Genomic DNA, 115343 nt, shown 5'->3' with positions numbered 1-115343 from the left:
CTGCGCGTCGGAGGTCGTGCTGATCAACGTGCAGGCACCGCTCGAATCGACGCGGCTCGAAGCCTATTACCCGCTGGCGCGGTTGCGCGCGTTCGAGACACGATTCGCGACCGACGATCTCGCGATGGCCGAGCGGCTCCTGCGCGACGCGGACGTGAAATACAGCGTCGTGATGAAGGTCGGGCCGGTAGCCGATACGATCGCGGCCACGGCAGCCGAAACCGGGTGCGACGAGATCGTCGTGACCGCGCCGGGACGCGATCCGCTGCACGCGTTGATGTCGGTGTTTCGGCGCGGCGTGACAGCCCGGCTGTTGCGGATTTCGAATGTGCCGGTGACGGCGGTGCAATGACGGGAACGGCGCGTCACGCGTGCGCATGCGGTCGCGCGGCGGTCAATCGATGACCTTGCGCCAGAACACGAAATAGGCGGCTGCCGAAGACGCCAGCAGCAGGATGGCCCACATCGGAGCAAGACTGATCAGGACGGACGAGACGTTCAACATTTGGATTCCTCACTATTTCGACAGCGATCTTCAACACCTGCCTGCTTGCCGGACCCGATGCGTCGACCCGCGTCGCGTTCCGTCAAATCATGCATTCATGCTATCGCTTTGAACGGCCGTGCGACCGCCGCCGCCGGCCCGCACCCTGACATTCGTCAAACTCGCGCGCATTGCCCGCCCATCGCACGGCGACGGAAAAACAGGACAGGATCGTCCTGCCTCGCCACCGCTTTCAGCAGACGTTTACCGGGGGAAGCCCCAAGTGCTTCGTCGAACGTGTCCGCGTTACGCTTGAGCAACGAGGAGACGAATCATGAGACGAGCCGTACATATCGCCGTTTTCGCCCTGCTGGCCTATCTCATCGGCGATCGCGCGATCTTGCACGCGCAGGGCCGAGACGCCAGCCCGCTCGCGTGCGAGCAAGGCGCCGCGCAGGTGAGGGCCGATGCGCTCGGTCGCGGCTTCGGCGAAACCGCCGCCGGCAGCCAGAGCGAGGCCTTCATGTCGGGCTGCCTGGTGACGGGACGGAGCGATCAGGACGTCGCGATGGTCGCCCGCTGACGCGTATCATCCGGCGGCGAGCCGGCTACGCCCGACGTCGCGAGCACGGGTGTCGGTTCGCGCTGCGTGCCGCACTGTCCCGATACGGACGCCACCGTCCACCCTCCCTGCCCCGTTAGCCCGACATGACCGATCCGAACACCGCGTTGATCCAGCGCTTCTACACGGCCTTCCAGCAGCGCGACATCGACGCGATGCTCGCGTGCTATGCCGACGACGTCGTCTTCAGCGATCCCGCGTTCGGCGAACTGCGCGGCGAACTCGCGCGCGACATGTGGCGGATGCTGGTCGCGCGAGCCCAGGCGTTCTCGCTGACGTTCGGCGAAGTCGCCGCGGACGACCAGGCCGGGCGCGCGAAGTGGAGCGCGCACTACCGGTTCGCCGCGACCGGACGGAGCGTGGTCAACCGGATCGACGCGCGTTTCCGGTTTCGCGACGGACGCATCGTCGAACATCGCGACCATTTCGACCTGTGGCGCTGGGCCCGTCAGGCGCTCGGGATGAAAGGCGCCCTGCTCGGCTGGACGCCTTTCATGCAGCGCGCGATCCGCGCGCAGGCACGGAAAAATCTCGACGCGTATCGCGCCAAACGGACATGAGCCGCGGCCGCTCCGCTACGGCTTCATCGTCGCGTTGATCAGGTCGTAGGCCATGTCCGGCGCCACGCCGTCCGGGTTCTCGAGGCCGTTCTGGCGATACCAGCTTTCATCGGCCTCCGGATGCGGGCCGGCCAGGCCGACGCGCCCTTTGCCGTAGCGGTACGTGGCGGCCGCGATGTCCTTGTTCGGGTAGATCGCCAGCACGATCCCGCCGGAGCCGAGCGGCGCGACCGGGAGCCGCGCGCCGTCCTGATAGTAGATCCAGCGTTTTTTCCCGCGCCAGACGACCGGCGTCACCGTATCGGCGGTGCCGTGAAGCGTCGAGCCCGGCCGGTCGACTTCGGAGTCGATATCGCCGGCAACCAGCCCGAAACCCTGCTCGCCGGCCAGGTAGGCACCCATGCACAGTCCGAGATATCGGCCGCCGTTCGCTACGTAATGCCGCACGGCCCTGATTGCGGGGCGGCCGATGCTGGCTGCCGCGCCGGGAATATCCTGCCCGCCGCCGGGCTGCACATAGAGCGCCGCACCGGCCAGCGCGGCGGGCGTGATCTTGAGCTTTTCCGCCGGCCCCACGTAGATCACGCGGAACCGGTAGTCCGATTCCCGCAGGCGTCTGGCGATGGTTTCGGGGCACCCGTCGCACGCGGCAGGCCCGCGATAGACCAGCGCGACCGGCTGGCTCGCCGCGTCGCGCGCCGTGTTGCGCGCTGGGTCGCCGGGCGTGGCCGCGTGAACGGCCGGCGACGCGACGAGCGCCACCATCAGGAAAATCGCGTCTATCGAGCGCATGTCGTGGATCGCCGGAGTCAAGGAAATCGCTGCCGCCCGGGCCGAATCGACAGGCGCGCGACCGCTTTCGCCTCCCGTTCCGACACCTGACTGCACGTTGCGTGACAGCGAGCGTAACGGCCCGAACGCGCCCCGTGTGTACCGTTTCCTGCGGGCTTGTGCAGATATGTGCGACATCGGGGACCTGAACCGACACCCTGCACCCGGCCGCCCGGCCGCACCCGACAAGGCCGGCTCCCGCCATGCAACCGCGTCTTCCGTGTTTCGCACCGACAACTCTTATATAAGACATAAGACATTTGACGTTCCACCCCGTTGAGATTAGAATTCCGCTCAAAGCAGTGCCTGGAATCGCCCCGGAGTGCCGGCAAGGCCTTCCCCTCAAACGCAATATCAGCAGGTCTCCCCATGCTTGAAAACTTTCGTGCTCACGTGGCCGCCCGCGCCGCGCTCGGTATTCCTCCCCTGCCGCTGACGGCTCAGCAGACCGCCGAACTGGTCGAGTTGCTGACGAACCCGCCCGCCGGCGAAGAGCAGACGCTGCTCGAGCTGATCACCCATCGCGTGCCCGCCGGCGTCGACGAAGCCGCCCGCGTGAAGGCCGGCTTCCTGGCCGCCGTCGCGAAGGGCGAGACGGCCTGCCCGCTGATCTCGCGTGCGCGCGCCACCGAGCTGCTCGGCACGATGCTCGGCGGCTACAACATCCAGCCGCTGATCGAACTGCTGTCCGACGAAGCCGTCGCCGCGGTAGCCGCCGACGCGCTGAAGAAAACCCTGCTGATGTTCGACCAGTTCCATGACGTGAAGGAACTCGCCGACAAGGGCAACGCGCACGCGAAGGCCGTGTTGCAGAGCTGGGCCGACGCCGAATGGTTCACGAGCCGTCCGGAAGTGCCGGAAAGCCTGACCATCACCGTGTTCAAGGTCACGGGCGAAACCAACACCGACGACCTGTCGCCGGCGCCCGACGCCACCACCCGCCCGGACATCCCGATGCACGCGCTGGCGATGCTGAAGAACGCGCGCCCGGGCATCACGCCGGAAGAAGACGGCAAGCGCGGGCCCGTCAAGTTCATCGAATCGCTGAAGGAAAAGGGTCACCTGGTCGCGTACGTGGGCGACGTGGTCGGCACCGGCTCCTCGCGCAAGTCGGCCACCAACTCGGTGCTGTGGTTCACCGGCGAAGACATCCCGTTCGTCCCGAACAAGCGCTTCGGCGGCGTGTGCCTCGGCGGCAAGATCGCCCCGATCTTCTACAACACGATGGAAGATGCGGGCGCGCTGCCGATCGAGCTCGACGTGTCGCAAATGAACATGGGCGACGTGGTCGAACTGCGCCCGTACGAAGGCAAGGCGCTGAAGGACGGCAAGGTCATCGCCGAATTCCAGGTGAAGTCCGACGTGCTGTTCGACGAAGTGCGCGCCGGCGGCCGCATTCCGCTGATCATCGGCCGCGGCCTGACCGCGAAGGCGCGTGAGGCGCTCGGCCTGCCGCCGTCGACGCTGTTCCGCCTGCCGCACCAGCCGGCCGACAGCGGCAAGGGCTTCTCGCTCGCGCAGAAGATGGTCGGCCGCGCGTGCGGCCTGCCGGAAGGCCAGGGCGTGCGCCCGGGCACGTACTGCGAACCGAAGATGACCTCGGTCGGCTCGCAGGACACCACGGGCCCGATGACCCGCGACGAACTGAAGGACCTCGCCTGCCTCGGCTTCTCGGCCGATCTCGTGATGCAGTCGTTCTGCCATACCGCCGCGTATCCGAAGCCGGTCGACGTGAAGACGCACCAGACGCTGCCGAACTTCATCAGCACGCGCGGCGGCATCGCGCTGCGCCCGGGCGACGGCGTGATCCACTCGTGGCTGAACCGCATGCTGCTGCCCGACACCGTCGGCACCGGCGGCGATTCGCACACGCGCTTCCCGATCGGCATCAGCTTCCCGGCAGGCTCGGGCCTCGTCGCGTTCGCGGCCGCCACCGGCACGATGCCGCTGGACATGCCGGAATCGGTGCTGGTCCGCTTCAAGGGCAAGATGCAGCCGGGCGTCACGCTGCGCGACCTCGTCAACGCGATTCCGCTGTACGCGATCAAGCAAGGCATGCTGACGGTCGCCAAGCAAGGCAAGAAGAACATCTTCTCGGGCCGCATTCTCGAAATCGAAGGCCTGCCCGACCTGAAGGTCGAGCAAGCGTTCGAGCTGTCGGATGCGTCCGCCGAGCGTTCGGCTGCCGGTTGCACGGTGCGCCTGAACAAGGAACCGATCATCGAGTACCTGAACAGCAACATCACGCTGCTCAAGTGGATGATCGCGCAGGGCTACCAGGATCCGCGCAGCCTGCAGCGCCGCATCGCGGCGATGGAGCAATGGCTGGCCGACCCGCAACTGCTCGCGCCGGATGCCGACGCCGAATACGCGGCCGTCATCGAGATCGACCTCGCCGACATCCACGAGCCGATCGTCGCATGCCCGAACGATCCGGACGACGTGAAGACGCTGTCGGACGTCGCCGGCGCGAAGATCGACGAAGTGTTCATCGGCTCGTGCATGACCAACATCGGTCACTTCCGTGCCGCGTCGAAGCTGCTGGAAGGCAAGCGCGACATTCCGGTCAAGCTGTGGGTCGCGCCGCCGACCAAGATGGATCAGAAGCAGCTGACGGAAGAAGGTCACTACGGCGTGTTCGGCACGGCCGGCGCCCGCACCGAAATGCCGGGCTGCTCGCTGTGCATGGGCAACCAGGCGCAGGTGCGCGAAGGCGCGACGGTGATGTCGACGTCGACCCGCAACTTCCCGAACCGCCTCGGCAAGAACACGAACGTATACCTCGGCTCGGCGGAACTGGCGGCGATCTGCTCGCGTCTGGGCAAAATCCCGACCAAGGAAGAGTACATGGCCGACATGGGCGTGCTCACCGCCAACGGCGACAAGATCTACCAGTACATGAACTTCGACCAGATCGAAGACTTCAAGGAAGTGGCCGACACCGTGCAGCTGTAAGCACGCAGTCGGGCTGCGGCGGGCGGTCGACGTCGCAGCGCACCGAAAGGCGCCGCAGGCCGACAGGCTGCGGCGCTTTTTTTCGTCCGTCGGCGACCGGACGCGCCCGTCCCGTCAGTCGTACAGCGCGTGCAGCCGCTCGACCACGTCGAACGGCAAGCCTTCGTCATACCCGTCGGCTTCGTCGAGATCGACGTACTCGCGCCCGTCGGTCGGCTGCAGCATCATTGCCGGCACGGGCCGCGCGACCGGCACGTCCGGATAATCGTTCGGCCCCGCGCCATCGAAGTCGTGCGGATCGAACCAGATACCGTGATTGGCGTAGTAGCCGTCGGCGTAACGTTGCTCGATTTCGCGAAGCAACCGAAACGTATCGAGTTGATACGACGCGTCGCCCAGATCGCTTTCGTTCGCATACTGCACGAACCACGCGGCGCCGAGATTCCAGTAGATCAGCAATGCGGTCGCGCGATCTACGTTGCGGTTGTCCAGCAGCCAGCGCAACGCACGGCCGTTGCCGTCGTAATTGGAGCGTGCGGCGAACCGGTGCCACTGTTCGGGCGTCGCGCCTTCGAGCCAGGTCCGGACGATGTCCCACGCCTTCTGTTCGATGTCGGTGTCATCCATGGATTGCGCCTTGCGGAATGAGCGGTAACGGGAAACGTCTTCGATGGCCGGTGATTCTAGCGCCGCTGCCCATTCATGCCGCGCCGCCGCCCGGCTCGCGACGGATCACCAGTTCGTTGAAGCCGGTGCCCGCATCGAGCTCGCGCGAGAAGCGATGTGCGGGCAGCAGCGCGAGCAGGATCTCGGCCGTCGTGCGCACCACGCAGCCGCTCGCCACATGGCCGCCCGTCACGCGGCCGTCTGCATCGGAGATCGACATATGAAGGTGCGCGCCGTCCGGCGATACGGAGCCGGCCAGCGTCAGAATTTCGAGGTCGCCGCGCAGTTCGGTCGGTTGATCGACGCCGGCGAAGCGCAGCTGCGCGACGCTCAGGCTGCCGATGCCCTGGATCACGAAGGCCGCGTGCGATGCATGCCGATGCAACGCTGCTTCGATGGCGCCGCGCAGATCGTCGCCGGGGGAAAGACGCAAAGGATGGGCTTGCATGGCCGAGAACCTGGGTCGATCGTGGTATCGACCAAGCGTACGTTCGCCCCGTGAATCCGGCAAGTCGTCCGCGCTCGATAATCCCGCGCGTCGGGGTCGTCCCCGCGTCGCTTCATCCGCTACCGTTCGACTCCGGCCACCCGCGCATACGAGCCCCTGCGGCATGGCTTCGCACCGGCCGCAGCGCATCGGTTCGTTGACGGACGGAACACACATGCGCCAGATGAAAACCGACCCTGACCTATGCAAGAATCGGTTCCTCGAGGCAAGCCCTGCTTCATCCCCCTTTCATCGAACGCCCCGTCGAATGCCCAAATGCCAGAATACGTATGAGCGCTTCCACACCCCGAGCGACGAAATTGCCGCGCGGGAAGTCGCGGCGATGAGCGATGAGGAGCGTGCGCGCGCCCAGTCGGCGGGGAGCGTGCATGTCCGAAACTGGCTCGCCATTCTGGTGATGCCGGTCGCCGTCGGGCCTTTGATCGCGGTGTTCGCGTATATGGCGGGCATGCTCGCATACCGCGGAATGGTCGATCCGGCCTTCGATATCGACCGTGCGGTTGGCGAAACATCCGTCACCGTCATAGGGGTCACGGCGCTCTTCATCGCAGCCTGGATCGGCCTGAACTGGTACGTCGCGACGTACGGTACCCGACAGCGGTACTGGCGTGAAATGCCGTTCAACGGGCGTGTCGAACTGGAGCGCCATACGCTCCGTGCGGCGATCATCGTGTGGTCGGACGACTACGATCCGGAACCCCTCTATGTCGAGGAATGGATCGACGGCAAGCTCAAATCCAGCAAGGCGCGACTAAGGCAGTGGATCCTGGCCCGAACGTCCGTCGGTCATTGGCTGGTGCTGGATCATCGAATTGCGGCAGACAGTGGGTACGGGCCGCCCACGCTCCCCTTGGAAACGAAACGATGGGTCCCGCAGCAAGAACTGGCAATCGCATTTGCGCCACGCACCAATATCCGCATCGGATTGAGATGGAGTGGACCGGCGGCGCCATCGACCGTGACTTCCTACCTGCTGTCTCACGCCGAATGTGAGCGTCTGGCTGCGGCGGCTCACCACTATGGTTTTTTTCCGCCGGACCAATATGGCGTCGTGGCTGCCTCCGATGCCGACTGGGTCGAGGAACTCGCGGCCCGGGCATTGGAGCGCGACGTGCCTGTCGACGGGGCGCCCGGGCGAGCGCTGACGTAATCGTCGCAGGTCGTTGCAACGTCGACCGCGGCCGCCACAGCGAGTCTGAAAACGACGCCAATTGCCGGCGGCCGCATAATAGCGGGGTTCATCTCGAGGTCTTGTGCACGGCCTTCCGCGACGCATCCGCCCCAACCCGGATTCTTTGTGATGACAGCGATTCCGAACCGACGATCCCGCCTGCGCGGCGGCCTGCTTGGCCTGCTGATCGGCGACGCGCTCGGCGTGCCGTACGAATTCCACGACGCCGCGTCGATTCCGCCGCCCGCCGCGATCGACATGGCGCCGCCGCCGGGCGTCGCGCGCACGCACGACGGCGTGCCGTACGGCGAGCAGGCGTTGCCCGCACGATGGGTGGCGACGCTGCGCGGGAAAGACCAGGCCGAGGGCTGGCTCGCGAGGTGGTGAACACCGCCGCCGGTCGCCCCTGACTCGAATACGGCGGCCCGATCGGGCCGTCCCGACCCACCGCATCAACCTGAGAGGATGCTCCGATGCTGCGTGCCATCAATCCCCCCGGCGCAACGATTCCCGGCATTTCGCAAGCGATACTCGTCGAAGGCGGTCAACCGCTGTATTTGTCAGGGCATGTCCCGTTCGATGCCGCGGGCACCGTCGTCGGCGCCGATCATGCGGCGCAACTCGACCAGGTGTTCCGGAATATCGCCGAGACGCTTCGCACCGCGGGTGTCGGCTTCGAATCCGTCGCGCGCCTGACGATCTATGCCCGCGATTTCGATTCGAGCCTGTTGCCGCAGATTCGCGCGGTGCGCGACCGCTGGGTCAACACCGCGTGCCCGCCCGCGAGCGCGCTCGTCGGCGTGGCGTCGTTGTTCCGCCCGGACGTACTGGTCGAAGTGGACGCATTCGCGATCGTTCCCGCCGCGAAATAACCCACCGCAGCGGCCTCAGCGGCGATCGCTCGCCAGCAACCCGTACAGCGCACTGTCCGACACTTCGTCGCCGACGATCCAGCGCTCGCGCAACAGCCCTTCCCGGACGAAGCCGAGCCGTTCGAGCAACCACGCCGACGCGACGTTGCGCGGATCGATATCGGCCTCGATCCGGTTCAGCCGCAGCGTGCCGAAGGCATGATCGACCAACGCCGACGCCGCTTCGCGCATGTATCCGCCGCGCCAGAACGCGCGCCGCAGGCAAAAGCCGATCTCGGCACGCCGGCATTGTGCGTTCGCATGGAACAGCACGCACTCGCCGAGCGCTTCGCCGGTTTCCCGCAGTTCGAGCACGCAGACCAGGCTCTCGCCGCTCGCGGACATCTGCACGTTGCGCGCGACGCGCGCCTCGGCCTGCTCGATTTCCGTCATCGGCGAGAACGAGAAATAGCGCATCGCTTCCGCATCGGACCAGATCTCGAAGAAGGTCGGCGCGTCGGCGTCGCGAAGCGGCCGCAGCACGAGGCGGGAGGTATTCAGCGTGACGGGTTCGAACAGGGGCATGGCAGCGGTCTGACGAAAATCGGGACCGTGAATTAGAACACGCGAACCGTGCGCCAACCAGCGCGCCCGCTGCAGCGCCCGACATGGAACGGCCGACGGCCGTGAAACAAAAGGCCCGGGCAACGTCTCCCGGGCCTGAGCACCTCGTCCATGACTGCCGGTCACGCTTACGCCTCGAGCGCCTCCAGCACCTTCCCCTTCGTCTCGATCCCGACGAAATGCACGGTCAGCGCCGCGATCAGCGGCACCACGCCGATCAGATAGAACGCCGGCGCGAGGTTCCCGCCGATGATCGCATGCGGCACGACCATCGGCGCGACGAACGACGCGATCTTCAGCCACGCGCTGCCGAGCCCGCAGCCCGACGCGCGGATGCTCGTCGGATACTGCTCGGGCGTATAGACGTACGCGGTGATGAACCCCGACGCCATCAGCCCGAGCGACAGCGAACAGAAGACCGCGACCACGTACACCGACGACGCGTGATAGATGCCGGCGAGCGCCAGCGACAGCGCGCACAGCACGAACGACCACACGATCACCGGCTTGCGGCCGAGCTTGTCGACCAGCAACGCGGAGGCCAGCGAGCCGAGCACGCCCATCACCGAGCCGATCACCGCGAGGTTCAGCGCGAGCTGCAGCGGCGCGTGATAGAAGTTCTTGTAGATCGTCGGCAGCCACGTCGACAGCCCGTACTGGATGAACCCGCAGGTCGCCCACAACGTCGCCACCGCGAGCGTGCGCTTGCGATACGCGGCGCTGAACAGGTCGGTCATCCTGCGCTTCGGATGCTGGCGCACCATCTCGTCGAACGCTGCCGCCTGCGTGACCGGCGGCAGCTCGCCGCGCACCGATCCTTCGAACACGCCGACCGCGCGCCCGGCCTCCGCGAGCCGCCCGCGCGACGCGAGCCAGCGCGGCGATTCCGGCACGAGGCGCGTGAGCACGAGCGACAGGATCACCGGCAGCCCGCCGACGAAGTACATGATTTCCCAGCCGAAGCGCGGCACGAGCCACGCGCCGAGCGCCATCGACACGAGCAGGCCGATCGGGAACACGATCTCGTACAACAGCACGAAGCGGCCACGGCCATGCGCGCGCGTGATTTCGTTGATGTACGTGGCCGCGACCGGCAATTCGCCGCCGAGCCCGAGCCCCTGCAGGATCCGCAGCAGCACGAACACCTCGAACGTCGGCGCGAAGCCGCACGCGATGCTCGTGATGCCGATCACGGCCGAGCTCCACGCGATGGCTTTCACGCGGCCATGCTTTTCCGCGAGCGCGGGAAACAGGAATGCGCCGATCAGCTGGCCGATCGCGCCGGACGCGATCAGCATGCCGATCTGCGTCGGCGACAGCCCCCATTTGTGAATCAGCAGCGGCAGCGTCGCCGCGATCGTGATCACGTCGAAGCCGTCGAAAAACGTCGCGGTGCCGATCAGCACGCGTGCGCGGATCTGCATCGCGTTGGCCGGAAGCCGCTCGAGCCGGGCGATGATCGCGCCGGGCGTGGAGGCGGCAGCTTCCATCGTGGCCCTGCCGGCCACGACGTTGTCGAAAGTGCTCATGCGGGGTGTCTCCTGGGTCTCTTTCCGGTTGGGCCGGTCAGGCAAGCGCTTGGGTCGTGTCTGCCAGGGCTTCCGTATCCACTGCCCGGCCCTGGTTCATCCACTTGCGCGCGAGTTTCAGCTCGCGTGCGTTGTTCACGGCGATGACACCTCTCACATGTCCGTCGCCCACGAAAAACAGCGTCGCGCGACGCGCGGCGAGATCGCCGCGCACGACGAGCTGCGCATCGGCCGGCAGATCGCCGAGGATCTGCAGGTTCACGTCGTACTGATCGGACCAGAACCACGGAATCTCCGCGTACGGTTCACGTACGCCGAGCACGGCTTTCGCGGCCGCGATCGCCTGGTTCTGCGCGTTCGCCCACGATTCGAGGCGCACGCGCCGCTTCAGCCAGCCGTTGTGATGGTTCGCGACGTCGCCGCACGCGAAGATCGCGGGGTCGCTGGTCGCACCGAATTCGTCGACGACGATGCCGTCGTCGACCGCGAGCCCCGCGTCGCTCGCCAGCGACGCATTCAGCGCGAGACCGATGCCGGCCACCGCGAAATCGGCGTCGATCGTCGTGCCGTCGGCGAGCGTCGCGCGCACCTTCGATGCGTCGCCGGGCTGCGCATCGAGCGATTCAAGCGCCGCGCCAAGTCGCACGTCGACGCCGTTCGAACGATGCAGGTCGAGCAGGAAGTCGGACACGATCTGCGGCACCGAACGCCCGCACAGCCGCGGCGCGCCTTCGACCACGACGGCATCGACGCCGAGCTTGCGCGCGGTCGCCGCGACTTCGAGGCCGATCCAGCCGCCGCCGATCACGAGCACGCGCCGGCTCGCCCGCAGCTTCTCGCCGAGCGCGGCGGCTTCGTCGAGCGTGCGCAGGTAATGCAGGTTCGGCGTATTGACGAGCGCATCGGGCAAGCGGCGCGACGTGCCGCCGGTCGCGATCACGAGCCGGTCGTATTCGATCTCGCGGCCGCTTTCGGTCTTCACCACGCGGCGCGTGCGGTCGATCGACGCCGCGCGCTCCGGTTGCCATGCCTCGACGTTCAGCGCGCCGAATTCGTCCGGGCGCACGACGCGCACGGTCTCGATGTCGGCGTCGCCGGCCAGCACGGCCTTCGACAGCGGCGGGCGCTCGTACGGCAGGTGCGGCTCGTCGGCGATCATCACGAGACGCCCCGCATACCCTTGCGCGCGCAACGTCTTCAACACCCAGCCGGCGGCCTGGCCGCCGCCGATCACGACGACCGTGCCCGGCGCGGGCTGCGCGGGCGTATTCGCTTCGGTCATGATTTGCGCTCCGTCATGAACTTGCCTTCCGGCGCCTTCGCGTGCTTCTGCCGGCGCGTGTTGCCGTCCAGGCCGCCGTCGACGGCCCACTCGGCGAACACGGTCGGCCCCGGTTCGAATTCGCGCGGTTGCCAGTCGGGCGTCAGCACGTCTTCGTCCGCGTAGTACTCGATCAGCGCGCCGGCCGGATTCTGGAAGTACCAGAAGTACGCGGACGACACCGGGTGACGCCCTGGGCCGAGTTGCGTTTCCCAGCCGCAGCGGTCGATGTGCATGCCGCCGCCGAATACTTCGTGGATGTCGCGCACGGTGAATGCGACGTGGTTCAGGCCGCGTTTGCCGTTCGGCAGCGCGAGCAGGAACAGGTCGTGATGGCCGCCGTGCGGCGCGCAGCGCATGAACGCGCCGCGGCCCGGATAACGGTCCGACGTCTCGAAGCCGAGCAGTTCGTGATAGAACCTTTCCTGCGCGTCGAGGCAGTTCGTGAAGAACACGACATGCCCGACCTCGACCGGCTCTGCACGCGCATAGATCGGGCTCGGCTGGTCCACGCGCAGCGTCCGCCCCCAGACGTTCGACGGCGAGCCCGTGATGTCGAGTGCGCGCTTGCGCGTGACTTCGATGCGGATCGCCATCCCGTTCGGATCGATGCAGCCGAGCGCATCGTCCTGCGCATAATAGCCGGGCTGGCCGGCCAGCTTCGTGCGCAATGCGTCGAGTTCGCCCTGCGTCGCGACGCCCCACGTGACTTCCCGCAGCGTCGGGCCTGCTTCGAACGCGGGCGGCAGCGACGGATCGTCGGCTTTCACGACCAGCACGGTGCAACCGTTCAGCGTCTCGAAGCGCGCACGCGTGTCGTCGTGCGCGACTTCCTTCAGCCCCCAGTCGGCGAAAAAGCGCCGGCAGGTGGCGAGGTCGTCGACGCCGTACGTAATCTGCTCGATTCCCAAAATGCTCATTGCGTCATTCCCCTTCGCTCAGTTCGCCCACGGCAGCGGCGCGTCGTTCAAGCCCCAGTAGAGGCTCTTCTGCTGCATGTATTCGCGGATGCCGAGGCGCCCCTTCTCGCGTCCCATCCCGCTCTCCTTCCAGCCCGAGAACGGCGTGGAGATCGAGAACAGCTTGTACGTGTTGATCCAGACGGTGCCCGTCTCCAGCGCGCGCGCGATGCGCCATGCGCGCTTGTAGTCGCGCGTCCAGATGCCCGCAGCGAGCCCGAATACGCTGTCGTTCGCCTGTCCGATCAACGACGCCTCGTCGTCGAACGGCATCGCGACCAGCACCGGCCCGAAGATTTCCTCCTGGCAGATGCGCGCGCTGTTCGGCAAGCCTTCGAGAATCGTCGGCTGATAGAAGAAACCGTTCTCGCGCCCGTCGCCCGCCGGCCGCTCGCCGCCGCACAGCAGACGGCCGCCTTCTTCCAGCCCGAGCGCCACGTAGCGTTCGACCGATTCGCGATGCTTCGCGGTGATCAGCGGGCCCATCTGCGTGTCGGGCCGCGTCGGGTCGCCCACGCGCAGCTTGCGTGCACCGGCCACCAGGCGCTTCATGAATTCGTCGTATATCGCGCGCTGCACGAACAGTCGCGAACCGGCGATGCACGCTTCGCCCGACGAGCTGAAGATGCCGTACAGCACGCCGTTGACCGCGTGGTCGAGATCGGCGTCGTCGCACACGATCGTCGGCGACTTGCCGCCGAGTTCGAGCGACACCGGCATCAGCTTCTCGGCCGCGATGCGCGCGATGCCGCGGCCCACTTCGGTGCCGCCGGTAAACGACACCTTCTTCACGAGCGGATGACGCACGAGCACGTCGCCGATCACCGAGCCCTTGCCCGGCAACACGCTCAGCACGCCCTTCGGTACGCCCGCTTCCTCGCAGATGCGCGCCAGCGCGAGCGATACGAGCGGCGTGACCTCGGCCGGCTTGAGCACCACCGCATTGCCGCCGGCCAGCGCCGGCGCGAGCTTCTGCGCGTCGGACGCGATCGGCGAATTCCACGGGGTGATCGCAGCGATCACGCCGATCGGCTCGTACACGCTCATCGTCAGGTAGTCGCCGCGCGACGGCGTCAGCTCCTCGTCGAGCGTTTCGAGGCAGGCCGCGAAATAGCGGAACGTGTTCGCGGCGCTGGCCACCAGCACGCGCGTCTCGCCGATCGGCTTGCCGTTGTCGCGGCGCTGCAGGTGCGCGAGCGCCTCGTGGCGCTGCATGATGAGATCCGCGATGCGGTACAGCACCTGCGCGCGCTGGTGCGGCTTCAGCCCGGCCCAGTCGGCGCGGCGCCATGCGGCGTCGGCCGCCACGACTGCGTCGGCCGCGTCTTCCGCGTTCGCCGTCGATACTTCCATGTTCAGCGACTGGTCGGCCGGATAGATGCTTGCGTAAGGCGCACCACGGCCGCGCCGCCACTCGCCGCCGATCAGGATGTCGCCGTCGGGTACGAGGCTCGTATCGAAAGGAGTCATGTCACAAGTCCCACAAATCTGTCTCTGCACATCCGCCCTCGCCGTGGCGCGGGCGGACGCTCGATGGTCCGGTCAGATCACGCAGCGGGCCGCGCGGTTGCGCAGCGCACGAATCGCGCTGTATGCCGTCAGCGCGGACGTCTTCGGGTTGTCGGGCAGCGGCTTGCCGCTCATTTCCAGCGACATCTCGCCGAATGCGCCGCGCGCGGTGATGCGGTGCACGTTGCGCTCGACCGCCGGATCGGCGATCAGGCGCACGTGCGTCGCATCGAGGCCGAGGCCCGCGAGCGCGACCGTCGCCGCGACGTTCGCGTTCTTCGGGTACAGCCGCGCGGCGTCGCGCGCGGTGCCTTCGAAGATCACCATTTCCTCGGTCATCGCGCGCAGATCGCACAGTTCCTCGGCCGGCGTGCCGAGCCAGCCGAGCGGCGGCTTGCGCCCGACGTACAGCACGTCGTCGAGGCCGCCCTGCTTCGCGGACGCCAGCGCGTCGATGCCGCCGATCGCGCCGGACAGCAGCGTCACCGTCGTGCCGCCCTCGTCGGCCGCTTGCGACAGCGCGTCGAGCAACGCGAGATCGGACAGCGCGCCGATCGACGCGACCGCGCAATCGGTGCCGGCCTTCAGCAGCGGCACGACGTGATCGACGAGCGCGCTGTGGCCCGCGCATTCGAGCGCGAACTCGGGGCGGCGGGCCAGCGCGTCGACCGACGACACGACCTCCACCGCGCCGCCGAGCGCGTCCTGCACCGCCGCGCGCTGGTGTTCCGGCACGATCACGTGCGCGACGCGCAGCGACGCATCGTGCTCGACCGCGTGGTACACGGCCGCGCCGATCGCGCCGAAGCCGATCATCGCGACGTCGACGGGGGCATGCGCCCGCTGTTGCCCGTTACGCATACTGGCGCTCCGTCGGCGCTTCCTTCTTCACCGGCGGGCCCGCGAATGCCGACGCGAACGAGCCGACCGACAGCATGTCGACCTCGACCATCACCGGCCCTTCCTTCGCGAGCCCTTCGCGCACGATCGCTTCGGCCTGGTCGAGCGACGTGATCCGGTAGTGCGTGAGGCCGAAGCTCGCGCAGAACTGCGCGAAATCGGGCTGGTGCAGTTGCACGAAGCAGCGGCGGCCGCCGTAGTGCGCGTCCTGGATGTTGCGGATCACGCCGTAGCACTGGTCGTTCATCAGCACGATCATCACGTTCGCGTTTTCCTGCACGGCCGTGACGAGTTCGCCGACGTTGACCATCAGGCCGCCGTCGCCGACGAGGCAGACCGTCTTCGCCGCGGCGCCCGCGAGCGCGGCGCCGATGCCCATCTGGATGCCCTGGCCGATGCCGCCGCCGAGTGCATGCACGCCCGAGCGCGGCTCGAAGATCTTCAGCAGGCGGTTGCCCCACGTGCTGTTCGAGATCGTCACGTCGCGCACCCAGTTGTAGTCGCGGCCGACGGCGGCCTGCAGCGTGTCGACGAGCTTCCTGTACGGCCCGAGGCCCTTCGCCACGTCGGCCACTGCCGCCTCGCGGGCCGCCGCGAGATCGGCCGCGAATTGCGGATCGACCGACAGGCGGCCTTCGAGGCGGTCGGCCAGCTCGGCCAGCACGCGCTTCGAATCGCCGTGCACGAACAACGCGTTGCGGTAGCCGCGGTTGTCGGCGAGCGCATCGGCATCGATACGGAACAGCGGCTGCGGCAGCGCGAGCTTGTACTTCAGCGTTTCGTTGCCGCGCAGGCGCGAGCCGACCACGACGAGCGCGTCGCAGGTCTTGTAGAACGCTTCGACCGACGCGTGCACGTTGAACGCGCCGAGCGTCGCCGGATGATCTTCGGGTAGTACGCCGCGGCCCTGCACGCTCGTCACGACGCCGAAGCCGAGCTTCACGAGGCGTTCGACTTCCGCGCGTGCGTGACGCGCGCCGCCGCCGAGCCACAGCAGCGGGCGGCGCTTGGCCGCGAGGGCGTCGGCGAGCTTCGCGACGCGGGCTTCGTCGTGCTCGCGCACCGCGACGTGTGCCGGTGCGAGATCTTCCGGCCATTCGATTTCGGCCGCCTGGATGTCGATCGGGATCTCGACGGACACGGGGCCCGTGGGCGCGGTCTGCGCGATGCGCACGGCTTCGCGGATCGTCGGCAGCACGGTTTCGACCGTGCGCACGCGGAACGCCGCCTTCGAGATCGAGTCGAGCATCGACAGCTGGTCCGGCGCTTCGTGGATGTACGCGAGATCCTGGTCGAGGTACGGCGTCTCGATCTGACCCGTCACGTGCAGCAGCGCGGTGCCGGCCGTCAGCGCCTCGACCATCGCGCCGGCCGCGTTGCCCGCCGCCGTGCCCGTGCTCGTGAATGCGACGCCGAGGCCGCCCGACACGCGGGCCAGCCCGTCGGCCATGTTCAACGCCCCCGCTTCGCCGCGCGCACCGACATACCGGATGTTGCCGCGCGAGTGGATCGCGTCGAGGATCGGCATGTTGTGGATCGAGATGACACCGAATGCGGTTTTCACGCCGCACTGCTCGAGAAAGGCGGCAATCAGCTCGCCGACCGTGGTTTTTTCAGACATGGCGTGCAAAGCCTCCAGAAACGTCGATATGGCTGCCCGTCGTGTAGGACGACAGATACGTTGCGAGATAAAAAAGCGCCCAGGCGGCCTCGTCGGGCTTGCCGAAGCGATTCAGCGGAATGTTCTTCTTGCGGGCGAGCGCGCCCGTCCAGTCTTCCCAGCTTTCGCCGGGCTGCGCCTGCGTGTCGTAGCGGCGGCGCCACTGCCCCGACTCGACGATGCCGATCAGGATCGAATTCACGCGGATGCGCTGCGGCGCCAGTTCGGTCGCGAGCGACTTCACGAGGCTCAGCACGCCGGCACGCGCCGACGACGTCGCGACCATGTGCGGCTCCGGCTGCAACGCGAGCAGCGAATTCACGCAGGTGATCGTCGGCGCCTGCGCGTCGCGCAGCAGCGGCAGGAACGCGCGCGTCGGGCGGATGATGCTGAAGTACTTCAGTTCGAGTTCTTCGCGCCACGCGTCGTCGGTCGTGTCGGCGAAGGTCGATACGCGGCCCTGGCCGGCGTTGTTGACGAGCATGTCGGCGCGGCCGAAACGCGCGGACACCGCTTGCGCGAAGCCGGTCACGTCGGTTTCGTCGAGCACGTTGCAGCGCGTGGCCAGCAGTTGCGCATCGGCGTACTTGTCGCGCAGCATCGCCTCGGCGCGTGCGAGACGGTCGCCGTCGCGGCCGCAAATCGCGACCGACGCGCCCGCCTGCAGGAACCGTTCGGCCGTCGCGAGGCCGATGCCGGACGAACCGCCCGTCACCACCGCCACCTGCCCGGTCAGATCGATCTGGATCATCGGAGTCCTAAAGCCTTGAGAAACGTGTGCTCGTCATCCGAGCGGTAATTGAGCCGCCGCGACAATTCCGCCGCCGCGCGCTGCACCTTGTCGATCAGCCCGTCGGCGATCAGCGCCGCGTCGATCTCCGGACGCGGCACCGTCACCGTGATGCACGCGACGATCCGCTGCGTCTCGTTGCGCACCGGCGCCGTGACGACCGAGATCCCGCGCTCGAACGACGAATTGCTGACGCCGTAGCCGCGCAGCGCATCTTCGCGGATCACTTCGTACAACGCATCGACCGTTTCCGGCGTCGCGCTCGTCATCCGGCTCAGCGCGCCTTCCGGATACAGCGCACGCAGCTCCTTCAGCGACAGGTCGCCCATCAGCACGTGGCCATGCGTCGTCGCGTGCGCGGGCAGCCGTGTGCCGACGTTCACGCGGATCGAGCTGAACACCGGCGACTGGCTCTGCGCCTTCGCGACGAACACCACGTCGCGGCCGTCGCGGATCACGATGTGCGTCGTGAAGCCGGTCGCATCGCGCAGGCTCTCGATCACCGGCAGGCCGAGATCGGTCAGCTCCAGCGAGCTCAGATATTCGAAGCCGAGCCGCAGCACGGCGACGCCGAGCTTGTAGTTGCGATCCTTGTCCGCGCGCTCGAGAAAGCCGAGTGATTCGAGCGTCTGCAGCAGACGGAACACCGTCGTGCGCGGAATGCCGAGCCGCTTCGACAACTCGGGCGCGCCGAGCACGGGCTCGCGCGGCGAGAATTCGGCGAGAATGCGCAGCCCGCGCTCGAGGCCCGGCACCACGTAGCTGGCTTCGGCCTTCGCGCTTTCGGATGCGTTTCGTTGCAGCGGTTCGCTCATGCCATTCCCCACTGCGTATCGCACTGACGGCAGAACGCATCGATCAGCGCCGAATAAGCGGCCGGCGCCTCCACGTAACCCGCATGCCCGGCCTGCGGAATCACCTGCAGCCCGACATGCGCGGCCGCGGCGATCCGCTCGCACGCGGCGGGCGGCGTGATCGCGTCGTTCGCGCCGACGGCCACGGCCGTGCGGCCGCGGAAGCCGGCGAGATCGGCCGCGAGATCGGCGTTCGCGAGCAGATGCGTGGCCTGCGCGTAGCCGGCCGGCACGATGCGCGCCATGTTCCAGCGCACCCACGCCCGTGCCTCCTCGTTCGCGAAACCGGACAGCATGTTGCCGCTGCGCTGCTCGGCGAGCCCGGCCGGGCCGAGTTCCGCGAGCATCGCGAGACGCGCGTCGCGGCGCGATTCGCGCGTGTCGGCCGGTGCGCTTCCGTAACCGCCCGCGGGCGAGATCAGCAGCAGGCCGGCGATGCGCGCGGGCATCACGCGGACCAACCCGCCCGCGACGATCGCGCCGAGCGAATGACCGACCAGCACGCAGCGTTCGATGCCGAGTGCCTCGAGCCATGCGTTCAGCGATGCCGCGTAATCGGCGGCGGCTGGCGACGCGCCGTGCACGGGCGTCGACACGCCGTAACCGGGCGCATCCCACGCAAGCACGCGTCGCGACGCGCCGAGCGTGTCGAGCTGGCGGACCCACGATGCGGCGCCCGAGCCGATCCCGTGCAGCAGCACGACGGGCAGCGCGCGGCCCGCATGCTGCGCGCCGGCCTCGCGGTAGCCGATCGTGCCCGCCGCGCCGGCTGCGCAACGCTGCTCGGGAAACTGCCCGAGCAGCGCGGCGAAGGCCGCGGTGCGGTCGCGTTCACGTTTGTCGATGACACGCATTGCTTCACCCGCTCCGTCTCAACGCTTGATCTTCGCGAGCGGCGAATCGGGCGGATACGTCGGCGTGATCGGCTTCGGCGAACCGAGCATCACGCACATCAGCGCGTCTTCCTCGCCGATGTTGATTTCCGTGCGATACACGCCCGGCGGCACCGAGATCAGGTCGCGCTCGCCGAGGATCGCTTCCCAGGTCTCGCCATCGCGCTCGCAGATCACCTTCATCTTGCCGCGCAGCACGAAGAAGATTTCCTCGACGTCGACATGGATATGGCTCGGCCCGATGTTGCCGGCCGGGATGACCATCGTCGAGAACGTGAAGTTGCCGGCCGGCACCGTGTTGACGTCTTTCGCGACGCCCGTGCCGCCCGTGCCGACATAGCGCATCTGCGCACGGCGGTACTTCGGGTCGTAGTCGGCCTGGAACTTCAGCGCGTCCCAGTCGTAGCGCCGCGTCGCATAGCGCGCGACACGCCCTTCCATCCAGTCGTTGAAGCTTGCGCCTTCCGGCTGGTCCCACGACTTGCGTTCGAGATCGGCGTCCGCCATCGTCCTCTCCTTCATTGCGAGTGAAAACTTCGATTCAATTCATCACGAAGCCGCCGTTCACCGGCAGCAATTGACCCGTCACGAAGCGCGCGCCGTCCGACAGCAGGAACAGCACGGGGCCCGTCACGTCGTCGGGCACCTGCGCGCGTGCGAGCGCGCGGCCCTGCAGGTAGAACGCGTGGCGTTCCGCCGGCACGTACGCCGTCGCCTCGACTTCGGTGAGCCCCGGCGCGATCGCGTTGACCGTCACGCCATGCGCGCCGAACTCGCGTGCCTGCGCGTGCGTCATCGCGATCACCGCGCCCTTGCTGGCGACGTACGCGAGCAGCTTCGGCGCGCCCCACAGCGCGGTGTCCGATGCCAGATTCACGATCGCGCCGCGGCCCGACTGCGCGAGGTGCGGCAACGCCGCATTGCTGACGAGCCACACGCCGCGCACGTTCACGTTCATCACGGCGTCCCACGTCGACACGTCGAGCTCCGTCGACAGCTTGCCGCCCGAGTTCGTGATCGCCGCGTTGTTGATCAGCGCGTCGATACCGCCGAGCGCCGCCGCGCCCTGCGCGACGAATGCGTCGATGCTGGCCGGGTCGGCGAGGTCGAGTGCGAAGAAATGCGCGGTGTGGCCGGCGCGGGCGAGCTGCGCGGCCAGCGCGCGGCCCTCTTCCGCCAGCACGTCGCCGAACGCGACCTGCGCGCCCGCTTCGACCAGCGCCTTCACGAATGCGGCGCCGAGACCGCGCGCGCCGCCCGTGACGAGCACGCGGCGACCGGGCAGCGCCACGACCGGAGCGCGCTCAGCCATTCGCGGGCTCCGCAGCGGCGCGTGCCGCACGATGCGCGTCGAGCGCGGACAGGTGCTCCTGCGCCCGCTGGCGCAGCATCCGGCGCACGCGCGTGATGCCGACGTCGTGCTGGTACAGGTATTCGTGATCGCGCGCATGCGGCGCGAGGCTTTCGAGGACGTAGCGGTCCTGTTCGAGCACGTCCCAGTGCAAGCCTTCGAGACGGTTGCGGTACATGAAGCGCCACACGTCGCGCTGCCAGCCGCTGACCTTGCGGGTACGCCAGAAATAGACCTGGCAGTGGTCGCCGTCGACCGGCGTCGCGAAGCCGATGATCCCGAAGTTGCCGCCGGGGCCGAACTTCTGCTTGTACGGAATCGCGAGGCGCATCCACAGGCAGCCCGTTTCGCCGAGCTCGACCCAGTCGAAGTTCACGTCGCGCTGGCCGATCTTCTCGAACATCAGGCCCGTATCCGTCTTGCGCACGCGCATGTCGGCCTGCTTGTCGCCTTCGGCCATCGAGTGCGACGTCGCGTGCAGGTAGGCGCCGTGCATCGGGTCCATCACGTTGTCGATCGCGTACTGGTAATTGCACTTCCAGTTCGACACGCACAGGAAGTGGCCGTATTCGTCGGCCACGAGCTCTTCCGGCAGGTTCAGCGGCGCCGGCTCGCCGTGCGCTTCGTCGCCGAACCACAGGAAGATCGCGCCGGCCTTCTCTTCGACCGGATACGACTTCACGCACTTCATGCCTTCGAGCGGACAGTTCGACACGGCCGGCACGCGGTTGACCGTGCCGCCGCCGTCGACTTCGATGCCGTGATACCAGCACGCGATGTTGCCGCCGAGGTTCCAGCCGAGCGACAGGCGCGCGCCGCGGTGCGGGCAGCGATCTTCCAGCGCATGGACTTTGCCTTCGTGATCGCGCCACAGCACGATCTGCTCGGACAGGCGCGTGAGACCGACGGGTGCGTTCGACACCTGCCAGCTCGGCGCGACGGGATACCAGTAATTCTTGATGCCGCGGTCGAGGTAATCGCGGACCGGGTCGCGTTGGGCTTCGTATTGTGCGGGGGACGTCATCAGTGTGCTCCGGATGCGGTTGTCGTCGGGTCGGCGGTCACGCGGCGCGCGCGCTCATTCCGCCAGCGAGGCCATTTCGGCGCGAAAGCGCTCGGCAGTCCACGCGGTGCCGTCCGGCGCGCGAAAGCCGATGCGGTTCAGGCCCGCGACGACATCGTCCAGCTCGGTCGCGCCGCTCTCGAACACGCGTTCGAGCGCATCGCCGAGGTCGTTCTCGTACTGGGTCGGTTCGGCCTTGCGGTTCTGCCAGACCTGGTTCTCGACCTGGCCGGGGATCTCGATCTGCCCCTTGCCCGCGACGTTGTTCGGCTGCGGCGCCACCCACGGCTTCAGGAAGGGATTGAAGTTGACGGTCGCTTCTTTCATGTCATTCCACCTTGATCTGGATTTCCTCGCCGGCGAGGCGCACCGCGTACTGCTTCAGCGCACGTCCGCCCGGCCCCTTCAGGCATTCGCCCGTCTTGATGTCGAACACGGCCTCGTGCAGCGGGCATTCGACCGTGCCTTCGTCGACGAACCCCTGCGTCAGCAGCGCGTACGCATGCGGGCACACGTTCTCGAGCGCATACACGTCGTCGCCGACGCGGTAGATCCCGATTTCCACGCCGTCGGTCCGCTTGAACTCGATCGGCGTGTCTTCCGACAGCGCGCCGGCGTGACCGGCGCAAATCCATTGCTCAGACATCTCGCACCCTTCCTTCTGATCGACTCTCGGTTTGTTCCATATCAGGAACAACAGTTTATGGATGGTGATTATAGGAGCGAGCTTCCTCGAGTAAAACAAAAAGCTGCATGTCCTAGGGAAAACACCGACCGGCGGGTCGACGATCGTCGCGGCCTACCTCGTCAAATGTGATTTTTTGTTTGGTTGCGGGGATTTAAGTCCGTTTTTCAGGATTCTCGAGCCCATGTTTCAGATCAGCGCCCACCCCATCCGGCCCGATAAATTTATTTTTGATCACCCGTCGGACACCTCTATACTTCATTCCACTAGAGGCACATTGTTCCTTGTATGGAACATAAAAATGCCCACTCGGCGATGAACATGCGCGACGGCCGGCCGTCCCTGCGCAGCCCCGTCACAACACGTTTTCATCAGGTTGGAGAGTCAGGAGACAAAATGGTCAAGCATGCGGTAGCAGCGGCAGTCATCGGAATGGGCGCCGTGTCGGGCGCGTGGGCGCAGAGCAGCGTGGTGCTGTACGGCAGCCTGGATGCGGGTGTCGCGTACGTGAACAACGTCGGCGGCCACGCGAAGTGGGCGATGATCCAGGGCAATACGCAGCCCGATCGCTGGGGCCTGAAAGGCAAGGAAGATCTCGGTAACGGGCTGTCGGCGATCTTCCAGCTGGAGAACGGCTTCTATACGAACAACGGCCAGTTCGCGACCGCGAACACGATCTGGAACCGCGCGGCGTTCGTCGGCCTCAGCGCCGAGCGCTACGGCACGCTGACGCTCGGCCGCCAGACGCCGCTGGCGTTCGACTATCTCGATCCACTCAGCACCGCGTACCTCGCGATGAGCTGGTACGCGTTCCACCCGGGCAACATCGACGGGCTCGCCGCGACCGGCAACGTGCCGTACAACAACGCGGTCAAGTACCGTTCGCCGAGCGTCGCGGGCTTCTCGGCCGCGGCGACGCTCGCGCTCGGCAACACGACGAATTTCTCGACCGGCAAATCGGTCGGCGTCGCGCTGAACTATGCGAACGGGCCGTTCAAGGCGTCGGCCGTCTACTCGAACGAGCACGACCGCTCGATCCTGATCGGCCAGACGGGCATCGCGTCGTTCCAGGGGCAGAACACCGCGAACGGCTACCTCGCGAACAAGGTCGAGAACATCGGCGCGGGCGCGTCGTACCAGATCGGCGACTTCCTCGTGCACGGCCTCTACACGCGCGTGAAGATGCAGTCGAACGGGTTTTCCGACACGTTCCAGAGCTACGACGCGGGCGTGAACTACCGCAGCAGCGCGTTCAACACGATCGCGGGCGGCGCGGCGACCACGACGCTGGCCGGCCGCCGCTGGACTCAGGTCGAACTCGGCGACATCTACGCGTTGTCGAAGCGCACGCAGTTGTATGCGAACGTGCTTTACGAACACGGTTCGGGTGGCGCCAAGGCCGCGTTCTTCACGGCCGGCACGTCGAGCACCGCGAACCAGGTGATCGTGCTGACCGGCATCCACCACTCGTTCTGAGCGACGGCGGACGCGGTTGCCCCGGTGCCGCAAACGAAAAGAGCAGCCCGCGGGCTGCTCTTTCTCGTTGGCGACGGGTTGCCGGCGATCGGCGAAGCCGCGCGATGCGGCTCGTTCGGTGGATCAGAACATCGCGACCTTGTGGCGCGCATGCGCGAACGTCGGGTCGCTTTCGAGCGGCCGATAGTTCAGCCGTTGCGACAGGTCGACCGCCGCGCCGCACACGGCTTCGACGAGCCGCTCCTTCTCGCCGGCGTCGCCGATCTCCGAGCGCGGCACCGTCGCGGTGATCGCCGCGACGATGGAGCCCGAGTGATCGCGCACGGGCGCGGTCACGGCCGAAATGCCGCTCTCGAACGCCGCCTCGCTGACCGCGTAGCCGAGCCGCGCGTAATGACGCACGCGTTCGTACAGTTCGTCCACGGTACCGGGCGTGCGCTCGGTGAACTGTTCGAGTTTCTTCTCCGGATAGAGCTGCCGCAACGCGTCGCGCGTCAGGTCGCCCATCAGCACGTGGCCGTGCACGGTCGCATGCGCGGGCAGGCGCGTGCCGACGTGCACCTTCACCGAACCGAACATCGACGCATTGCTCTGCGCCTTCGCGACGAACACCACGTCACGCTGGTCGCGGATCAGCAGGTGCGTCGACAGGCCGGTGGAATCGCGCAGCCGTTCGAGCACGGGCGCGCCGAGATCGGTCAGTTCGAGCGAATTCAGGTATTCGAAGCCGAGCCGCAGCACGCCGACGCCGAGCCGGAAATAGCGATCGCCGTTCACGCGTTCGAGAAAACCGAGCGCTTCGAGCGTCTGCAGCAGGCGGAACGTGGTCGTGCGCGGAATGCCGATGCGCTTCGACAGCTCGGGCGCGCCGAGCACCGGCTCGCGCGCGGAGAATTCGGCGAGGATTCGCAGCCCGCGTTCGAGGCCGGGCACCAGATACGACGACGCGCCGCCGGACGGCTCGTCGTCGCCGGGCGCAGCCGGATCGGGTGCATCGCTCATCGTTGTCTTGACCATGTGGACATGGACGGAAGGAAGTCGGTCACGAAACAGGTCATCGATCGTCGTGGATATTCGGTCATGCTACCTCAGTGCGCGCATGGCTCGCACCGGTGCACGGCGCCGCGAGGCGGCATGCGCGCCCACGCCGCGATGACGCGTCACTCAAGGTCGAGAGGATAGCAGCGTTGGACGGCGCGACGCCATGCGGATATCGCCGAACGGCGGGAAAGCGGCCGCGCGGCGCCGGCGCGCGGCCGCCAACGGGTCACGGCGGAAACGGCGCGAGATTCGACGCCCGACGGCCTACAGGCGCGACAGATAAACGCGAATGGTCGTGCGGTCGTACGTAAAGCCGCCGGCCGGATCCGGCTGCAGCACCCGTGCCAGATCGACAGGATGCAGCCATCCGGCGCCCAGCAGGCCGCCGTTGATCCCGCGGATCCGGGTGCCGCCCACGGCGATCGCGGCGTGAAAGACATTGCCGCCGCGGGCGAAACCGACCGCGGTGCCCGCCGGAATGCTCGCGCGTCCGTCCCATTGATCGCCGGTCTCGAAGTTGAAGCGCGTCTTCCACAGCTGACCGATCGTGTCGAGCAGCACACCGGGCGCGATCATCGTGTCGGCGCGCAGCAGATACCGGACATACGCCGCGGCGTCGTAGCACACGCCGCCGGACACGTACTCGTCGATGTTCGCCATCCCGAACATCAATGCTTGCGCGTGTTTTTGCCGCTCGGCGATGCCGGATTGGGCGACATGCCCGCCTAACTGGGTCAGTTGCACGGATAGCTCCTCTCAGGAAAGCGGGACGTCATTGTCCCGCCGATGCGATCTCTTCATATCTTATTACGATATCCGTCGATCTCTACCCGGCCCGGCACGTCACGGCATGCGCGCCGCCGACGCCGGTGCGGCCGCCGCCGCGTCGGGATTGGGCGCGAGCCGCAGGCGCACGCGCAACGGCTGCAGCATGTCCGGCGGCGGCGGCTCGGTCAGCGGGCCGGCCGTCAGCAGTTGTCGCAGCGTCGCGTCCGCGTCCGGATCGCCGAGCGACGCGAATTCGACGCGCGTGACGACGCCGTTCGCGCCGATCCACGCACGCACGACGATCGCGGGCGGCGGCGCATCGGCGCGCGCGTTCAGCACGCGCGTCTCGAGATAGCGGTGGAGCCGGTCGGCCGCGTCGCCGTCCGCTTCGAGCCACGTCTGGAACTGCTGCCCGGCGAGCTGGCCGTAGCGGATCCACGCTTGCGGCACGTCGGCCGTCTGCGCGACGGCCGGGGCCGGGGCCACGCCCGCGGCCAGCACCGACGCGACGACGATCGCCCCCAGCCATCCCGATGCGCGCTGCTTGCGCATTCGCTTCATCCCGCCTCCCGTTTCGACGACGAATCCGCCCGGCCGATCTCGATCGGCACATACAGCCGCGTGCCGCCACGCTGCACCAGCAGCGCGACGTTGCCGTGCGCGGCATCGATTCCGGCCATCAGCGCGCCGATGCTCGCGACCGGCACGCCGTTGACCGACAGCACGGCATCGCCGGGCTGCAACCCCGCGCGCGCCGCCTGGCCGCTCGCCTGCTCGACGACGAGGGTCTGGCCGACGCCGAGCCGCTGGCGCTCCTGCTCCGTCGCAGCCCGCAGCGCGAGCCCGAACCGCGCAGGCCCCTGTTCGCCGCCCGCCGACGCCGTGCCGCTGTCGAACGCGCCGACCGTCGCGATCACGTGCATCGCCCGGCCCGCGCGCCACACGAGCAGATCGGTTTGCCGGCCCGCCCGCATGGCCGCAACCATGCCGAGCAAATCCGCCGATTCCGCGACCGGCTTGCCGTCGACCGCGAGCACGACGTCGCCCGCCTTCAGGCCCGCGCGCGCGGCCGGGCCGTCCGGCTCGATCATCGTGATCAGCGCGCCGTCCGGGCTCGCGAGGCCGAACGAACGCGCGAGCGCCTGGCTCACTTCCTGCAGGGCCACGCCGAGCCGGCCGCGCGTGACCTTGCCGGTGCGCAGCAACTGATCCTTCACGTCGAGCGCGATGTCGATCGGAATCGCGAACGCGAGCCCCTGGTAGCCGCCCGTCTTCGAGAAGATCATCGAGTTGATCGCGATCACGCGGCCGCTCAGGTCGAACAGCGGGCCGCCCGAATTGCCGGGATTGATCGGCACGTCGGTCTGGATGAACGGAATCGCCTGCTCGCCGGGCAGGGAACGCGATTTCGCGCTGACGATGCCCTGCGTGACCGTATTCGCGAACCCGTACGGCGACCCGATGGCCATCACCCAGTCGCCGGCTTCGATGCGCGCCGGGTCGCCGGTCGCGACGACCGGCAGATCGTGCGCGTCGATGCGGATCACCGCGACGTCGGATACGGGATCGCTGCCGATCACGCGCCCCTTGAACTGGCGCTTGTCGGTCAGCTTCACGTCGATGGCGAGCGCGTCGCCGACCACGTGCCGGTTGGTCAGGATCACGCCGTCCGCGCTCACGATGAAGCCGGAGCCGAGGCTCACCTCCTCGCGGTTGCCGATCACGCGCCGCGCGAGAAACGGCGCGAGCGGATGATCGGGCGCGATGCCGGGCGGCAACTGGATCCCCATCTGCGTGACTTCGCGCGTGACGCTGATGTTGACGACCGCCGGCCCGACGCGCCGCACGAGCGCCGCGAAGTTCGGCAGCGCAACCGTGGGCGTGCCGGCCCCCTGCACCGCGCGCTCGGCGCCGGTGGCCGCGCCGCATGCGCAGGCGAGCGTCACAGCGAGCCCGGCCGCGAGCGCCGCCCCGCTGCCGATGTGCTTGCCCGATTTCACGTTGCTGCTCCTCGTCGGTTCGCGCCGGTGCGCCACCGGCCCATGCCCGTTCCCCAACCGTTGGTCCGCCGCACCGTTCGCGTGCGGCGGCTGCACGAGCGCTTCACTTCGGCGGCACGGCAACCGGCGCATTCGGCCGTTGCGGCGTCACGGATTTGCCCCAGTTCGCGCCGAAGCGATTCCGCTCGGTCGACAGGTTGAACGTGCCGAGACGGTTCGACGGCTGCTTCGACAGCCGCTCCGAATCCGTTTGCAACGCGCCCGCCTGCGGCTCGGCCTTCGGCTTCAGTTGTTCGCTCAGGCAGTCGTACGACAGCGCGCGCTTGCCGTCGACTTCCGCGTCGACGCACACCGGCTTCGCGGCCGAGCCGGGCTCGGTCGCCGCCGCGCGGCCGCCCTGCGCATGCGCGCCGGCCGCCAGCAGCAGGCAGACGATCGCCGCCGCGATGCCGTTTCGTCGCCGCTTCATCCGCGCCTCCATCGGTAACGACGCCATCGCGCGCATGCCGTCATGCTCCCGTGCCGGCCGCCGGCGCACGGGCCAGGAAGCGCCCGAACGCCGCGCGATCGGCTGCGTCGACGGCCGGTTCGCCCGCATCGACATGCCGCGCCCATGCCTCGCGCATGCCGTCGACCGGCTGCCATGCGTGCACTTGCGCGCCGGTCGGATACGGCGTGACGAGCGGCTCCCGGTAGTCGACGCGAAACAGCGGCGCCGCGTCGTTGCCGGCCGTCCACAAATCGCCGACGTCGCGCACGCTCGCGTCGAACCAGAAGCGCACCCAGCGAACGGCTGGCGGGCGCGCATCGTCGACCGGCGTACCGGCAGCAGGCATACGGGCACCCGGCATACCGGCTCCGGGCGTACCGGCTCCGGGCATACGGACGCCCGGCGCAGCGGCGCCCGACGCATCCGGCACGCGCAGGAAACCGGCCAGGACGAGCAGCACGGCGGCGAGATCGTCGTCGCGCAACGTCCGGTACGACCAGAGATCCGCGACATCCGCGCACGAGATCACCGCGATGAAGCGCCCGATCGTGAGCGCGGGCCACGCGCGTCGCATCAGCGCGTAATGCCGCGGCCACTGCGCGATGAAACGGTCCCGATGACGAGCCGCGACCTGCACGTCGCGCGAGCCGCGAATCGTCGGCTCCTCCGGTTGATACTGGCGTGTGGTGAGCACGCACTGCGCGGAACATCGCGCGCTGCGGTGCCGCGCATAGCCGCCCGCGCCGGGCAGCGGCTCCAGCGCGCCGAAGCACAGCGGACAATGCGTCGGCCACTCGCCGGGCCGGCCCGGCCACGGGTTCGCCTTCGGCATGCGCGGACGGTCGGAGGCGGCGGCGGAGCGACGACGCCCCGACGTACGCGCGTCGGGCGCCTCGACGCGCGGCGTCGAACGGAGCGTGGCCATGAGCGCGCCTACCGGGCCGACGCGAGCGCTTTCTTCAGCGCGTCTTCGTTGATCGGGGCGTTCGCAGCCAGCTTCGCGAGATACGCCTGGGCATTCTGCTGCGTGCGCTGTGCGCGCAGCATCGCGCGCAGTTGCTCCTTCACGTCGGCCAGCGGACGCGGCGCGGCCGCGCGTATCTCGATCAGCTTCACGACGTGAAAACCGGCCGGTGTCTGGATCGGCGCGGAGACCTGGCCCGGCTTCAACGCGTCGGTGGCCTGACGGACCGCCGGCACCATCAGCTGCTCGGGCACGAAGCCGAGATCGCCGCCGTTCGCGGCGCTCGCCTTGTCCTGCGAGTTCGCCTTCGCCAGCGCCGCGAAATCGCCGTTGCGCGCGCGGCTCGCGAGATCGGCGGCCTGCTTGCGCGCCTTGTCGAGCGTCGCGGCATCCGCGTTCGGCGGCACCGCGACATAGATCTGCGCGACGTGCAGCGCGCGCGGCGCGGTGAACGCCGCGCGGTTCTTGTCGTAGGCCGACTGGAGCTCCGTGTCCGACGGATAGTCGGCCGGCGGCGCATTCACCGACGCGAGATAGCTGCGCACGACGATTTCGCGCTGCGCCTGCTCGACGGCTGCCTGCACCTGCGGCTGCCGGTCCCAGCCCTTCGACTTCGCCTCGGCCAGCACGGCCTTCTGCGCGAGCGTCGAGCGCACGACCTGGTCCAGCGCCGCGGGATCGGCCGCGAGGCGCTCGCGCCCTTCCGCGCTCACGGTCTTCAACAGCCCGGCGATGTCGGCCTGCGTGACCGACGCCTGCGCGGCGTTCGCGATCACGTCGTCCTGCGCGCATGCCGCGAGCGGCACGCCCAGCGCGAGAGCGCCCGCCACCATTGCCAGCATCTTCATCTTCGTCATCATCGTTCGACTGCCCTTTTGATTGCTTCTTTCAAATACGGACGCCGTATCAGCGTGCGTCCGTCAGCGCCACACGCAGCACGAGCGGTTGCGTCATCCCGCGTGGCGGCGCCATGCCGATCTCCCTGCCGGCAAACGCTGCGTGCAGTGCGGCGTCGAGCACCGCCTGCCCGGCCGCCGCGCTGTCGACCCGCGTCACCCGCCCGCGCCGGTCGAGCCATGCGCGCACCGGCAGCACGGGCCCGTCGTCGCCGGCATCGGCCCGCGCGTCGGCCCAACGTTCGATGTCCGCGCGCAGTCGGCCCGCGGCCGCATCGTCGCCATCGAGCGCCGTCTGCAGCCACTGCGCGACGTGTTGCGCGTACGTGCGCCACGCGACAGGCGCGTCACCCGCGGCCGTCGCGTCGGCTCGCGTGCGGCCCGGCAGCCACGCGCGCAGCGCGGCACCGAGCCGGTGCGCGACGATCACGATTGCGCGGCCGCTTCGACGGAGGCGGCCGTGGCGCGCGGCTCGCCGGCCGCCGCCCGCGCCGCCGCTTCCTGCTCGGCCATCGCGGGGCGGTTGCGCAGGTGCAGCAGGAATTCCTGGATCAACCGATCCCACAGCTCGACCGTCGAGCGCAGATAGCGCTCGGACACGCCGCCCGCGACGACGACGTCCATCTCCAGCGCAAGAAACTGCCCGTGGCTCGCAAGACGCGCGAAGCGCTTGGTGCGGTTCCAGTCCGCGACGAGTTCGGCCGGCAATTCGCCCTGCACTTGCAGCACGCACGACAGCGTGTAGTCGATGTACGGCAGCGCGGCGAGCGGCGTGTCGGCGCCCTGCGGCGCGAGCGGCGCCGCCGGGTTGCCGAAGCGCACCGCGAAGCCGATGCCCTGGCTCGCGCTCATCAGTTGCACCGAGCCGTTCTGCTCGGCGGCCGTCACGCGGTAGCCGGCACGGCGCAGCACGTCGGCCAGATGGTCCGCGCTGATCGCTTCGATCGGCGCATCGTGTGCCGCGCGTTCGGCGCCGGCGTTCGGTTGCTTGTCCTGCATGTCGAGGTTCCTCCTGTTCGACGAATCGATGGATTCCTGTGCGGCATCGCGCGACGCGCTCACGGTGCGCTCGCCGCCGATGCCGATGCCGATTCCGGTGCGGGTGCCGTGGCGGCCGCACGCGCGGCCGGATCGTACTTTCCCGCATACAACGCATCGCCGTAGCGCTGCGCGAGATCGTCGTACTTCACGCGAGCCGACTGTGCGAACGGCTGCCTCGACGCGAGGAACGTGCCGATCCCGACATGCTCGTACGCATCGAGAATCTCGTGCCCGACGCGATACAGCTCGGCATTGTGTGCCTGGCAGGTTTTCAGTTGCGTGTCACGCGCGGCGACGTCCTTCTGCAGTTGCGCGTGCTGCGCATCGCGGGCGCGCGACACGGCGAGCAAGTCCTCATAGGACGCCTTGTATTTCGCGAGCGACTTCGCGTCCTGCTCGCGGCCGGCCCGCTCCTGCGCGAGCGCGCGCTTCGCGGCCGCCTCGGCGCCCGAGTCGCCGCGCGCCGCTGCAAGCTGGCCCTGCATCGCCTTCAGTTGGGCGAGCGCATCGTCGCGCTGCTTCTCGGCCGCCGCCTTGTCGCTCTGCAACTGCGCCTGGCTGTCCTGCAACTGGCGCAGCTCCTGCACGGTCGAGCGCAACTGGCTGCGCAGCTTGTCCTCGATGCTCTGCGCGTGCGCGCCGACGGCCGCGAACAGCAGCGCGGCGGCGACGGCCGCCGCCGGCATCGTGCGAGTGATCGTATTCATGCGCGGCTCCGGTCAGAAGCGAGCATTGAGCTCGATCTGCAGCACGTCGATCGACACCGGCGGCCCGTACACTTCCTTCGAGCTCAGGTAGCGGGCCGACACCCACGTGTCGCGCGCGACCGCATAGGCTGCGCCGATCACGTAGCCGCGTGCGTTGGTGCCGCCGAGATGGAAATCGGGATCGTTGAACGCGTCGAGCACGGCGTCCGGCTGCAGGTACTTGTACGCGATCGAGAAATTCCACTGGCCCTTCTCGCGCGGCTCCGGCTCGCCGACCGTCGCCTTCGCGAGGAAGCCGTTCGGGCCGCTGCGATAGTCGGCGCGCGTCGCATTCACCGACGTCGCTTCGTAGTTGTTGACCGGCAGCGACGCCGCCGCGAACGCCTTGTTGTCGTTGTACGCGAGGTTGCGCACGTATTCGCCGTCCAGGCGCAGCTTGAAGCGGTCGGCCACGACGGTATCCCACTGCGCCTTCAGGTCGAGCAGCCGGTAGTTGTACGCGAGCCCGAAGAGCTGCGGCTGCGGCGTCATCCCCGGCGCGAGGTTCGGGTTCTGCACGATGTTGCGCAGCGCGATCAGCGTGTTGCCGCCCTGCATGAACGCGGGCGCCTCGTTGTCGGTGCTGCAGTTGGTCGCGCCGAGATACAGCGCGCACGGCGACGACAGCGTGCCGCGCATGTTCTGGAAGTCGTAGTACGCGACCGCGCCACGCAGCCGGTTCTTCGCGTCGATCTTCCAGTCGGCGCCGAACTGCGCGCCGAACATCCACTTCGTGTCGCTGCCGGCCTTGTCCGTGCTGTTCGACGGGAAGTTCTCGCTCGTGTACTGGATCGGGAACACGCCGAGCGTGCCGAACAACGTGACGTCCGGATTCCACGGCAACGCGTGGCGCAGGTTCGCCGCGAGCCCGTCCATCATCAGGTCGTCGGAGAACACGAGGTCCGACTTGAAGAACGGATTGTCGAAGCGGCCGGCCGTCAGGTTCAGCCACGGCGTCGGCTTGTACGCGAAGAACGCCTTGTTCAGCCAGATGTTCTTCTTCGCGAAGCCGCCGCCGGCGGTGGCCGTGGTCGACACCGGCCCGTTGTCGTTGCCGCTCGCGAGCTGGATGCCGGCCGTCATTTCGTCGGACAGCGTCGCGGTCACGCCGAGCCGCGCACGGTAGCGCAGCAGGTTGTTGCGGTTCTGCGTGGTGTTCTGCGTCGGCAACTGCGTCGTGTTGGTGTTCGGGTTGATGTCGAACCCGTTGCCCTGGTTGATCGCCGCGAAGTTCGTGACGTTGTTCGCGTTGCGGCTGCCGTAGAAGTGATACTCGTCGCGCACGCGCAGGTCGCCGTCGAGCTTGATCCGCGACACCCAGTCGGGGAACGTGTTCGGCTGCGCCCAGTTCTCGGCCTTCGCCTGTGCGATCACTTCCTGCTTCACCTGGTCGCGGATCTGGTCGCGCACGAGTTGCGGCACGTACGGCACCGCGACGTCGCCCGGCTGCGTCGGCGGATTGACCACGCCGCCCGCGACGACCGGTGCGCCCGACCCGCGCGCGGCGCGCGCCTGCACGGCCTCGGTGCGCGCCTCGCTGATCAGCTCGTTCGCATTCTGCTGCGTGAGCACGCCGCGCTTGACGAGCAGGTTGATCAGGTTGATCACCACGCTTTCCGTCGGCGCGGCCTTCCCCGATGCCGCCTGCGCCTCGAGCGATTGCGCCTGTGCGACGGACGCGCACGTCAGCCCCAGCGTCAGCACCGCCGCGCCGACGCGCGACAGGCGCGCGGGCGGCGCGCCGTTGCAGGGCACCCCGCCCCGTCCATTCATCTTCCGAATCATCGAAGCACTCCGAACAATTTTCGTTTCTTTTCCGGCAGCATCCGTACGACGAACCTGCCCCATGATTCTTTCGTGGTCTCTCTCGCGCATCGTCATGCCGGCTTGCGGCCCTGAAGCTTGACGAGCACCGGGTACGACGTCGCCGGCGGCGGCACTTCGTCGACCTTGCCGAGCGCCTCGACCGCCGCAACGACCGCCGCATCGATCTTCGCGTCGCCGGTCGACTGCGCGACCGTCACCTTCGTGATCCGCCCCGACGCATCCATCCACAGGTTCAGGCTGCCGGCGAACCGCGCGCCGCCGGCCTCCTGCACGCCCTTGTCTTGTTCGATCGCACGCTGCAGCACGTACACCATGTACTGCGCATAGCTCGCGTTGCCGAACTTGCCGCCCCCGCCGCTGCCGACCATGCCCGAGCCGTCGCCCGCGCCGATGTTGAAGCTGTCGGTGCCGGCCTGCGCGGGCGCGTTCATCGTCATCTGCTTCGGCTGGTTGTCCGACGGCTTCGGCGCCTCGGACGGCTTCGGCGCGATCGTCGGCCGGTCGACCGGCGTCTTGACCTCTTCCTTCACCTTCTCGGGCGGCGGCTTCTGCTTCGGCGGCGGCGGGGGCGGCGGCAACGGGATCACCGTCGTCACCTGCGGCGCGCTCGCGCGCTTCACGCCCGCGGTGTCCTCCGCGAAATGCCAGATCAGCGCGGCGAGCCCGGCGAGCACGAGCGCGATCGCAACCGGCTTCACGAAGCGGCCGGGGCCTTTCTGCGGCGGGCCGCCGTTGTAGGTCATTTCCATCGCGTCAGCCGCCCTGCTTCGCCTTGCCGGTCACGAGACCGACCTGTGACAGGTCGAGCCGGCGCAGCAGGTCGAGCACGTCCATGACCTTCTGGTATTGCACGGCCGCGTCGCCCTTCAGCACGATCGGGAATTCCGGATTGGTCGCCTTCTCGGTGCGCAAGCGGCTTTCGAGCTCGTCCATCGTCACCGGATACGCGTCGAGGAACACCTGCCCCGAATCGGCGACCGTGATCGCCTTCGTCTTCGGTTTCGCGAGGCTCGCGGACGAGCTCGCCTTCGGCAGGTCGACCTTGATGCCCTGCACCGACGCGGTCGTCATGATGATGAAGATGATCAGCAGCACGTACGCGAGGTCGAGCATCGGCGTGATGTTGATGTCGTCGTACGGCTTGTCGTCGTCCTGAACCTGCATGGTGGTCTCCTGCGTGCGGTCAGTCGGCCAGCACCGCGTGGTCGGGCGCGCGATGCGCTTCGGCCAGGCGCGTGACGAATTCGTCGACGAACACCTGCATGTTCGCGGTCACGTTCTTGTTGCGGATCAGCAGGTAGTTGTAGCCGAACAGCGCGGGAATCGCGACGAACAGGCCCGTGACGGTGGCGAGCAGCGCAGCCGCGATACCCGGTGCGATCGCGTTCACGTTCACGTCGCCGGCCGCCGCGATCGCCGCGAACGTGATCATCACGCCGACCACCGTGCCGAGCAGGCCGAGGAACGGGCCGCCCGAGATCGCGATCGTCAGCAGTACCATCGATTTCGACAGCCGCTGGTTCTCGCGCACGAGCGTCGCGTCCATCGACGCGCGGATCGCCTCGATCGATTCGGACGTGATCACCGTGCGGCCGTTGCCGTCCACGCGGCTGTGAATTTCATGCACGCCGGCCTTGTACAGCCGGTACAGCGACGACTGGTACAGGCGCCGCCCTTCCGCGCTGCCTTCGTCGACGTGCGCGAGGCCGACCAGGTGACGCCCGGCCACTTCGCGGAAACGCTGCACGAAATACTGGTTCGCCTTGTCGACGGTGCCGACGTAGCGCGCCTTCGTCCACATCACGATCCACGACACGAGCGCCATCCCGAGCAGGATCGTGATCACGACCCACGCGTCGACGGTCACCGACTGCACGATCACGCCGAAGTAGCCGAAGCCGAAGCCCGACTGCTTCTCGTCGGCGCCGTACGCGACCAGCTTCGATTCCGAGCCTTGCGCGAGCGCGTCGACCGCGATCGCGGCGGGCGAACGCGCGATCTTCGACAGGCGCAGTTCGTCGAGCGCGCCCGCATACGCGGCAAAGCCGGCCGGTGCGCCGGGCGCATCCGCGCCGATCGTCGTCACGCCGTTCAGCGCGGGCAGCGTTGCCGCGACCTGCGACACCTGCTTGCCGTTCGCGTAGACGGTCAGGTTCTTGCCGTCGGCCGTGACCGCGACATACGTCCACTGGTTCGCGGCGACCGGCGACGCGGCCGGCGTGCGCACCGGCGCCGGATTGCCGGCCGCGCCCTGGACTTCCGCGAACGGCACGCCGTTGTCGAGGCCGATCAGCAGCGCGTTCGCGCCGTCGCGGCGGCCGTACAGCAGCGTGTTCGGCGCGAGCGCCGACGGCTTGACCCACGCGCTGAACGTGAAGCTGCCGCCGGCGGGCACGTTCAGCGACGGGCTCGCCGGCAGCGTCAGCGACCCCGTGCCGTCGAACCGCGCGCCCTTGCCGACGATGCCGTCCTCGATCGTGCGGAACGACGCGTTCTGCGCGTGGTTGCCGTACGCGGTCGCGTCCTTCGGCGGGGCGCCGGCCGCGCCGTTGAAGTGATAGACGAGCGTGTAGTCGGGGTCGAACGTCTCGGCCGGCTTGCCGCCGTCCGGCGCCTTCTTGTTGCCGTAGTACATCCAGATCGACTCCGCGGCGCCCGCCGGCAGCTTCGGCACGTCGACCCAGATCAGCGCGACGCCGAGCACCGGATCGTATTGCTCGACATGGAAGTTCAGCGGCGTCTTGTCGTCGGCCGCGACGAAGCGGATGTCGGCGCCGTTGTCGGCCAGCCCGTCGAACTGGAAGTTGCCCGAATGCAGGCGAATCAGCAGCGGCACGCGGCCGGCCGATTCCGCGAGGTTCGCGCCCTTCGGGCTCGCGTCGATCGTGATCGCCTTTCGGTACGACCAGTCGTTCTGCCACCATGCGTTCGCGATGCCGGGCAGCACGCCGAGCATCACCGCCAACAGGAAAAACAAGACTCGCTTCACGATCCACTCCCCGAATGAGCGGGCGCCGCGCTCGTCGCATCGCCCCGCCACGATCAAAAAATCCGTCAGAAACCCAGCCTTACGTAGAAATCGAACCGCGGGCTGTACTGCCGCGTGTAGACGCCGGCCTTCAACGGCCAGCCGGCCTCGAAATCCGCGCTCGCGTATTTCATGAGCTGCAGGCGCGTGCCGACGCCGACGCTCATCAGGTTGAAGCGCGACGTCTGCTCCGGCAGCGGGCTCAGCAGCCACAGGTGCGCCGCGTCGAAGAATGCATGGAAGCGCCATTCGTTCACCCGGCTGCCGACCGCGCCGCCGAGCCACTTCGACAGCGACGGGCTGCGCAACTCCAGCGACGCGATCACGCCGCTGTCGGCCGTGTCTTCCGCCTGCATGTAGCCGCGCACGCTGTTCATCCCGCCGGCGGCAAACTGCTCGCTCGACACGAGCGGCGAGTTCGAGATCTGGCCGCTCACGTGCGCATTGGCCTGCATGTCGTTCGCGAAGCGCTGCGTGTGATTCACGTCGAACTTGCCGTACACGAAATCGGGTGTCGCGTTGTAGCGCTTGTTGTCCCACGCGCCCCAGTCGCTGCCGAGGCCGCGGATGTTCGTCGTCAGCGACGCGGAGAACGACGTCTGCGAGTTCTTCAGGCTCAGCTGGCCGTTGTACGACAGCGTCACCGGCACGTAAGTGAGCGGCGCCGTCGAGCCGCCCTGGCCCGGCAGCGACACGTCTTCGTCGTAGTGCTTGCGGTCGATCTCGATGCTGACCGTATGCGCGTAGGTCTCCGTCGCCGGCAGCGAATAGATCGCGGTGAAGCCGTACGTGGTGCCCTTGCCGAGCACGTTGGTGTTGCCGACCGACGCGACGTTGCTGTCCGAATGCACGACCGTCGCCAGAAAGCTCCAGCGCGAATCCTTGATCGGCGCGAGATACGAGAACGCGTAGACGCGCGCATCGTTCGGATGCTGCGGCGCGATCACGTAGGTGCCGGAAATCACGTGGCCGAGCTGCCACAGATTCGAATAGCTGAGGCTCGCAGTCGTGCGCAGCGTCGACGTGCCGGGGCTGTTGTCGTTGTTCAGTTCGAGCGAGCCGTGCAGCGGGCTGTGATCGTCGACCTTCAGGTCGACGTCGACCGTCTGCGGCAGCGCGCCCGGCTTCAGCACCGGAATCACCTGGCGGTCCGCCGAGCGGTTCAGGTCGGTGAGCTGCTGCTGGGCCTGATTGAAATCGGGCACCTTGCCTTCGGCCAGCGCGGGCACCGCGTCGCGGATGTTCTGCGGCGAGTTGTATTGCGCGCCGTCCACGCGCAGACGCCCGACCTTCGCCTCGGTCACCTGCAGCAGGATCACGCCGTTCTTCACCTGCTGCTGCGGCAACTCGACGACGACCGACTGGTAGCCGCGATCCTGATACGCCTTCTGCAACGCATCGCGGGCCGCGTTCACGTCGGCGAGCGTGCGGCCCGGCCCTTCGAACGGATAGACGGCCTTCTCGATCTCGAGCGTCGGCAACGTCGTGTTGCCGCGCACCACGAAGGCATTCACGTCGAACGACTGCGGCGCGGCGGGCGCCGCCTTCGCGGCCGGCGCGGCAGCGTCCTGCGCATGAACGCCCGGCGCGACACTCAAGCCTCCGGCCAGCACGGCGCCGGCCAGGCATCGGCCATTCAGCCGCCATCGTTCGCGTGACTTGCGGTCTACTCTCGGCGGCATGCGCCATTCCCCTTTGTCGTTCCGGACCGCAGCGAAGCTGTCGCGACCCCGTCGCTCGCCCCGCTATCAGTTGCCTGTTTCACTTTGATGACGATTGATTCGTCATCCTTATCATGATCCGCGCAATGCTTTTCATGCCGTCGAGCCGAACTCAGCCGTGATGCGTCGGCGCCGCCTGCGCATCCGCTTGACAACCGAACTGCGTCACGGCGAATTGCAACAGCGTATCGACGCACGTCGCGAGCGATGCGCGGCCGGTATCGAGCGTGAGATCGGCTTTCACCGGCGGTTCGTACGGCGCCGAAACCCCCGTGAATTCCGGCAGTGCGCCGCACCGCGCCTTCGCATACAGCCCCTTCGGATCCCGCGCCTCGCAGCACGCCAGCGGCGTGCTCACATACACTTCACGGAACGCCGGCCCGACGATCGCTCTCGCCGCATCGCGCATCGCCGCGAGCGGCGAAATGACCGCGACGATCGCCAGCGCGCCGGATTCGCTCGTCAGCGCCGCAACTTCGGCGATGCGCCGCACGTTTTCGAAACGATCCTGCACCGTAAAACCGAGATCCCGATTCAGCCCCGTACGCAGCCGGTCGCCGTCGAGCACCACCGGATGCATGCGTCGTTCACGCAGTCGCGCCGCTACCGCATCGGCCAGCGTCGTCTTGCCCGCGCCGGATAACCCGGTGAGCCACAACACCCCGCCGGCCCGCCGTGGCGACACGCGCCGCTCGTCGCGGGGCACGTCTACCGATAAGGACGAAACGACGTCGGGAAACCCGCAACGATCGATCTTCATCGCGCACGCTCCGCCGCCTTCGCGGGTTCGTCGTCCTCGCGCGGACGCGTCTGCCAGAAGCCGCCCTGCATCGTCACGATCGACGGCGTCTCGGCCCATTGATGCGGGCTCAGGATTTCGGCACGCCGCACGTTCGGGATCACCTGCACGTCGAAGATCTCGTCGACGCCGTTGAAGAACTGCAGGATGCCGAGCACGTCGCCGGTGTTCGCGTCGAGCGCGGCGACCCCCGCGACCAGCGCATCCGATTCGCTTTCGATCGGCAGCCCCTGCGGGCCGCGTTTGTCGCGCAACTTCGACAGCCCGACGAACAGCACGCCCCCGTATTCGGCGAGACCGTGCGTGAAGCCCGGCAGTTTCGCGAGCACGCGCCGCGCGCCCGACTGCGGATCGATCTGCAGCACGTGGCCGCGGCCGCCTTCGAGCACGTGCAGGCGTCCGCCGATCACGCGCGGCGAATGCGGCATCGACAGCCCCGATGCGACGATCCGGCCGGACGGCACCTCCATCACGATGCCGCCGTCGGCCATCCCGCTGCGCCAGCCGAACGGCTCGTTGCTCATGCCGAGCGCCGTCGCGAACCGCACCTTGCCGTCGGCGAACGCCATGCCGTTCAGGTGGCAGCGATCGTCCGGCACGGTCTCCGTCACGAACGGCGGCTGCCAGATCGGCGTGAAGTTGAAATAGCCGTCGATCACGCTGATGCAGGAATAGCGTGTGTTGACCGCGAGCACGATGTGCTTGTCGAACGCCATGTCGTGCAGGTCGAGATCGCCCGTGTAATAGGCCATGCGCGGCACGAACATCGCGTCGTAGTGATCCGGTCGGGCCGGATAGCGCGGCGCGAGCGTCGATACGTTCGCGAACACCATCAGCTCGTGCATCGTCGCGATCGCGAGCCGCTTGCCCGACACGGCCATGCCCATCGAACGCGGCAACAGGCATGCGGACAGCGTGGGCACGCCGTCGTCGACGCCGATCACGGCCACGCCGGACGGGCGGCGGCTCACGGCCAGCGAGCACCCGAGCGCCTCGAGCACCTGCAGGAAGCGCCCGGTGTCGCGCAGGTTGATGACTGGCGACAACGCTTCCGCCTGCCGCGCCGATACGTCGTCCGTCGGCGCATCGGTTTCTCCCGCCGGCCGGGTTTCCTCGAACTGTTCCACTGTCATGCACCTGTCGGCTTCACGCCGCCTGATGAGAAAAAAACGCTCGCTTGTCTGCCGGCCCGTCGGCCCGATGCACGCGCATCGGTCGCGAACGGGGCCGCGTACGGCGCACCAAGTCGCAGCTCCCACCTACCTAGACGGAATGAAGCGCGCATTGCCGCAATGTTTTTTGCGTGACGTCGACCGATCCGCCGGCACGGGCAGCGGTCGACGCAAGCGGCCTGCATGCGTGCAGCCGCTCCGTCGCGCGAGACGCGCGAGATGCGGCGCATGACCTTGCGTGGCCCCCATTTCGTATACGTGTCGTTGCCTGGCCGACGCGCGGCGCGTCGGCCGCCTGCCGGCAAGCGAGTCGCCGTCCGGCCGGCCCGCGAGCGAAAACGCGACGGGCAGCGTGCGGCCCGACAATCCTCCGGTTTCAACCGGGAAGTTTTTGTGACATTCGACTGAAGATATTCACGAAACACGCGCGAAACACGGGGTGCGATCGTCGGGACCGTTTACGCCGCACCGCAAACCGCGAGCAGGTGCGAAATCCTGCGGCTTGCAGCCGCCCGATTCGTCCTAGCTATTGAGAACGGAACATGTCAACGACAGGACACTTCATGTCATTCGCCACGATGCTCGTACGGTGGCTCGCCGGGCGGTTGGCCGGCGCCGCCGGATTGCCGGGCCAGCTGCATCCGCGCGCCGCCGCTCGTGCCGCGTCGAATCCGCCGCTGCGCTGGCGCTCGCCGTGGCTCGCGTGGCAACTGCTGTCGTGGTCCGTGCTCACGCTGCTCGCGCCGCCGGTCTGGACGATCGGCACGCTGCTGCTGATCAATCCGTCGAGCGATCAGCCGCTGTTCTGGGCGCTCGCGATGGCGATCGTGCCGGTCGCGAACGGGGTCGCGATCGTCGCGACGAACCAGCGGCATCACCGCACGCCGTTCACCCGCCGCCCCGCGGTTGCAGCCCACACGTTCGCGATCGCGATGACCGTCGGCTGCACGCTGTTCGTGCTGCTGCTGTGGCGCTCGCACGCGATCGCCGACCTGGTCGGCCCGCTTGCCGACGACGGCATGCGCCCCGCGACGCTCGCGTGCTGGGTCGCAGGCCTCGCCGCGCTGTTCGGCGTCACGTCATCCGCGCATGCGAGCATCGCGCATGCGTGGTTGGCGTTCGAGGTGTGAGCGCGCCGCGCCGACACTGCGGAGGGGCACGCGGATGCATCGATACGGGACGGGAAGGACGGCATACGCACCGCGCGAACGCGGCATCGCGATCGTGACGGTGCTGCTCGTCGTCGCGCTCGCGGCCACGCTCGCGGCCAGCGTACTGTGGCGCCAGCAGGTCGCGACGCGCGACGTCGAGAACCAGCGGCTCGCGACACAGACGATGTGGATCGAGCGCGCGGCCGTCGAATGGGCACGCGCGACGCTGCGCGCGCAAAGCGCGACGTCGAACGTCACGTTCGTCGGCCAGACGTGGTCGGCGCCGGTCGCCGACGTGCAGCTCTCGGACCTGCTGCCGTCCGACGCGCTGGCGGTCAATGCGGAGCTGTCGCGCGCGTGGATCTCGGGCAGCGTCGAGGACGCGCAGGCGCGCTTCAACCTGATGAACCTCGTGTCGCGCGCCGCGCCCGGCAAGCCGTGGCAGTCCAACGGCGAAGGCGTGCTGGCGTACCGGCGCCTGCTCGGCCAGTTGTCGCTCGATCCGGCGCTCGCGCAACCGACGGCCGACTACATGCTGCGCTCGCTGCGCGACGCGAACGGCCCGGGCGGCTGGCCGCTGCAGCTCGTGTCCGTCGACGATCTCGCACGTATTCCCGGCTACGACGCGCATGCGATCGAAGCGCTCGCGCCGTACGTCACGATCCTGCCCGACCTGACCGTCGTCAACGCGAACACCGCGACCGAACCCGTGCTCGTCGCCGCGATCCCGACGCTGTCGGCGAGCCAGGCCAAGCGGCTCGTCGACCGGCGCGCGACCGCCTACTTCGTGAGCACCGGCGACATCGCCGAATACCTGCTGCCCGCGCAGGGCGGCAACCCGACGTTGCCGGACGGCTCGGCCGTCGGCGTGAACAGCGGCTACTTCATCGTGCATTGCCGCGTGCATTCGGCGCGGATCAACGCGCGCGTGGACACGCTGATCGCACGCTACGGCAGCGGCAATTTCGCGTGGACGTCGGTGATCTGGGTGCGGCGGCTGACGAGTTGAAGCCGGATGCGGCAGAGACGGGCGCGGCGAACGCCGAGCCGGGCCGGCAACGTGCGGTCGGCGCCGGCTAATTCAGCGACGACTCGCTCAACGTCACCGGTCGCTGCCCCGGCGACGCCGCCGCGTCGAACGACAAGCGCGTGAAGCTCGTCTCGCGCACTTCGCCGAGCAGCCGGTTCCAGTCGTCGATCGACACGAGCAGCGCGATCGGCCGGTTGTACTTGGTGACCATCACCAGTGCCTCGCCGGCGTGCCGCAGCGCCTTCGACGGATTGCTGCTGAAGTCGCGCGTCGCCATCGCGATCGTGCGCAGGCTGAATACGTTCGCGGCCGGATCGTCGCCGTTGTCGTGCAGCAGGCACTCGAGCGTCGCGGCGCGCAGCAATGCCTGCGACTTCGACGACAACCGGCTGTCGCGGCGGCGCCGCCGTTCGCTGCGCGGGTCGACGTGCACGGCGAGCATCCGCACGATCTGGCCGAGCGCCGTCGCGGGCAACCGGTCGTAACGCTGCCACCAGTCGGGCGGCAGCGCGATCATCATGCCCGCATAGGTGGCCGTCACGCCGTCGGCGATCAGCGACGGCAGGCGCGCGGCGTCGCGCGCATCGAGATCGAGTGCGCCGTCGACGACGCGCGTCATCACACTGAACGCGTTGTAGGCGAACGCCGCGATCCCGCTCGCCAGCAGCGCCGCGCGCGCGGGCACGGCGCCGAACGGCGTGCCGCCCGTCACGGACTCGAGCGCGAGCGGCAACGCGTCGCGCCAGCGTCGACGCGACAGCGCCACGATCTGCGGCGCGTCGAACCGCTCGGCCGACAGGTCGGTCAGCAGCGTGACGCTTTCGCCGGGCACCTCCGCGCGTTCCCATTCGATCTGCCGAAACGTGTCCGACGCGCCGCCTTCGCCGGCCATCGCGACGGATCGTTCGCGAACGCGCCCGGCGCCGAACACGCCGGCGTCCTGCCAGTCGCCGAGCGGCCGGCAGGCGGCCGAACGGCCGTATTCGCGCAGCACGAACGCGCCGCCCCGGCGCGGCCAGCCGGACAGGATCGCATCCGTATCGAAGCGCCCGTCGACGATCCACAGCTCGCCGGGCCGGACCGCTTCGAGCAGCGCGCCGACGAATGCGCGCTCGTGCGACCGGCCGCGCTCGCAAGGCAGCAGGTCGACGATCATCCCGAGATCCGGGTCGTACACCGGCAGGACGCGCGCACCGCCGGCCGCCGCATCGCGCGCCGGGTCGTCGCACGCGCGCCCGCAATCGCAACCGTCGGCTCGCGGCGCACAGGCCTCGCCAGCCCCATCGAGCACGCGCAGCCGCATCCCGTCGACGGCGCACGCACCGTCTACGCCGCGCACCGACGCGACCGGCAGCAGCAGGTCGACGCTGTCCCTGGCCAGCGCACGCCCCCAGCCGGACCGCCACCGGCTCATGCAATCGTGCAGCGCCGTCACGGCTGCGCCGAACCCCGGCGCGACGGCGCCGGCCGCATCCGGCATCCGCCGCCACGCGGCAATCGCCGCGATCGCGTCGACGGCAGCGGCGAACAGCGCCTCGCGGATCGACTCGCCGTCGGGCTCGTCGCCGGCGCCCGCCGCGGCGTCGACCCAGTCGTCGTGTAGCGCGCATTGCAGGACGAGCCGCGCCATGATCGTCATCGGGCTCTGCTCGACGAAGCGTTCGACGATCGTGCGCATCATCGCGTTACCCCACACGGTCCGGTCGAGCGCGCGGGCCGCCGCACCGGCATGCGCTCGCGCGCGTCGAACCGCGTTCGCACTTGACGCAGCGCGATCGACCCCGCAGCATCGTGAGCGACCCGCTCCGCGCGACGCCGCGCCGTCGCGGCGGGCCACCCGCAATCAATGCACGAGGCACCGGCATGTACGTAGATCCCCGCGTGGCGCACGGCCGCGCCCGGTTCGACCTGAGCGGCTCCCCGCGGCTCATCGCCGACGAGCGCCGCTGGGAAATCAGCGATGTCGTCACGCGCGGCCTCGACGATTTCAAGGGCGTGCGCAATCGCCGCAACCTGCTCCGATTGCTCGAGCGTCAGATCGCGCCGAAGCTCGTGCGCCTCGGACTCGAACCGTACGTCGGCGCGCTCGGTCACGCAGAAGGGCTGTTCGTCCATTTCTCGACGATGAGCGCCGAGCACGGCTTGCGCGAATTCCAGCTTCAATTGACGGTGCCCGACCTCGTGCTGCGCAGTTTCGCGTCGAACGCGATCCGGCCGCACGCGGTCGCGCGCTGCATGCAGCGCAACGGCGTGATGTCGCTTGCGGAGATCGAGCACGAGACGCGCATCGCGTTCGTCGCGGCGCGCGTGATGCGCTCGCTGGCGATCGCGGAAGGCTGGCAGCAGGTCGGCGTGCCGACGCCGCACGGGCTGTTCGTCGGCACGCTGACACCCGCGCGCGACGTCGCGATGAATACCTATTTCCGCCCCGGCGACAACGACCGCCCGTCGCGCTGGAGCGGCTTCTCCGCCCTCTTCTCGACGATGCCGGACTGGCGCCCGGAACAGGTCCGGCACGGCGGCGAACTGCTGCAATGGATGGTCAACCATATCGTGGCCCTGCAAGAATCCGCACCGTTCGTCGAACGCTTTCCGTTTCTGCGCGAGCCGCTGCGCGATGCCGACGACCCGCTCGACGCCGCATGGACCGGCGCGCGCGCCGACCACCGTGCATGACGGGCGATCCGGGGGCCCATTCCGGCCCCCGTTCTCCCGGTCTCCACGCCATCGCCCCTCTTCACGGCCCTCGCTCTCTCATATACAAGGTCGCAGCGGCCTCGCCTAACCCGCAGACTTTCTTGCAACGCCGATGCGGCGCGTCAATGCGTGCGCGTGGGCCCGCCCGGCTCGCCCGGCTCCGGGCGGCCGACCGTCTCCAGCACGGCCCACATCCAGATCAGCTCGCGCACCGTGCGTGCATGCTCGTCGCTCTGCGCGCGCCAGCGCCCGAAAGCGTCGCGTTCCCGTTCAGTCGTGTCGCCGGCGCGCAGCCACAGCAGCCAGCGCACCGCGCCCTCGCGGATCGCGTCGGCGCGCGTGTCCGCGTCGCCGGAATCCGTATCCCGTTGCGATTCGTTCATGATCACGCCACCGCCCGAAGCTCCCTCGACACACATCCCCCCACCGCGCATCGCTGCGCGGCCGGGGCGCTTGCCACCCACGCCTCGGGTCCGACGACGCCCCACCGGGCCGTCACGCGTGACGACCCGGCGTTTGCCGGCCCTCATGGATAAGGTCGTATCGACGCGCCGTAACCCGCAGCGCGGGCAGCACCGCGGCAGGCGGAGCAACGGCCGGATGGAAACGGGAGAAAGGAAGGAAAGCGGAACGCGGGGAAAGCAGCTCGGCTCGGCTCGGCTCAGCTCAGCTCAGCTCAGCTCAGCTCAGCAGCACGATATTGCCGGGCAGGCGCGTGATGTGCGCGCCGTACAGGCGGCCGACCATGTCGATCACGTCGTCGAGCCGCGTGATCGGAAACTGCGCCTGCATTCGGTTCGCGCCGAGCGACGCGCTGCGCAGGATGACCTTGCCGCGCCGGTAGCGGTTGATCTCGTCGACGACGTCCGACAGCGGCACGCCGTTGAACACCAGCATGCCGCGCCGCCACGCGCTGACGGCGCCCGGATCGGTCCGCGACACCGGCTGCACGCCACGGTCGTCGTAGACGACCTGATCGTCGGCGCTCAGCGTACGCGCGCCGCGCGGATGTTCGAGCGTGACCGTGCCGGACAGGCAGGTCACGCAGACCTGCGCGCCCGTGCGCCGCACGTTGAAACGCGCGACCAGCGCCCGCATGCGGCCGCCGCCCGCCACCACCGTGACCGGCTGGATCGGCGTCGCGCGGCCGGCCGGCGGCGCGACCGCGTCGATCTCCGCCTCGCCCGCGACGACTTCGACGCCATGCGCGGCATCGCTCGCCGGCAACACGTCGACGCGCGTTTGCGTATTCAGTTCGACCGTGACCCGCGACGACAGCGCGACGCTGCGCTGCTCGCCGGTACCCGTGTGATAGTCGGCCGCGATGTCGCCGAGCGACGGCCACAGCTGCAGCGGCGGCCGCACGACGAGCCACGACGCGCCCGCGGCGACCGCGAAGCCGATGAACGCGCGCCGCCCGGTGCGCATCGTGCGTTCGCGCCTGGCGACCTGTGCCCAGGCCGCGGCCGTGCGCTCCTCGTGCGCGAGTTCGGTCGCGGCCGTGCGCAGCGAGCTCCAGGTGCCGCGCAGCAGATCGGCGGCTTGCGGACGATCCTTGCACCAGCGTTCGAACGCGTCGGCGTCGTCCTGGCTCGCGTCCCCCGAGCGCAGACGCAGCAGCCACGCACTCGCTTCGTCGAGTTCGTCGTGGGCAGGTTGGGCCTGGGCTTTCGTCATCGTCCGGATGCTCAAAATTTGCGCGGGCCGCCTCGCGTGCCCGCGTACGAATCGCCGTCTTCCTGCATCCGCTGCAGGCAGTACTTCATCGCCGCGCTCAGCTCGCTTTCGACGAGCCGCAGCGAAATGCCGAAATGCTCGGCGATCTCGCGATTCAGCAGGCCGTCCACGCGGGCGGCCAGCAAAATCGCGCGACGCCGCGGCGGCAGGCCGCGCAGCACGTCCTTCAGCGTCTCGACCTTGCGGCGCGCCGCGACGATGCGCTCGGGATCGGCCAGTTCGTCGGGCACCTCCAGCAGCGTCTCGACGTCGTCGTCGTGCAGATGCCGCCGTTCGCGCCGATGCTGGTCGATCGCGACATTGTTCGCCATCCCGAGTATATAGGCGTCCGCGTTCGTCACCTGCGTGGAGACGTTCGCGTTCTCGAGGCGCAGCCAGGTTTCGTGCAGCGCATCGGCGGCGCCGTCCTTCGACCCCGTCACGCGTTCCAGCCGCCTGACCAGGTACGCGTAGCGCGTCGCCAGCAGATTCCGGAGCCCGGAGCGGTTGCCGTCGGACATGATGGCCTAGCCCCGAACGGCCGGCTGCGGCGCCGGACAACGGAAATGCACGCCGTTGCCCGCCGGGCGCAGCAGGATCGTGACCGGCTGCGGCAGGTCCGCAGGCGGCGCGTCGTCCAGCTTCAGCGCGCGCAGCGCGCGCATCACCGCCGCGTCGCGGGCGGCCGAACCGCTCGATGCCACCATGTTGACCGCCACCACCGCCCCCCTGTTGTCGATGCGCATCTGCGCGACGAGTCGATAGCTGCCCGGCACGGCCGCCGGCTGCGCGCACAGCGCATCGATCAGATGCGCCTGCAGCAGGCCCGCGAACGCGCGCCGATCGCCGGAATCGCCGATCCCGTCGATCGGCAGCGCCGCATCCGCCGGCGTGTCGGCCGGTGCGGGCGGCGTCTCGGCGGCCGGCTGCGCGACGATGATCGCTTCGTCCGGACGCGAGAATTCCGCACGCAACCCCGTTCCGGCCAGCATCCGCTCGAGCGCGTCGCGCGGCGCGAAATCGCCCTGGACCGGCACACTCGTGCGCCCGTCGAGCAGCGGCGCCGGCGCGAGCACGATCATCTCGGTGAGCCGCGCGAAATCCTGCAACGTCTTCGCGAGCGGCTGCGCGGGCAGATCGAAATGCACCGCGCTACCCGGTTGGCGGCCGATGGAACCGGTCTCCTGCGCGTGCACGCCGCGCATCGACAGCACGACCAACGCGAGCCACGCGACGAGCGCCAGGACACCGGTCGGCGCCCGTGAACGAGTCATGAATCCCTGGACGGAAGTGGAGTTGCACGCCGCGTGCCGAAGCGTGCATCCCCGTGAGCGGCTCCGTCGCAAGCGAACGACAGATTGTGAGCGGGCACTGTGACAGTCCGGTGAAGCGTTTCGCCGCGCGACGCGATCGCGCCGCACCGCTTTCGTGCATCGCGCACTCGCACGTGAACCACGACGCCCGCCGCTCAGGGCCGGCGCACGACGAAGTTGCCGATGCCCGTGCCGACGACGGCCATCCGCACGTCGCCGGACCACAGCGTGATCGTCACCGGCACGTCGATGCTTTCGCTGCCGAGCACGATCCGCGACGGCGCTTCGCCGCCGCCCGTGTAACGCACCGACACGCCCGTCACTTCGCTGCCCCAGCGGCGGGCGCGATACAGGTCGTCGGTCATCGGCGCCCAGCCGCCGCTTTCGGTGCGCTGCACGAAGCGATAGCCGCCGCCGACCGGCTGCCATGCGATCGGCATCGCGCGCACCTGCGCTTCGTCGCCGGCCGATTCGAGCAGGTTCGCCAGGCGCTGTGCCTCCTCCGCCAGATCGGTGCGCCGGTTGCGCGACGGCGCGAGCGTCACGACCGCGACCAGCAGCCCGACGATCACGAGCACGACGAGCATCTCCAGCAACGTGAAGCCGGCCGCCGTGCGACGTGCAGCGCCCGCGCGTCGTCCGCGCCCGTTCAGGATGCCCATCGTTCCGTCACTGCCACGAGCCGATGTCCGCATCGTTGCCCTCGCCGCCCGGTTTGCCGTCCGCTCCGTAACTGAACACGTCGATCGCGCCGTGCGCGCCCGGGTTCAGATATTGATACGCGTTGCCCCATGGATCCTTCGGCAAGCGCTCCAGGTAACCGCCGTCCTTCCAGTTGTTCGGTACCGGATCGGTCGTCGGCTTCTGGATCAGCGCGGCAAGCCCCTGCTCCTGCGACGGATAACGGCCGTTGTCGAGGCGATACAGGTTCAGCGACTGCATCATCGTGCCGATGTCCTGCTTGGCCGCGATGCGGCGCGCCTCGTCCGGACGGCTCATGATCTTCGGCACGATCAGCGCCGCGAGAATGCCGAGAATCGCGACCACCACCATGATCTCGATCAGCGTGAAGCCGCGTTGCGTACGGCGACGCCCACGTTCACGCACGTGGCCGGCGTACGACGCTCGGGTTTCGTTGAGGCCCGTCATCATGCATTCACCCTCGCGGCAAAGAATGGAAAACGTCTTCTGTCCATCGCATCGACCCGTCGCCATGAAACCATTCGACCTGCTTCGCATCGCGCCGTCCCGCACCGATCTCGTGCCGCTCGCGGCGACGCTCGCCGCCGCGGCAGCGCTCGCCGCCGTGTCGCTGTGGGCCGTGCGCGTATTGAGCGCCGCCGATGCGCCGGTCGCGGCGCTTGCACCGCCGCCCGCGCCGGTCGACGTTGCGGCCGGCGCACGGCTGTTCGGCGCGAAACCCGACGACGGCCGCGATGCCGTCCAGTTGCTCGGCGTGCTGGCCTTCGATGCACGCCGAGCGGCCGCGATCGTCAGCATCGGCGGCGAAGCATCGCGCGTCGTGTCGCTCGGTGCGGCGATCGGCGAAGCCGCGAAGCTCGCCGAGGTTCGCGCGCGCTCGATCGTCGTCGACCGCAACGGACTGCAACGCGAAATCGCGCTGCCCGCCGCGGAGAAGGCCAACGCGTTCGTGCGCTGAGCCGCGCATCACTGCACCATGTTGTTCAGCTCGATGATCGGCATCATCACCGCCAGCACGATCACGAGCACCACGCCGCCCATCGCGAGGATCAGCAACGGTTCGAGCAGGCTCGTCAGGAACATCGTGCGGCGCTCCAGCTCGCGCGATTCGCCTTCGGATGCGCGATCGAGCATCGTCGTCACGTCGCCCGTCGCCTCGCCCGAGCGGATCAGGTGCACGAGTACCGGCGGAAACGTCTTCGTATGCGCTAGCGCACGCGACAGCGCGGAGCCTTCGCGCACGCGGACGATCGCGTCGTCGACGTTCGCGCGCATCGCGCGGTTCGACAACGTCTCGCCGGCCGCCTGCAACGCGCGCAGGATCGGTACGCCGGCCGCGGTGAGAATGCCGAGCGTGCTCGCGAAGCGCACCGTGTTGTAGCCGCGCACGAGCTTGCCCGCGAGCGGCGCGGTGAGCACCCACGTGTCGAACCTGAGCCGCGGCGCATCGCGCGACAGCACCTTGCGGATCGCATAGACGATCGCGACCGTCGCCGCGAGCGACGCCCACCACCAGTGCCGCACGAAGTCCGACAGCGCGAGCATCACGACCGTCAGCGTCGGCAGTTGCTGCTTGGTGCTGGTGAACACGTTCGCAACCTGCGGCACCACGTAGCTCAGCAGGAACGTGACGATGCCGAACGCGATCAGCGTGACGATGCCCGGATACGTGAACGCAAGCAGGATCTTCTGCTTCAGCGCGTTGCTTTGTTCGATGTAGTCGGCCAGGCGCGACAGCACGATGCCGAGCTTGCCCGTGTGCTCGCCGGCCGCGACGAGCGCGCGATAGATCTCGGGGAAATCGCGCGGATGCTGGCTCAGTGCGTTCGCAAACGAATGGCCGCCGACGATTTCCGCTCGGATCGACGCCATCAGCTCGCGCACGTATTCGCGTTCGGCCTGCTCGCTCAATACCGACAGCGATTCGTCGAGCGGCAGACCTGCGACCAGCAGGCTCGCGAGCTGGCGCGTGATGATCGCCTGCTCGCGCTGCGACAGCTTGCGGCCGAGCGACAACCGTTGATGGCGCTCGCCGTGCAGACGCTGCGCGGCCAGTTCGACGACGAGCGGCGTGAGCCCCTGCGTGCGCAGATGGCTGCGGCCGGCGCGCGCGCTGTCGGCTTCGAGCACGCCTTTCAGCGTGCGGCCGGTGGGATCGATCGCTTCGTAGCGGAATGCCGACATGTCAGTGCCCTCGTGTCACGCGTGCGACTTTTTTCGGCGACGGCGCGCAATGTGCCGGGCGGAGTCGCCGGGGAAGACTACGGAGCGAACCGGCGCAGATTTGTGACGGATGTTGGGCTACCTTTTTTGACGGGGCTTATTACCCGGATTCGCCATTCTTATAACGTAAAAACGATTTCAATCTTATCCGTTCAATTAACTGAACACACATTAAATACACTACGACCTTGCTCGACCTTTCATTTACAGATTCGAGCGACAATCAGAAAAATACATCGAAACGGAAGGTATTCATCGACGTGCGCAATGTTCCGTAACATCCGCCACGAAACCGTCGTGAAGTTGGGATAGCGCTGCCTGGCTCCGCATGCTGTTTCAACGGCCTCCGTCAAGCCTGACACGGGCTCTCGCGCGCAATCCGTCGAACGACGCCGACCCAATCCCAGTATCTGGACGCTCCAGCGCGTGCCGAATGACGCTCCGATCGGCGCTTTATCCATTCGAATAACGCAATGGCTCGATCGATAAAAATGTTACGCACCATTCGTTATGAAAAATTCACACGCGCCGTTCGAATTCCCTCCTACATTTACCCGGCGGTCCATAAGCATTCCAACCGCAGTAGCAGGGGTTCCCGTTTATCTTCGTTCAAGGAAATTTCTCATGAAATCCAGCAAGCGCAAGATCTGTCAAGTCCTCGCTCTCGTTGTTTCCGGTCTGGGCGCCACGGCCGCGATGGCCGCGGACATCCACGGCGGCGGTTCGTCGCTCGTCGCCCCGACCATCGGCGCGATCGGCAACACCGCGACCGAAATCGGCCTGTTCGGCACCGCCGAAGGCTCGTTCACGTATTACTCGGTGGGTTCGGGCGCCGGCCAGAACGCATTCCTGAACAACCAGCCGACGTTCTTCGGCGCAGGCGTCACGGGCACGGTCCACTTCGCGAACAGCGATGCGGCCCTGTCGACCGCCCAGCTCACGTCCTACAAGGCCGGCCTCGGCGCGACGAATGGCCCGCTGATCCAGATTCCGTACGTCGTCACGCCGATCACGGTGCCGGTCGTCAACGGCCCGGCCGTGACGAGCACGACGACCCCGCAAACGACGCCGAATCAGGCACATAGCATCGCGCTGAACGACAACGACCTGTGCGGCGTGTTCTCGGGCAAGCTGACGAACTGGAATCAGGTCACGAATCCGGAAACGGGTTCGGTGTACGCGCTGAACGCACCGATCAAGGTCGTCTACCGTTCGGACGGTAGCGGCACGACCGAACTGCTGACCCGCCACCTGGCAGCTGTTTGTACGACTGCCAATACGGCTGCGGGCGTGACGTTCGTCGATTCGCTGACGTTCACGGCTTCGTTCCCGGGCGGTGTTCCGTCGAACTTCACGCCGGCTTCGGGTAGCGGTGGCGTGCGTACGCAACTGGTGAGCTACCAGTCGGCCGGCACGGCCGCTGTCGCTTACCTGAGCCCGGACTACACGAACACGTTCCTGGCTCCGAAAAGCACGGTCGTGACGTCGGCCAGCGCATTCCAGCTGCCGGTGGCAAGCCTCGTGAACGCCTCGAACGGCGTGTACTACGCGCCGACGTATGCGAACGCGACGACCGCACTCAGCACGGCGACTGTCCCGAGCACCCAAGCTCGCGCCGCCAACCAGGCGAACTGGGTGCCGAATGTCGGCAATCCGGGTTCGGGCTATCCGGTTTCCGGCACCAGCCAGATCATCCTGAGCCAGTGCTACGCGGATCCGTCGGTCAAGACCGCCGTGCACGACTTCCTGAACAGCCACTACACGAACGCCAGCTTCGCGTCGATCGTTCACGGCAACGGTTTCGACACCGTGTCGTCGAACTTCCAGACGGCAATCTCGGCTGACTTCCTGAGCAACACGAGCGGCTTCAACCTCGACATCGGCAACACGAGCGTCTGCACGGGCTCGGTCACCGGTCGTTAAGCCATTTGACGGTGGATGCTCCACCGTCTCTGCAACTGCGCCCTTGAATCGTCAAGGGCGCAGTTTTTCGTTTACAGCTTCAATCCGCACTACTCGTCACCGTCAGGTCAAGCATCGTCTGATGCACTCACGAAGAGCCTTGGATGATGGCTGACGCAAGAGGAAAATCTCATGGGATTTCTCTGAATCACCAGTGGCGCGGCTTTTCGTCTTGTACTCGAATTCGCAAGCAGCTGCATTACGTCTCTCGACAATGCCGAGAGACGATGATCAAAGGGCATAAACCGTCAGTCGAACCGGCGGCTCGCATCGACTTCCCCCTTCAAATCTTGCCCAACCGCGCACGCTCGTCCGAACTCAACGCCGATCTCTGCGCCGGCCCCACTTGACCGAAGCCCAGCACCGACACCGCGTTCGACGCGTCATAGCCGACCTGCTGCTTGTGTTTCTTCCCGCCATCGCCGCCTGTATCGCCAAACCCCTCGACCTGCACCGAGATCGTCCAGCGACGTGGCGACACACCGGACGCATTGTTCTTGGCGATATCCTGCGCGACCTGGGTCGCGGCCGAGGCGGCGGCACTCGCAGCCGTCAGCGCACCCGTATTTACCGCCTGCACGAGCGGGATGCCGCTCGCTTTACCGGTTACCTGAATGTTGTCCGCGTTCACGACACGCAGCGCCGCAACGTTCAGGTTACCTGCACGAATGCCCGCGTCGCCCGCATCGACCGTACCGCGCGGCGCAATCAGGTTGATCGTGCCGATCGGCACGCCCGGTACGCTCTGCAGTGTCGCGATACCGGCACCAGTGACCTGGCCACGCGTATCGACCGTGCAATAGTGGTTCGCGTCACACACATATTGCGGCGTCGGCGTGTCCGCCGACGACTTCGCGCCCTTGCCCGCGTTGATGTCGCCGTTCGAACTCCAGATCGTCATGTCGCCGCCCTGCTCGGTGAAAATGCGACTCTGCGCAAGCAGCACGCTGCGATCGGTGAAGATGTCGATGTCGCCTTTCTCGAGCGTGAGAATACCCATCGTACCGGGCCCGGCAATCACCGATCCGTCGCTCGCCACGACCTGCGGCGGCGCGGACGTGCTCCCGATCAGCGCCTGTCCGCCGGGACCCAGGATCGACACATTTCCGCCCTGCTGCGTCTGGATGGTCGTGCTTCGAATATCCAGGTCGCCCGTATCGATCACCTTGTTCGCGCCGTTGTTGCCGCCACCGAGGTTGTTGGCCGTATAGCCGAACGAGGACGGGAACATCGTATTGAGCGCCTCGTATCCGCGCGCATATTTCTGATAATACGGACTGGCCGGATTGTTGTAATCCTCGCCTACGCTGGCCAGCACCTTGAACAAGACCTGTTCTGCAAGGAACTGCTGAACGAACTGCGGGAGTGCCTTGAACTTCGACCATGCTGCGTCGGCAGTCAAAGGCTTGACTGCCGGTTGGTCCTTGACGAGGCCGGTATCGACCGAGAGGCCCGCCTCATACTGCTCCATGAACGTGATGAGTTCCGGCGTCGCGCCAGGTACGCCGGATACGGCACGCGCCGGATCGATATACGTCGAGACGAATGACGCAGTGTCAATGCCGGGCCCGATTCCGAACAGCACATTGACGTTCGCACTTTCATGCGGCAGGTACGGATTGTTCGCGTTGCCGATTGCGTCGATGCCCGTCAGTATGCCCTTCGCATTCCCCAGATTGCTCTGGTTGGTCAGCGGACCGATATTCCGCCCCGCCTGGATGTCGAACGTTCCCGGACCGCCCAGTGCCAGCACCGGTGCAACGAGCGGCTGCGGCTGCGACTGCTGCGGCGGCGTATCGTAGATGTCGCGCCCCGCCACGATACGCGTCACGTCTGACTTGCGCAGATTTTGTCCGAGGAACGACAGATTGACGATGTCCCGCCCAGCCTGAATCACCGCGGGCTTGTCGATCGCAACGGGAACCAGATTTCCGTAGAAGCCTGCGTCTCCTCCTGTCGTCTGAAGCACGCCATCGACGATGTCGCCATTGAGGCTGTAGATTCTTGCCGGCACGGGGTCGTCGGCATGCAACGCATTTGAGCCATGTGCCGCCGCCGATGCGATGTTCGGATTGACCATGAGAACATTCGGATTGGCGGGCGAAGGCATCGCGCCCGGGTCGACGTCGAGCATGCCGAACGCGGGTGCCCCGGCGAGCGCCATGCCGTTGCCGCTCGACAGGTTGACGGATTGGTCGGCGATCAGGCTCAGGTCGCCGGACGCTGACGGATAGAGCACACCGCTTGCCGCCACGGTGATGCCGCCCGTCAACGCGGTCAGGCTCACTGATGCCGGCAGGACCGACGAGAGATCGTTCGCCCCCGGAATCGATGTAGTCGGCGCACCGCCGCCGATCACGCCGACGGCCGAGAGCGTACCGATCGCGACATCGCCTGTCGTCGACGCAATATTGACCGCGGAGGTCGACGAATAGCCCTGCATGTCAGCGCGCTGCTTGTACGCATACAGCAGCGTATTGCTCTGCACATACGACGGATCGAACACACGCCCGACGCTCACGCCCTGACGCGCACTCACGTCGAGCACGCCGTCCTGCGTTGCCAGCAGCGTATCCACCGTTACCGGAGGTTGTCCGGTGAGTTGCGACGGCACCGCGAGATCCGAGCCGATCTTCCCGCCAGCCGTGATCGTCCCGGTCCCTTTGGCGACGAAATAACCGCCGCTCAAGATGTCTCCACCGGCTCGCACCGACAGGTTGCCGCCGCCGACCGTATTGACGGTCGGGGTATCCGTTTTCGTGCCGGTCAGCCACCACGTGGTCGGCAACGACACCGACAGATCGGAGATATTCCCGCCCGCCGACACGGAGACATTTCCGCCCACGCTCAACACGCCTTGATCGAACGCACCGAAGTTGATCGACGTCTGGACGGTCTGGATAACGGGAGTGGTCGCGCCGACCGACCCGGTCGGATTGCCGATCTGCATCCACTGCCACCAGAACGGACTGATGTTGGTGCCGGTCCGTCCAGTGACCGTGCCGTTCGTATCGGTCAGGTACTCGGCGCCCGTGATGTCGCCCTGCGCGTGGATCGTGATATCGCCAGCCGAATCGGGGCTGACGGTCGGCGTGATCAGAATGTCCTGATAGCCGGTTCCAGCGTGCAGGATCGCCACCGTGGGGCTACCGGATGGCGCGGACGCGGCAGGCGCGCCACCGGTATAAATCACGCCCGGCACGACCACATCCGAGTCGTTTGCTTGTGCGGTACCGGCATCGAACAACGCGACGCCGTTGCCCGCGGCCACATCGATGCCGCCCGTACCGGTTCGGATCGTCGTTGGTGCAAGCACGGCAAACCCACTGCTGTCGACGTATGTCGTATGGCCGTCGAACGTGACACTCTTGCCGCTCGTTGTTTCGCCCGCAGCCAACGGCTGCAGTGCAAGCGGATTCGTGCTATTCAGATCGGCGCCCGCCACTACGCGGAACGAACTGCTCGTTCCACCCGTCAGCGACGAAGACTGGAGCGGAATCGGATTGGTCGCGACCGGCGTCGGCGCGGGCGAGTTGTCGGTTACGGCCGGCAGGCTGATCGTCGGCGTCCCGATCACCGAAACAGGTTGAACCGCTGGCGCGGCGGGAACATCCACTAGCGGATACTTCCCATTTTGATTCCGGAATCGAACGGAGTCGGCCAGATATTTCTGATACTGATTCAGATAAATCAGGTATGAACCGGGATCTACCGCTTGCTCGGCCGCCGAAGGCGCAATCGGCCCTTTCGGCTGACCAGCCGCGACCGCTCCGGCCGCGTTGAATCTCAGCTGATAGACGATACCGATATTGTTGTAAGTCGGAGCCCAATTCAGCTGCGACGAAAGGCTCGTCGCAGTCTGATCGAGAAAATTCGCGTACGCCATATAGAGCGCGTAGTATTCCGCGATCTCGTCCGGCGTTCCGCCGACCGGCTGTCCAGGGGCAAACGCCACACCCTTCTTGGCGTAGTACCAGATTCCGTACCCGTACGGGTACGCGTTGTAGCCCGACGGCAACTTGAAAATGGCATTCGCCTCGCTCAACGTCGACAACGGCGGCACCGCAATCGTCCCGCCGCCGCCCAGCGGGTTGGCGATCTGGAAGAACCCATCCGACAGGCTGGCATTCACCTTCACGTTGTTCTCGGCGCGCAGCGTCACGATCGGCGCCTGCCCGTCGAAACGGAACGCGAGATTCGTCGGCGACGCGCCCGCCCCGAGGTTCCAGTTCGTCAGCACCTGAATGTCGCCGCCGTTGATCGCCGGGCTCGGGTTGTCGAGCTCGATCCCCGGCACGATGCGCGTATTCGCGATGTTCTTTCCCGCGAACGGATCGACGAGCGTATCGAGCCCGTGTTGCACGAACCCCATCAGCGTTCCCGGCGTCGCGGTCGATGCATCGCCGTTCTGGTAGCCGTAGAAAGTCTGGTGATCCGTATTCGCACCGTTGCTCGCCGGCGCGAAATACATGTTGTTCAGCCCGCCGAAACCAATATCCTTGTCACCACCTTGAAGCTGCGCCTGCGTGACACTCGCCGTTGCGCCCGTCGCCTGGTTCGTCAGCGTGCCGCCACCCGACCCGTCCGGTGCGAACGAGAACGTCGCCGGCGTGCCGGACGTCCCTTGTGCCGTGAACGTGCCGGCCAGCAGATGCCCGCTCTTGTCATACCATCCCGCCGGGTCGATGACGCCGTCGAAGTGCTGCGCGCCCGTCGTCGCGTCCGTCGTGCTCCATACCGCATACGCCTCGAGCGTCGTCGCGCGCGAGCCGACGATGCCCTTGCCGTCGTTGAACGTATCCGGCAGGTTGACCTTTACGCCGTTGTCGGCCAGCAACGGCGCGCGGAAATTCACCGTGCCGCCGGACAAACCGCCGGCCGTCCCGCCCGACACGTCGATCAGCGCATTCGCGCCGAGCGTGATCGCACCGGCGTTCGCACGCAGGATGTTCTCGTAACCATAGGTTGCGTTGTACGCGACCGAGTTGCCGTTCGCGTCGACGATCGTCGGATCGAACAATGCGGTCGTGCCGATGTTGACCTTCCCGCCGCGCTGATTCGGATCGGAGCCGCGCGCCAGCAGCGAACCTTCGACGTCCACACCGTTGCGGCCGTACAGGTCGATCTCGCCGCCTGCCTTGCCGGACGCGTCGATCGTCCCGAGCACGTTCACGTTGCCGTTCGCCGTATCGGCCGAACTTCCCGATCCGCCGTCGGCCGTCAGCAGCACCGAGTGCGCGGTCAGCGTGTTGCCCTGCGACAGCGTCAGGTTGCCCGTCTTCGTATGGACGGTGATCGCCTCGTTCACGCCGCTCGATGCCAGCGTCTTCGACAGCGCATCGAGATCGGCCGCGCCGCCCGTATTGAGCGAGAACGATCCGCCCGCATAGCCGCTCGCCGCGCCGCCCTTGATCGCGCCGTTCAGGTTCACGACCTGTTGCGGCGCCGACAGCGAAAGACTGCCTGCCGCGCCACCGCCAGTAGCCCCGGAGAAATCGAGCGTCGAGCCGGCCTGTACGTCGACGGTGCCCGCATCGGCCGTCAACGTAATTGACCCGGCCGGCGCGTAGCGCGTCACATCGAAAAACTGTTTCGACACGCCCGCCGCGCTGACCGTCGATCCGCCGCCGATCGTCAGGTTGCCGGCCGTCGCCTCGAGTGTCACGTTGCCGGCCGGCGCGCTGATCGTCGCACCGTTGTCGACGACGGTACCGCCGATGAAGGTCCATGCACCGCCAACCGCATCGCGCTTCAATGCCGTACCCGACGTCCCGTTCAGCGTCAGTGCGCCCGTGGTCTTCACGGTGGCGGCCGAGCTCGTATCGGCAAGGTAGACCGGTGCATTGAGCGTGACCGGCAATGCGCCGAAGTCGAACGTGCCGGTACCCTGGCCGACGATGCCGCCCGTCGCGTTCATCACCGCCGAGCCGAAGCCGCTTGCCGCCTTCGTGCCCGTGCCGAGGTCGATCTCTTTCGCGTTGATCGTCAGCGTGCCGTTTCCGGCCGTCGTCGTGCCGGGTGCGGCACCCATCTCGTTCGTGAACGCGACCTGCTGCGCATTCAGCGTCACGTGGCCGCCGTCGCTCGTGAACGTGCCGGCGCTCAGATCGACGCCGTTGCCGAACGTCGCGTTCACGTCGCCGACGAAGCCGATCGCGCCGTAGCTGCGCAGCGTCACCTGCTGCGCGTTCGCGAACTGCGCGAGACCGGCCGGATCGACGACGAAGCCCGGCAGGCTCGCCGCCGACGCGCCGCTCGCGTTGGTAAACGTAATCGCGGAGCCGTCCGCCGTGATCGCCTTGGCCGACAGCACAGCGGACGGATCGACCTTCAGATCGCCGGACGAATCGAGCAGCAGCGCCTGTCCGCCCGTGAGCGTCGCGCCTGCGCCGACCGTCATCAAACCGTTGCCCGTGCCGCCGGTGCGCGACAACGGCGCCATCGCGCCGTTCGACACGCGCAGCAATGCGCCGTCGCCGGCGATCGCGATCGGTTGATCCTTGGCGGCCGGGTAATCGCCCTGGGCGGCGATCGACGCACCGGCATCGACGCGCAGGCCGTTCGCCGCGTTCGGATCGGTGCCGCTGCCGTCGGTCTTCGTGACGAGCAGGATCTCGGGGCCCTTCAGCGCCGTGTTGCCGTCGTTGGATACGACGACGCTGTTCGCGATCGGCGTGATCGTGACGCCGCTCGTCGTCGCCGCGCGCGTGCCGCCGATCAGCAGGCTGCCCGCGTTCAGCGAATCGAGCGCGTCGCTGCCGATCTGCAGATAGCCGGGCAGCGCCGCGCTGCCGTTACCGGTGATCTGGATCTCCTGCGACGCGATGTCGACCTGGGCCGGCGCGCCGCCCGCGCCGGCGGCCGCATTCAGCGTCGCGCCGAGCGTCAGCGCCTTCGTCGCCGCCAGCACCAGCTGACCGCCGTCCACCGGCAGCGGCGGCGTCACGTTGCCCTTCGTCGCGGCGAGTTTCGTGAAATAGGCGTTCGCGCCCGTCAGCGTGTATTGCGAGTACTGCTGCCACACGCCGTTCGACTGCACGTTGAACAGCGTCGGCGTCGCGCTTCGGCTGCCCGTCAACGCGTCGGCGAAATAGCCGGCCGTCACGACGGTGCCGTCCTGCAGCATCTGGCTCGCGCCCGGCACGAGATTGCCGGCCGTGTTCGACACCGTGACGCGATACGCGCCCGGCAACGTCGCGTACTTGCCCGGCAGCAGCGTGTAGTAGCCGGGCGCCAGCCCCGGCACGCCCGACAGATACACGGCCTTGCCGACCGGATCGGTCAGGCTCGCCTGCCCGACGCCCATCGTCGCCGTCGCGGTCGTCGGCGTACCGTTCGCATTGGTCGACGGTTGCTGCGTCTGTGCGAACACCGGGTCATAGGCGGCGACGGGAGATTGCGCGCCCGGCACGATCGCGTAGACGTTGCCCGCCCCGGCATTGACCGGCACGGCCGTCGCGCCCTTGCCGCTCGCATAGCTCACGTTGTATTGCGACAGCACGTCGCGCGTGCCGCCGGTGCCCGGCACCCATTCGGCGGCCTGCAGGTCGCCGCCGCCGGACAGGTCGATCGTCGCGCCCTTGTCGAGCGCGACATTGCTGCCGTTCACACCCACGTATTTCGCGGGCGGTGCGATCAGGTCGGGCGTCGTGTTGCCGGCAAGCGGATTGAACTGCCACTCGACGCCGTCGATCGTCGTGCCGTACGGAATGACCGCGCCGCCGTTCGAGACCGACGTCACACTGCCGTTCGCCAGCTTCACCGAATCCGTTGCGACGAGCGAGAGGCCCGCAAACTGTGCTTGCGTCGCCGCATTCGACGGATCGCCGACGCCGAACACGATCGCGCCGGACGGCGCGCGCACCGTGCCGCCCTGCACGATGTTCGTCGCGTCGACCAGCAGCGTGCCCCCCGCGGACAGCGGCGTGCCCGACTCGCCATTCGACGCGAACGTGACCGTCGTCGGCGCCGGTTTGCCTGTCGACGAATCGGTCGGACCAACCGCAGCGACGACGAACGTGCTGCCGGTCGACGGATACAGGTCGGCCGCCTTGAAGGTCAGATCGCCCGGCGTATAAAGAATCCCGGGCGCCAGACCCGGCGCCTGGGTCTGGCTCGCGTTCGTCGAACTCAGGCGGATATCGCCGCTGCTCATGAAGTTCGCGTGAGCAAAATTGTTGAGCTGGAACTGGTTCTTCAGATCGACGAACGACGCGTTCACGTTCAGCGTCGCATCGGACAGCGCCGCGACCGGATTGAACTTCGGCGCCTGCGACTGGATGAGCGGCCCCGACAATGCGACGTAGGGCGCATCGATTTCCACCGTCGTGCCGAGCGGTGCTTGCGGCGCTTGTGCCAGTACCGCGTCGACCGCCGACGCGATCGTCCCGTCCGGTTTGCGTATCGGCGGCGTCGACAGCAGCGTCGACAACTGTCCCATGTCGATGGCCGCGATGCGGCCCGCATTCAGGCTCACCGATTCCGGCAGTGACAGTGTCACGTCGCCCGCAAACAGAATCGGTGTCGGCGACACGCCGAAAAGATTAGGCGGCGTGTCGCTGCCGAGCACCAGATTCGCGATGCCGGATCCTTTCAACCGGTCGGCCGAGAACTGAAGAACGCCGGTCGGCTGACCGATCGGCAAGCCGGTCGTTGGATCGATCGCCGACGCAAAGTCCTGCCCCGGTGCCAAACCGGCGGGCGCGAGCGTGCCGTCTTGCCGCACGACAAGAGCCGTGCCGGTCGCGCCATCGTTCTGATGCGGCAGGATCGTCAGCGTGCCGCCTCGCGCCTGCGCCGCGCCCGGATGTGCCTGCAGCGTCGCATCCGCGAACAGGCCGTTCGCCGCCAATAGCGTCATCGAGCCGGCATCGCTCCATACTGGTCGAGACGCATACGTGCCGTTCGCCTGCAATTGGTCGAAATTCGTCGACGCACCCGATACGTCGATCTTCGAGCCGGCCTGCGCAACGACGTAACCCGTATCGCTCGACAATGTCACCGAGCCGCCGGGCAGCACCTTGCCCGTATTCGGCACGACGGTGGTCCCGCCGATCTTGACCGGTGCCGCGAGCGGATTGGCTACCGCGGTACCCGACACGTCCAGCGTCGCATCCGAGCCGAGCCAGACCGACTGGCTTGAACTTCGGGCGCCGGTGTTGAACTGTCCCGTCTGCGCGAACGTGCCCGCCCCGTCCGCACTCAACGTGATCGATCCCCCCGGCGCGACGATCGTGCCGAGTACCGTGACCTGCGTCGGCGAGCCGAGTCCGATGCTCGAGCCCGCATCGGCATGAATCGACGCGCCCTCCGACAGCGTGACCGCACCGGTCACACCCGGGTACGTCGGCGCCGCATCTGCCGATGTAAGCCATGACGTGTAATTGCCGCCCGTCAGCACCAGGCTCGTCGCCTGCCGGTGATACGCATCGAGCTGGCCGATCGACGTCAGGCCGCCCGACGACAGGTTCGCGCCCGTACCGGCCTGCTGAAGCGCGGCCTCCGGGATGCGGTTCAATTGCGTCACGCCGACCGTGGCGCCCGGCGCGACGGTCGCATCGTAATATGCGTTCAGCACGTACTTGCCGAACCCCTGCCGCGCAAAGAAGCTCTCCGGGAGATAGACGTCCCACGGCGACGCGGCCGCCGCATCGCCGCCGATCCGGAAGCCGAGCGCCTGCAGCGTCAGCGTGCCCCCCCCTGAAAAACCGTCGCTCAGGATCGTACCGCCCAGGGCAAGGGTGCCGGCCGTCGGCTGCGCCGCGGGCAAATACGCGCCACCGCCGCCGTCGGTCGTATGGCCATACTGTTTCGACTGAGGCGCCGCATACGTCTGCAGCGACACGTTGCCGCCGCGCCCGGCCGGCACGCCGTTCTGCATCAGCATCTGGCCGTTCGCCAGCATCTCGCCGCCGCTCGACACGTCCAGCACGCTGCCGGGCTGCAGCAGGATCGAGCCGGTCGTGTCCGCATAGCCGACGCCGGGCACGTTCAGCGAATTCTGGATGGCCGACAGCGAGATGGTGCCGCCATTGACGAACTGACTGTTGCCCGGCGTCGTACCGGGTGCGGCCTGCACGTCGTTGTTGACCCATTGACCGGCAGCGCTGATCACCGCCTCCGGTCCCACGACGACGTTGCCGCCGCTCGACAGGGCGACCGAGCCCGACGGCACGATCAGCTTGCCTGCCACATTGACGTCGGCGCCGGGACGGGCGCTGTTGAGCGAAACGGAGCCACCCGGCTGCAACGTCAGTTGCGTGCCTTGCGAAACGACGATCCCGGTGCCGCCGACCTTGTCCTCGGTCACGTTCAGATTCGCGAAGCCGCCGCTGTTCAACGTCGCGACCGGCACAACGGTGGTCGACAGCACGTTGCGCGGGTCCGCGGCGGGCAGCGCCTGCAACGTCTTGGTGTCCAGCGGGGTATCGATCGAGAAACCCGGCGTGACCTCGTCGAGCGACGGTGCGTTGTCCTGCAGCACGACGAGGCCGACAGTGCCGGTTCCGGCGGGATGGCCGTTCGACGTCAGATTGACCAGTGCAGCGCCATCGAGCTTCGGATCGGCGCCGAGGTTGAACGTCCCGCCGCTCGGCAGGCTGTTGCCCTGCATCTGTTTCGAGCCGCCGAACGCCTGCGCGCTGATATCGCCGTCGAGTACCGCCGCCTGCGACGCATAGACGTCGAGCGTGCCCGCATTGCCGCCGACGATATAGTCGCCCTGGTACGCCCCCGCCGTCTGAAGCGGGTTGTACCAGGACTTCGTCACTCCCCAGCGCGGATGGGATTCGATAAATTGACCCGCGATGCCGATGTAGGTGTCGTACGGGCTCGCCTGTCCGATCGGCACGATGGCGCCGTTCGCATCGACCAGCCGCGTCGTGTTGACCATCCCGCCGTCGTAATGCACGTAACCGCCGTTCAGGTTCATCGACGAACCTGCCGCGGTCATCACCTCGTTGCCGGACAGCGTGATCGACCCGCCATTGGTCAGCAACTGATCGACCGTGCGCGGAATCAGGCTTACATACCCCGACAGGTTCAGGATCGGGCTGCCGACCCATTGCACGCCGTCGCTGCGCGTGCCCGTCAGCGTGCTGTCGAACACGAGGCCCTTGTACCCGAGCAGGAACCCGTTGCGCAGCAGCGGCGAATCCGCAAGTTCGTTCTGGCCGATCCGGTCGACCGTCACGAGCGTCTGCGAGATCGGCACTTCGACGTTCGCAAGGCCGGACACGTCGATCGTCGCGCCGTTATCGACATAGATGCGGCCCGGCACAGCGGTTTGACCTGCCGGCGTCTGCGCCCCGGACGTGGACGGCGTCAGCGCCGTGACGGTGACCTTCGACCCGGGCGCCTCGATCAGCGAGCCGCCCTGGAACCAGATCGACCCGGCCGTCATGCCGATGCTGCCTGGCGTGAAGGTCGCGCCCGGCGTGGAAGGCGTCGTCTGGCCGTTGCCGTCCGGCATCACCGTCGTCACCGAATCGGGACCGAAGCTAAGCAGGCCGGCACGATGCGTGTCGCCGCCGGTGCTTTGCTGGCTCATCGTCACAAGCGCCTGCCCGAGATACGCGGCCCCGGCCGGATTGTTGGATTGGTATTCGTCGACCGTGGAAATCGTGATTGCGCCCGGCGCGTTGACGCTCGTCGTCACGCCCACCACGCCGTCCTGGGCGACCCGACTGCCGAGCAGGTTCACGTTGCCGCGCGCCGCTTCGACGATACCCGTGTTGGTCAGCGTGCCGGCCGGCGTGATGTCGGTCGCCTGGCCGTTCGGTCCAAGCAGCAGAATCTGCCCGCTCAATTCCGGCAGCAGCACCTGCGGATTGACTTTACCGGAACCGTTCGGCCGCAGGCTCACGCCGACCCCGGCCGCGAGCACGACCTGCCCGTCCGTCGCCTTGATGTGCCCCGCATTCGTCACGTTCGGCGCCGCGATCATCACGAAGCCGCCGTCGCTGACGTTGCCGTTCGCATGCGTGGTGATCGATGCACCCTGCTCGATGGTGATATCGCCCCACGGTCGATACTGGCCGGCCGACGTGAGGTTGACCTGATTGCCGAGGCCGAGCACCTCGTTCGGAACCTGGCTGTCGCCATTCACCCCCGTCGAGCTACCCGACTCCGGATACGCCAGCCCACCTGTCGTCCCGGCCGGCAAACTCAGGAACTGCTTGTTGCTCGCGACGATCCCCGCGGCGTCCTGCGCAAGACTGCTGTCCGTCACAACCGGCACCCTGTTCTGCATGGCCTGGTTGTAGTTGTTCATGTTCAGCACATCGAGCGACGACGCCACCAGCGAATGCACGTTCACCTGCGACCCGGCGCCGAACAGCACGCCATTCCGGTTGATCACGTACACCGCCCCCTGCGCGGTGATGTTCCCCAGAATCTGGCTCGGCCGCCCGCTCGGATCGTTGACCCGGTTCAACACAGCCCAGTTGTTCGCCCCATTCGTCTGCGTCCCGCCCGACTGATCGAAATTCAGCGTCGTCTGCCGCCCGACGTTCATCGTCTCCCACGTCAGCACCGCGTTCTGCCCGGTCTGCTTCACGTCCACGTTCACGTGGCCGTTCGCGTCGGTACTCTGCGTCGGCGCGTTCGCGTTGAACCACAGCACCGGATTGTTCGTATCGCCCGACGCGCCCGCCGCCACCTGCAGCCCGCCCGGCGTCAGCCCGTTCGGCACGGTCGACGGCAGCTTCGCCGCCGCGGCCGCCGCATTCTGCTGCGCGGCGATCTGCGCGGCGATCGCGTGCGCCGCATAACCGAGGTTGCGGATCGACGGCTGGCTCGCCTGCAGCGCCTGCTGCGGCGATACGCCGAGATTCGGCACGCCCGGCATGCTGCTCGCACCGCCTGCGCCGCCGCCCGCCGCACGTGCGGTGGCCTGCCCGAGGTTCATGATGCCCGCCCCGTGCGCATGCGCCGACACGCCCGCCGCGAGCATCAGCACGACCGCCCGGTACAGCGGGCTCAGTTCCGATTTCAGGACCGACCGCGAGGCCGTTGCGCGAGGTTGCCGTTCCGTACGTGCGCGTGCTGCCATTCTTTCCACCCCGATGCTAGGAATTTGCATGCGGCGCCGGTCGGGCGCCGCACATGTCGTTGCGCCTGAAACAGGCCGCTGGAATCCGAAGACCATACGAAGCGCGAATGGCAGCGACATGGCGACTGTTACGGACCATTCCGGCCGCCGTGAAAAGGTCCGTAGCTTTTGTCATGGAAGGCCGGTCACGCCGGTTGAGCGCGCGTGCGAGCCGCCTCGCCGAGCGCGGCAGCCACCCGCTCGACCACCGTCGGCCAGTCGCCGGGCCGCGCCTGCCGGAACAACCTCGCGGACGGATACCACGGGCAGTCGTCGCGTTCGAGCAGCCAGCGCCAGTCCGGCACGCGCGGCAGCAGCACCCAGACGGGCCGCCCGAGCGCGCCGGCCAGATGCGCGACCGACGTGTCGACGCTGATCACCAGATCGAGCGTGTCGACCAGCGCCGCCGTTTCGGAGAAATCCGTGAGCGCGTCCGCGAACGACAGCACGGCGCTCGCGGCGAACGCATCGGCATCCCGGGCCCGCACCTGCGGCTGCAGGCTCACGAACGTCACGTCGAGCGCACCGCACCCGACGAGCGGCGCGAGCGCGGCGAACGGTATCGAGCGATTCTCGTCGTTCGCATGACGCGGATTGCCGGACCACGCGAGCCCGACCCGCAATCGGCCCGACGGCGCAAGTGCATCGAGCCGCTGCACCCACGCAGCGCGCCGTCGCGCATCGGCGCGCAGGTACGGCACGTCGGCCGGCACCGTATCGAGCGTCGTGCGGAACGCGTACGGCAGGCTCATCAGCGGACACTGCAGGTCGAACGCCGGCATCGGTTGCCCTTCGGTAACGACCCGGCTCACGCCGCGCAGCGTGCCGAGCAGTTCGCCGAGCGCAGCAGGCGCCTCGACGATCACGGTCGCGCCGAGGTCATGTGCGAGGCTTGCGTAGCGGCAGAACTGCAGCGTGTCGCCGTACCCTTGCTCGGCATGCAGCAGCAGCGTGCGGCCCGCGAGCGGTTCGTCGCCGGTCCACAGCGGCCGGTCCGCATGACGTCGATGCAGCATCACGTCGGCCGCCTCCCAGCGCGCCTCGTGCTGCCGCCAGCCGGCGTCGAAATCGCCCGCGAGCAGCCGGCAGAACGCTAGCGAGCGACGAGCGGCCCCATGATTCGGATCGCGTCGGCATGCGTCCGCATAGTCGGTCAGCGCCGCGTCGTCGTCGCCGATGTGCTGGCGCGCCAGCGCACGCGTGAACAAGGCCTGCGCCGTGTCCGCGGGCGCGCCGGCCGCCGCCGCATGGCTCGCGAGCGCGTCGTCATAGCGGCCGAGCTGCTGCAGCGCGAGCGCGCGGTTGTAATGCAGCTCCGCATGCGGGCCCGTCAGCGCCAGCGCCGCGTCGTAATCGGCGAGCGCGTCGTCGAACCGGCCGAGCGCACGCAGCGCGGCCGCGCGGTTGCGGCGCGCATCGATATCGTCGGGATCGCGTGCCAGCGCATGCGCGTAGGCTACTGCGGCTTCCGCATGGCGCTCGAGCCCCAGCAGCGCATTGCCGCGCCCGACCCACGCCGCGACGTGGTCGCGATTCAACGCGAGCAGCCGGTCGCAGCGCTTCAGCAATTCGTCGCGGGCGTGCAGCAGATCCAGCGCGACGCAACTCGCGTACAGCAGCTGCTCGTCGTTCGGCAACCGCGCGAGCCCTTCGTCGAGACACGCGAGCGCGTCGGCCGGGCGGCCGAGTTCGGTCATCACGACGCCGCATGCGTAGACGAGCTCGGGCGTCTTGCCGCGCACGACCATCGCGAGCTGATAGCTGTGCAGCGCTTGCTCGCGATGGCCGAGCGCGCGCAGCGCATGTCCGCGCTCGATGTTCGCGGCCGCATCGTTCGGGTCGATCCGCAACGCGCGCTCGATGCTGATCAGCGCATCGGCGGGCCGCTCGAGCCGCCGCAGCGTCTCGCCGCGCTTGCGCCACGCGGTGGCGTGCGCCGGTTCGCGCACGAGCGCCCGATCGTAGGCCGCGAGCGCCGCGTCGTATTGCCCGAGCCCGAGTAGCGCATCGCCGCGTGCCGCATGCGACGGCGCATGGTCCGGATCGGTCGCGAGCGCGCGATCGGCGAGTGCGAGTGCGTCGCGATGACGGCCGACACCGGTCAGCGCCGCCGCGTGGTTCGCCAGGTTCCACGGCTGGTTCAATCCGAACTTCATCGAGCGCGCGATCAGCGGCTCCGCCCGTGCGGGATCGCCGAGCTGCAGATGCACGAGGCCCAGCAGGTGCAGCGCCTCGACATGATCCGGCGCCATCGTCAGCACGCCTTCGTAGAGTCGCCCGGCCCCCGCGAAGTCGCGCTGTTCGAGACGTGTGCGCGCATTGCGCAGCGCGTCGGCGAGCACCGCATGCAGCGGCATGGCCGCGGCGCCCGGTACGGCACCGGCCATCGGCGCGGCTTCGCGGCGCACACTCATCGCGCGCCTCCGCCGACGAGCGCCGGCAACTCGGCCGCGATCCGCTCGACGACGGGCGCCCACTGCCCGCCCTCGGGCTGGCGGAACAGCCGCGCCGACGGATACCACGGGCTGTCGTCGCGATCGAGCAGCCAGCGGAAATCGGGCGTATGCGGGATCATCAGCGCGAGCGGCCGGCCGAGTGCGCCGGCAAGGTGCGCGACGGACGTGTCGACGCTGACGATGCCGTCCATCAGCGCGGTCAGCGCCGCCGTATCGGCGAAGTCATGGAGTGCGTCGCCGACGAAGCGCACCGCACTCGCGTCGAGCACCGGCCGATCGTCGTCGCGGACCACCTTCTGCAGGCTGATCCACTCGTAACGGTCGTCGAACAGCGGCAGCAGATCCGCGAGCGTCATCGAGCGGTTGCGGTCGTTCAGATGCAGCGGGTTGCCGGACCACACGAGGCCGATGCGCGGCCGCGTCGCTGCGCCGAGCCGTTCGCGCCACTGCGCGACACGCACGGGGTCGGCGGCCAGATACGGTATGCCGGCCGGAATCGACGCGAGGTCCGTGCGAAACTCGAGCGGCAGGCTCAGCAGCGGGCAATGCAGGTCGAACGGCGGCAGCGGCTCGCCGCGCGCGACGAGCGTGTCGACGCCGTCGAGCGTCGCGAACAGCGTCTTCAGCTCGACCGGCGCTTCGAGCACGACGCGCGCGCCGAGCGCCTTCACGAGCGGGACGTAGCGGCAGAACTGCAGCGTGTCGCCGAGCCCCTGTTCCGGGTACAGCAGGATCGTCTTGCCGTCGAGCGGCATCCCGTGCGTCCAGCGCGGCTGCGCGAACGTGCGCCGGCTCGCGTCGAGCTGCGTGTCGCGCCAGCGCCATTCGTACTCGGCCCAGCCGGCTTCGAAATCGCCGATCGACAAACACAGGAACGCCCGCATGCAGTGCGCGAGCACGTAGTCGGGATCGATGTCGATCGCATCCGCATACGCCTGCCGCGCGGCGTCGTGACGCCGCAGCGCGCGCAACGCATTGCCCTTGTGGAAGTGCGCGAGCTTGTCGCGCGGCGTCGCGTCGATCACGCGCGCGAAATCGTCGAGCGCGGCCGCGTAGCGATGCGTTTCGAGCGCCGCGCGGCCGCGCGTGAACCACGCCGGCACATAGTTTTCGGCAAGCGCTAGCGCGCGGTCGCACATGTCGCGCGCGTCGTCGTGACGCTCGACGCGCATCAGCGCGCTCGCATAGTTGCACAGCACGCCGGGGCTCTCCGGTTCCACGTCGAGCGCACGCGCATAGCTGTCGACCGCGTCGCGATAACGCTCCAGATGACTGGCCGCATTGCCGCGGTTCGCCAGCGCCCGCGCATGGTGCGGATCGATCGCGAGCACGCGGTCGCAGCGCACGAGCGCCTCGTCGTGCCGGCCGAGCTGCTCGAGTGCGATCGAACTGTTGAAGATCGCATCGACGAAGGTCGGGCTCGCCGCGATCGCCGCGTTGAAATCCGCGAGCGCGCGTTCGGGCTCGTGCAGATCCAGATACGCGACGCCGCGCAGGAACAGCACCTCGGCGCTGCCGGGCGTCTGCGCGAGTGCGTGGCCGTAGCTGTCGACCGCATCGCGGAAGCGGCCGAGTTCGCGCAGCGCGAGGCCGCGCCCGCGCATCGCGTCGAACGAACGCCCGGCCAGCGCGATCGAGCGATCGCAGTCGGCGAGCGCGTCGTCGTGGCGGCCGAGCGCGCGCAGCATGTCGCTGCGCTTCACATAGCCGTCGGCAAAACCGGGCGTCAGCGCGAGCAGCCGATCGTAGACCGCACACGCGTCGTCGTACCGCGCGAGTTGCGCGAGCAGGCCCGCACGCTGGAACAGCACGCGCTGATGGACCGGATTGATCGCGAGCGCTTCGTCGAGCCGCGCGAGCGCGTCGTGCGCGCGCCCGAGCCCGGTCAGCACCGCCGCGTAATTCGCGAGCGCGAGCGGCGCCGGCTGGCGCTCGATCGAGCGCCGCATCAGCGGTTCGGCATCGGCGAGCCGCCCTTGCTGGAAGCGCACCGCGCCGAGCAGATGCAGCGCCTCCGGATGCTCGGGATCGAGCGTCAGCAATTCGGTATAAGCGTGTTCCGCGTGCTGCAGCGCGCCGTCGTGGTGTGCCTTGCGCGCACGCAAGAGCAGCCGGTCGAGTTGCGCGGCGTCGGGCGGACGGCGATCCGGCGCGACCGGCGCGCTCGCGAGTGTCGTCCCTTCCCCGTTCGGTGTCATCGTGTGGCCCCCACTTGTCGCTGTTCGTGTCGCGTGTCGTGTCTAACGTGTCATCGGCGCGATCGCGGCATGCACCGCGTCGATCGCGCCCGTCCAGTCGCCCGGCGCGGCCTGCCGGAACAGCCGCGCGGACGGATACCACGGGCTGTCGCCGCGGGTCCGCATCCAGCGCCATTCCGCGGGATCGGGCAGCAGCACCCACACCGCGTGGCCCAGCGCGCCCGCCAGGTGCGCGACGGCGGAATCGACCGCGATCACGAGATCCAGCGCGCCGATCAGCGCGGCCGTGTCCGCGAAGTCGCCGAGTTCGTCGTCGACGCGACGCACCGGCGCCGCCGCGAGCAGCGCCGCGTCGCGTTCGCGCACGGGTTTTTGCAGGCTGATCCAGTCGACGTCGAGATCGAACAGCGGCGCGAGCCGCGCGAAATCGATCGACCGGTTGTGATCGTTGCGATGCTGCGGATTGCCGGCCCACGCGATCCCGATCCGCGGCCGGCGCCGTTCGCCGAGCAGCGCCTCCCACTGGCGCGTGCGCTGCGGGTCGGCATGCAGATAGGCGCCGGCATACGGAATCGTGGTTGCGTCGGTGCGGAACGCGTGCGGCAGGCTCAACAGCGGCGCCTGGCAGTCGAACGCCGGCAGCGGATCGCCGCGCGCGATCACGTCGACCGCTCCGGGCAGCGACGCCATCAGCGCGCGCAATGGCGGCTGCACCTCGAACACGACCCGTGCACCGCGCGCGGCCACCAGCGGCACATAGCGACAGAAATGCAGCGTGTCGCCGAACCCTTGTTCCGCATGAATCAGCACCGTCCGGCCGTCGAGCGGCGTGTCGCCCTGCCACGCCGGCTGCGTGAACGGCCGGTAGTGCCGCGCCAACCGCGTGTCGCGCAGCCGCCATTCGTATTCGGGCCAGCCGCGCGCGAAATCGCCTTCGATCAGATACAGCGACGCGCGCGCGAAATGCGCTTCGGCGTAGTCGGGACGCAGCGCGATCGCGCGGTCGTACGCGGCAAGGGCATCGTCCGGGCGCGCCGTTTCGAAATACAGGTTGCCGCGGTTGAGCCAGTTCGTCGCGTGGTCGGGACGCAGCGCGAGCGCACGGTCGAGCGACGCCATCGCTTCGTCGTAGCGATGCAGGTCCTGCAATACGTTGCTGCGGTTGGTCCAGGCTTCGGCGAACCCTGCGTCGCGCGCGAGCGCGGCGTCGTAGCTGGCCAGCGCGTCGTCGTAGCGTTTCAGGTAACGCAACGCGGTGCCGCGGTTGCACAACGTCTCCACCGAGTGCGGATCGAGCGCCAGCGCACGCGCATAGGCCGCCAGCGCATCGTCGTGGCGCTCGAGCTGCAGCAGCGCGTTGCCGCGGCTCGCATGGGCGCGGACATGATCCGGATCGAATGCCAGCACGCGCTCGCAGCGGGCCAGCGCCTCGTCCGCGCGGCCGAGCCGTTCGAGCGCGACCGCGCTGTTGTAGAGCACGTCGATCCGCGCGGGATCGGCCGCGATCGCTTCGTTGAACGCGTCGAGCGCCTCGCCCGGTCGATCGAGATCGATCAACGTACGGCCGCGCTCGGCCAGGATCGCGGTCACGCCTGGCCGGATCGCGTTTGCGCGCTCGAAGCACTGCAGCGCATCGGCAGGCCGCTGTAGTTCGCGCAGCACGAGACCGCGGTTGAACCACGATTCGAACGAACGCGGATCGACCATCAGTGCGCGGTCGTAGGTATCGAGCGCCTCGTCGAAGCGGCGCAGCGCACGCAGCGCGCTGCCGCGATTGCACAGCGCATCGAGGACGAGCGGCGACACCGCGAGCGCACGGTCGAACGACGCGAGCGCGTCGTCGTAGCGTCGCAATCCGAGCAGCGTATTGCCGCGGCGTACGAGCGTCTGCACGTCGTCGGGCGTCGTGCGCAGCGCGGCCGCGAAATGCTCGAGCGCCTCGCCGACGCGGCCGCGCTCGCCGGCGATCGCGCCGAGATCCGACAGGACGCGCGTGCCGGGCGCGATCGCGATCGACTGGCGCAGCAACGCTTCGGCAGTATCGGCCGCGCCGCACTGGAACTGCAGCACGCCGTACAGGTGCAATGCCTGGGGGTTGTCGGGCTCCTTCTCCAGCACGGCGAGATAGTCGCGCGCCGCGTCGTCGAACCGTCCGGCGCTGTGCGAGTGTTGTGCGCGGCTCAGGATCGCCGCCGATTGCCGTTGACCGCGCGCATCGAGTCCCGACGCGCCCGCGTGTGCATCATGCCGGTGCTCGACCGTCACGTTCGCCCCCCTTCCCGTTTGCCGATGCCGCCGCCGGCCCGGTTCGACGGAACCGGTCGCAGCGGTCATGCTCGTCACGAGACTAACGGACGGGTAATAACAGACGTATGACGAAAGTTACGGACCATTTTGTCCGGGGGACGGATCGCGTGGCGCGCCGCGAGCGCCCCGCGCCGCCGTCACTGGCCGATCGGGATCGTCCGCACGTATTCGACTGCCGGCGCGCCCATCGTGACCGCGAAGCGCACGCCGCGCGGCAGCGGCATGCCGAGCGACGTGATGTTGCTGACGCCGTGCTGGGCGAGAAACTGCGCATAGCTCTGCTCGATGACGGTCTGGCTCGTCGTCCATCCGCCCGGCGCAATCCACACGGCAAGCTGCATCGTCCGCGTATCGTTGCTGACCACCACGCGCGCGAACGCATCCATGTGCTTCAGTGCATCCTCCACGTCGGCCAGCGACGCGAGCGGCTGCGACGCGCTGCGCGCGAGCTCGCGCCCCTCGAGCTGGTAGCGCACGACCTGCATCTGCGCCGGTCCGCCACCGACGCCGAGATGGCGCACCATCACGAGCTCGTTCGGCCGGATGCGCAGCGGCGGCCCGAACACTTCGTCGGCCGTCACGAGGTTGATCAGGTCGAACTGCAACTGGGAGAAATAACGGCCGAGCAGACGTGTTTGCGCCAGATTCGACGCGATATCGTCGCGCCCGCGAATCGTCGCGTCGAGGCCGCGCCACGACAGCAGCGCGATCACGGCGAGCAGCGCGATCGCGACCAGCATCTCGATCAGCGTGAAGCCGCGGGCGCGCCCGGCCCCGCGACGTTCAGCGGCGCGCTTCATTCTGGATCACCGTGACGACTTCGGCGAGCACGTTGCGGCTCGATGCGGACGGATAGACGCTCACCGTCACGCGCCGCACGAGCGGGCTCGGCAGCGCGGCCACCGACCGGCGGCACACGAAACGGTAGCGGCCCTGCGGGCACGCGAACGTGTTCGCGCCGACGGGCGGCCAGGTCGATGCGATGCGGATCTCGCCGAGCGCGTTGTCGGCGCTCCACAGCGCGAGCAGACGCATGCGCGCCGTGTCGGTGTCCGACGCGAGCGCGCCGATCGCGCGCATCACGGCGCCCAGCGCCACGGCCACGATCGCCAGCGCGATCAGCACCTCGATCAGCGTGAATCCCCGTTCCGGCGCCCGCGTCGTGCGCGGTCCGCCGCGCGCAGGGCGGTGGTAGTCGATTCTGTCGTCGCACATGACCTGCATCATTCTCGTCGATGGGTCGGCGTCCAAGCCGCGGCGCAGGCCGCGTCGCCGGCGCGACGGACGCCGTGCCCGGACGTTAAGCGCGACGTATGGCACGCACGTGTCGAATGGTACGGACCATTCGGCGCGGCGGGCGCGGGCGAACAGGCGCGCCCGCGCGATGCGCGCATCGCGCGGGGCACGAGACGGAAGATGGAAAACGATCGGGAAAGCCACCGCCCGGCAGCGAGCGGCCGACGGTGAGGACGATCCTCGGGCGGGATCGCCGCGACGGCGTCAGGCCGTCACGGCGGCGTCATATTCGGCGCGGGCGAGCTGGCCGGCGGCGTATGCCTCGGCTTCGCCGCGAAAGCCTTCGCGGCTGAACGCCACGACTTTCACGCCGACGCCGGTCGCCCGCTTCACCGTCAGCGCCCATTGCCATCCGCCGTCTTGCTCGAAGACGTGCAGCGAGGGTGCGAAGGAAGGGTCGAGTACGGTCACGCGTTTTGCTCCTGCCCCGTTGCGCGCTGCGTCGGCAGCGCACGGAGGCATATCGAAAAGGTCGCGCCGGCACGCCAACGCGGTTCTGTCATTCGACAGTTTATTCAAGAATTGTTGCGACGCACCATCAGAGGTTTCACTCACCTATCGGAACCGGGCGGTTGATCGTATCTACCCGAAAGCCTTGCGGGACGGGCCTCAGCGGCACGCCGAGGCGCCCGGCACCGCGTTCGTGCGGCAACGTGCCGCACGCCGGGCCAATTGCTTGCACCACCCTTTCGTGGATCGGGAAACGGGGCGCGATCTATCCGCCCATCATCGACACGCGCCGGAAGGTCAGGTTCACGCGTTCGCCCTGCACGGCCGGCGCCTTCGGCACGCGGTGCTGCCATTCGGCCTGCGTGCGTCCGCGCATCACGAGCAGGCTGCCGTGCACGAGGCGGTACGCATGCGTGACGCCGGTCGCGCGATGGCGAAGATCGAACACGCGCATCGCGCCGAGACTCACCGACGCGATCACTGGCGCGTCGCCGAGTTCGGGTTCGTTGTCCGCATGCCAGCCGAGGCTGTCGAGCCCGTTGCGATAGCGATTGAGCAGCACGCTGTTGAAGCGCACGTCGCACGTCGCCTCGACCGCATGCTTCAGTCCGAGCACGGCCGGCGTCCATGGCTCGGGTACGTTGCGGATGCCCGAGTACACGTACACGGCATCCGGTTCGCCTTGCCACGCGGTGAGCCGCGGCAACGGAATGCGTCCGCGCGGCGTACGAATCGTGTCCTGCCGCCACGCGACCTCGTCGATCAGCGCGGCCAGCGCGCGATCGGCGTCGGGCGGCGCAAGCCAGTCCGGATACCAGTCCACGTCGGGCACGGGCGTATCGGCGAAGAGATCGGGCGTGGACATGTCGGCAGGCACGGGTGAGGAACGAAGCGAACGACGCATGTCTGCATACTAGCCAACGGCGCCGTGCGCCGCCATGCGCTGTCATTCGCCGCCGAAAGGCCGAAAGGAAGCCGCGGTGCACCGCGATGCGCGTTCGTCTCGCGCGACGGCCGCCTCCCGGCCATCGGCTAACCGCGCGTCAGTCGAATCAGCGCGATCTCGGACGGCACGCCGAAGCGGTTCGGCGGTCCCCAGTAGCCGGTGCCGCGGCTCGTATACAGCCACATGTCGCCGAAGCGGTTCAGCCCGCCGATCACCGGCTGCTGCAGTCGCACGAACGGCGGCCACGGCAGGAACTGGCCGCCATGCGTGTGCCCCGACAACTGCACGGTAAAGCCCGCGCGGTTCGCCGCTTCCGCGCTGCGCGGCTGGTGCGCGAGCAGGATCTTCGTGCCGACGTCGCGCGGCGCACCGGCCAGCGCCTGCGCGGGGTCGCTGCGATGGGCGGGATCGAATCCGCCCGCCGTGAAATCGGTGACGCCCGCGAGCACCGCCCGCGCGCCGCCGCGCTCGATCACCACGTGCTCGTTCAGCAGCACCGTCAGCCCGATACGACGAAACTCGTCGATCCACGCATGCGCACCCGCGTAGTACTCGTGGTTGCCCGTCACGAGGAAGGTGCCGTGCCGCGAACGCATCTCGCCGAGCGGCGCCGTGTGGTCGCGCAGACGCTTGACCGAACCGTCCACCACATCGCCCGTCACGACCACGAGGTCGGCGTCGAGCGCATTGACCGCACGCACGATCCGTTCGATGTAGGGCCGCTTGATCGTCGGCCCGACGTGAATGTCGGACAGTTGCACGATCGTCAATCCGTCGAGCGCGGCCGGCAGCCCCGCGACCGGAATCGACACGCGCTTGACCGCCGCCGTGCGGCGCGCGCCGACGAACCCGATCGCGGTCACGAGCACCGCGGCCGCCAACACGCCGAGCGCCGTGTCGGGCGCGGCGCCGCTCCACGCGCCGTCATGCCCGAGATGCCGCCAAGCGAACACGCCGAGCAGCACGATGTCGCGCAGGAACGTCAGCACCAGCAGCGACGAGAAGAAGCCCATCGCGAGCGCGCCGGCCCAGCCGACCAGCGTCGCCGCCCACCCTTCGTCGAAGCGGCGCGAGAACATGCCGACCGGAATCAACACGACGAAACTCGCCAGCACGAGCGCCGCGATCGTGCGCGCGAGCGGCGACACGAACGCATCGGGAACGATCCGCATCCCGACATACAGATGGAACAGCACGCCGATTGCAATGAACCGGACAAAGAAACTTCGCATGGAACGTTCGCCTTCGTTGCACTACCGCTTCCGCGACGCGCGTCGCACGGGCCGTGATGCCCGGTGCCGTGTGTCGCGCCATACGCACGATGGTACACAGATCCCGGCCGCGACGACGGGTCGCGGCCGGCGGTGCAACGCCGTACGGCTTCGCGCGATGATCGGCCATCCACCCGGCGTCGCGACCATGCATCGACGCCGTTCGTCGCGACGCTCGACCACGACGTCATCGGCCAGCGCGACGCGAGCGCGATCCGCGCCTTCCCGAAGCGCACGGCCGCCGACATGCAGCGCATGCTGCGTGGGCGCATCCAGGTCAGCAACTTCGAGACAGCCTGCAGGATGATCGTCGAGAACGTCGTCGTACTGCCCGAAGGCACCGCGCGCCGTCATGCGAAGACGATGGCGCCGCGCCTCGTCGCGCTCGAAGGCGACTGGGCCGAGCGCCGGTTGCCGATCCGCGTCGCCGATCGCGATGCGCTGCCGCGCTTCGCACGCGATCTCGTCGGCCTGCTCGTCGAGGATGCGCGCGGCGAGCCGGGCCGCCCGGATTCGCACGGGTTCGGACAGCAATCGGCGATTTGCGTGCCGATTCCGCTGCGCCCACACGGCAAATTCCGCGGCGCGATTGGCGTCTGACGATCCTTTACAGTCCCTTAGCAACCCTACGCGAACGGCTGCTGGCAGAATCGCAGCGGTCCGGCCATCGCTGCCGACCCGCGCTGCCGGACCGTTCGGCATGACCGACGGCGCGGCCACGGCCGGCCTCGCCGCATGCCGTGAACGCATGCCGGATCGCTGGCGATCCGCATCGCGCTGATTTATGATCGGCTCCGTATCCCGGATCGTCGTCGCGGCCCGGCCGGGCGCGACGATCCGCATTGCGCCGCGCCCGGCATCCACCCTCAACGTCGAGCTCGTCACACCATGAGAAAAACAACGCCGCGCGCGCCCCTGAGCGCCGCCGCCGTCCTGGCGCCCGCTCTGCCGCTCGCGGGCTGCGCATCGCGCGGCGCGCCGTCCTACGTGCTGTTCGGCGCGTACTTCCCGCTGTGGCTCGTCAGCGCGATCGTCGGCATCGTCGGCGCCATCGTCGCGCACCGCGTGTTCGTCGCGACCGGCTGGGCCGCGACGGTGCCCTACCAGCTTGCCGTCTGCACCGCGATCGGGCTCGTGGTCGCCGTGATCGTCTGGCTCACCGGCACGGGGCCATTCGCATGAAGGCCGCCGGCATCGCCCGCCCCTCCGTCAAAGGCCGCGCGATCGCGCTCGCGATCGTCGCGCTCGGCATCGCGGCGCTCGCGTACGCGTACCACCGCACGACGGCCTACCCGTCCACCGACGACGCGTCGATCGACGCAGACGTCGTGCACGTCGCGTCGCCGGTCGGCGGCCGCATCGTGCAGCTCGCGGTGCATGAAAACCAGCGCGTCGCGAAAGGCGACCTGCTGTACGTGATCGATCCCGTGCCGTACCGGCTGAGCGTCGCGCAGGCGCAGGCCGATCTCGAGCTCGCGCGCGCGTCGCTCGACACGCGCCGCCGCTCGCTGATCGGCGAGCGCTCGAACGCGTCCGTCGCCGCCGAGCAGGTCAAGCGCGCGACGCAGAACTACGATCTCGCGACCCGCGACGTGAACCGGCTTGCACCGCTCGCCGCGCAGGGCTACGTCAGCGCGCAGCAGTTCGATCAGGCGAAGGTGCGCCAGCGCGACGCGTCCGTTTCGCTCGCGCAGGCGCAGGAGCAGCAGCGCGCGTCCGCGCAGACGATCGGCGACGACGCCGACGCGATCGCGACGCTGCATGCGCGCGAAGCCGCGCTGGCCCGCGCGCAGCATGCGCTCGACGATACGGTCGTGCGCGCGCCGCACGACGGGCTCGTGACGGGCCTGAGCGTGCTCCCCGGCGAAACCCTCGCGCCGAATCAGTCGATCTTCACGCTGATCGACGCGAGCGAATGGTTCGCCGTGGGTAATTTCCGCGAGACGTCGCTCAATCGCATCGCGGTCGGCGACTGCGCGACCGTCTATTCGATGATCGACCGCGGCCGCCCGATGACGGGCAAGGTCGTCGGCATCGGCGCCGGCATCGCGGACAGCGACCGCATCAACCTGCCGCGCTCGCTGCCGATCGTGCAGCGCTCGGTGAACTGGGTGCACGTCGCGCAGCGCTTCCCCGTGCGCGTGAAGCTCGACGAACCCGACGGCAAGCTCGTGCGTGTCGGCGCGAGCGCGATCGTCGAGGTCCGGCATGGCTCTGCCTGCCGCTGACGTCCGCTCGCCGGGCCCGCGCGAAGTCCTGCGGCTGCTCGCGCCGTTTCCGGGGCGCGCGGCCATGGCCGTGCGCGTCGCGCTGATCTGCGCGCTCGTGGTGCTCGTGACGAGCGGATACGGCACGCCGGAAGCCGCGATTTCCGCGTACGTCGTGTTCTTCCTGAACCGCGCCGATCGCGTGACGAGCGCCATGCTCGCCGTCGCGATGCTGTTGCTCGTCACGCTCGTGATCGCGCTCGTGATCGGCGTCGCGATCTTCAGCATCGAGTATTCGGTGCTGCGCGTCGCGTGCATGGCCGTGCTGTCGGTCGGCCTGCTCTACCTGACGTCCGCCAGCAAGCTGCGCCCGGTCGGCGCGATCCTCGCGATGATCGTCGGCTTCGGGCTCGACCAGCTCGGCCTCGCGCCGTTCGGCGAAGCCGCGACGCGCGCGCTGCTCTATGCATGGCTGATGGTCGCGATCCCGGTCGGCGTGGCGATCGTCGTCAACCTGCTGATCGCGCCGTCGCCGCGCACGCTCGCGCATACGCAGCTCGCGACGCGGCTGCGGCTCGCCGCGCGGCGGCTGCGCGGCGACGACGACGCGCGCGCCGCGTTCGACGCAAGCCTGCGCGAAGGCGACCGGCAGTTGCTCACGTGGCTCAAGCTGTCGAAGCTCGAAGGCTCGTCGTCGGGCGCCGATGTCGTCGCGTTGCGGCAGGCCGTCGCGTCGAGCACCGCGCTGCTCGTCGCGGTCGCGCTTGCCGATCGCGAACCGGAGGCGCGACTGCCCGACGCTTTCGCCATGCCGATCGCGACGACGCTCGACGAGATGGCCACGATCCTTGAACAGGGCGGCTATCCGGTCGACGTGACACTCGCGCTGCCGGCCGCCGATGCGCTGCCGCCGCTCGCACGCGTCGTCGCGACGGACCTGCACGCCGCGATCGCGCAGTTCGCGCAACCGCCCGCCATCGACGCATCGGCCGCATCGGCCCCATCGACCGCATCGATCGACACCGTCGACACGCGCGCCGCCGGCGAACCGGCGGAAGCCACCGCACCACCCGCCCCGCGCGGCGGCTTCTTCGTGCCCGACGCGCGGACCAATCCCGACCACATCCGCTATGCGCTGAAGACGACGGCAGCCGCGATGTTCTGCTACCTGCTGTACTCGCAGCTCGACTGGTCCGGCATCCATACCTGCTTCATCACTTGCTACATGGTGTCGCTCGGCTCGACGGCCGAAACGGTCGAAAAGCTCACGCTGCGCATCGCCGGCTGCATCGTCGGCGCGCTGATCGGCACCGCCGCGCTCGTGTTCGTCGTCCCGTCGCTATCGTCGATCGGCGAGCTGATGGCGCTCGTCTTCGCCGGCGCGTGGCTGTCCGCGTGGGTCGCGTTCGGATCGCCGCGCATCGCGTACGCGGGCTTCCAGGTCGCGTTCGCGTTCTTCCTGTGCGTCATCCAGGGTGCGGGCCCCGGCTTCGACCTGACGCTCGCGCGCGATCGCACGATCGGCATCCTGCTCGGCAACGTCGTCGTGTATCTCGTGTTCACGCGCATCTGGCCGGTCAGCATCGGCAAGCAGATCGACACGGCGCTCGCGGCGCTGCTGGACCAGTGGCGGCGCGTGGCGCAGATCGCGCAGCCGGCCGAACGACGCGCGCTGGCCGCCGAAGCGTTCGCCCGCCACGGCGCGATCTCGCAGGAGCTCGGCCTGATCCATTACGAACCGTCGTGGGTGCGGCCGGCCGCGACGTGGCTCGCCGCACGGCGGCGCGCGCTCGCGGAACTCGGCGCGATCGAAGGCCCGTTGTTCCTGCTCGCCGAACGCAAGCCCGGCGACGCGGCGATCGACGCACAACTCGCGCGCGTGACTGCGCCGGCCGACGACGCAACCGCGCCCCGCACGGATGCCCCGCCGCCACCGCCGGGCGCCGCCCCCACCGACCCCGCGCGCGACGCGCTGCTGAACCTGATCGACACGCGGCTCGCCCATATCGCCGACGCCGCCCGTCAAGCCACACCGAAGGAGCCTGCCCCTCATGCGTCTACCTGAACCGCCGGCCGCCTCGATCGCCGCCGCCGCGCTCGCGACCGCGGTCGCGCTGGCCGGCTGCGCGACGTCGTCGATCGATCTGGCGCCGGAGGCGTCCGACCGCCCGTGGCAGCCGCAAACGTCGGCCGCGGGCGACATCGTGGCGGCGCCGCCGCGCGCTTCCGCACAAGGTGCACACGACTACACGCTGCCCGCATCGCCGGCGCTCGCGTCGGTTCCGGCGCCGGCCGCGCTCGATGCCGCGCATGCGTACACGCTGCCCGAGCTCATCGATCTCGCGGAATCCGCGAACCCGCTGACCCGCATCGCCTGGAACGACGCGCGCAACGCGGCGCTCGCGGTCGGCCTCGCCAAGTCCGCGTATCTGCCGCGCCTGTCGGCGACGGCAATGGGCGCGTACCAGGCGAACCACGGCTCGACGTCGACGATCCTCGGCGATTCGTCCAGCAACACCACCGTGCACGGCACGATTTCGGCGCTGTCGCTGCAATGGCTGCTGTTCGATTTCGGCGGCCGCGCGGCGCGCGTCGAAGCGGCCGAACAGGCGTCGATCGCGTCGAACGTCGCGTTCACGGCCGTGCACCAGCAGGTCATCCACGACGTGACGGTCTCCTACTACCGCTACGAAGCCGCACGCTCGCGCGCGCTCAGCGCAAAACAGGGCCTCGCGAACGCGGATGCGATTCTCGCGGCGTCGCGCGCGCGGCTCCAGCACGGCGTCGGCACCGTCGTCGAACTCGCGCAGGCGACGCAGAACCGCGCGCAGGCGAACCTCGCGCTCGTGCAGGCGAACGGCGCCGAAAGCGACGGCTACCTCGCCCTCGTCTCCGCACTCGGCATCTCGCCGCTGTCGAAGCCGACGATCGCCGCGCTGCCGAAGCGGCCGCTGCCGCCCGCGCTCGGTTCGTCGGTCGACGCGATCGTGTCGGACGCGATCGCGCGCCGTCCCGACCTGCAGGGTGCGTTCGCGGTCGAAAAGGCCAATCGCGCGAAGATCAAGGCCGCGCAAGCCGCGTTCATGCCGAAGATCTTCCTGTCCGCGTCGACGTCGTATGCGAGCGGCGGCGCGTCCATCTCCGCGCTGCCCGCGATCGGCGACCAGGCGCCGACCGTCAACCTGAACGGCAGCCGCTACGGCGGCGGCGTATTCCTCGGCGTGACGATCCCGCTGTACGACGGCGGTCTGCGCTCGGCCGTGCTGATGCAGGCGCGCAACGACGCGGAAAGCGCGTCCGCGCGCCTCACGCGGACCAAGGAGGAAGCGGTGCGCCAGGTCGTCGCCGCGCAGAACGCGGTACAGACGAGCCTGGCGTCGCACGACGCCGCGAAGGCGCTCGTCGATGCCGCGCAAACGAGCTACGACGCGGCGCTGACCGCGTACCGGAACGGCGTCGGCTCGGTCACCGACGCGACGATCGCGCAAAGCCAGTTGCTCGCCGCGCGCAACGCGGAGGTCGACAGCTATGCCGGCGCATTGTCGGCCGCCGCCGCGCTCGCGCTCGCGACGGGCACGATCGGCTCGGCGCAGTAGCGCAGCCAGGCGGTTGACGCGGGCGCGCGCCGCCCACTAGAATGCCGCCCATTCTTCCTTCAGGAACCATCGTGGACAGTTGCAGCACTCCGTTGCGTGCGCCGCTTGCCGCCTGAACGCCTGTCCGCCGCAGTTCTCCTGCCCCGGCTCGCGTTCCGCGAGCCGCACGCCATCCGTTTCACATTGAACGACGCATTCGCGCGGTACAGTACCGCGCGATGACGGCTATCGCCGCGTCGCCTTCGGCCTTGCGTCGCGGCGACGCCAGTCGGCATGCGCTTCTTGCACGGCAGGACAACCATGACTTTCGATTTCGCACTCCGTCTTTTCACCGCGTTCGCCTGCGGCGTCGCCATCGGCCTCGAACGCCAGATGCGCCAGCGCACGGCCGGCCTGCGCACCATTACGCTCGTCGCGAGCGGCGCGTGCCTGTTCGTCACGCTAGGCGTGCTGACCGGTAACGGCGTCGCGGGCGTCACGCAGATCGCCGCGTACGTCGTGTCGGGCGTCGGCTTCCTCGGCGGCGGTGTGATCATGCGCGACAAGGGTTCGATCCAGGGCATCAACACGGCCGCGACGCTGTGGTGCTCGGCTGCCGTCGGCGTGTTGTCCGGCTCCGGTCACTACGTGCCCGCGCTCGCCGGCACGGGCGTCGTGCTGCTCACCAATACGGTGCTGCGCGGCGTCAGCCAGGCCATCAACGCGACGCCCGTCTCGAATGCCGACCTCGTGCGCGAATACCAGATCACCGTGATTTGCCTCGCCGCCGACGAAGTGCACATCCGCACGCTGCTGTCGAACGCGATGTATGCGAAGCCGCTGTCGTTCCAGAGCCTCACGAGCGAGGACGTGCCCGAGCAGCCGGACCGGCTGAAGGTGACCGCGACGCTGAAGCTGCATCCGAAGGATCAGCAGAAGCTCGAGCAGATCGCGAGCCGGATGAGCATGGAGAAAAGCATTTCCAGCGTGAGCTGGACCGCAAAGGAAGCGGAGCCGATGATGGAATGAGCCGCGCGGCGGCCGCCGCATCCGGCGCCGCCGTCGCGTCAGGGCGCGTCGATGAGCCCGGCCGAGATCGCCTTGACGACCGCCTGGACCTTGTTGGTCGCGCCGAGCTTCTCGAGGATGTTGTTCACGTGGAAGTTGACCGTCCGCTCCGAGATGCTGAGGATCTGGCCGATTTCGCACGCAGTCTTGCCCTCGGCCGTCCAGCACAGTACCTCGCGCTCGCGCGCGGTCAGCGTGACGCCCGCCGCGGGCGACAACTTCGGCACCATGAAGCGGCTCATCAGCGAATGCGACAGGTTCGCGAGCCAGTTCGTCTGCAGCGTCAGCATGTTGATCTCGGCCGGCGTCAGCCGGTCGGCATGACGGGCGATGCTCAGCAGGCCGAACGCGCCGCGCGCCGCCCAACTCGACTGCGCGACGCCCACCGACAGCCCGAAATCGCGCGCGTCCTGCCACAGCGGGCAGGGCTCGATGTTGTCGACGTCGGGCCAGACGATCATGTTGGTGCTGAGCGCGCCATCGCGAACCGTTGAGTCGATCTCGATATAGTTCTGCGCCTGATAGTGCGCCATCCAGCCGTCCGGATAGGTATCGAAGATGGCGACCGCCGGCTTCGAGACAGGCAGCGGTACGCGAATGCCGTAACAGCAGTATTCGAATCCCAGCCGCTTGGAATAGGCGGCGATCCGCTGGAAGAGCTGCTGCTCGTCTTCCGCGGCGCTGAATTGTTGGTAGGCATCCTGCCAGCGCAGTTCCATTCTTTCTCCGACAACGTCACGCTGTCATACTTGTCAGGTTCCAGCACCCGTTCGAGGCTGATACATTCCGCGCATGACTTCACCCTTGCTGCACCCTGTCCCCGGCCCGTCCCCGGACGGCTACGTACGCCTGTCAGAAGGCGCACTGGCCGCACTCGTGCTCGACCATGTCGCGAGCGGCCTCGACCCCTCGCTGCTGGCCGAATTGCGCGACAACGCGATCGACGCCCGCCTCGCCGGTTATACCGAATGGCATCGCGCCGCCGGTGCCGGCGTCGCGTACGTGACGGTCGGCTGGGACTGGTACCTCGAACGCGCGACGGGCACGTTCGTGATCGCGGGCGGCGACGTCCGCAGCAACGTGATGGCCACCGACGCCAAAGGCGCCGACATCGGCATGGTCCGCACGGCAGCCGCGCTCGCCGCGCGGCTCGCCGCCATCGACTGGCCTGCCGCGGTCGCGTCGGCTCTGCTCGCGCACAACGACGCCTATCATGCCGGTCCGACGCTCCAGTGACAACCGGCCGCACATTCTTCTGACGATTCTGCGCGACTGGCGGTCTTTATAAGCAAAAGTTGCCTGGTTTTCAATCCCGGCGATCAAGAAACCGTTACCACCACGCAAATGGCGTCTTTACGCCGTCACCCTGTAAGAGTTACCAGTTACAGGCTCCTCGTGCCGCGCGCTGTAATGGATGCATACCAAAGCACAGATCCGAGGACATCCATGCAGACCTTCGTTCACGAGGAAGGGCGGTTGCCACACGAACTCGCGGCGGATCTCGGGCGCTATCGGCGCCGCGTGTTCGTCGAACAGCTCGGTTGGGCGCTCCCGTCGGCGAACGAAGGTTTCGAGCGTGACCAGTTCGATCGCGACGATACCGTCTACGTGTTCGCGCGAAACGCCGACGGCGACATGTGCGGATGCGCGCGCCTGCTGCCGACGACGCGCCCGTATCTGCTGAAGTCGCTGTTCGCCGATCTGGTCGCCGAGGACATGCCGCTACCGCAATCGGCCGCCGTCTGGGAGTTGTCCCGATTCGCGGCGACCGACGCCGAAGGCGGGCCGGGCAATGCCGAATGGGCCGTGCGCCCGATGCTCGCGGCCGTCGTCGAATGCGCGGCGCAGCTCGGCGCGCGCCAGCTGATCGGCGTGACGTTCGCGAGCATGGAGCGGCTGTTCCGTCGGATCGGCATACACGCGCACCGTGCAGGCCCGCCGAAGCAGGTGGACGGACGTCTGGTGGTCGCGTGCTGGATCGACATCGATCCGCAAACGTTTGCCGCGCTAGGAATCGAGCCGGGGCAGGCCGCCCGGCAAGCTATCGCCGCCTGAGCCGGAACGCGCGTTTCCGTCCGGGCGGCATCGTAACGAAGGAGAACCAACGTGGACCAGTCCCAGGTCTTTCGCGCGATGATGCCCGGATTGACGAGCGCCGACGGCGCCCGCATCGCGGTCGCCTACCCGTCGTTTCCCAGGCCGTTGCCGCTCGTGCGGCTCGATCGCCGCGGGCTCGTGTTTCGTGCCGCCGGCGCCGCGCCGCTCGTGTGCGGGCTGCCACGCCCGGCCACCCTGCTGGTCGCGGACGAGCCGCTGTGCTCGCTGCGCCTCGTGATCCGCGACATCGTCGCGACCGGCGACGGCCGGCACGACCTGACGATGCAGCCGTCCGGCGCCGCCGGCGACGAATTGCTGTGGCACGCGTTGCGCGATCGCGAGCCGTACCGGCGGATCCAGCATCCGCTCGCGCCGGTCGATCTGCCCGCCGCCATCGACCGCGAACAAGCGCCGGCCGGCGAAACCGCCGCGCGCCCGTCGCGCAGCGCGGCTTTCCGCCTGCCGTGCCACAGCGACGCACTGTTCTTCGCGGACTGGCTCGAATATCACTTCGACGAATTGCGCGCGCTGTCGCAACAGCACGGGCCGCAGCTGCAGCTCAATCAGCTCGAACGTCAGGTTGACGATGACGAGGTCGGCGTGCGTTTCGTGTACGACATCGACGGGCATGCGACGCGGCACGCATTGACCGACTGCGCGCGCGAGGCGTGTGCATGGATCGAGACGGAGATGCGCAGCAAATACGCGCTGCCCGTCGCGCAAGAGCGGTTCGGCGCATTCGCGGCGCACGCACGGGCCGCCGGCATGTGAACGAGGCCATGCTGCGCGGCGGCAAGTTGTGCGGATACAACGAGCGCTTGCAAACGTTCGGGTTTTCCCTTAAATTTACGTCTGTCTCCTCCATGTCTCCAAACATGGATTCAGCCCGCTCAAGCAGCGGGCTTTTTTATTGCCGGCGTGGATTGCGGGGCCACATCATTTTCCATTCCGGCTAGCCGGCCAGGTGCACGCCAGCCGGGCGCAGCCAGTAGTGATGCACCGCAAATATCAACGCGACCGCCACGACCACTGCCAGCAGCAGATACAACCAGCCCTTCCTGGTCGACGGCAGGTCCGTCAGGGCCCCGACGTCGCCCGTCAGCGCCGCCAACGCGACCACCGCCAGCCCGGCCAGTACCAACGTCCCCTTCGCCACCCATCCGAAAGCGGCCTCCAGTCCGGCCACCCATCGCGACTGACGATATGGTCCGGCAATCGGCCGACGAAGATCGGGCTCGTCCATTCGTCACCGCCCTGCCGGCATGTGCCTATCCGCGCGTCGTACGGCAGGCACGGCGAACACACGAATTCGACTGGTTTGCGAATGAGTCGCCGCTGCGACGCGGAGTGCGCATAAGGGATCGAGAAGCGTCATGTTTTTCCTTTCGCGAGACGAGGCTCGACAATTCGACCCGTTTGCTCAGGCCGGATCGATATCGTTCGATACGGCGAGTATCGCCGGAAACACGATCCGCTCGCATCGCCCAATCCGGATCGGCCGGCTTATCATTGACCGCCCGCCACTTCCCGCCGAGGCCATCTTGCACGCCCATCTGCGTATCGCCCGCCCGGTCGCCAACCTCGCCCGCACCGAGCGCATGTATCGCGACGCCCTCGATCTGTCGGTACTGGCGCGCTTCGAAGATCACGACGGTTTTTCCGGCGTGATGCTCGGACGCGCAGGCCTCGACTATCACTTCGAGTTCACGCACTGTCCCGATCATCCGATCGCGCCGTCGCCGACGCCCGAGGATCTGATCGTGTTCTACCTGCCCGATCGTCCGGAATGGGAAGCCGCGTGCGAGCGCGCGACCGCACACGGCTTCATGCCGGTGACGTCGTTCAATCCGTATTGGGAAATATCAGGCCAGACTTTCGAGGATGCCGATGGCTATCGGATCGTGTTGCAGAACGGCACGTGGCGCTGACAGGCACACGCGCGTGAGCCGTTACGCGGCGGCGCGGCCGTCGAGGCGGACATGCCTCCGCGCCCGCCGGCCTCCAGCGACGTAGCGTCAGGCATTCGGTTTCGATTCGACGGCATGATCGCCACGCGAGATTGGTGAACAGTTGCCGCCGATTGGTAAACAGTTGCCGCCCTTCGTTTCCATGCTCCGTGCCAAGGCCGGATTGCTTATGTCCTCCGAACGGAATGTCCACGCCTTGGGTGTGAATTTCATTCACCGATCGTTGGGACGCAGCAATCTGGCGGGCAAACGAAACCGCAGCACGGCGCACCGCGGCTCAAACGCGAAAGCAGTCGTCCACAAACATCAATCGGATGTCCCGCTCAGCGCCGAGAATGCCGGCTGATTTCTTACGCTGGGGCGCTCCTTCATCCTCGCGTACCACGCATGAAGCGCCACGTATTCGGCAGGCACCGGCAGTTTCACGATCGACGCGAAGATCAAACCGCCGATCACCGTGATGTCGGCCATCGAGAAGGCTTCCCCGGCGACAAACGGCTGTCTTTTCAAAACCTCGTCGAAGTAACGCATGCCCCTCAGGGCTTTGTCGCGTTGACGGAATCCCCACTCGGGGTTCTGATAGGTTTCGACGTCCGGCCCCAGCCCCGGCGTGCCGTGGTGGAAATAGACGCTGATGGCGTCGAGCAGCTCCAGCTCGGCGCGCTTGCTCATCATGTGGATCAAGCCCTGTTCGAGCGGTGTCCTGCCGGTGAGCGTGGGCGCGCCATCGAGCGCGTCCAGGTATTGGGTAATGGCCGTGCATTCGGCAATGAGCGTCCCGTCGTCGAGTTCGAGCACCGGCAGCGTGCCCGAGTAGTTCTTCTGCGCAATGAATTCCGGCCTTTTGTGCTCCCCTTTATAAAGGTCGACCATCGCAAACTCGACACGCGATTGAAGGTTCTTCTCGGCCACGGCGATGCGCACGCGTGTCGGATAGGGTCCCGTCGGAAAATCGTGGATCTTCATCAAGGGAAGCTTGGTTGCATCGAAATCGAGGATGTCGGAACTCATCGTTAAGCCTCTACAGTGCGGTTGCGTCGGAATAGACGGTGTCGGAGCCTGCGGTGTTACTACCCTACCTGCCACATGGTAGGTTTACTGTAGAAGGTATAATCGCCCCCGTCAACACTCCTTTTTTGAATTGCGAGGCCGTAGCAGTGAAGAACGAGACAAGCTCAAACTCCAAGGAGAACATCCTGGCGGCCGCCACAAAGGTCGCGCAGGCGCATGGCTACGGCGGGCTGAATTTTCGCGATCTCGCGGACGTCGTCGGCATCAAGGCTGCCAGCGTCTACCATCACTTCCCGAGCAAGGCCGATCTGGGCGCGGCGGTCGCGAGGCGCTATTGGGAGGATTCGGCCGCTACGCTGGAAGCACTGTTGGCCGAATCCTCGGATCCGCTCCAGTGTCTTCGCCAGTATCCCGACACGTTCCGCAAGGCGCTCGAGAACGGTAACCGCATGTGCCTCTGCAGTTTCATGGCCGCCGAAAGCGACGACCTGCCGGCGGCGGTGATGAAAGAGGTCCAGGCGTTTGCCGATGTCAATGTCGCGTGGCTGAGTAAAGTGCTGTCCGCGGCGGCAGTGGGTAGCGCCGAAGCGTGCGAACAACGGGCTCGCGCCATCTTCGCCGCCATTGCCGGCGCTCAGCTCATTGCCAGAAGCCGTTCGGATATCGCGCTATACGACACCTTGATAGAGACTTACCGCGTGGCAGGTCTCCTGCCGGCATAGGGGCGTGCGTGCGCGACGTAATCGCCCGCAAAACCGACGAATGCACGACCGGGCTCTTCGTCGCGTGGGGGACCCGGCCTTCCATTGGTATCGGAGCGTTGACGACGACGTTGTCCATCGTCCAACCGCGTTAATCGTGCCGCGCGAAATGAGTCGGCAAGCGCTGCGCGGCGATGGGCGACGTCGGTGCTCCAGCAATCGGCGAGTATTTCAGGGCCTCGGCCGACAGCAGGAGATGTAGCCGGGAAAGGCCGCAATGCGGACACCGGTCCGGGGCAATCAGCAGGAGAGCATCAAGCGACACGAGGGCTGATCGCCAACGAGCCCCCAGGAGGGAGGCCCAAATCACAAGACCTTTTTATTGGTTCCGCGCGATCGTGAGACGAGAGGATCACAGCATGTTCGCACCACGAAAGACGACTTCCGGTCGCCTTCGGGCGTAGCCCGGGAAAGCCGTCAAGGCCAAGTGCTGGCCCGAGGTCAGCTTGCTTGCAGTGCGCGCGCAAATCTCATCGGAAAATGGCGTAGCTTTTCGAAAAAGCTACGCCAGAACGCCAAGTTTCCCGATGTTCGGAAGTGTCGATACGATTTGCGATCAACCTGACTTTCGGTCAAAACCCTTTACCAGAAAGCCTCTCCAGGACAAATCGCTTGCCAGACGAGCGTCCCGAAGACTCCCGAATTTCCATCACTCGTTTTCTTCGAAGTAGTGTCCGAACTTCGCCTGCTTCGTGCGGATATAACGCTCGTTTTCCTCGCGCACGGGCACCGCGAGCGCCACGCGTTCGCAGACGGGAATACCGTGCTTCACGAGCGTATCGAACTTCTTCGGATTGTTGCTCATCAACCGCACCGACGTCACGCCGAGGATGCGCAGGATCGCAGCGGCCGAATCGTATTCGCGGGCGTCGTCGGGCAGGCCGAGATCGAGGTTCGCCTCGACGGTATCGCGCCCCTGCTCCTGCAGCGCGTACGCGCGGATCTTGTTGCTCAGGCCGATGCCGCGGCCTTCATGGCCGCGCAGATACAGCAGCACGCCGCGGTCTTCGGCCGCGATGTAACGCAACGCGAGATCGAGTTGCTCGCCGCAATCGCAGCGGTACGAACCGAACACGTCACCGGTCAGGCATTCGGAATGCAGCCGGGTCAGCACCGACTGCTCGCCGGCCACGTCGCCCATCACGAGCGCGAGATGTTCGGCATCGCTGCCCGAGACGCGAAATGCGTACGACGTGAACGTACCGTAGCGCGTGGGCAGCGACGCCGTGGCGACGAGCGTCACGCACTCGTCGGCCTGGCCATTGCCCGGCAGGGGCGATTGGGGACGCGAAGACATCATGAATTCAATCGAAACGTTCAGGAATGTAGGAGTTGTGTGGATGGCGCGTGACGGGAGTTTACCGCTAATCTGGAAACGTCACGCGACTGCCGCCGCCCGCCCGGCTATACTGGGCTCATCGGGTGACGCGCATCACGCCCCGCCTGCCCTGCATCGACCTGCACACGGAGAAAGCGAATGAGCACGACTGTCGCGCAGATTCTCAAGGCCAAGCCGGATTCGGGCCGTACCATCTACACCGTCACGAAGAGCGACCTCGTCTACGACGCCATCAAGCTGATGGCGGAAAAGGGTATCGGCGCGCTGCTCGTCCTGGACGGCGACGACATCGCAGGCATCGTCACCGAGCGCGACTACGCGCGCAAGGTCGTGCTGCAGGACCGCTCGTCGAAAGCCACCCGCGTCGAGGAAATCATGACGGCGAAGGTGCGCTACGTCGAACCGTCGCAATCCACCGACGAGTGCATGGCGCTGATGACCCAGCACCGGATGCGCCACCTGCCCGTGCTCGACGGCGGCAAGCTGGTCGGCCTCATCTCGATCGGCGACCTCGTGAAGAGCGTGATAGCCGATCAGCAGTTCACGATCAGCCAGCTCGAACACTATATCCACGGCACGCCCACCGTCACGTCCGCCTGATCCACCCAGCAAAAAAGGCCCAAACGCGTCAGCGTCTGGGCGGAAAGCCGCCGACATGCGGCGACGGAGGTTCTGCTCCTGCGGGCGAACGACGCGCGCGACTGGCGCGCGTCTCGTCGATTCGGCGGTGCGCCCGGGCAGACCCGCGGGATGCTCGATCAGTTACCGAAGTAGACCGAATTCACGGGATTCGGCGCTTCCCGCGTCACGCGGTGGCCGGTTTGCACGGCCCCCGTTGCCACGGCACCGTAACCGCTCGTGTCGGCGTGCGCGAGCATCGGCTGGTTCGGCTGAACCCGTTGTTCGGCCGCCTGGATGTCGCTCGGATATTGCGAATCGCTCGCCAGCGGCTTGTAGCCGTTCTGCTCGAGTTGCACGAGTTCGGCCTTGACCTCAGCGCGGGTCAACCCCTGTTCGGACTGCGCGAACGATGCAATCGGAGCGGCAAGGACGGATGCGGCGATGGCTGCGTAGATGATCGACTTCATGATTTACCTCCGGAATATGTTCTCTTTTGGCGTCGCCTCGGCAGGACTGTCTGAAGCGATTGAATTCAGTGTAGTGCGCGCGCCCCCAGGGGGAAACCCTTAGTTTGAACATACAGCGTTGCATTTCTGGAAAAAATCGCCCACTGTTTCCGGACAGGGTCGTTGCAACTTGCTTCATCTCCACAACAATCGCTGACGAAAGGCCGACAGCCGGATCACATGGCCGGAAGGTTGTGTTGTAGAATCGTAAGGTTTCCTTCGCCAGTCGATATTCCATCCACCATGTACGCGCTCACGCCCCTTTTGGTTTCGCCGTCCGGCTTGGCCGGCGTGCGCGTGCGCGCCGGCCAGCCGGCGCATCCCCTCGTTCGACGCACGGCCCAGGCACCGCTCGCCCCTGCCCGGCGCCTGATCTGACCGCTCGGTCTCCACCCGGAGCCAGGTTAGACAGGCTCCGGGCGATCCTCATAGGCACGCCACGCCTGCCCTCTGCCGATCATTTGGAGAACCACCATGAAACAACGCCTTTACCAGTTGACCGAACTCGACGTCGCTCGCCTCGAAAAGCATGCCGAGCACAATCCGCGCTTTCAGGCGATGCTCGACACGCTGCTGGAGCGCGCCGATATCGTCCGGCCCGACGCCATCAAGGCGAACGTCGTCACGATGAACTCGCAAATCACGCTGCTCGACGAAGCAACCCAGGAACAGGCCACCTGGACGATCGTTTATCCGGACGCCGCCAATCTCGAACTCGGTCGCCTGAACGTCTTCTCGCCCGTCGGCATGGCGCTGCTGGGCACGCAACGCGGCCAGATGGTCAAGGTGATGCAACCGAGCGGCGCCGAAAAGCTGATGAAGGTTGCCGCGATCGTGTTCCAGCCGGAAGCCAACGGCGAATACACGCGTTGAGCCCTCGGCGACCAGCGCCGCGCCACACGGGCGCAGCACGAAAAAAGCGAGGCACAGGCCTCGCTTTTTTGTATCCGGACGGTCCGGGTTGCCGTCATCGCGTTCCGCAGACGAAAAAAGGCGCCCGAAGGCGCCTTTTCGATGCTGCGAAGCGGGTTACCCCGCCCGTCACGCTTAGAAGCGGTGACGCAGACCAACCGTTGCTGCGGTTTGGTTGATCGACGAGCTCGGCAGGTTGTTGGCGAAGGTGTCGCCGTTGTAGATCGACGCGCCGATGCCGTTCTTCGCTGCACGCTGGTACACAGCTTGTGCGTAGACGTCCGTGCGCTTCGACAGTGCGTAGTCAGCTTGCAGACCGAACTGGTTCCAGTGCGTGCTGCCGTTGTTGATCTTCGCGTTCGTGTACGTGTAAGCAGCACCCAGGCCGAGAGCCGGCGTCAGGTTGTACTTTGCGTTGACTTCGTAGTTGTCGGTGCGCAGCGTGCCTGCAGCAACTGCGTTGTTGTCGAGACGCGCTTGCGTCCATGCAGCGCCGACTTGCGCCGGGCCGAATGCGTACGCAGCAGCAGCACCGTACGTACGGACGCGGCCTTGGCTAGCGATGCCACCGATTGCCGACGACGTCGCGCCGTTTGCGTTCGTACCGTCACCCAGGTTTGCTTGCGAGTATGCTGCACCCAGCTTCAGGCCTTGGAACTGGTACGACAGACCGCCGCTGTATGCACGGTTGTTGCCGAAGTTCGTGCTGTTCGAGAACGAGTACGTGCCGCCGAATTGCAGACCAGCGTAGTTAGCGCTCGTGTACTTGATCGTGTTGTTCTGCGCGACGTCGCCGTTCGTGCTCAGGCGGTCGAGGTTCAGCGGGTGCGCGAAGTACGTGCCGCCCCACGAGCCCGTTGCCGTCAGCGGCGCCAGGTAGTCTTGCGTTGCGTCATACTGCTTACCCAGCGTGACCGTGCCGTACTGGCTCGACAGGCCAACGAAAGCCTGGCGGTTGAACATGCCGCCGTTGCCGTTTGCGAAGCGGCCGTTACCGATGTTGAAGCCGCTTTCCAACGTGAAGATCGCCTTCAGGCCGCCACCCAGGTCTTCCGAGCCACGCAGGCCGAAACGGCTCTGGTCAATGCCCGAACCCATTGCCCAACGCGACTTGCCAGCTTGGCCGAGTGCCGGCTGGACGTTGCTCGTGTAGGTGATGCCTGCGTCCAGCACGCCGTACAGCGTGACGCTGCTTTGCGCGTGAGCGACGGTAGCGAACGATGCTGCAGCTGCTGCAACGATCAGAGTCTTGTTCATTCGTGGAGCTCCCTTCTAAAAAGAGGCAGGTCTCGCGACCTTGTTCATAAACGGTCTTCAACCGCCCGGGAGCGCCATCGATCCTGCTGGCGGCGCCCGGATAGTTGCCCGTTTGGGAACCGTGAGTTTAGGGGTGTACCCTAGGGGAGCGATCCGCAAATAAAGAAATAAGCTTTTCCAGAACTAGAAATAATGAAAGTGGGGCCGCGTCATAAGTATTTGTTTTAACGTTTGTTTTTGACCTCTTGACGCCGGCTTTTTGGACGCTTTCATCGCACCATTCTTTCATGTCATCGGCTTGACGGTTGCATAGAAACAACAAACGGATTCGGTTCGGCACATCAAAAACGGTAATTGTTACCTCTTACAATCTCAAATATTGGCCTTTCCGCCTCTAAAACGTCCCCTCGGTACCCTAAACAGGGGTCGATACCTGTTCCACGGCGAGATTCCGTCAGGCGTTGGAAAGGAAACAGCGGCTCGACCTGCCGTGACACGCGGTAACAGCCTTAACCGGCCCCGTAACGCGGCGGGCAGGCCGGCAGGCTAATGTAAGGCAGCCCCGCATACAGAACAGGAACCGCCATGAATCGACGCTCGTTGCTGCGCGCCATCGGATTGACCGCCGCCTTCGTCGGCACCGGCTGGCTGCGCGCCGCCTCGGCCCAGCCTTCCCCGCCCGTGTATCGGCCCTCGGGTCCGAATCGTGTACCCGGCGGGCCGCCCTATGCAGACCGGCCGCGCTTCGCGCCGCCGGCGGCACGCCACGACCGTCGCCCGCCCCCGCCACGGCCGCATGGCTATATATGGACGGACGGCTATTGGCGCTGGCAGCGCGGCCGCTATATATGGGTACCCGGTCGCTGGGTCGCGCGACGCCCCGGGCGCCGCTGGGTACCCGGCTACTGGCGCCGTCAAGGGTCGGTGTGGGTCTACGTCGACGGCTCGTGGCGGTGAGCAGCGGCCCGGCTCCGGCCGACGAAGAGCCGGCGCCGAGCCGCGCGCGAGAACCGACGCGGTCCACGCCACGAAATCGTGCGTTACGGCAGCCGCGCTGCAGTCGACATATCGTCGGTCGCCATTCCGGCGGCATCGTTCCGATAACGAAGTCACAAGATGTGGCGATGCGAATGCGTCCGGGACGCTTCAACCCATCGAGATCGTCTACTGCACACCGCCGGTCAACGAACCGATGCGCGCACCGCGCTCAGCGCCCGCCGCCGTCCGGCTCGCGCGCCGGCCGTCCCGACCCGCGCAACCCGCGGCCGCTCGCCCATCCCGTCCACGTATCGCCAGACAAGGAAAAACGCTACATGTCATCGCCCCGCTCCTCCGTTCGCGCAGGTGCCGCATTCGTTCTGCTGGCCGCATCGACCGCTGCGCTGGCCGCCGGCCCGGCCGCACGCGACCTGGCCACCGAGGAAGCCAACCGCCAGCTCGTACTGACGTTCTACGATCGCTTCTCCAACCGGCACGAAGCAGTCGAGGCCGCCGCCGTCGTCGCGGACGACTACAAACAGCACAACCCGTACGTGCCGGACGGCAAGCAACCGTTCGTGTCGTACTTCGTCGGCACGTTTCAGAAGAACCCGGCATCGCGTGCGCGCATCGTCCGCAGCGCGGCCGACGGCGATCTCGTCTACCTGCACGTGCATGCGACCGAGCATCCGGGCGATCGCGGCGAAGCGGTGGTCGACATCTTCCGCGTGAAGGACGGCAAGATCGTCGAACACTGGGACGTGATTCAGCCGGTACCCGAAACGTCCGCGAACCGGAACACGATGTTCTGATGCACGAGGCCGGACGCGATCGCCCCCCCTATGCCGGCCGAATCGACGCTGCTTCGCGAGCTTCGATGGCAATCGGTTCGCCCGTTCGGTAGCGACGCTCGCGCAGCCCCGTGCGATCGAGACGTGCATTTGCATTTGCGTTCGCAGCGAAGCACGTACGTCGCACCAGCCCCCGGGCGATCGGCGCGCGAACTGGCGCCGTCACGCGACACCCAGCGCCAGCACCTGCTCGGTGGTCAGCACGTCGCCGAACGTGTCCGACAACGCGGCCAGCGTCGCACGATGGAGGTCGCGGTGCGGCACCGTGCCGCCGTCCGCGACGTCGAGATCGCGCGTCGCACAGGCATCGTCGACGACGATCACCGCATAGCCGAGCGGCACCGCATCGCGTGCCGCGCCGGCCACGCACGCATGCGTCATCAGGCCGGTGACGATCAGCGTGTCGATGCCGGCCGCCTTCAGCCGCGCATCGAGGTCCGTCGTCGGGAAGACGCTCACCGACGTTTTCTTCACGACCGTGTGAGCGGGCGCCGGCTGCAGGTCCGCATGAAAGCGGAAGCCGTCGCTGCCGTCGGCGAAGATCGGGCTGTCTGCCGACCCGACGTGCTGGACGTGGAACACCGGAATACCGGCGCGGTCGGCGAACGCGATCACGCGCCGTGCATTGCCCAGCGCACGCGGCCCGTCCGGAATCGGCAGACGGCCGCTGAAGTATTCGTTCTGGAAATCGATCACCAGCAGCGCGGTGCGCGCGGTGGCGATCGACGTCGGCGCGCTCGCGCCGGCCAGGGTACGGATGGTCGGATGTTGCATGGGATGTCCTCTCGGTCGACACATTGGCGGAACGGCGCGCCGGCCTTGCGGCGTCGCCGGACGCGGCCCGGAACCTCCCCGGCCGCGACGCGCCAGTGTCGGGCCGCGCGGCGTGTCGCGACAGCGGCGCGCGGGACAACGTCCGACAGAATCGGGCCAACGTGCGCGACCGCCGCCTACGACAGCACGGCCGTTCGTGCGCCCGGCCGCGTACGGCCGTAAGCGACCATCATCGCGAAGCTGAGCAGGAAACCCGCGCCGCCGATCATCAGCAGGCCGATTTCGCCGAATACGGGCAGCAGGTTCGTCAGCGCGCCCGTCACGACCCACGCGACCGCCATCACCGAGCCCGCGACGCCGAGCGCCCAGCCCTGCCGATCGTCGCTGACGGCATCGGAAAACGCGGTATACATCGTTGTGTACGCAACCATGTCGAAACAGCCGACGACCATCGCGAGCACCCACAGCACCGGTTCGTGCGGAAACAACGCGGACAGGATCTGGCCAAGGCCGGCCACCAGCAGGCCCGTCTTCGCGATGTCGATCACGCCCCACACGCGCAGCATCAGCCGCACGACGCACACCAGGCCGAACACGAAGCAGATGCCGATCACGCCGCTGAACAGCCCGAGCCGCGCGCTCGTATAGCCGAATTTCGCCTGCAACAGCAGCATGATGGTCTGCAGATAAAGCCCGTAGCCGACCTGCATCAGGAAGAACACCACCGACAGGAACGCGACGTTGCGCTGGCGCGCGGCCTCCCGAATGATCCGCAACGGCAGCAGCGGATCGATGCGCGTATCGCCGCGCGGCGCGGCGCAATCGCGATACGACGCCCAGGTCCAGCACGCGCAGATCAGCGACAGCGCCGCGACCAGCACGAACGGCGTGCCGTAGTCGAACAGCGGCGAGATCGTCCGGTCGGACGCGACGCCGCCGAGCACCGGGCCGACGATCACGCCCGCGCTGAACGCGAGCGACATGATGCTCATGTCGTACGCCTTCGTATCGGGCGTGCCGAGATCGGCGACGGCCGCCTGCGCGATGCCCTGGCACCCGGCCATCAGACCGGTGAGCCCGCGGCCGGCGAGCAGCAGCGCGACGCTGCCCTGCCACGCACCGGCCGCCATCGTCGCGTAGCCGATCGCGAGGCCCAGCAAGCACAGCAGCAGGATCCGACGGCGGCCGTAGCGATCGGACAGCTCACCCATCAGCGACGAGCCGAAGAACATGCACAGCGGGTAGATTCCGTAGCCGAGACCGAGATAAAAATTGCGCGCGTGTGCGCTGGCGCCGGCCGGCAGGATGCCCGCGTGCGGATCGCTGAAGATGGCGGACATCATCGGATAAACGAGCCCGAACCCCATCGCGTCGAGCGCGATGGCGAGCAGGCAGGGGCCGAGCAGTTTGTAATCGAACCGGGACATGGCGACCTTCCGGACAGAGTGGACGATCGCCCAAGCGTAATGATCGGGCCGCCGCCGCGGTAGGCCGCCGCCGGCGATGCTAAGCATCGGTTCGTGCGATACCCCGCATGCGGCCCGCGCCGATGGCTCATCGTCCCGGCCGTGCGGTCGCGACTCGACGCACGGCGGGCGGCCTGAAGCAGTCGGCGCGCGACCGCGCACGGCGCGCCGACGTACATGAACACGCTGGTGAGGAGCCAGAACGACGCCGCGAACGGCACGTACCACGCGGGTACGACGGGCGGCCCGCTCGCACGCGTCAGCCACGTGACGACGAACGTCGCGACGCGGTGAGCGACATCTTCTCGCCGACCAACCTCGCATCGGGCAACGTCGGCTGCTCGCTGCTGCCCCGGCCGTGCGCGCGAGCTGTTCGCGCACCGGATAGCGCTCGTACCGCTCGCCGGAGCAACGACCCGTCAGACCGTCGGCCTGAGCTTCCCGCATCGCCGCGAGCAAGACCCGAACCCTGCCCGCGCTACTTCCCCGACCGAGCGAGCGGGCCTTGCACGCCCTGCCCCGTGCCCGACGGCCAGCCGCCCGCGAGCGCCTTGTACAGCGCGACCGTCGATGCCGCGCTGCGCATCCGTCCGTCGGCCGCCGCGTCCTGCGCCTGCAGCAGCGTGCGCTGCGCATCGAGCACTTCGTAGTAGTCGATCGCGCCGGCCGAGAAACGCGCCTGCGCAAGCTGCGCGGCGCGTGCGCTGTCGTCGGCCGCGCGCACGAGGTGCGCGGTCTCGTCACGCGTGCGGGCGACACGCAGCAGCGCGTTCTCGGTTTCCTCCAGCGCGCCGAGTACGGTCTGCCGGTACTGCGCAAGCTGGCCGGCCGCTTCCGCGTCGCTCGCCGCGATCCGTGCACGCACGCGGCCGACGTCGAGGAACGACCAGTCGATGCCGAGCGCGATCAGGTTCGTGTCGCTGCCCGCGCGAAAGAATCCGTAGCTGCTCGTCGCGCTGCCGAGCAACCCCGACAGCGTAAAGCGCGGGAACAGGTCGGCGGTCGCGACGCCGACACGCGCGGTCGCCGCATGCAGCCGCGCCTCGGCGGCCGCGACATCGGGGCGGCGGCGCAGCAGGTCGCCCGGCGTGCCGGGATCGATGTCGGCCGCGAGCGCCGGCAGCGGGACCGGCGTGCCCGTCGGCGCGGCCGTCTTCGGCAGGTCGAACCGGCCGATCAGCGCATCCGGCGTCTGCCCGGTCAACACCGCGAGCCGATGCTCGTCGACGCCGATCGCGGCTTCGTACACGGCGATCCGCGACGTCGTCGATTCGTACTGCGCGCGTGCGCGCGCCGCGTCGAGGTCGGAGCCGCGTCCCGCGCCGACGCGCGCATTGATCAGCGCGAGCGTCTGCTTCTGGTTGTCGGCGTTCTCGCGGGCGATCCGCAACCGCTCCTGCGAGCCGCGCAGATCGACGTACGTACTCGCGACCTCCGCCGTGATCGCGACCCGCACCGCGCGTACGTCGGCCGCGCTGGCCGCCGTTTCCGCGCGCTGCGACTCGATCGAGCGGCGTACGCGGCCGAACAGGTCGAGTTCCCACGCGGCATTGATGCCGACGCTCGACGTCGGCGTGTCGCGCTGGCTGCGCGGCGCGCCGAACGCCTGATCCTTGCTCATCAATTGATGGCCGATCCGGCCGCTCGCGGTGAGCGTCGGATAGCGGTCGAACGTTGCCTGAGACAACAGCGCATTCGACGCGTCGTAACGCGACACCGCGACCTGCAGGTCCTGGTTCGCCGCGAGCGCCGCATCGATCAACTGCGTCAGCACCGGATCGCCGAACCCGCGCCAGAACGTGGCATCGGCGTCGGCCGACGCGTCGGGCAGCATATCGGGCCGTGTCCGAGCCGTCGCCGCGTCGCGCTGCGTCGTCGGACGGGTGTCGCGCGCGAACCGCGCGGCGGTGGCCGTATCGGGCCGTTCGAAATCGGGGCCGACCGCGCACGCGGCGAGCGTCACCGACATCGCCAGCGCGGAAAGACGGAAAGCGGCGCTCATCGGCTTTCTCCTTCGAGGGTGCCGTGCTGTTCGCGCCAGACGGCCGGCGTGCCGCCCGCGAGCTTGCGGATCGCCACATAGAACACGGGCGTCAGGAACAGCCCGAACAGCGTGACACCGAGCATCCCGGCGAACACGGTGACGCCGGTGGCCGCCCGCACTTCGCTGCCCGCGCCGCTGCCGATCAGCAGCGGCACCGAGCCCGCGATGAACGCGACCGACGTCATCACGATCGGACGCAGCCGCAGCCTGCACGCTTCGAGCGCCGCTTCGACCGCGCCCTTGCCCTGGATCTCGAGCTCGCGCGCGAATTCGACGATCAGGATCGCGTTCTTGCACGCCAGCCCCATCAGCACGACCAGGCCGACCTGCACGAACACGTTGTTGTCGCCGCCGGACAGCCACACGCCGAACAGCGCCGCGCACATGCACACGGGCACGATCAGGATCACCGCGAGCGGCAGCGTCCAGCTCTCGTACAGCGACGCGAGCACCAGGAACACCAGCATCACGGCCAGCGGAAAGACGACGATCGCCGCGTTGCGCTGCGTGACCTGCTGGTAGCTGAGGTCGGTCCATTCGAGCGTGATGCCCGGCGGCAGCACGTCCTTCGCGATCTGCTGCAGCTTCGCGATCGCCTGCGACGACGACATCGTCTTCGGATCGGCGTCGCCGATCAGATCGGCGGCCGGATAACCGTTGTAGCGGACGACCGGGTCGGGGCCGTACGCGGGCCCGACCGTCACCATCGAGCCGATCGGCACCATCTCGCCCTTCGCGTTGCGCGTGCGCAGGTTCGCGATGTCGGCGGCCGTCTGCCGGTGACCGGCATCCGCTTGCGCCATCACGCGATACACGCGGCCGAACACGTTGAAGTCGTTCACGTACATCGAGCCGAGATAGACCTGCAACGTATTGAACAGATCGGTCAGCGCGACGCCCTGCGCCTTCGCCTTGAGCCGGTCGACCTTCACCTCGAGCTGCGGGATGTTCGCCTGGTACGAGCTGACGGGATAGCTCATCCCCGGCGTCTTCGCGACCGCGGCCTGAAACGCGCCGAGCGCCTTCTGCAATTCGCCGTAGCCGAGCCCGCCGCGATCCTCCAGGTACAGCGAATAGCCGGAGCCGTTGCCGAGACCCTGGATCGGCGGCGGCATCAGCGCATAGGTGATGCCGCCGCCGATCGCCGCGAAGCGCGCGTTCAGGTCCGCGTTGATCTGCGCGGCGCTGCGATGACGCCGGTCGAACGGCTTCAGGATCACGTACGAGTTCGTGATGTTCGGCGTGTTCACGCCCTGCAACGCGTTCAGCCCGGCGAACGCCTGCACCATCTCGACGCCGTCGGTGCCGAGCGCGATCTTCGTCATCTGCTCGGTCACCGCGCTGGTGCGCGCGAGCGACGCGCCTTCCGGCAGCTTCGCGCCCGCGAACAGGTACAGCTTGTCCTGCACCGGGATGAAGCCGCCCGGCACCGCGTCGAACAGCAGCGCGGTCGCCGCGAGCAGCGCCGCATAGACCGTGAACACCCCGCCGCGCCGCTTCAGCATGCGGCCGACGACGCCGTGGTAACGATCGGAGCTGCGTTCGAAGAACCGGTTGAACGGACGGAACAGCCAGCCGAATGCGCGATCGAGTGCACGCGTCAGCGCATCCTTCGGCGCGCCGTGCGGACGCAGCAGCTTCGCGGCGAGCGCGGGCGACAACGTCAACGAGTTGATCGCGGAGATCACCGTCGAGATCGCGATCGTCACCGCGAACTGCTTGTAGAACTGGCCGGTCACGCCCGACATGAACGCCATCGGCACGAACACCGCGCACAGCACGAGCGCGATCGCGACGATCGGCCCCGACACCTCGCGCATCGCCTGGTGTGCGGCGTCGCGCGGGCTCAGCCCCCGGGCGATGTTGCGCTCGACGTTCTCGACGACGACGATCGCATCGTCGACGACGATGCCGATCGCGAGCACGAGCCCGAACAGCGTCAGCGTGTTGATCGAGTAGCCGAGCAGATAGAGCCATGCGAACGTGCCGACCACCGACACCGGCACCGCGACGAGCGGAATGATCGACGCGCGCCACGTTTGCAGGAACAGGATCACGACGAGCACGACCAGCACGACGGCCTCGATCAGCGTGTGCTGCACCGCGCGGATCGATTCGCGCACGAATACCGTCGGATCCCACACGGGGCGGTATGCGACACCGGGCGGGAAGCGCTTCGACAGCTCGTCGAGCTTCGCATACACGGCCTTCGCGACGTCGAGCGCGTTCGCGCCCGGCGACAGGAAGATGCCGACCACGGCCGAATGCCTGTCGTTGAAATACGAACGCAGCGTGTAGTCGCCCGCGCCGAGCTCGATGCGTGCGACGTCGGACAGCTTCACGACCTGGCCGTCGTCGCCGTTGCGCAGCACGATGTCGCCGAATTCCTGCACCGTGCGCAGGCGGCCGCGCACGTTGATCGACACGAGGAAGTCGTTTTGCTTCGGCGACGGCTCCGCGCCGAGCTGACCGGCCGACACCTGCACGTTCTGCTCGCGCACGGCCGCGATCACGTCGCTCGCGGTCAAGCCGCGCGACGCGAGCCGGTTCGGGTCGAGCCACAGCCGCATCGCGTAATCGCCGGAGCCGTACACGCCGACGTCGCCGATGCCGGTGAGCCGCGACAGTTCGTCCTTCACGTGCAGCGTCAGGTAGTTGCGCAGGTACAGCGAATCGCGGCTGTTGTCCGGCGAATAGAGGCTCACGTACATCAGCGGCGTCGGCGACTGCTTCTGCGTGGTCACGCCGTACTGGCGCACCTCGTCGGGCAGGCGCGACAGCGCCTGGCTCACGCGGTTCTGCACGCGCACGGCGGCCGTGTCGGGGTCGACGCCCTGCAGGAACGTGACGACAACCTGCAGGCTGCCGTCCGAACCGGCGACCGACTTCATGTACATGATGCCTTCGACGCCGTTGATCGCCTCTTCCAGCGGCTCGGCCACCGACTCGGCGATTTCCTTCGGGTTCGCGCCCGGGTACGTCGCACGCACGACGACGCTCGGCGGCACGACTTCCGGATATTCGCCGGCCGGCAGCATCGGAATCGAGATCAGACCGATCGCGAAGATGACGATCGACAGCACGACCGCGAAGATCGGCCGGTCGATGAAGAATCGGGAGAAATCCATCGGATCGCTCCCGTCATTGCGCGGCAGGCGTGCCGGCATCGGCGACCGCCTGCGTCGCGCTGCCCGCATCGGCGCGCGCGGGCAGCGCCTTCGGCTTCACCTGCGCGCCCGGATAGTAGATGCGCTGCACGCCGTCGACGACCACGCGGTCGCCCGCCTGCAGCCCCTTCTCGACGATCCGCTCGCCGTCGAGTTCGCGGCCGATCGTCACGTCGCGGCGCAGCGCCTTGTCGCCCGCGCCGATCACGTACACGTACTTGCGGTCCTGGTCGGTCAGCACGGCCTTGTCGTCGACCAGCAATGCGCTCTGGTCGCGGCCGCTGACGAGCTGCACGCGCGCATACAGGCCCGGCGTAAACGCATGGTCCGCATTCGGCAGCCGCACGCGTGCGCGGATCGTGCCGGTCTGCGGATCGAGCCGGTTGTCGAGGAAATCGACGGTGCCCGCATGCGGGAAGCCCGTCTCGTTCGCGAGGCCGATGCGCACCGGATCGGCGCCGATCGCGCGATGTTTCGGATCGGCGCGCCGCGCGTTGTAGCGCAGATAGCTCTGCTCGTCGCAATCGAAATACACGTAGACCGGATCCTGCGACACGACGGTCGTCAGCAGCGTGTCGTCCGCACGCGCGAGATTGCCGACGGTCGCGACCGCGCGGCCGACGCGGCCCGCGATCGGCGCGCGCACTTCGGTGAAACCGAGATTGAGCTTCGCGTCGGCAACGGCCGCATCGGCCGCCTGCAGATCGGCGCGTGCCTGCTCGGCAGTCGCGCGCGCGTTGTCGAGTTCTTCCTGCGACGTCGCATGCGCATCGATCAGCGTCTGCACGCGCTTGAGTTGCACGTTCGCGAGGCTCGCGGCCGCACGGGCGCGCTGTTGCTGCGCATGCGCACGGTCGAGCGCGATCCGGTACGGGCGCGGATCGATCTCGAACAGCAGCGCGCCCTGCGCGACCACGTCGCCCTCCTTGTACGCGACACGCTGCAGATAGCCGCTCACGCGCGGCCGCAGCTCGACCGCGTCGACCGCTTCGACGCGTCCGTTGAATTCGTCCGCGAGGCGAACGGTACGCGGCGCGACGGTGGCGACGCCGACTTCGGGAAGAGGATGGGCCGACGATGCGCCTTTGCCGTCGTGACAACCCGACAACACCAGCAACAGGGCACAGGCGGCGCCCAAAGGCGACGTCCTGCGTAGGGAAAAGGAGAACATGATGCCTCGCGACGGGTTAAACTGCCGCGTAGCATAAAAGTTCAAGTTAACTTCAAGTCAAGCTTTCCCGGAGGGTGTCATGGGTATCCAGGAAACCCCGCAGTGGCCGCTGATGTCGATCCGCGAAGTGGCCGCGCGCAGCGGCGTGCCGGCGTCGACGCTGCGCTTCTACGAGATGCGCGGGTTGATCAAGTCGCACCGCAACGGCTCGAGTCATCGCCACTATTCGCGTGCGGTGCTGCGGCTGATCGCGTTCATCGTGTTCGCGCAGAAGATCGGCTATTCGCTCGACGAAATCGCCGAACAGCTCGTCAGCCTGCCCGAGGACACCGCGCCGAGCAACAAGGACTGGCAGCGGCTGTCGCGCGGCTGGAAGCAGCGCGTCGCGAGCCGGATCGAGGAGCTGCAGCGGCTCTACATCAATCTCGACGAATGCATCGGCTGCGGCTGCCTGTCGCTGAAACGCTGCAAGCTGACCAACCCGGACGACCGCGCGGGCCGCAACGGGCCCGGCGCGCGACGCTGGCTCGGCGACAAGCCGCCGACCGATTCCGAATGACGCGCGGGCCGCGCGCGTCCTGCATCACCCGACACGCCAGCCGCCGTTCACCGCGATCGTCGCGCCCGTGACGAACGACGCGCGCGGCCCGGCAAGCCACGCGACCGCATCGGCGATGTCGTCCGGCTGCCCGGCGCGGCCAACCGGCGTCTGCTCGCGGATCGTCGCCGCGACGGCCGGCGCGACCCCGCTGTCGCCGAAGAAACGCGTATCGGCGATATAGCCGGGCGCGACCGTATTGACCGTCGCCCCGCGCGGCCCGAGTTCGCGCGCCAGCGCGACGGTGAAGCCTTCGACGCCGGCCTTCGCGGCCGCATACGCGAGGCCGCCCGGCAGCAGGCTGCCGGCGCGCGCCGCGATCGAACCGATGTTGACGATGCGCGCGGCATGGTCGGCCAGGTGCGGCAGCACGGCCATCGTCGTCAGAAACAGGCTTTTCAGGTTCGCATGGAGCACCGCGTCCCATACGGCCTCGGCCTCCGCCGCTTCGGTATCCGCGCCGACGCGCCCGGTCAGCCCCGCGTTGTTGACCAGCACGTCGATGCGCGGCCATCGCGCGACGATCGCGGCGACGGCCGCTTGCGCGTCGCGCCGCACGCCGAGGTCGCCGGCCTGCCCGATCGCCGCGCCGCCCAGACGCTCGACGGCCGCCTTCAGCCGCGCCGCGTCGCGCCCGACGATCGCGACGCGATACCCGTCCTGCACCAGCCGGCGCGCGATCGCGAAGCCGATCCCGCTCGATCCGCCCGTGACGATCGCCGTGCGTTGTCGTTCGTTGCCCGTCATGACCTGCCCTCCTTTCCTCGGTGTTGACGATTGGTGACGTTTGCAGTGTGGGCAACGGAAGGCGATAGGTAAAATACGAATTCGATGACATATTGATACGCAAAAGGTATCGCCATGATCGATCTGCGCCAGTTCCGGCAATTCATCGCGGTCGCCGAAACGCTCAGCTTCCGGCGCGCTGCCGAGCGGCTGCACATGGCCCAGCCGCCGCTCAGCGCGGCGATCCGCAAGCTCGAGGACGAACTGGGCGTCGCGTTGCTCGACCGCGACACGCGCGGCTCGCGGCTCACGCCGGCCGGCGAAGCATTCCTGCTCGAAGCGCGGCGCGCGCTCGAACAGGCCGAGCGCGCGGTGGCCGCGGCGCGCCGCGCGGGCGCCGGCCTCGGCGGCACGCTGCGGCTGCGCTTCGTCGACAGCACGGTCAATGCGCTGTTGCCGCTGATCCTGCGCGCGTTCCAGGAACGGCATCCGGGCGTCGATTTCCAGCTCGAGGAAGGCACGACGGCCGAGCAGGTGCTGGCGCTGCGTCACGATCGCACGGACGTCGGCCTCGTCGTGCTGCCGGTGGCCGACGCCGGCGACGTGCGTGTCGAACCGCTGCTGCGCGACCGGATGGTGGCCGCGCTGCCCGACGGCCATCGGCTCGCGCGCCGCCGCCGCATCGCGCTGGCCGAACTGGCGGACGAACCGTGGGTCATGTTTGCCGCGCATCACGGGCCCGGCATGCATGCGCTGATCGTGACGGCATGCGCGCAGGCGGGCTTCGCGCCGCGCGTGGTCCAGCAACCGCGCCAGATGCAGACGACGGCCGGGCTCGTCGCGGGCGGCATCGGCATCGCGCTGATGCCGCGCCTGTTCGTGCCGATGCAGCCGCAAGGCATTACGTTCTGCGAACTGAAGGATGCGGGCAGCCCGCTCGCGTACGAACTGGCGCTCGCGTACCGTACACCGTCGCCGCTCGTCGATGCGCTGCGCGAGAGCGCGCGCGACGCGGTGCGCGAACTGGGGCTGGTTGCCGCGACGTGACCGCGCGCATCGCGCGCGCGGCGTTCAGTCGCCGAGGAAGTTGAGCGCGACGCCGAGCACGGCCTGCCGGAATGCTTCCGGCCGCGTCGGCAGCGACGTGAACTCCAGCATCATGTGGCTGTACGACACCGTCGTGCCCACGGCGCTCGCGATCATGAAGAACAGCACGTTCGGATCGACCGGACGGATCGCGCCGGCCTCGACCGCGTCCGCCAAGAGCGGCAACATCGCGTCGTGATACGGGCGCACGATCCGCTCCTGCAGCCGGTCGAGCCGCCCGCCCTCCTCGGTCGCCGCCGTCGAGAAGAACATGGCGATATCCGGCTCCGCGAACTCGTGATCGACGCACAGCTCGAGCGCGCGCCGCACGCGATCGCGATGCGGCAGCGACGACGTACGCAACGCGCGCAGCGCATCGAACATCGGTTCGGCCAACTCGGCGATCTGCTCGACGACCGCCAGCCACAACGTTTCCTTCGTACCGAAGTGATGGGCGATCAGCGCCGCATCGATGCCCAGCTCGCGCGCGACTTCGCGCACGCTCGTCGCGTCGTAGCCGCGCTTCGCGAACGTGCGGCGCGCGGCCCGCAATATCACGTCCGGACCGACGGACGCGTCCGCCAGCGGCCGTCCGCGCGTACGCCGCTTCGACGGCGCGCGCTCAGTGACTTCTGCCACGTTTTTCCTGCTCCTTGAACGATTCGAATGCCCGTGCCCGGTACCCGGCTTCGCGTACCGGAAGCGGGCGGCCTGCCCCGCTGCGTTGACACGCCGAGCCGGGAAGCGCTAGGATCATACCTTATTCATCACGTGATGATTTATACATGACAACCCCTACACGTATCGTCATCGTCGGCGGCGGGATCGCCGGACTGCAGCTCGCGACCCGTCTGGGCGAGCGTCTCGGCCGATCCGGGCGGGCGCAGATCACGGTCGTCGACCGCAGTCCGACGCACATCTGGAAGCCGATGCTGCACACGATCGCGGCCGGCACGCGCGACGTCCAGCAGCAACAGGTGATCTTCCTCGCCCACGCCCGCGATCACGGCTACACGTACCAGCCCGGCGAACTGAAGGGGCTCGATCGCGCACGCCGCCGCGTGCAGCTCGGCGAGATCCGCTCGCAGGATGGCGACGTGGCGATCGACGCACGCGAACTCGAATACGACGTGCTGATCCTCGCGCTCGGCAGCCAGGCCAACGATTTCGGCGTGCCCGGCGTACGCGAGCACTGCTACTTCATCGACAGCCAGCAGCAAGCGGAAACCTTCAACGAAGCGTTGCGGATGCGCGTGTTCCGCAGCATCGCGCGCGACGAGCCGTTTCGCGTCGCGATCGTCGGCGCGGGCGCGACGGGCGTGGAGCTCGCAGCGGAGTTGAGCCGGTTGCTGGAAGTGGCGCAGGCGTACGGTGACGAAACGGTGCGCGAGCGGCTGCAACTCACGCTGCTCGAAAGCGGCCCGCGCATCCTCAACGCGTTTCCGGCGCGGATTTCCGCGTCGGCCCAGCGGCGGCTCGAACAGATCGGCTTTCGCGTGCTGACGTCGACGCGCGTCACGTCGGCCGACGCGAACGGCTTCCATTACGGCGACGGTTCGTTCGCCGAAGCGGACCTGATGGTCTGGGCGGCCGGCGTGAAGGCGCCCGATTTCATGCAGGCGCTGGGCGGGCTCGACACGAACCGCGCGAACCAGATCGTGGTCGGCCCCACGCTGCAGGCAACCGGCGACGAGCACGTGTTCGCGATCGGCGATTGCGGGAGCCTGCTGCCCGACGGCCACGAACGGCCGCTGCCGCCGACCGCGCAGGTCGCGACGCAGCAGGCCGAGCATCTCGCGAAGCACCTTCCCGCATGGCTCGACGGCACGCCGATTCCGCCGTTCGCGTTCCGCGATTTCGGCGCGCTGGTGTCGATCAGCGATTACGACGCGTTCGGCACGCTCGGGCAGTTCGGGTTCTTCCGCGGCGGCTTCATCCAGGGGCGCTTCGCGCAGTTCAGCCACCTGATGCTCTACCGGCGGCACCAGCAGGCGCTGCACGGTTTCCCCAAGGCCACCTTGCTGTGGATCGCCGAACGGATCAACGGCTGGGTGCAGCCGCGCATCCGCCTGTCGTGATGCCGCGCGTCGCGGCACCGCGTAACGTTTCGAGGAACAGACACATGAACAACCGTGCAGCGCCCTGGCTCATGACCGTCGCCGCAATCGGCCGCTTCGACATGCCGTCCGTCTCGTGGGGCGGCCCGCGGCGGCGCAGCGTCACGCGCGACCGGCTGCCGTCGTGGGACGCGACGAGCAAGCCGACCATCAGCGTGCTCGAACGGCCCACGGCCGACACCGTGATGATCTCGTGGTGCGACGCGTGCACCGGGCACTACGGCTACCAGAAGTGGCGCCTGTTCACGACGCGCAAGCGCGGCGTGTGCGCGCTGTCGGGGCGATCGATCGAGATCGGTGACAGCGTCTATGCGCCGCAACTGCTCGGCTCGACGCCGGGCAACGCCGCCGCGATGGTGCTCGCGGCGTGCATCGACGACGCCCTGGCGGCCTGACCGTCAGGTCGACGTGGTCTGACCGGCGCCATAGGCCGGCGCATCGTTCTGCCGTTCGAGCTCCGCGTCGAGATGCGCGGCATGCGCATTCGCTTCGGATTCCGACATCAACTCGCCTTCCCACTTCGCGACCACTGCGCTGGCGATCGAGTTGCCCACCGCATTGGTGGCCGAGCGGCCCATGTCGAGGAACGTGTCGACGCCGAGAATCAGCAGCAGCCCGGCCTCCGGGATGTTGAACTGGTGCAGCGTCGCCGCGATCACGACGAGCGATGCGCGCGGCACGCCGGCCATCCCCTTCGACGTCAGCATCAGGATCAGCAGCATCGTGACCTGCGTGCCGAACGACAGGTGGATGTCGTACGCCTGCGCGATGAACAGCGACGCGAACGTGCAGTACATCATCGACCCGTCGAGGTTGAACGAATAGCCCATCGGCATCACGAAGCTGGAGATCTTGCGGCGCACGCCGAAGCGGTCGAGTGCGTCGAGGATCTTCGGATACGCGGCTTCGGAGCTGGCCGTCGCGAACGACAGCATGAACGCTTCCTTGATCAGCACGAGCAGCTTGAACACACGGCGGCCGAGGAACAGCAGCCCGGCCGCGACGAGCGTGGCCCACAGCAGCACGAGGCTCACGTAGAAGTCGCCCATGAACACCGCGAACTTCAGCAGGATCGACAACCCGTTGACCGCGACGGTCGACGCCATCGCGGCCATCACCGCGAGCGGCGCGAGCTTCATCACGTAGCCGGTGATCTTCAGCATCACGTGCGCGAGCTGGTCGATCGCAGCGACGAGGATCTTGCCGCGTTCGCCGAGCGCGGCGAGCGCGACGCCGAAGAACATCGAGAACACGACGATCTGCAGGATCTCGTTGTTCGCCATCGCCTCTGCGATCGACTTCGGCACCATGTGCCCGACGAAATCCTTCAGCGTGAACTTGGACGTCGCGAGATGCGCGGACGCGCCGATGTCCGGCAGCGGCAGGCCGAGGTTCTCGCCGGGCCGCAGCAGGTTCGCCATCAGCAGGCCCAGCAGCAGCGAGACCAGCGACGCGGTGACGAACCAGCCGAGCGCCTTCACGAACACGCGCCCGACCGACGACGCATCGCCCATGTGCGCGATGCCGACCACCAGCGTCGAGAACACCAGCGGGCCGATGACCATCTTGATCAGGCGCAGGAACACGTCGGACACGAGCGAGATGTAGCCGGCGATTTCGGCGGCCGACTGCTTGTCCGGAAGCTGCGTGTAGATCAGGTAGCCGATCAGGATGCCGGTTGCCATCGCGAGCAGGATCCAGCCTGCCGCAGACATTCGTTTGTTCATGATGGAATTCGCCGCACGGCGATGGAGTTGACGGAAGAAGGAGGCGCGTGCCGTGCCAGGGGGCGCGCGGGGCGCGCCGCCCGGGCCGACACGGATGTCCGCAATCGGACGCGCTGCCGCCGCACCGGCATTCGCAGCAACGCGAACGCCGGCGGCAGCGGTCCGGCATGAAACGACCGGGTCAATAGCCGATCGCGGAGCCCGCCGGACGGCGCGGATCGTTGTAGCCGTAGATGAAGCCGACACGCACGTTGCCGGACACGGACGAATCGTTCCCGGAACTCTGGCGGCTCGCGGCTTCGGTGCCCGGCAGGCCGACCATGATCAGCTCGGCGGCGCCCCACGGCGTCTGCTCGACCATCTTGTAGCCCATGTTGCGAAGGATCGCGAGCGTGTCGGGCGACAGGCCGTAGGTTTCGTAATAGACCGCGTCGGGCAGCCACTGATGATGGATGCGCGGCGCGGCGACCGCGTCCTGCGGCGTCATCCCGTAGTCGATCACGTTCAGCACGGTCTGCAGCGTGATCGTGATGATGCGCGAGCCGCCCGGCGAACCGACCACCATGAACACCTTGCCGTCCTTCTTCACGATGGTCGGCGCCATCGACGACAGCGGACGCTTGCCCGGCGCGATCGAGTTGCGCGTGCCCTGCACGAGGCCGAACAGGTTCTGCGCGCCGACCTTCACTGTGAAGTCGTCCATCTCGTCGTTCAGGAAGAAGCCCGTGCCCGGCGCGATGACCACGGCGCCAAAGCGGCCGTTGACCGTATAGGTCGTCGACACCGCATTGCCGTCGTGGTCGACGATCGAGTAATGCGTCGTTTCCGGCTTCTCGTGCACGCCGACGCCGGGCTGCACGTCGACCGACGGCGTCGCCGTGTCGGCATGGATGCTCTTGCGGATCTGCGCCGCGTATTCCTTGCTCGTCAGCTTCGCGACCGGGTTGTCGATGAAGTCCGGATCGCCGAGCAGCGTGTTGCGGTCTTCGTACGCATGGCGCATTGCTTCGGTCATATAGTGGACCGCCGCGGCCGAGTGGTAGCCGAGCTTGCGCAGGTCATACCCTTCGAGGATGTTCAGCGTCTCGCACATCGTCACGCCGCCCGAACTCGGCGGCGGCGCCGACACGAACTCGTAGCCGCGATACGTGCACGTCAGCGGCGCCATGTCCTGCGCGCGATAGGACGCGAAATCGGCCGCCGCGATCACGCCGCCGCCGCGCCTGGCCGCCGCTTCCACGATCTTCGGAATCTCGCCGTGATAGAACGCGTCCGGCCCCTCCTCCGCGATGCGCTCGAGCGTGCGCGCCAGATCCTTCTGCACCAGACGATCGCCCGGCTGCAACGCCGTGCCGTCCGGGCGCAGGAAGATGCGCGCGGCTTCCGGGTCCTTCCTGAAGCGCTCGACCGTCGTGTCGAGGATGTCGGTATCGCCGCGCGTCAGCACGAAGCCGTCGCGCGCGAGCCGGATCGCCGGCGCCATCACCTGTTTGCGCGTCAGTTTCCCGTACTTGCGCTGCGCGAGATCGAGCCCGGCCACCGTGCCCGGCACGCCGACCGCGCGATAGCCGTACAGGCTCTGGTCCGGGATGACGTTGCCGGCCGCATCGAGATACATGTTCGCGGACGCCGCGGCCGGCGCGGTCTCGCGGAAATTGATGAAGCGGTCGCGACCGTCGGCCAGGTGGAGGGTCATGAAGCCGCCGCCGCCGATGTTGCCGCAGCACGGGTTGGTCACGGCCTGCGCATAGCCGACGGCCACCGCCGCGTCCACCGCGTTGCCGCCTGCCTTCAGGATGTCGACGCCAATCTGCGACGCGAAGTGCTGCGACGACACGACCATGCCGTTCTTCGCTTCGACCGCCGGATCCGACGCCGCGAACGCGCACACGCTCATCGCGGACAACAGGGTGAGTACTACGAGCCGCCTCATGACGGAATCCTCCAGACGAATAAACCGGCGCATGCCGGGATGCGCGGCCGCACCGCCGCGTATCGACGCCGCCCGTTCGACGTGTAATAAACGGTACATTTCCACAAGGCCGCGATCATAACACCCGCTTTTTTGCGTCAAAAACTAGGGTAATCACTGAATTAAAAGCGGGCATGCGGGACTATCTTTGTCGAAGCATGTTCGATTTATTACACATATGAACGTATCGTGGGTCGAGCGATACGTCCCTCTAATTTCGAACCGTACGCGGCCTGCCGCACGTCGATCGGCTAACATGCGTGCAGTTACCGGCAGACGCACGTCTGCCGTTCGATCGTTCAATTCAGATAGAGAGCCGGAGTGCCGATGGGGACGAGCATCAGGGCGTTGCTGTTATCCCAGATGGATAGCTTCACGCCGTCGGAACAAAAGGTCGCGCAGGCATTGCTGGATCGCTATCCCAGTCTCGGGCTGGGTCCCATCGCGCAGTTCGCGAAGCAGGCGGAAGTCAGCGACCCGACCGTGTTCCGCTTCGTCGTCCGGATCGGCTTTCCGAACTACTCGTCGTTCCAGCAGGCGCTGCACGACGAGATCGACACCGCGATGAATTCGCCGCTCGCGCGCATGGATGCCTTTCATTCGGAAACGGGCATGCGCGACAGCCACGCGGCGATTTTCCAGCGGCTGTCCGAATCGCTCGCGACCACGATCGAAGGGCTCGACGCGGCCGCGTTCGACGCAGCGGTGGCGGTGCTGGCCGATCCGGACGTACGCATCTTCTGCGGCGGCGGGCGCTATACGGCGCCGCTCGCGTCGTTGTTCTCGTTCACGCTGGCGTATGCGCGGCCGCACGTGCAGTACGTCGAGCCGAACGTGAATCTCGCGTCCGTCGCGCTGGCCGACATGGGGCGCAACGACCTGCTCGTGATCTTCGACTTTCGCCGCTACCAGAAGGACAGCATCCGCTTCGCGCAGGCCGCGCACCGGCTCGGCGCGCGGATCCTGCTGATCACCGACGAATGGCGCTCGCCGATCGGCGAATTCGCGGAGATCGTGCTGCGGATCCAGGGGCGCCCTTTCGCGATGCTGCAGACCAACGTGCCGGCGCTGGCGCTCGCCGAAGCGCTGGTGATCGGCGTGACGAACCGGCTGCCGGAACTGGCGCGGCAGCGGATGGAGAAGATCGAGCAGCTCAACGCGGGCGGGATCGAATGGGATACCACCCAGCGCGATTTGCCCGAATGACGCGCGCTCGCCATTCGGGCGCGGTGCTCAACTCTCGACATCCTCCAGACTGAACACTTCCGTCTTGTCGTTGTACGAGAAGACCTCGCCGTACCGTCCCCAGTCGATCACCGCGTCGAGCGTTTCCTCGGCCGCTTCGTCGGACAGAAAATCCTCCAGTTCCTGCTCGAAGCGCACGCGCGGCGCGCGGTGGCCCGGACGCTCGTTCAGCACCTTCCTGATCCGCGCGGCGAGCGGCACGTGCTTCAGCAGGTGATCCGCGAACATCAGCTTGCGCTCCTGCGTACCGAATTCCGCGAACACGCGCGCGGGCGGCGTCAGGAACACGTCGCCTTCGCGCACGTCCGCGAAGCCGAGGTACTGCAGCACTTCCGCGATCGGAAACAGGTCGTCGACCTCCAGGTGCAGCGTGCGCGCGATTTCCGGCATGTCGGCGCGGCCATGGTACGGCGCCATCGCGAGCGTCTCGATCAGGCCGGCCATCAGGTTGGTCGACACCTGCGGCAGCCAGCTGCCGAGTTCGAGCCCCTTCTTCGTCGCCTCGCCGGTCTGGCGCGCGGTCATCTTCGCGTAGAT

At 67.6% G+C, this 115343-nt stretch carries 102 protein-coding genes (1 of these 102 running past the window's edge); 33 read left to right on the top strand and 69 right to left on the bottom strand.

Features of this window, described 5'->3' with window-relative positions; genetic code table 11:
- The 3 genes from WT53_RS19135 to WT53_RS19125 form a co-directional block, all read left to right on the top strand.
- Positions 1–352, top strand: the 3' portion of a protein-coding gene (locus WT53_RS19135; protein WP_060261088.1) for a universal stress protein. It extends 83 nt beyond the left edge of the window; the window shows 352 of its 435 coding nt (coding positions 84–435); its start codon lies off the left edge, out of view; it ends in the stop codon at positions 350–352.
- A gap of 466 nt (positions 353–818) precedes the next feature.
- Positions 819–1067 carry a hypothetical protein gene (locus tag WT53_RS19130; RefSeq protein WP_060261083.1) on the top strand — a complete coding sequence of 83 codons (249 nt, stop codon included), beginning with the start codon at positions 819–821 and terminating at the stop codon, positions 1065–1067.
- 125 nt (positions 1068–1192) lie between these two features.
- Positions 1193–1666, top strand: coding sequence for a nuclear transport factor 2 family protein (locus WT53_RS19125; RefSeq protein ID WP_060261079.1), 474 nt, complete (start codon positions 1193–1195; stop codon positions 1664–1666).
- A gap of 15 nt (positions 1667–1681) precedes the next feature.
- Here the strand turns inward: WT53_RS19125 and WT53_RS19120 are convergent, their stop codons facing one another.
- A complete protein-coding gene (locus tag WT53_RS19120) occupies positions 1682–2431 on the bottom strand; it encodes a BPL-N domain-containing protein (RefSeq protein WP_257127851.1) in 750 nt (249 codons plus the stop codon).
- A gap of 435 nt (positions 2432–2866) precedes the next feature.
- On the opposite strand from WT53_RS19120, the gene acnB reads away from it, so the two are divergent.
- Positions 2867–5452, top strand: coding sequence for a bifunctional aconitate hydratase 2/2-methylisocitrate dehydratase (acnB, locus tag WT53_RS19115; protein WP_034204593.1), 2586 nt, complete (start codon positions 2867–2869; stop codon positions 5450–5452).
- 114 nt (positions 5453–5566) lie between these two features.
- Here the strand turns inward: acnB and WT53_RS19110 are convergent, their stop codons facing one another.
- Together WT53_RS19110 and WT53_RS19105 are read right to left on the bottom strand one after the other, a co-directional pair.
- Positions 5567–6079: a DUF4274 domain-containing protein gene (locus tag WT53_RS19110; protein WP_034204591.1), complete on the bottom strand. Its 513-nt coding sequence runs from the start codon at positions 6077–6079 to the stop codon at positions 5567–5569.
- Between the two features lie 73 nt (positions 6080–6152).
- Positions 6153–6566 carry a PPC domain-containing DNA-binding protein gene (locus tag WT53_RS19105; RefSeq protein ID WP_060261073.1) on the bottom strand — a complete coding sequence of 138 codons (414 nt, stop codon included), beginning with the start codon at positions 6564–6566 and terminating at the stop codon, positions 6153–6155.
- A 214-nt stretch (positions 6567–6780) separates the two neighbouring features.
- Between WT53_RS19105 and WT53_RS19100 the strand changes: the two genes are divergently transcribed.
- From WT53_RS19100 to WT53_RS19090, 3 genes are all read left to right on the top strand, one after another.
- Positions 6781–7776: a hypothetical protein gene (locus WT53_RS19100; protein ID WP_257127850.1), complete on the top strand. Its 996-nt coding sequence runs from the start codon at positions 6781–6783 to the stop codon at positions 7774–7776.
- A 150-nt stretch (positions 7777–7926) separates the two neighbouring features.
- Positions 7927–8184, top strand: a complete 258-nt coding sequence (locus WT53_RS19095; RefSeq protein ID WP_060261068.1) for a hypothetical protein — start codon at positions 7927–7929, stop codon at positions 8182–8184.
- Between the two features lie 86 nt (positions 8185–8270).
- Positions 8271–8669, top strand: coding sequence for a RidA family protein (locus WT53_RS19090; RefSeq protein WP_060261064.1), 399 nt, complete (start codon positions 8271–8273; stop codon positions 8667–8669).
- Between the two features lie 15 nt (positions 8670–8684).
- Here the strand turns inward: WT53_RS19090 and WT53_RS19085 are convergent, their stop codons facing one another.
- The 15 genes from WT53_RS19085 to WT53_RS19015 form a co-directional block, all read right to left on the bottom strand.
- On the bottom strand, positions 8685–9233 hold the full coding sequence (locus WT53_RS19085) for a GNAT family N-acetyltransferase (protein ID WP_060261060.1): 549 nt from the start codon (positions 9231–9233) through the stop codon (positions 8685–8687).
- Positions 9234–9400: 167 nt separating this feature from the next.
- Positions 9401–10801, bottom strand: a complete 1401-nt coding sequence (locus WT53_RS19080) for an MFS transporter (protein WP_059822083.1) — start codon at positions 10799–10801, stop codon at positions 9401–9403.
- 37 nt (positions 10802–10838) lie between these two features.
- Positions 10839–12083: an NAD(P)/FAD-dependent oxidoreductase gene (locus WT53_RS19075; protein ID WP_060261057.1), complete on the bottom strand. Its 1245-nt coding sequence runs from the start codon at positions 12081–12083 to the stop codon at positions 10839–10841.
- Positions 12080–13042, bottom strand: a complete 963-nt coding sequence (locus tag WT53_RS19070; protein ID WP_060261052.1) for a VOC family protein — start codon at positions 13040–13042, stop codon at positions 12080–12082. The genes WT53_RS19075 and WT53_RS19070 overlap by 4 nt, the downstream gene beginning before the upstream one ends.
- Positions 13043–13060: 18 nt before the next feature.
- Positions 13061–14551 (bottom strand): aldehyde dehydrogenase, encoded by a 1491-nt coding sequence (locus WT53_RS19065; RefSeq protein WP_060261048.1) that lies wholly within the window; start codon positions 14549–14551, stop codon positions 13061–13063.
- Between the two features lie 72 nt (positions 14552–14623).
- The gene (locus tag WT53_RS19060; protein WP_059783052.1) at positions 14624–15451 is read right to left on the bottom strand and encodes an aspartate dehydrogenase; all 828 of its coding nucleotides are present in this window, start codon (positions 15449–15451) and stop codon (positions 14624–14626) included.
- Positions 15444–17111, bottom strand: a complete 1668-nt coding sequence (locus WT53_RS19055) for a thiamine pyrophosphate-binding protein (protein WP_060261046.1) — start codon at positions 17109–17111, stop codon at positions 15444–15446. Before WT53_RS19055 ends, WT53_RS19060 begins: the two co-directional genes overlap by 8 nt.
- Entirely contained in the window at positions 17104–17901 is a 798-nt protein-coding gene (locus tag WT53_RS19050) for an SDR family oxidoreductase (protein WP_060261043.1), read from the bottom strand. Before WT53_RS19050 ends, WT53_RS19055 begins: the two co-directional genes overlap by 8 nt.
- Positions 17898–18755 (bottom strand): IclR family transcriptional regulator, encoded by an 858-nt coding sequence (locus WT53_RS19045; protein ID WP_059783047.1) that lies wholly within the window; start codon positions 18753–18755, stop codon positions 17898–17900. Before WT53_RS19045 ends, WT53_RS19050 begins: the two co-directional genes overlap by 4 nt.
- Positions 18752–19648 carry an alpha/beta fold hydrolase gene (locus WT53_RS19040; protein WP_060261040.1) on the bottom strand — a complete coding sequence of 299 codons (897 nt, stop codon included), beginning with the start codon at positions 19646–19648 and terminating at the stop codon, positions 18752–18754. Before WT53_RS19040 ends, WT53_RS19045 begins: the two co-directional genes overlap by 4 nt.
- Before the next feature lie 18 nt (positions 19649–19666).
- Positions 19667–20194, bottom strand: coding sequence for a cupin domain-containing protein (locus WT53_RS19035; protein WP_034204576.1), 528 nt, complete (start codon positions 20192–20194; stop codon positions 19667–19669).
- Between the two features lie 34 nt (positions 20195–20228).
- Entirely contained in the window at positions 20229–20999 is a 771-nt protein-coding gene (locus WT53_RS19030; protein ID WP_059783042.1) for an SDR family oxidoreductase, read from the bottom strand.
- Entirely contained in the window at positions 20992–22062 is a 1071-nt protein-coding gene (locus WT53_RS19025) for an aromatic ring-hydroxylating dioxygenase subunit alpha (RefSeq protein WP_034204574.1), read from the bottom strand. Before WT53_RS19025 ends, WT53_RS19030 begins: the two co-directional genes overlap by 8 nt.
- Before the next feature lie 54 nt (positions 22063–22116).
- Positions 22117–22428, bottom strand: a complete 312-nt coding sequence (locus tag WT53_RS19020; RefSeq protein ID WP_059783038.1) for a recombinase-like helix-turn-helix domain-containing protein — start codon at positions 22426–22428, stop codon at positions 22117–22119.
- 1 nt (position 22429) lies between these two features.
- Complete coding sequence (locus tag WT53_RS19015; protein ID WP_006489883.1) at positions 22430–22747, bottom strand: non-heme iron oxygenase ferredoxin subunit; 318 nt, start codon at positions 22745–22747, stop codon at positions 22430–22432.
- A 435-nt stretch (positions 22748–23182) separates the two neighbouring features.
- Between WT53_RS19015 and WT53_RS19010 the strand changes: the two genes are divergently transcribed.
- On the top strand, positions 23183–24262 hold the full coding sequence (locus tag WT53_RS19010; protein WP_034204572.1) for a porin: 1080 nt from the start codon (positions 23183–23185) through the stop codon (positions 24260–24262).
- Between the two features lie 123 nt (positions 24263–24385).
- Here WT53_RS19010 and WT53_RS19005 read toward each other — a convergent pair whose 3' ends face one another.
- From WT53_RS19005 to WT53_RS18925, 17 genes are all read right to left on the bottom strand, one after another.
- Complete coding sequence (locus WT53_RS19005) at positions 24386–25279, bottom strand: IclR family transcriptional regulator (protein WP_027780959.1); 894 nt, start codon at positions 25277–25279, stop codon at positions 24386–24388.
- Between the two features lie 288 nt (positions 25280–25567).
- Entirely contained in the window at positions 25568–26047 is a 480-nt protein-coding gene (gene tecA, locus WT53_RS19000; RefSeq protein ID WP_034204570.1) for a type 6 secretion system effector deamidase TecA, read from the bottom strand.
- A gap of 99 nt (positions 26048–26146) precedes the next feature.
- The gene (locus tag WT53_RS18995) at positions 26147–26632 is read right to left on the bottom strand and encodes a hypothetical protein (protein WP_034204569.1); all 486 of its coding nucleotides are present in this window, start codon (positions 26630–26632) and stop codon (positions 26147–26149) included.
- On the bottom strand, positions 26629–28071 hold the full coding sequence (locus tag WT53_RS18990; protein ID WP_060262076.1) for a Do family serine endopeptidase: 1443 nt from the start codon (positions 28069–28071) through the stop codon (positions 26629–26631). The genes WT53_RS18995 and WT53_RS18990 overlap by 4 nt, the downstream gene beginning before the upstream one ends.
- A gap of 103 nt (positions 28072–28174) precedes the next feature.
- Entirely contained in the window at positions 28175–28540 is a 366-nt protein-coding gene (locus WT53_RS18985; protein WP_060262072.1) for a hypothetical protein, read from the bottom strand.
- Between the two features lie 40 nt (positions 28541–28580).
- Positions 28581–29486 (bottom strand): hypothetical protein, encoded by a 906-nt coding sequence (locus WT53_RS18980; RefSeq protein ID WP_060261036.1) that lies wholly within the window; start codon positions 29484–29486, stop codon positions 28581–28583.
- Positions 29487–29494: 8 nt separating this feature from the next.
- Entirely contained in the window at positions 29495–30385 is an 891-nt protein-coding gene (locus WT53_RS18975; RefSeq protein ID WP_060261031.1) for a peptidylprolyl isomerase, read from the bottom strand.
- 46 nt (positions 30386–30431) lie between these two features.
- Entirely contained in the window at positions 30432–30851 is a 420-nt protein-coding gene (locus WT53_RS18970; RefSeq protein ID WP_230624762.1) for a hypothetical protein, read from the bottom strand.
- On the bottom strand, positions 30848–31420 hold the full coding sequence (locus WT53_RS18965) for a YbjN domain-containing protein (protein ID WP_060262070.1): 573 nt from the start codon (positions 31418–31420) through the stop codon (positions 30848–30850). Before WT53_RS18965 ends, WT53_RS18970 begins: the two co-directional genes overlap by 4 nt.
- A gap of 59 nt (positions 31421–31479) precedes the next feature.
- On the bottom strand, positions 31480–32169 hold the full coding sequence (locus tag WT53_RS18960) for a hypothetical protein (protein WP_059822073.1): 690 nt from the start codon (positions 32167–32169) through the stop codon (positions 31480–31482).
- A 12-nt stretch (positions 32170–32181) separates the two neighbouring features.
- Positions 32182–33993: a putative porin gene (locus WT53_RS18955; protein WP_060261028.1), complete on the bottom strand. Its 1812-nt coding sequence runs from the start codon at positions 33991–33993 to the stop codon at positions 32182–32184.
- A gap of 92 nt (positions 33994–34085) precedes the next feature.
- A complete protein-coding gene (locus WT53_RS18950; protein ID WP_060261025.1) occupies positions 34086–34784 on the bottom strand; it encodes a TonB family protein in 699 nt (232 codons plus the stop codon).
- Positions 34785–34788: 4 nt separating this feature from the next.
- Positions 34789–35199, bottom strand: a complete 411-nt coding sequence (locus tag WT53_RS18945; RefSeq protein ID WP_027780971.1) for a biopolymer transporter ExbD — start codon at positions 35197–35199, stop codon at positions 34789–34791.
- 19 nt (positions 35200–35218) lie between these two features.
- The gene (locus WT53_RS18940; protein WP_060262067.1) at positions 35219–37024 is read right to left on the bottom strand and encodes a DUF2341 domain-containing protein; all 1806 of its coding nucleotides are present in this window, start codon (positions 37022–37024) and stop codon (positions 35219–35221) included.
- Between the two features lie 65 nt (positions 37025–37089).
- Positions 37090–38745, bottom strand: coding sequence for a ShlB/FhaC/HecB family hemolysin secretion/activation protein (locus WT53_RS18935; RefSeq protein WP_230624761.1), 1656 nt, complete (start codon positions 38743–38745; stop codon positions 37090–37092).
- A gap of 151 nt (positions 38746–38896) precedes the next feature.
- On the bottom strand, positions 38897–39544 hold the full coding sequence (gene cysC / locus WT53_RS18930; protein WP_060261020.1) for an adenylyl-sulfate kinase: 648 nt from the start codon (positions 39542–39544) through the stop codon (positions 38897–38899).
- Positions 39541–40716: a TIGR03032 family protein gene (locus tag WT53_RS18925; protein WP_060261017.1), complete on the bottom strand. Its 1176-nt coding sequence runs from the start codon at positions 40714–40716 to the stop codon at positions 39541–39543. Before WT53_RS18925 ends, cysC begins: the two co-directional genes overlap by 4 nt.
- Before the next feature lie 602 nt (positions 40717–41318).
- Here WT53_RS18925 and WT53_RS18920 point away from each other — a divergent pair.
- Both WT53_RS18920 and gspK read left to right on the top strand, forming a co-directional pair.
- On the top strand, positions 41319–41885 hold the full coding sequence (locus tag WT53_RS18920; protein ID WP_060261015.1) for a hypothetical protein: 567 nt from the start codon (positions 41319–41321) through the stop codon (positions 41883–41885).
- Positions 41886–41919: 34 nt separating this feature from the next.
- On the top strand, positions 41920–42915 hold the full coding sequence (gene gspK / locus WT53_RS18915) for a type II secretion system minor pseudopilin GspK (RefSeq protein ID WP_034204559.1): 996 nt from the start codon (positions 41920–41922) through the stop codon (positions 42913–42915).
- Positions 42916–42982: 67 nt separating this feature from the next.
- On the opposite strand, the gene WT53_RS18910 is transcribed toward gspK, so the two are convergent.
- The gene (locus WT53_RS18910; protein WP_060261012.1) at positions 42983–44617 is read right to left on the bottom strand and encodes a transposase; all 1635 of its coding nucleotides are present in this window, start codon (positions 44615–44617) and stop codon (positions 42983–42985) included.
- A gap of 182 nt (positions 44618–44799) precedes the next feature.
- Between WT53_RS18910 and WT53_RS18905 the strand changes: the two genes are divergently transcribed.
- The gene (locus tag WT53_RS18905; RefSeq protein WP_034204557.1) at positions 44800–45612 is read left to right on the top strand and encodes a hypothetical protein; all 813 of its coding nucleotides are present in this window, start codon (positions 44800–44802) and stop codon (positions 45610–45612) included.
- A 143-nt stretch (positions 45613–45755) separates the two neighbouring features.
- Here the strand turns inward: WT53_RS18905 and WT53_RS18900 are convergent, their stop codons facing one another.
- The 6 genes from WT53_RS18900 to gspG form a co-directional block, all read right to left on the bottom strand.
- Positions 45756–46016: a DUF4880 domain-containing protein gene (locus tag WT53_RS18900; RefSeq protein WP_230624760.1), complete on the bottom strand. Its 261-nt coding sequence runs from the start codon at positions 46014–46016 to the stop codon at positions 45756–45758.
- Between the two features lie 298 nt (positions 46017–46314).
- Complete coding sequence (locus tag WT53_RS18895) at positions 46315–47310, bottom strand: FecR domain-containing protein (protein ID WP_060262063.1); 996 nt, start codon at positions 47308–47310, stop codon at positions 46315–46317.
- Between the two features lie 11 nt (positions 47311–47321).
- Positions 47322–47870, bottom strand: coding sequence for an RNA polymerase sigma factor (locus tag WT53_RS18890; RefSeq protein ID WP_034204554.1), 549 nt, complete (start codon positions 47868–47870; stop codon positions 47322–47324).
- 6 nt (positions 47871–47876) lie between these two features.
- Positions 47877–48623 (bottom strand): secretin and TonB N-terminal domain-containing protein, encoded by a 747-nt coding sequence (locus WT53_RS18885; protein WP_060261006.1) that lies wholly within the window; start codon positions 48621–48623, stop codon positions 47877–47879.
- 194 nt (positions 48624–48817) lie between these two features.
- Positions 48818–49324, bottom strand: a complete 507-nt coding sequence (locus WT53_RS18880; protein ID WP_059783014.1) for a GspH/FimT family pseudopilin — start codon at positions 49322–49324, stop codon at positions 48818–48820.
- Between the two features lie 7 nt (positions 49325–49331).
- Complete coding sequence (gene gspG / locus WT53_RS18875) at positions 49332–49814, bottom strand: type II secretion system major pseudopilin GspG (RefSeq protein WP_373558453.1); 483 nt, start codon at positions 49812–49814, stop codon at positions 49332–49334.
- A 61-nt stretch (positions 49815–49875) separates the two neighbouring features.
- Between gspG and WT53_RS18870 the strand changes: the two genes are divergently transcribed.
- On the top strand, positions 49876–50322 hold the full coding sequence (locus tag WT53_RS18870) for a general secretion pathway protein GspC (RefSeq protein ID WP_060261003.1): 447 nt from the start codon (positions 49876–49878) through the stop codon (positions 50320–50322).
- 8 nt (positions 50323–50330) lie between these two features.
- Here the strand turns inward: WT53_RS18870 and gspF are convergent, their stop codons facing one another.
- Entirely contained in the window at positions 50331–51548 is a 1218-nt protein-coding gene (gene gspF, locus WT53_RS18865) for a type II secretion system inner membrane protein GspF (RefSeq protein WP_060261000.1), read from the bottom strand.
- A 663-nt stretch (positions 51549–52211) separates the two neighbouring features.
- Between gspF and WT53_RS18860 the strand changes: the two genes are divergently transcribed.
- Positions 52212–53510, top strand: coding sequence for a substrate-binding domain-containing protein (locus WT53_RS18860; protein ID WP_034204551.1), 1299 nt, complete (start codon positions 52212–52214; stop codon positions 53508–53510).
- Positions 53511–53832: 322 nt separating this feature from the next.
- Here the strand turns inward: WT53_RS18860 and WT53_RS18855 are convergent, their stop codons facing one another.
- From WT53_RS18855 to WT53_RS18815, 9 genes are all read right to left on the bottom strand, one after another.
- A complete protein-coding gene (locus WT53_RS18855; RefSeq protein WP_082727508.1) occupies positions 53833–66600 on the bottom strand; it encodes a filamentous haemagglutinin family protein in 12768 nt (4255 codons plus the stop codon).
- A 185-nt stretch (positions 66601–66785) separates the two neighbouring features.
- Positions 66786–69053: a tetratricopeptide repeat protein gene (locus WT53_RS18850; RefSeq protein WP_082727507.1), complete on the bottom strand. Its 2268-nt coding sequence runs from the start codon at positions 69051–69053 to the stop codon at positions 66786–66788.
- Positions 69050–71293, bottom strand: coding sequence for a tetratricopeptide repeat protein (locus WT53_RS18845; RefSeq protein ID WP_060260997.1), 2244 nt, complete (start codon positions 71291–71293; stop codon positions 69050–69052). The genes WT53_RS18850 and WT53_RS18845 overlap by 4 nt, the downstream gene beginning before the upstream one ends.
- Before the next feature lie 42 nt (positions 71294–71335).
- Positions 71336–73558, bottom strand: coding sequence for a tetratricopeptide repeat protein (locus tag WT53_RS18840; protein ID WP_060262048.1), 2223 nt, complete (start codon positions 73556–73558; stop codon positions 71336–71338).
- 179 nt (positions 73559–73737) lie between these two features.
- Positions 73738–74400, bottom strand: coding sequence for a type II secretion system protein J (locus tag WT53_RS18835; protein ID WP_060260992.1), 663 nt, complete (start codon positions 74398–74400; stop codon positions 73738–73740).
- Complete coding sequence (gspI, locus tag WT53_RS18830) at positions 74384–74824, bottom strand: type II secretion system minor pseudopilin GspI (protein ID WP_373558455.1); 441 nt, start codon at positions 74822–74824, stop codon at positions 74384–74386. The genes WT53_RS18835 and gspI overlap by 17 nt, the downstream gene beginning before the upstream one ends.
- 276 nt (positions 74825–75100) lie before the next feature.
- On the bottom strand, positions 75101–75307 hold the full coding sequence (locus WT53_RS18825; protein WP_034204546.1) for a hypothetical protein: 207 nt from the start codon (positions 75305–75307) through the stop codon (positions 75101–75103).
- 304 nt (positions 75308–75611) lie between these two features.
- Positions 75612–76211: an alpha-ketoglutarate-dependent dioxygenase AlkB gene (locus WT53_RS18820; RefSeq protein ID WP_230624759.1), complete on the bottom strand. Its 600-nt coding sequence runs from the start codon at positions 76209–76211 to the stop codon at positions 75612–75614.
- 167 nt (positions 76212–76378) lie between these two features.
- A complete protein-coding gene (locus WT53_RS18815) occupies positions 76379–77524 on the bottom strand; it encodes a metallophosphoesterase (RefSeq protein ID WP_060260986.1) in 1146 nt (381 codons plus the stop codon).
- 132 nt (positions 77525–77656) lie between these two features.
- On the opposite strand from WT53_RS18815, the gene WT53_RS18810 reads away from it, so the two are divergent.
- The 6 genes from WT53_RS18810 to WT53_RS18785 all read left to right on the top strand — a co-directional run bounded on the left by WT53_RS18810 (position 77657) and on the right by WT53_RS18785 (position 84374).
- Positions 77657–78163 (top strand): hypothetical protein, encoded by a 507-nt coding sequence (locus WT53_RS18810; RefSeq protein WP_257127848.1) that lies wholly within the window; start codon positions 77657–77659, stop codon positions 78161–78163.
- Between the two features lie 288 nt (positions 78164–78451).
- Positions 78452–78745: a hypothetical protein gene (locus WT53_RS18805; RefSeq protein WP_034204543.1), complete on the top strand. Its 294-nt coding sequence runs from the start codon at positions 78452–78454 to the stop codon at positions 78743–78745.
- Positions 78742–79791, top strand: coding sequence for a multidrug transporter subunit MdtN (mdtN, locus tag WT53_RS18800; protein ID WP_034204542.1), 1050 nt, complete (start codon positions 78742–78744; stop codon positions 79789–79791). Before WT53_RS18805 ends, mdtN begins: the two co-directional genes overlap by 4 nt.
- A complete protein-coding gene (locus WT53_RS18795) occupies positions 79772–81835 on the top strand; it encodes an FUSC family protein (protein ID WP_060260983.1) in 2064 nt (687 codons plus the stop codon). The genes mdtN and WT53_RS18795 overlap by 20 nt, the downstream gene beginning before the upstream one ends.
- Positions 81822–83366, top strand: coding sequence for a TolC family protein (locus tag WT53_RS18790; RefSeq protein WP_059782997.1), 1545 nt, complete (start codon positions 81822–81824; stop codon positions 83364–83366). The genes WT53_RS18795 and WT53_RS18790 overlap by 14 nt, the downstream gene beginning before the upstream one ends.
- A gap of 300 nt (positions 83367–83666) precedes the next feature.
- Positions 83667–84374 carry an MgtC/SapB family protein gene (locus WT53_RS18785; protein WP_027780999.1) on the top strand — a complete coding sequence of 236 codons (708 nt, stop codon included), beginning with the start codon at positions 83667–83669 and terminating at the stop codon, positions 84372–84374.
- A gap of 38 nt (positions 84375–84412) precedes the next feature.
- Here the strand turns inward: WT53_RS18785 and WT53_RS18780 are convergent, their stop codons facing one another.
- Positions 84413–85132 (bottom strand): autoinducer binding domain-containing protein, encoded by a 720-nt coding sequence (locus WT53_RS18780; protein WP_034204539.1) that lies wholly within the window; start codon positions 85130–85132, stop codon positions 84413–84415.
- A gap of 73 nt (positions 85133–85205) precedes the next feature.
- On the opposite strand from WT53_RS18780, the gene WT53_RS18775 reads away from it, so the two are divergent.
- From WT53_RS18775 to WT53_RS18765, 3 genes are all read left to right on the top strand, one after another.
- Positions 85206–85649 carry a DUF4902 domain-containing protein gene (locus tag WT53_RS18775; RefSeq protein WP_059782995.1) on the top strand — a complete coding sequence of 148 codons (444 nt, stop codon included), beginning with the start codon at positions 85206–85208 and terminating at the stop codon, positions 85647–85649.
- 210 nt (positions 85650–85859) lie between these two features.
- Positions 85860–86468 carry an acyl-homoserine-lactone synthase gene (locus WT53_RS18770; protein ID WP_060260981.1) on the top strand — a complete coding sequence of 203 codons (609 nt, stop codon included), beginning with the start codon at positions 85860–85862 and terminating at the stop codon, positions 86466–86468.
- Between the two features lie 51 nt (positions 86469–86519).
- Positions 86520–87281 (top strand): hypothetical protein, encoded by a 762-nt coding sequence (locus WT53_RS18765; protein WP_179949031.1) that lies wholly within the window; start codon positions 86520–86522, stop codon positions 87279–87281.
- Between the two features lie 181 nt (positions 87282–87462).
- Here the strand turns inward: WT53_RS18765 and WT53_RS18760 are convergent, their stop codons facing one another.
- Positions 87463–87753, bottom strand: coding sequence for a hypothetical protein (locus tag WT53_RS18760; RefSeq protein ID WP_059782991.1), 291 nt, complete (start codon positions 87751–87753; stop codon positions 87463–87465).
- A 298-nt stretch (positions 87754–88051) separates the two neighbouring features.
- On the opposite strand from WT53_RS18760, the gene WT53_RS18755 reads away from it, so the two are divergent.
- Entirely contained in the window at positions 88052–88438 is a 387-nt protein-coding gene (locus WT53_RS18755) for a VOC family protein (protein WP_060260979.1), read from the top strand.
- Here the strand turns inward: WT53_RS18755 and WT53_RS33575 are convergent.
- Both WT53_RS33575 and WT53_RS18750 read right to left on the bottom strand, forming a co-directional pair.
- The gene (locus tag WT53_RS33575; RefSeq protein ID WP_230624757.1) at positions 88353–88694 is read right to left on the bottom strand and encodes a hypothetical protein; all 342 of its coding nucleotides are present in this window, start codon (positions 88692–88694) and stop codon (positions 88353–88355) included. The two genes, WT53_RS18755 and WT53_RS33575, sit on opposite strands and share 86 nt — an antisense overlap.
- Before the next feature lie 89 nt (positions 88695–88783).
- Positions 88784–89488, bottom strand: coding sequence for a glutathione S-transferase (locus WT53_RS18750; protein WP_034204534.1), 705 nt, complete (start codon positions 89486–89488; stop codon positions 88784–88786).
- A gap of 146 nt (positions 89489–89634) precedes the next feature.
- On the opposite strand from WT53_RS18750, the gene WT53_RS18745 reads away from it, so the two are divergent.
- Positions 89635–90210 carry a TetR/AcrR family transcriptional regulator gene (locus WT53_RS18745; protein ID WP_034204533.1) on the top strand — a complete coding sequence of 192 codons (576 nt, stop codon included), beginning with the start codon at positions 89635–89637 and terminating at the stop codon, positions 90208–90210.
- Positions 90211–90898: 688 nt separating this feature from the next.
- On the opposite strand, the gene ribA is transcribed toward WT53_RS18745, so the two are convergent.
- On the bottom strand, positions 90899–91549 hold the full coding sequence (gene ribA / locus WT53_RS18740; RefSeq protein ID WP_034204532.1) for a GTP cyclohydrolase II: 651 nt from the start codon (positions 91547–91549) through the stop codon (positions 90899–90901).
- Between the two features lie 177 nt (positions 91550–91726).
- On the opposite strand from ribA, the gene WT53_RS18735 reads away from it, so the two are divergent.
- The gene (locus WT53_RS18735) at positions 91727–92188 is read left to right on the top strand and encodes a CBS domain-containing protein (protein WP_034204531.1); all 462 of its coding nucleotides are present in this window, start codon (positions 91727–91729) and stop codon (positions 92186–92188) included.
- Positions 92189–92346: 158 nt separating this feature from the next.
- Here WT53_RS18735 and WT53_RS18730 read toward each other — a convergent pair whose 3' ends face one another.
- Positions 92347–92676 (bottom strand): DUF4148 domain-containing protein, encoded by a 330-nt coding sequence (locus WT53_RS18730; protein ID WP_034204530.1) that lies wholly within the window; start codon positions 92674–92676, stop codon positions 92347–92349.
- A 513-nt stretch (positions 92677–93189) separates the two neighbouring features.
- On the opposite strand from WT53_RS18730, the gene WT53_RS18725 reads away from it, so the two are divergent.
- Positions 93190–93588, top strand: a complete 399-nt coding sequence (locus WT53_RS18725; protein ID WP_034204529.1) for a GreA/GreB family elongation factor — start codon at positions 93190–93192, stop codon at positions 93586–93588.
- Positions 93589–93762: 174 nt separating this feature from the next.
- Here WT53_RS18725 and WT53_RS18720 read toward each other — a convergent pair whose 3' ends face one another.
- Complete coding sequence (locus WT53_RS18720) at positions 93763–94884, bottom strand: porin (protein ID WP_034204528.1); 1122 nt, start codon at positions 94882–94884, stop codon at positions 93763–93765.
- Positions 94885–95469: 585 nt separating this feature from the next.
- On the opposite strand from WT53_RS18720, the gene WT53_RS32610 reads away from it, so the two are divergent.
- Together WT53_RS32610 and WT53_RS18715 are read left to right on the top strand one after the other, a co-directional pair.
- Entirely contained in the window at positions 95470–95841 is a 372-nt protein-coding gene (locus WT53_RS32610) for a YXWGXW repeat-containing protein (RefSeq protein WP_080747640.1), read from the top strand.
- Positions 95842–96197: 356 nt separating this feature from the next.
- Entirely contained in the window at positions 96198–96674 is a 477-nt protein-coding gene (locus WT53_RS18715) for a nuclear transport factor 2 family protein (RefSeq protein WP_034204527.1), read from the top strand.
- A 201-nt stretch (positions 96675–96875) separates the two neighbouring features.
- On the opposite strand, the gene WT53_RS18710 is transcribed toward WT53_RS18715, so the two are convergent.
- The 5 genes from WT53_RS18710 to WT53_RS18690 form a co-directional block, all read right to left on the bottom strand.
- Complete coding sequence (locus WT53_RS18710) at positions 96876–97487, bottom strand: cysteine hydrolase family protein (RefSeq protein WP_034204526.1); 612 nt, start codon at positions 97485–97487, stop codon at positions 96876–96878.
- 176 nt (positions 97488–97663) lie between these two features.
- Positions 97664–98914: an MFS transporter gene (locus tag WT53_RS18705; RefSeq protein WP_034204525.1), complete on the bottom strand. Its 1251-nt coding sequence runs from the start codon at positions 98912–98914 to the stop codon at positions 97664–97666.
- Positions 98915–99431: 517 nt separating this feature from the next.
- Entirely contained in the window at positions 99432–100955 is a 1524-nt protein-coding gene (locus tag WT53_RS18700) for an efflux transporter outer membrane subunit (protein WP_034204524.1), read from the bottom strand.
- On the bottom strand, positions 100952–104125 hold the full coding sequence (locus WT53_RS18695; protein ID WP_060262042.1) for an efflux RND transporter permease subunit: 3174 nt from the start codon (positions 104123–104125) through the stop codon (positions 100952–100954). Before WT53_RS18695 ends, WT53_RS18700 begins: the two co-directional genes overlap by 4 nt.
- 13 nt (positions 104126–104138) lie before the next feature.
- Complete coding sequence (locus WT53_RS18690) at positions 104139–105335, bottom strand: efflux RND transporter periplasmic adaptor subunit (protein ID WP_034204523.1); 1197 nt, start codon at positions 105333–105335, stop codon at positions 104139–104141.
- Positions 105336–105414: 79 nt separating this feature from the next.
- Here WT53_RS18690 and soxR point away from each other — a divergent pair, with 79 nt between their 5' ends.
- A complete protein-coding gene (gene soxR, locus WT53_RS18685; protein WP_034204522.1) occupies positions 105415–105894 on the top strand; it encodes a redox-sensitive transcriptional activator SoxR in 480 nt (159 codons plus the stop codon).
- Positions 105895–105918: 24 nt separating this feature from the next.
- Here the strand turns inward: soxR and WT53_RS18680 are convergent, their stop codons facing one another.
- Positions 105919–106680: an SDR family NAD(P)-dependent oxidoreductase gene (locus WT53_RS18680; protein WP_034204521.1), complete on the bottom strand. Its 762-nt coding sequence runs from the start codon at positions 106678–106680 to the stop codon at positions 105919–105921.
- Between the two features lie 114 nt (positions 106681–106794).
- Between WT53_RS18680 and WT53_RS18675 the strand changes: the two genes are divergently transcribed.
- On the top strand, positions 106795–107706 hold the full coding sequence (locus WT53_RS18675; protein WP_034204520.1) for a LysR family transcriptional regulator: 912 nt from the start codon (positions 106795–106797) through the stop codon (positions 107704–107706).
- 24 nt (positions 107707–107730) lie between these two features.
- On the opposite strand, the gene WT53_RS18670 is transcribed toward WT53_RS18675, so the two are convergent.
- Positions 107731–108384: a TetR/AcrR family transcriptional regulator gene (locus WT53_RS18670; RefSeq protein ID WP_034204519.1), complete on the bottom strand. Its 654-nt coding sequence runs from the start codon at positions 108382–108384 to the stop codon at positions 107731–107733.
- 146 nt (positions 108385–108530) lie between these two features.
- Between WT53_RS18670 and WT53_RS18665 the strand changes: the two genes are divergently transcribed.
- Both WT53_RS18665 and WT53_RS18660 read left to right on the top strand, forming a co-directional pair.
- The gene (locus WT53_RS18665; RefSeq protein ID WP_034204518.1) at positions 108531–109823 is read left to right on the top strand and encodes an NAD(P)/FAD-dependent oxidoreductase; all 1293 of its coding nucleotides are present in this window, start codon (positions 108531–108533) and stop codon (positions 109821–109823) included.
- A 44-nt stretch (positions 109824–109867) separates the two neighbouring features.
- On the top strand, positions 109868–110257 hold the full coding sequence (locus WT53_RS18660; protein ID WP_034204517.1) for a DUF3331 domain-containing protein: 390 nt from the start codon (positions 109868–109870) through the stop codon (positions 110255–110257).
- 3 nt (positions 110258–110260) lie between these two features.
- Here the strand turns inward: WT53_RS18660 and WT53_RS18655 are convergent, their stop codons facing one another.
- Together WT53_RS18655 and ggt are read right to left on the bottom strand one after the other, a co-directional pair.
- Positions 110261–111589, bottom strand: a complete 1329-nt coding sequence (locus tag WT53_RS18655) for a dicarboxylate/amino acid:cation symporter (protein ID WP_034204516.1) — start codon at positions 111587–111589, stop codon at positions 110261–110263.
- A gap of 181 nt (positions 111590–111770) precedes the next feature.
- Entirely contained in the window at positions 111771–113522 is a 1752-nt protein-coding gene (ggt, locus tag WT53_RS18650) for a gamma-glutamyltransferase (RefSeq protein WP_059835952.1), read from the bottom strand.
- A 366-nt stretch (positions 113523–113888) separates the two neighbouring features.
- Here ggt and WT53_RS18645 point away from each other — a divergent pair, with 366 nt between their 5' ends.
- Entirely contained in the window at positions 113889–114767 is an 879-nt protein-coding gene (locus tag WT53_RS18645; RefSeq protein WP_034204514.1) for a MurR/RpiR family transcriptional regulator, read from the top strand.
- Positions 114768–114794: 27 nt separating this feature from the next.
- Here the strand turns inward: WT53_RS18645 and WT53_RS18640 are convergent.
- A partial coding sequence (locus tag WT53_RS18640; RefSeq protein WP_179949030.1) for an AAA-associated domain-containing protein occupies positions 114795–115343 on the bottom strand: 549 nt, incomplete at its 5' end.

Origin of the sequence: Burkholderia sp. MSMB2157WGS (genome assembly GCF_001532755.1) — a bacterium.
Taxonomy (GTDB): domain Bacteria; phylum Pseudomonadota; class Gammaproteobacteria; order Burkholderiales; family Burkholderiaceae; genus Burkholderia.
This window is presented reverse-complemented; position numbering and strand designations above follow the sequence as displayed.

Coding starts and splice junctions, on each gene's coding strand:
- WT53_RS19130 (WP_060261083.1), top strand. CDS start 819: ATGAGACGAGCCGTACATATCGCCGTTTTCGCCCTGCTGGCCTATCTC.
- WT53_RS19125 (WP_060261079.1), top strand. CDS start 1,193: ATGACCGATCCGAACACCGCGTTGATCCAGCGCTTCTACACGGCCTTC.
- WT53_RS19120 (WP_257127851.1), bottom strand. CDS start 2,431: ATGGTGGCGCTCGTCGCGTCGCCGGCCGTTCACGCGGCCACGCCCGGC.
- acnB (WP_034204593.1), top strand. CDS start 2,867: ATGCTTGAAAACTTTCGTGCTCACGTGGCCGCCCGCGCCGCGCTCGGT.
- WT53_RS19110 (WP_034204591.1), bottom strand. CDS start 6,079: ATGGATGACACCGACATCGAACAGAAGGCGTGGGACATCGTCCGGACC.
- WT53_RS19105 (WP_060261073.1), bottom strand. CDS start 6,566: ATGCAAGCCCATCCTTTGCGTCTTTCCCCCGGCGACGATCTGCGCGGC.
- WT53_RS19100 (WP_257127850.1), top strand. CDS start 6,781: ATGCGCCAGATGAAAACCGACCCTGACCTATGCAAGAATCGGTTCCTC.
- WT53_RS19095 (WP_060261068.1), top strand. CDS start 7,927: ATGACAGCGATTCCGAACCGACGATCCCGCCTGCGCGGCGGCCTGCTT.
- WT53_RS19090 (WP_060261064.1), top strand. CDS start 8,271: ATGCTGCGTGCCATCAATCCCCCCGGCGCAACGATTCCCGGCATTTCG.
- WT53_RS19085 (WP_060261060.1), bottom strand. CDS start 9,233: ATGCCCCTGTTCGAACCCGTCACGCTGAATACCTCCCGCCTCGTGCTG.
- WT53_RS19080 (WP_059822083.1), bottom strand. CDS start 10,801: ATGAGCACTTTCGACAACGTCGTGGCCGGCAGGGCCACGATGGAAGCT.
- WT53_RS19075 (WP_060261057.1), bottom strand. CDS start 12,083: ATGACCGAAGCGAATACGCCCGCGCAGCCCGCGCCGGGCACGGTCGTC.
- WT53_RS19070 (WP_060261052.1), bottom strand. CDS start 13,042: ATGAGCATTTTGGGAATCGAGCAGATTACGTACGGCGTCGACGACCTC.
- WT53_RS19065 (WP_060261048.1), bottom strand. CDS start 14,551: ATGACTCCTTTCGATACGAGCCTCGTACCCGACGGCGACATCCTGATC.
- WT53_RS19060 (WP_059783052.1), bottom strand. CDS start 15,451: ATGCGTAACGGGCAACAGCGGGCGCATGCCCCCGTCGACGTCGCGATG.
- WT53_RS19055 (WP_060261046.1), bottom strand. CDS start 17,111: ATGTCTGAAAAAACCACGGTCGGCGAGCTGATTGCCGCCTTTCTCGAG.
- WT53_RS19050 (WP_060261043.1), bottom strand. CDS start 17,901: ATGATCCAGATCGATCTGACCGGGCAGGTGGCGGTGGTGACGGGCGGT.
- WT53_RS19045 (WP_059783047.1), bottom strand. CDS start 18,755: ATGAGCGAACCGCTGCAACGAAACGCATCCGAAAGCGCGAAGGCCGAA.
- WT53_RS19040 (WP_060261040.1), bottom strand. CDS start 19,648: ATGCGTGTCATCGACAAACGTGAACGCGACCGCACCGCGGCCTTCGCC.
- WT53_RS19035 (WP_034204576.1), bottom strand. CDS start 20,194: ATGGCGGACGCCGATCTCGAACGCAAGTCGTGGGACCAGCCGGAAGGC.
- WT53_RS19030 (WP_059783042.1), bottom strand. CDS start 20,999: ATGGCTGAGCGCGCTCCGGTCGTGGCGCTGCCCGGTCGCCGCGTGCTC.
- WT53_RS19025 (WP_034204574.1), bottom strand. CDS start 22,062: ATGACGTCCCCCGCACAATACGAAGCCCAACGCGACCCGGTCCGCGAT.
- WT53_RS19020 (WP_059783038.1), bottom strand. CDS start 22,428: ATGAAAGAAGCGACCGTCAACTTCAATCCCTTCCTGAAGCCGTGGGTG.
- WT53_RS19015 (WP_006489883.1), bottom strand. CDS start 22,747: ATGTCTGAGCAATGGATTTGCGCCGGTCACGCCGGCGCGCTGTCGGAA.
- WT53_RS19010 (WP_034204572.1), top strand. CDS start 23,183: ATGGTCAAGCATGCGGTAGCAGCGGCAGTCATCGGAATGGGCGCCGTG.
- WT53_RS19005 (WP_027780959.1), bottom strand. CDS start 25,279: ATGGTCAAGACAACGATGAGCGATGCACCCGATCCGGCTGCGCCCGGC.
- WT53_RS18995 (WP_034204569.1), bottom strand. CDS start 26,632: ATGAAGCGAATGCGCAAGCAGCGCGCATCGGGATGGCTGGGGGCGATC.
- WT53_RS18985 (WP_060262072.1), bottom strand. CDS start 28,540: ATGAAGCGGCGACGAAACGGCATCGCGGCGGCGATCGTCTGCCTGCTG.
- WT53_RS18980 (WP_060261036.1), bottom strand. CDS start 29,486: ATGGCCACGCTCCGTTCGACGCCGCGCGTCGAGGCGCCCGACGCGCGT.
- WT53_RS18975 (WP_060261031.1), bottom strand. CDS start 30,385: ATGATGACGAAGATGAAGATGCTGGCAATGGTGGCGGGCGCTCTCGCG.
- WT53_RS18965 (WP_060262070.1), bottom strand. CDS start 31,420: ATGCAGGACAAGCAACCGAACGCCGGCGCCGAACGCGCGGCACACGAT.
- WT53_RS18960 (WP_059822073.1), bottom strand. CDS start 32,169: ATGAATACGATCACTCGCACGATGCCGGCGGCGGCCGTCGCCGCCGCG.
- WT53_RS18955 (WP_060261028.1), bottom strand. CDS start 33,993: ATGATTCGGAAGATGAATGGACGGGGCGGGGTGCCCTGCAACGGCGCG.
- WT53_RS18950 (WP_060261025.1), bottom strand. CDS start 34,784: ATGGAAATGACCTACAACGGCGGCCCGCCGCAGAAAGGCCCCGGCCGC.
- WT53_RS18945 (WP_027780971.1), bottom strand. CDS start 35,199: ATGCAGGTTCAGGACGACGACAAGCCGTACGACGACATCAACATCACG.
- WT53_RS18935 (WP_230624761.1), bottom strand. CDS start 38,745: ATGCCGCCGAGAGTAGACCGCAAGTCACGCGAACGATGGCGGCTGAAT.
- cysC (WP_060261020.1), bottom strand. CDS start 39,544: ATGAAGATCGATCGTTGCGGGTTTCCCGACGTCGTTTCGTCCTTATCG.
- WT53_RS18925 (WP_060261017.1), bottom strand. CDS start 40,716: ATGACAGTGGAACAGTTCGAGGAAACCCGGCCGGCGGGAGAAACCGAT.
- WT53_RS18920 (WP_060261015.1), top strand. CDS start 41,319: ATGTCATTCGCCACGATGCTCGTACGGTGGCTCGCCGGGCGGTTGGCC.
- gspK (WP_034204559.1), top strand. CDS start 41,920: ATGCATCGATACGGGACGGGAAGGACGGCATACGCACCGCGCGAACGC.
- WT53_RS18910 (WP_060261012.1), bottom strand. CDS start 44,617: ATGATGCGCACGATCGTCGAACGCTTCGTCGAGCAGAGCCCGATGACG.
- WT53_RS18905 (WP_034204557.1), top strand. CDS start 44,800: ATGTACGTAGATCCCCGCGTGGCGCACGGCCGCGCCCGGTTCGACCTG.
- WT53_RS18900 (WP_230624760.1), bottom strand. CDS start 46,016: ATGAACGAATCGCAACGGGATACGGATTCCGGCGACGCGGACACGCGC.
- WT53_RS18895 (WP_060262063.1), bottom strand. CDS start 47,310: ATGACGAAAGCCCAGGCCCAACCTGCCCACGACGAACTCGACGAAGCG.
- WT53_RS18890 (WP_034204554.1), bottom strand. CDS start 47,870: ATGTCCGACGGCAACCGCTCCGGGCTCCGGAATCTGCTGGCGACGCGC.
- WT53_RS18885 (WP_060261006.1), bottom strand. CDS start 48,623: ATGACTCGTTCACGGGCGCCGACCGGTGTCCTGGCGCTCGTCGCGTGG.
- WT53_RS18880 (WP_059783014.1), bottom strand. CDS start 49,324: ATGGGCATCCTGAACGGGCGCGGACGACGCGCGGGCGCTGCACGTCGC.
- gspG (WP_373558453.1), bottom strand. CDS start 49,814: ATGATGACGGGCCTCAACGAAACCCGAGCGTCGTACGCCGGCCACGTG.
- WT53_RS18870 (WP_060261003.1), top strand. CDS start 49,876: ATGAAACCATTCGACCTGCTTCGCATCGCGCCGTCCCGCACCGATCTC.
- gspF (WP_060261000.1), bottom strand. CDS start 51,548: ATGTCGGCATTCCGCTACGAAGCGATCGATCCCACCGGCCGCACGCTG.
- WT53_RS18860 (WP_034204551.1), top strand. CDS start 52,212: ATGAAATCCAGCAAGCGCAAGATCTGTCAAGTCCTCGCTCTCGTTGTT.
- WT53_RS18855 (WP_082727508.1), bottom strand. CDS start 66,600: ATGGCAGCACGCGCACGTACGGAACGGCAACCTCGCGCAACGGCCTCG.
- WT53_RS18850 (WP_082727507.1), bottom strand. CDS start 69,053: ATGAGTGTGCGCCGCGAAGCCGCGCCGATGGCCGGTGCCGTACCGGGC.
- WT53_RS18845 (WP_060260997.1), bottom strand. CDS start 71,293: ATGACACCGAACGGGGAAGGGACGACACTCGCGAGCGCGCCGGTCGCG.
- WT53_RS18835 (WP_060260992.1), bottom strand. CDS start 74,400: ATGAAGCGCGCCGCTGAACGTCGCGGGGCCGGGCGCGCCCGCGGCTTC.
- gspI (WP_373558455.1), bottom strand. CDS start 74,824: ATGCAGGTCATGTGCGACGACAGAATCGACTACCACCGCCCTGCGCGC.
- WT53_RS18820 (WP_230624759.1), bottom strand. CDS start 76,211: ATGTCCACGCCCGATCTCTTCGCCGATACGCCCGTGCCCGACGTGGAC.
- WT53_RS18815 (WP_060260986.1), bottom strand. CDS start 77,524: ATGCGAAGTTTCTTTGTCCGGTTCATTGCAATCGGCGTGCTGTTCCAT.
- WT53_RS18805 (WP_034204543.1), top strand. CDS start 78,452: ATGAGAAAAACAACGCCGCGCGCGCCCCTGAGCGCCGCCGCCGTCCTG.
- mdtN (WP_034204542.1), top strand. CDS start 78,742: ATGAAGGCCGCCGGCATCGCCCGCCCCTCCGTCAAAGGCCGCGCGATC.
- WT53_RS18795 (WP_060260983.1), top strand. CDS start 79,772: ATGGCTCTGCCTGCCGCTGACGTCCGCTCGCCGGGCCCGCGCGAAGTC.
- WT53_RS18790 (WP_059782997.1), top strand. CDS start 81,822: ATGCGTCTACCTGAACCGCCGGCCGCCTCGATCGCCGCCGCCGCGCTC.
- WT53_RS18785 (WP_027780999.1), top strand. CDS start 83,667: ATGACTTTCGATTTCGCACTCCGTCTTTTCACCGCGTTCGCCTGCGGC.
- WT53_RS18780 (WP_034204539.1), bottom strand. CDS start 85,132: ATGGAACTGCGCTGGCAGGATGCCTACCAACAATTCAGCGCCGCGGAA.
- WT53_RS18775 (WP_059782995.1), top strand. CDS start 85,206: ATGACTTCACCCTTGCTGCACCCTGTCCCCGGCCCGTCCCCGGACGGC.
- WT53_RS18770 (WP_060260981.1), top strand. CDS start 85,860: ATGCAGACCTTCGTTCACGAGGAAGGGCGGTTGCCACACGAACTCGCG.
- WT53_RS18760 (WP_059782991.1), bottom strand. CDS start 87,753: ATGGACGAGCCCGATCTTCGTCGGCCGATTGCCGGACCATATCGTCAG.
- WT53_RS18750 (WP_034204534.1), bottom strand. CDS start 89,488: ATGAGTTCCGACATCCTCGATTTCGATGCAACCAAGCTTCCCTTGATG.
- ribA (WP_034204532.1), bottom strand. CDS start 91,549: ATGATGTCTTCGCGTCCCCAATCGCCCCTGCCGGGCAATGGCCAGGCC.
- WT53_RS18735 (WP_034204531.1), top strand. CDS start 91,727: ATGAGCACGACTGTCGCGCAGATTCTCAAGGCCAAGCCGGATTCGGGC.
- WT53_RS18730 (WP_034204530.1), bottom strand. CDS start 92,676: ATGAAGTCGATCATCTACGCAGCCATCGCCGCATCCGTCCTTGCCGCT.
- WT53_RS18725 (WP_034204529.1), top strand. CDS start 93,190: ATGAAACAACGCCTTTACCAGTTGACCGAACTCGACGTCGCTCGCCTC.
- WT53_RS18720 (WP_034204528.1), bottom strand. CDS start 94,884: ATGAACAAGACTCTGATCGTTGCAGCAGCTGCAGCATCGTTCGCTACC.
- WT53_RS32610 (WP_080747640.1), top strand. CDS start 95,470: ATGAATCGACGCTCGTTGCTGCGCGCCATCGGATTGACCGCCGCCTTC.
- WT53_RS18715 (WP_034204527.1), top strand. CDS start 96,198: ATGTCATCGCCCCGCTCCTCCGTTCGCGCAGGTGCCGCATTCGTTCTG.
- WT53_RS18710 (WP_034204526.1), bottom strand. CDS start 97,487: ATGCAACATCCGACCATCCGTACCCTGGCCGGCGCGAGCGCGCCGACG.
- WT53_RS18705 (WP_034204525.1), bottom strand. CDS start 98,914: ATGTCCCGGTTCGATTACAAACTGCTCGGCCCCTGCCTGCTCGCCATC.
- WT53_RS18700 (WP_034204524.1), bottom strand. CDS start 100,955: ATGAGCGCCGCTTTCCGTCTTTCCGCGCTGGCGATGTCGGTGACGCTC.
- WT53_RS18695 (WP_060262042.1), bottom strand. CDS start 104,125: ATGGATTTCTCCCGATTCTTCATCGACCGGCCGATCTTCGCGGTCGTG.
- WT53_RS18690 (WP_034204523.1), bottom strand. CDS start 105,335: ATGTTCTCCTTTTCCCTACGCAGGACGTCGCCTTTGGGCGCCGCCTGT.
- soxR (WP_034204522.1), top strand. CDS start 105,415: ATGGGTATCCAGGAAACCCCGCAGTGGCCGCTGATGTCGATCCGCGAA.
- WT53_RS18680 (WP_034204521.1), bottom strand. CDS start 106,680: ATGACGGGCAACGAACGACAACGCACGGCGATCGTCACGGGCGGATCG.
- WT53_RS18675 (WP_034204520.1), top strand. CDS start 106,795: ATGATCGATCTGCGCCAGTTCCGGCAATTCATCGCGGTCGCCGAAACG.
- WT53_RS18665 (WP_034204518.1), top strand. CDS start 108,531: ATGACAACCCCTACACGTATCGTCATCGTCGGCGGCGGGATCGCCGGA.
- WT53_RS18660 (WP_034204517.1), top strand. CDS start 109,868: ATGAACAACCGTGCAGCGCCCTGGCTCATGACCGTCGCCGCAATCGGC.
- WT53_RS18655 (WP_034204516.1), bottom strand. CDS start 111,589: ATGAACAAACGAATGTCTGCGGCAGGCTGGATCCTGCTCGCGATGGCA.
- ggt (WP_059835952.1), bottom strand. CDS start 113,522: ATGAGGCGGCTCGTAGTACTCACCCTGTTGTCCGCGATGAGCGTGTGC.
- WT53_RS18645 (WP_034204514.1), top strand. CDS start 113,889: ATGGGGACGAGCATCAGGGCGTTGCTGTTATCCCAGATGGATAGCTTC.